The 110,133-nt window shown below is 75.2% G+C and carries 96 protein-coding genes, 1 tRNA gene and 2 pseudogenes; 36 read left to right on the top strand and 63 right to left on the bottom strand.

Features of this window, described 5'->3' with window-relative positions:
- Nucleotides 1-178: 178 nt before the first annotated feature.
- Nucleotides 179-1,891, top strand: a complete 1,713-nt coding sequence (locus OO57_RS09085; RefSeq protein WP_033251801.1) for a GAF domain-containing sensor histidine kinase — start codon at nucleotides 179-181, stop codon at nucleotides 1,889-1,891.
- A gap of 120 nt (nucleotides 1,892-2,011) precedes the next feature.
- Here OO57_RS09085 and OO57_RS09080 read toward each other — a convergent pair whose 3' ends face one another.
- The 6 genes from OO57_RS09080 to OO57_RS09055 form a co-directional block, all read right to left on the bottom strand.
- Entirely contained in the window at nucleotides 2,012-3,373 is a 1,362-nt protein-coding gene (locus OO57_RS09080; RefSeq protein WP_081973554.1) for an RNA polymerase sigma factor, read from the bottom strand.
- Nucleotides 3,373-3,792, bottom strand: coding sequence for a YciI family protein (locus tag OO57_RS09075; RefSeq protein WP_033251800.1), 420 nt, complete (start codon nucleotides 3,790-3,792; stop codon nucleotides 3,373-3,375). The genes OO57_RS09080 and OO57_RS09075 overlap by 1 nt, the downstream gene beginning before the upstream one ends.
- 142 nt (nucleotides 3,793-3,934) lie before the next feature.
- Entirely contained in the window at nucleotides 3,935-4,531 is a 597-nt protein-coding gene (locus OO57_RS43685) for a hypothetical protein (RefSeq protein WP_033251799.1), read from the bottom strand.
- A 65-nt stretch (nucleotides 4,532-4,596) separates the two neighbouring features.
- The gene (locus OO57_RS43680) at nucleotides 4,597-6,687 is read right to left on the bottom strand and encodes a hypothetical protein (RefSeq protein WP_033251798.1); all 2,091 of its coding nucleotides are present in this window, start codon (nucleotides 6,685-6,687) and stop codon (nucleotides 4,597-4,599) included.
- Nucleotides 6,684-10,370: a DUF5682 family protein gene (locus tag OO57_RS45280; protein ID WP_063737522.1), complete on the bottom strand. Its 3,687-nt coding sequence runs from the start codon at nucleotides 10,368-10,370 to the stop codon at nucleotides 6,684-6,686. The genes OO57_RS43680 and OO57_RS45280 overlap by 4 nt, the downstream gene beginning before the upstream one ends.
- A complete protein-coding gene (locus OO57_RS09055) occupies nucleotides 10,370-11,464 on the bottom strand; it encodes an AAA family ATPase (protein WP_033251797.1) in 1,095 nt (364 codons plus the stop codon). Before OO57_RS09055 ends, OO57_RS45280 begins: the two co-directional genes overlap by 1 nt.
- 519 nt (nucleotides 11,465-11,983) lie before the next feature.
- On the opposite strand from OO57_RS09055, the gene OO57_RS09050 reads away from it, so the two are divergent.
- Entirely contained in the window at nucleotides 11,984-12,775 is a 792-nt protein-coding gene (locus OO57_RS09050) for a GNAT family N-acetyltransferase (protein ID WP_033251796.1), read from the top strand.
- Here OO57_RS09050 and OO57_RS09045 read toward each other — a convergent pair.
- From OO57_RS09045 to OO57_RS46705, 3 genes are all read right to left on the bottom strand, one after another.
- On the bottom strand, nucleotides 12,754-13,026 hold the full coding sequence (locus tag OO57_RS09045) for a hypothetical protein (RefSeq protein ID WP_033251795.1): 273 nt from the start codon (nucleotides 13,024-13,026) through the stop codon (nucleotides 12,754-12,756). The two genes, OO57_RS09050 and OO57_RS09045, sit on opposite strands and share 22 nt — an antisense overlap.
- 94 nt (nucleotides 13,027-13,120) lie before the next feature.
- Entirely contained in the window at nucleotides 13,121-14,242 is a 1,122-nt protein-coding gene (locus OO57_RS09040) for a hypothetical protein (RefSeq protein WP_033251794.1), read from the bottom strand.
- 655 nt (nucleotides 14,243-14,897) lie between these two features.
- Nucleotides 14,898-18,365, bottom strand: coding sequence for a DUF4132 domain-containing protein (locus OO57_RS46705; protein WP_158715063.1), 3,468 nt, complete (start codon nucleotides 18,363-18,365; stop codon nucleotides 14,898-14,900).
- A gap of 125 nt (nucleotides 18,366-18,490) precedes the next feature.
- Here OO57_RS46705 and OO57_RS09030 point away from each other — a divergent pair, with 125 nt between their 5' ends.
- The gene (locus OO57_RS09030) at nucleotides 18,491-19,186 is read left to right on the top strand and encodes a maleylpyruvate isomerase family mycothiol-dependent enzyme (protein WP_033251793.1); all 696 of its coding nucleotides are present in this window, start codon (nucleotides 18,491-18,493) and stop codon (nucleotides 19,184-19,186) included.
- Nucleotides 19,187-19,307: 121 nt separating this feature from the next.
- Here the strand turns inward: OO57_RS09030 and OO57_RS45265 are convergent, their stop codons facing one another.
- Nucleotides 19,308-20,096: a DUF4132 domain-containing protein gene (locus OO57_RS45265; protein WP_051776972.1), complete on the bottom strand. Its 789-nt coding sequence runs from the start codon at nucleotides 20,094-20,096 to the stop codon at nucleotides 19,308-19,310.
- A gap of 26 nt (nucleotides 20,097-20,122) precedes the next feature.
- Nucleotides 20,123-22,747 (bottom strand): WGR domain-containing protein, encoded by a 2,625-nt coding sequence (locus OO57_RS38390; RefSeq protein ID WP_051776968.1) that lies wholly within the window; start codon nucleotides 22,745-22,747, stop codon nucleotides 20,123-20,125.
- A 273-nt stretch (nucleotides 22,748-23,020) separates the two neighbouring features.
- Here OO57_RS38390 and OO57_RS09020 point away from each other — a divergent pair, with 273 nt between their 5' ends.
- Complete coding sequence (locus OO57_RS09020; protein ID WP_033251827.1) at nucleotides 23,021-23,530, top strand: DinB family protein; 510 nt, start codon at nucleotides 23,021-23,023, stop codon at nucleotides 23,528-23,530.
- A 278-nt stretch (nucleotides 23,531-23,808) separates the two neighbouring features.
- Here OO57_RS09020 and OO57_RS09015 read toward each other — a convergent pair whose 3' ends face one another.
- Nucleotides 23,809-24,537: a response regulator gene (locus OO57_RS09015; RefSeq protein ID WP_234337272.1), complete on the bottom strand. Its 729-nt coding sequence runs from the start codon at nucleotides 24,535-24,537 to the stop codon at nucleotides 23,809-23,811.
- Between the two features lie 192 nt (nucleotides 24,538-24,729).
- Entirely contained in the window at nucleotides 24,730-25,236 is a 507-nt protein-coding gene (locus tag OO57_RS09010; RefSeq protein ID WP_033251792.1) for a hypothetical protein, read from the bottom strand.
- A 485-nt stretch (nucleotides 25,237-25,721) separates the two neighbouring features.
- On the opposite strand from OO57_RS09010, the gene OO57_RS09005 reads away from it, so the two are divergent.
- Nucleotides 25,722-27,605 (top strand): amino acid transporter, encoded by a 1,884-nt coding sequence (locus tag OO57_RS09005; protein WP_234337271.1) that lies wholly within the window; start codon nucleotides 25,722-25,724, stop codon nucleotides 27,603-27,605.
- 22 nt (nucleotides 27,606-27,627) lie between these two features.
- On the opposite strand, the gene OO57_RS09000 is transcribed toward OO57_RS09005, so the two are convergent.
- The 9 genes from OO57_RS09000 to OO57_RS08960 form a co-directional block, all read right to left on the bottom strand.
- Nucleotides 27,628-28,410 (bottom strand): DUF4232 domain-containing protein, encoded by a 783-nt coding sequence (locus tag OO57_RS09000; protein WP_234337270.1) that lies wholly within the window; start codon nucleotides 28,408-28,410, stop codon nucleotides 27,628-27,630.
- Nucleotides 28,411-28,783: 373 nt separating this feature from the next.
- Nucleotides 28,784-29,368 (bottom strand): GNAT family N-acetyltransferase, encoded by a 585-nt coding sequence (locus OO57_RS08995; RefSeq protein WP_234337269.1) that lies wholly within the window; start codon nucleotides 29,366-29,368, stop codon nucleotides 28,784-28,786.
- Nucleotides 29,369-29,426: 58 nt separating this feature from the next.
- Complete coding sequence (locus OO57_RS08990; protein ID WP_199811229.1) at nucleotides 29,427-30,623, bottom strand: DUF5685 family protein; 1,197 nt, start codon at nucleotides 30,621-30,623, stop codon at nucleotides 29,427-29,429.
- 86 nt (nucleotides 30,624-30,709) lie between these two features.
- Nucleotides 30,710-31,165 carry a GNAT family N-acetyltransferase gene (locus OO57_RS08985; protein ID WP_033251789.1) on the bottom strand — a complete coding sequence of 152 codons (456 nt, stop codon included), beginning with the start codon at nucleotides 31,163-31,165 and terminating at the stop codon, nucleotides 30,710-30,712.
- Between the two features lie 65 nt (nucleotides 31,166-31,230).
- On the bottom strand, nucleotides 31,231-31,611 hold the full coding sequence (locus OO57_RS08980; protein ID WP_033251788.1) for a DUF6188 family protein: 381 nt from the start codon (nucleotides 31,609-31,611) through the stop codon (nucleotides 31,231-31,233).
- 107 nt (nucleotides 31,612-31,718) lie between these two features.
- Complete coding sequence (locus OO57_RS40800) at nucleotides 31,719-32,822, bottom strand: NUDIX hydrolase (RefSeq protein WP_158715062.1); 1,104 nt, start codon at nucleotides 32,820-32,822, stop codon at nucleotides 31,719-31,721.
- Nucleotides 32,823-33,018: 196 nt separating this feature from the next.
- Entirely contained in the window at nucleotides 33,019-33,207 is a 189-nt protein-coding gene (locus tag OO57_RS08970) for a YegP family protein (protein WP_033251787.1), read from the bottom strand.
- 124 nt (nucleotides 33,208-33,331) lie between these two features.
- Nucleotides 33,332-33,979: a CoA transferase subunit B gene (locus OO57_RS08965; protein WP_033251786.1), complete on the bottom strand. Its 648-nt coding sequence runs from the start codon at nucleotides 33,977-33,979 to the stop codon at nucleotides 33,332-33,334.
- 1 nt (nucleotide 33,980) lies between these two features.
- A complete protein-coding gene (locus tag OO57_RS08960) occupies nucleotides 33,981-34,685 on the bottom strand; it encodes a CoA transferase subunit A (protein WP_033251785.1) in 705 nt (234 codons plus the stop codon).
- 160 nt (nucleotides 34,686-34,845) lie between these two features.
- Between OO57_RS08960 and OO57_RS08955 the strand changes: the two genes are divergently transcribed.
- Nucleotides 34,846-35,637 (top strand): IclR family transcriptional regulator, encoded by a 792-nt coding sequence (locus OO57_RS08955; protein WP_033251784.1) that lies wholly within the window; start codon nucleotides 34,846-34,848, stop codon nucleotides 35,635-35,637.
- Between the two features lie 70 nt (nucleotides 35,638-35,707).
- Here OO57_RS08955 and OO57_RS08950 read toward each other — a convergent pair whose 3' ends face one another.
- A complete protein-coding gene (locus OO57_RS08950) occupies nucleotides 35,708-37,192 on the bottom strand; it encodes an alpha/beta hydrolase family protein (protein WP_033251783.1) in 1,485 nt (494 codons plus the stop codon).
- 321 nt (nucleotides 37,193-37,513) lie between these two features.
- Here OO57_RS08950 and OO57_RS08945 point away from each other — a divergent pair, with 321 nt between their 5' ends.
- The 4 genes from OO57_RS08945 to OO57_RS08930 all read left to right on the top strand — a co-directional run bounded on the left by OO57_RS08945 (nucleotide 37,514) and on the right by OO57_RS08930 (nucleotide 41,432).
- Nucleotides 37,514-38,764 carry a sensor histidine kinase gene (locus tag OO57_RS08945; protein ID WP_081973548.1) on the top strand — a complete coding sequence of 417 codons (1,251 nt, stop codon included), beginning with the start codon at nucleotides 37,514-37,516 and terminating at the stop codon, nucleotides 38,762-38,764.
- Nucleotides 38,761-39,426, top strand: a complete 666-nt coding sequence (locus OO57_RS08940; RefSeq protein WP_033251782.1) for a response regulator — start codon at nucleotides 38,761-38,763, stop codon at nucleotides 39,424-39,426. Before OO57_RS08945 ends, OO57_RS08940 begins: the two co-directional genes overlap by 4 nt.
- 72 nt (nucleotides 39,427-39,498) lie before the next feature.
- A complete protein-coding gene (locus OO57_RS08935; RefSeq protein WP_051776965.1) occupies nucleotides 39,499-40,869 on the top strand; it encodes a M20 metallopeptidase family protein in 1,371 nt (456 codons plus the stop codon).
- Between the two features lie 74 nt (nucleotides 40,870-40,943).
- Complete coding sequence (locus OO57_RS08930) at nucleotides 40,944-41,432, top strand: GNAT family N-acetyltransferase (RefSeq protein ID WP_033251781.1); 489 nt, start codon at nucleotides 40,944-40,946, stop codon at nucleotides 41,430-41,432.
- A 77-nt stretch (nucleotides 41,433-41,509) separates the two neighbouring features.
- Here OO57_RS08930 and OO57_RS08925 read toward each other — a convergent pair whose 3' ends face one another.
- The 6 genes from OO57_RS08925 to OO57_RS08900 form a co-directional block, all read right to left on the bottom strand.
- Nucleotides 41,510-42,853, bottom strand: coding sequence for an aldehyde dehydrogenase family protein (locus OO57_RS08925; RefSeq protein WP_033251780.1), 1,344 nt, complete (start codon nucleotides 42,851-42,853; stop codon nucleotides 41,510-41,512).
- 13 nt (nucleotides 42,854-42,866) lie between these two features.
- Entirely contained in the window at nucleotides 42,867-44,678 is a 1,812-nt protein-coding gene (locus OO57_RS08920; protein WP_033251779.1) for an asparagine synthetase B family protein, read from the bottom strand.
- The gene (locus OO57_RS08915; RefSeq protein ID WP_033251778.1) at nucleotides 44,671-45,258 is read right to left on the bottom strand and encodes a hypothetical protein; all 588 of its coding nucleotides are present in this window, start codon (nucleotides 45,256-45,258) and stop codon (nucleotides 44,671-44,673) included. Before OO57_RS08915 ends, OO57_RS08920 begins: the two co-directional genes overlap by 8 nt.
- A gap of 19 nt (nucleotides 45,259-45,277) precedes the next feature.
- On the bottom strand, nucleotides 45,278-46,093 hold the full coding sequence (locus OO57_RS08910) for a hypothetical protein (protein WP_033251777.1): 816 nt from the start codon (nucleotides 46,091-46,093) through the stop codon (nucleotides 45,278-45,280).
- Nucleotides 46,090-47,250, bottom strand: a complete 1,161-nt coding sequence (locus tag OO57_RS08905) for a hypothetical protein (RefSeq protein ID WP_033251776.1) — start codon at nucleotides 47,248-47,250, stop codon at nucleotides 46,090-46,092. Before OO57_RS08905 ends, OO57_RS08910 begins: the two co-directional genes overlap by 4 nt.
- 225 nt (nucleotides 47,251-47,475) lie before the next feature.
- On the bottom strand, nucleotides 47,476-48,135 hold the full coding sequence (locus OO57_RS08900) for a hypothetical protein (RefSeq protein ID WP_033251775.1): 660 nt from the start codon (nucleotides 48,133-48,135) through the stop codon (nucleotides 47,476-47,478).
- Between the two features lie 104 nt (nucleotides 48,136-48,239).
- Here OO57_RS08900 and OO57_RS08895 point away from each other — a divergent pair, with 104 nt between their 5' ends.
- Nucleotides 48,240-48,494 carry a hypothetical protein gene (locus tag OO57_RS08895; RefSeq protein WP_033251774.1) on the top strand — a complete coding sequence of 85 codons (255 nt, stop codon included), beginning with the start codon at nucleotides 48,240-48,242 and terminating at the stop codon, nucleotides 48,492-48,494.
- Nucleotides 48,495-48,587: 93 nt separating this feature from the next.
- Here the strand turns inward: OO57_RS08895 and OO57_RS08890 are convergent, their stop codons facing one another.
- Nucleotides 48,588-49,985, bottom strand: a complete 1,398-nt coding sequence (locus tag OO57_RS08890) for an NADP-dependent succinic semialdehyde dehydrogenase (RefSeq protein ID WP_033251773.1) — start codon at nucleotides 49,983-49,985, stop codon at nucleotides 48,588-48,590.
- 68 nt (nucleotides 49,986-50,053) lie between these two features.
- Nucleotides 50,054-50,124: transfer RNA gene (locus OO57_RS08885), tRNA-Cys, on the bottom strand.
- Between the two features lie 283 nt (nucleotides 50,125-50,407).
- Here OO57_RS08885 and OO57_RS08880 point away from each other — a divergent pair.
- Nucleotides 50,408-50,830: a helix-turn-helix transcriptional regulator gene (locus OO57_RS08880; RefSeq protein ID WP_418909875.1), complete on the top strand. Its 423-nt coding sequence runs from the start codon at nucleotides 50,408-50,410 to the stop codon at nucleotides 50,828-50,830.
- 10 nt (nucleotides 50,831-50,840) lie between these two features.
- Complete coding sequence (locus OO57_RS08875; protein WP_033251771.1) at nucleotides 50,841-51,254, top strand: VOC family protein; 414 nt, start codon at nucleotides 50,841-50,843, stop codon at nucleotides 51,252-51,254.
- A gap of 122 nt (nucleotides 51,255-51,376) precedes the next feature.
- Here the strand turns inward: OO57_RS08875 and sph are convergent, their stop codons facing one another.
- Nucleotides 51,377-52,405, bottom strand: a complete 1,029-nt coding sequence (gene sph / locus OO57_RS08870) for a sphingomyelin phosphodiesterase (protein ID WP_033251820.1) — start codon at nucleotides 52,403-52,405, stop codon at nucleotides 51,377-51,379.
- Between the two features lie 193 nt (nucleotides 52,406-52,598).
- Between sph and OO57_RS08865 the strand changes: the two genes are divergently transcribed.
- On the top strand, nucleotides 52,599-53,330 hold the full coding sequence (locus tag OO57_RS08865) for a Clp protease N-terminal domain-containing protein (protein ID WP_033251770.1): 732 nt from the start codon (nucleotides 52,599-52,601) through the stop codon (nucleotides 53,328-53,330).
- 4 nt (nucleotides 53,331-53,334) lie between these two features.
- Here the strand turns inward: OO57_RS08865 and OO57_RS08860 are convergent, their stop codons facing one another.
- Nucleotides 53,335-53,649, bottom strand: coding sequence for a winged helix-turn-helix domain-containing protein (locus OO57_RS08860; protein ID WP_051776963.1), 315 nt, complete (start codon nucleotides 53,647-53,649; stop codon nucleotides 53,335-53,337).
- A gap of 138 nt (nucleotides 53,650-53,787) precedes the next feature.
- Here OO57_RS08860 and OO57_RS08855 point away from each other — a divergent pair, with 138 nt between their 5' ends.
- Complete coding sequence (locus tag OO57_RS08855) at nucleotides 53,788-54,411, top strand: GNAT family N-acetyltransferase (RefSeq protein WP_033251769.1); 624 nt, start codon at nucleotides 53,788-53,790, stop codon at nucleotides 54,409-54,411.
- Between the two features lie 325 nt (nucleotides 54,412-54,736).
- Here OO57_RS08855 and OO57_RS08850 read toward each other — a convergent pair whose 3' ends face one another.
- Nucleotides 54,737-55,912 carry a hypothetical protein gene (locus OO57_RS08850; RefSeq protein WP_033251768.1) on the bottom strand — a complete coding sequence of 392 codons (1,176 nt, stop codon included), beginning with the start codon at nucleotides 55,910-55,912 and terminating at the stop codon, nucleotides 54,737-54,739.
- 339 nt (nucleotides 55,913-56,251) lie between these two features.
- Here OO57_RS08850 and OO57_RS08845 point away from each other — a divergent pair, with 339 nt between their 5' ends.
- The gene (locus tag OO57_RS08845; protein WP_234337268.1) at nucleotides 56,252-56,914 is read left to right on the top strand and encodes a class I SAM-dependent methyltransferase; all 663 of its coding nucleotides are present in this window, start codon (nucleotides 56,252-56,254) and stop codon (nucleotides 56,912-56,914) included.
- Nucleotides 56,915-57,019: 105 nt separating this feature from the next.
- Here OO57_RS08845 and OO57_RS08840 read toward each other — a convergent pair whose 3' ends face one another.
- The 5 genes from OO57_RS08840 to OO57_RS08820 form a co-directional block, all read right to left on the bottom strand.
- The gene (locus OO57_RS08840; protein WP_033251767.1) at nucleotides 57,020-58,099 is read right to left on the bottom strand and encodes a hypothetical protein; all 1,080 of its coding nucleotides are present in this window, start codon (nucleotides 58,097-58,099) and stop codon (nucleotides 57,020-57,022) included.
- Nucleotides 58,100-58,288: 189 nt separating this feature from the next.
- Nucleotides 58,289-59,143: an alpha/beta fold hydrolase gene (locus tag OO57_RS08835; RefSeq protein ID WP_051776959.1), complete on the bottom strand. Its 855-nt coding sequence runs from the start codon at nucleotides 59,141-59,143 to the stop codon at nucleotides 58,289-58,291.
- A gap of 480 nt (nucleotides 59,144-59,623) precedes the next feature.
- Entirely contained in the window at nucleotides 59,624-60,265 is a 642-nt protein-coding gene (locus tag OO57_RS08830) for an XRE family transcriptional regulator (protein WP_081973547.1), read from the bottom strand.
- Nucleotides 60,266-60,363: 98 nt separating this feature from the next.
- Nucleotides 60,364-60,948 carry a MarR family winged helix-turn-helix transcriptional regulator gene (locus OO57_RS08825; RefSeq protein ID WP_051776957.1) on the bottom strand — a complete coding sequence of 195 codons (585 nt, stop codon included), beginning with the start codon at nucleotides 60,946-60,948 and terminating at the stop codon, nucleotides 60,364-60,366.
- Nucleotides 60,949-61,098: 150 nt separating this feature from the next.
- Nucleotides 61,099-61,413 carry a hypothetical protein gene (locus OO57_RS08820; RefSeq protein WP_033251765.1) on the bottom strand — a complete coding sequence of 105 codons (315 nt, stop codon included), beginning with the start codon at nucleotides 61,411-61,413 and terminating at the stop codon, nucleotides 61,099-61,101.
- A 145-nt stretch (nucleotides 61,414-61,558) separates the two neighbouring features.
- Between OO57_RS08820 and OO57_RS08815 the strand changes: the two genes are divergently transcribed.
- The gene (locus OO57_RS08815) at nucleotides 61,559-62,941 is read left to right on the top strand and encodes a DUF2254 domain-containing protein (RefSeq protein WP_106973936.1); all 1,383 of its coding nucleotides are present in this window, start codon (nucleotides 61,559-61,561) and stop codon (nucleotides 62,939-62,941) included.
- A 98-nt stretch (nucleotides 62,942-63,039) separates the two neighbouring features.
- Here OO57_RS08815 and OO57_RS08810 read toward each other — a convergent pair whose 3' ends face one another.
- From OO57_RS08810 to OO57_RS08770, 8 genes are all read right to left on the bottom strand, one after another.
- Nucleotides 63,040-63,996 (bottom strand): cytochrome c oxidase assembly protein, encoded by a 957-nt coding sequence (locus OO57_RS08810; protein WP_033251814.1) that lies wholly within the window; start codon nucleotides 63,994-63,996, stop codon nucleotides 63,040-63,042.
- A gap of 252 nt (nucleotides 63,997-64,248) precedes the next feature.
- Nucleotides 64,249-65,244: a 2-hydroxyacid dehydrogenase gene (locus OO57_RS08805; protein WP_033251764.1), complete on the bottom strand. Its 996-nt coding sequence runs from the start codon at nucleotides 65,242-65,244 to the stop codon at nucleotides 64,249-64,251.
- 72 nt (nucleotides 65,245-65,316) lie between these two features.
- Nucleotides 65,317-66,342 (bottom strand): 6-phosphofructokinase, encoded by a 1,026-nt coding sequence (locus OO57_RS08800; protein ID WP_033251763.1) that lies wholly within the window; start codon nucleotides 66,340-66,342, stop codon nucleotides 65,317-65,319.
- 336 nt (nucleotides 66,343-66,678) lie between these two features.
- Nucleotides 66,679-67,404 carry a type 1 glutamine amidotransferase gene (locus OO57_RS08795; protein ID WP_033251762.1) on the bottom strand — a complete coding sequence of 242 codons (726 nt, stop codon included), beginning with the start codon at nucleotides 67,402-67,404 and terminating at the stop codon, nucleotides 66,679-66,681.
- Nucleotides 67,405-67,736: 332 nt separating this feature from the next.
- Nucleotides 67,737-68,993, bottom strand: coding sequence for a MurT ligase domain-containing protein (locus tag OO57_RS08785; protein WP_051776955.1), 1,257 nt, complete (start codon nucleotides 68,991-68,993; stop codon nucleotides 67,737-67,739).
- 305 nt (nucleotides 68,994-69,298) lie between these two features.
- On the bottom strand, nucleotides 69,299-70,672 hold the full coding sequence (locus OO57_RS08780; protein ID WP_033251760.1) for a GNAT family N-acetyltransferase: 1,374 nt from the start codon (nucleotides 70,670-70,672) through the stop codon (nucleotides 69,299-69,301).
- A 106-nt stretch (nucleotides 70,673-70,778) separates the two neighbouring features.
- Complete coding sequence (locus OO57_RS08775) at nucleotides 70,779-72,227, bottom strand: pyridoxal phosphate-dependent decarboxylase family protein (protein WP_051776953.1); 1,449 nt, start codon at nucleotides 72,225-72,227, stop codon at nucleotides 70,779-70,781.
- A 48-nt stretch (nucleotides 72,228-72,275) separates the two neighbouring features.
- Nucleotides 72,276-73,388 (bottom strand): hypothetical protein, encoded by a 1,113-nt coding sequence (locus OO57_RS08770; protein ID WP_033251758.1) that lies wholly within the window; start codon nucleotides 73,386-73,388, stop codon nucleotides 72,276-72,278.
- A 281-nt stretch (nucleotides 73,389-73,669) separates the two neighbouring features.
- Between OO57_RS08770 and OO57_RS08765 the strand changes: the two genes are divergently transcribed.
- Nucleotides 73,670-73,975 (top strand): hypothetical protein, encoded by a 306-nt coding sequence (locus OO57_RS08765; protein WP_051776951.1) that lies wholly within the window; start codon nucleotides 73,670-73,672, stop codon nucleotides 73,973-73,975.
- 41 nt (nucleotides 73,976-74,016) lie between these two features.
- Entirely contained in the window at nucleotides 74,017-75,858 is a 1,842-nt protein-coding gene (glmS, locus tag OO57_RS08760; RefSeq protein WP_033251756.1) for a glutamine--fructose-6-phosphate transaminase (isomerizing), read from the top strand.
- 4 nt (nucleotides 75,859-75,862) lie between these two features.
- Here the strand turns inward: glmS and OO57_RS08755 are convergent, their stop codons facing one another.
- Entirely contained in the window at nucleotides 75,863-76,603 is a 741-nt protein-coding gene (locus OO57_RS08755; protein ID WP_033251755.1) for a hypothetical protein, read from the bottom strand.
- Between the two features lie 229 nt (nucleotides 76,604-76,832).
- On the opposite strand from OO57_RS08755, the gene OO57_RS08750 reads away from it, so the two are divergent.
- From OO57_RS08750 to OO57_RS08740, 3 genes are all read left to right on the top strand, one after another.
- Entirely contained in the window at nucleotides 76,833-77,231 is a 399-nt protein-coding gene (locus OO57_RS08750; protein WP_033251754.1) for a hypothetical protein, read from the top strand.
- Nucleotides 77,232-77,340: 109 nt separating this feature from the next.
- Nucleotides 77,341-77,943: a carbonic anhydrase gene (locus tag OO57_RS08745; RefSeq protein ID WP_033251753.1), complete on the top strand. Its 603-nt coding sequence runs from the start codon at nucleotides 77,341-77,343 to the stop codon at nucleotides 77,941-77,943.
- Between the two features lie 158 nt (nucleotides 77,944-78,101).
- Entirely contained in the window at nucleotides 78,102-79,583 is a 1,482-nt protein-coding gene (locus tag OO57_RS08740; RefSeq protein ID WP_033251752.1) for a SulP family inorganic anion transporter, read from the top strand.
- A gap of 113 nt (nucleotides 79,584-79,696) precedes the next feature.
- Here OO57_RS08740 and OO57_RS08735 read toward each other — a convergent pair whose 3' ends face one another.
- Nucleotides 79,697-80,800, bottom strand: coding sequence for a calcium:proton antiporter (locus OO57_RS08735; RefSeq protein WP_033251751.1), 1,104 nt, complete (start codon nucleotides 80,798-80,800; stop codon nucleotides 79,697-79,699).
- A gap of 247 nt (nucleotides 80,801-81,047) precedes the next feature.
- On the opposite strand from OO57_RS08735, the gene OO57_RS08730 reads away from it, so the two are divergent.
- Nucleotides 81,048-81,743 (top strand): polysaccharide deacetylase family protein, encoded by a 696-nt coding sequence (locus tag OO57_RS08730; RefSeq protein WP_234337267.1) that lies wholly within the window; start codon nucleotides 81,048-81,050, stop codon nucleotides 81,741-81,743.
- Nucleotides 81,744-81,750: 7 nt separating this feature from the next.
- Here the strand turns inward: OO57_RS08730 and OO57_RS08725 are convergent, their stop codons facing one another.
- The gene (locus OO57_RS08725; protein ID WP_033251749.1) at nucleotides 81,751-83,025 is read right to left on the bottom strand and encodes an MFS transporter; all 1,275 of its coding nucleotides are present in this window, start codon (nucleotides 83,023-83,025) and stop codon (nucleotides 81,751-81,753) included.
- 86 nt (nucleotides 83,026-83,111) lie between these two features.
- On the opposite strand from OO57_RS08725, the gene OO57_RS08720 reads away from it, so the two are divergent.
- On the top strand, nucleotides 83,112-84,011 hold the full coding sequence (locus OO57_RS08720; RefSeq protein ID WP_033251748.1) for a winged helix-turn-helix transcriptional regulator: 900 nt from the start codon (nucleotides 83,112-83,114) through the stop codon (nucleotides 84,009-84,011).
- On the opposite strand, the gene OO57_RS08715 is transcribed toward OO57_RS08720, so the two are convergent.
- Both OO57_RS08715 and OO57_RS08710 read right to left on the bottom strand, forming a co-directional pair.
- Complete coding sequence (locus tag OO57_RS08715) at nucleotides 83,933-84,574, bottom strand: DUF6629 family protein (RefSeq protein ID WP_033251747.1); 642 nt, start codon at nucleotides 84,572-84,574, stop codon at nucleotides 83,933-83,935. The genes OO57_RS08720 and OO57_RS08715 overlap by 79 nt on opposite strands.
- A 249-nt stretch (nucleotides 84,575-84,823) precedes the next feature.
- Nucleotides 84,824-85,504, bottom strand: coding sequence for a TetR/AcrR family transcriptional regulator (locus OO57_RS08710; protein WP_051776977.1), 681 nt, complete (start codon nucleotides 85,502-85,504; stop codon nucleotides 84,824-84,826).
- 163 nt (nucleotides 85,505-85,667) lie between these two features.
- Here OO57_RS08710 and OO57_RS08705 point away from each other — a divergent pair, with 163 nt between their 5' ends.
- The 5 genes from OO57_RS08705 to OO57_RS08685 all read left to right on the top strand — a co-directional run bounded on the left by OO57_RS08705 (nucleotide 85,668) and on the right by OO57_RS08685 (nucleotide 90,447).
- Nucleotides 85,668-87,149, top strand: coding sequence for an MFS transporter (locus tag OO57_RS08705; RefSeq protein ID WP_051776948.1), 1,482 nt, complete (start codon nucleotides 85,668-85,670; stop codon nucleotides 87,147-87,149).
- 118 nt (nucleotides 87,150-87,267) lie between these two features.
- Nucleotides 87,268-88,365, top strand: a complete 1,098-nt coding sequence (locus OO57_RS08700) for an aromatic ring-hydroxylating oxygenase subunit alpha (RefSeq protein WP_051776946.1) — start codon at nucleotides 87,268-87,270, stop codon at nucleotides 88,363-88,365.
- Nucleotides 88,366-88,436: 71 nt separating this feature from the next.
- Complete coding sequence (locus OO57_RS08695) at nucleotides 88,437-89,093, top strand: NADPH-dependent F420 reductase (RefSeq protein WP_033251746.1); 657 nt, start codon at nucleotides 88,437-88,439, stop codon at nucleotides 89,091-89,093.
- A gap of 47 nt (nucleotides 89,094-89,140) precedes the next feature.
- Nucleotides 89,141-89,890: a PIG-L deacetylase family protein gene (locus OO57_RS08690; protein WP_033251745.1), complete on the top strand. Its 750-nt coding sequence runs from the start codon at nucleotides 89,141-89,143 to the stop codon at nucleotides 89,888-89,890.
- Nucleotides 89,891-89,973: 83 nt separating this feature from the next.
- A complete protein-coding gene (locus OO57_RS08685; protein ID WP_106973935.1) occupies nucleotides 89,974-90,447 on the top strand; it encodes a MarR family transcriptional regulator in 474 nt (157 codons plus the stop codon).
- A gap of 69 nt (nucleotides 90,448-90,516) precedes the next feature.
- On the opposite strand, the gene OO57_RS08680 is transcribed toward OO57_RS08685, so the two are convergent.
- The 3 genes from OO57_RS08680 to OO57_RS08670 all read right to left on the bottom strand — a co-directional run bounded on the left by OO57_RS08680 (nucleotide 90,517) and on the right by OO57_RS08670 (nucleotide 92,373).
- Entirely contained in the window at nucleotides 90,517-91,248 is a 732-nt protein-coding gene (locus tag OO57_RS08680) for a DedA family protein (protein ID WP_051776944.1), read from the bottom strand.
- A gap of 41 nt (nucleotides 91,249-91,289) precedes the next feature.
- Nucleotides 91,290-91,490 (bottom strand): DUF1918 domain-containing protein, encoded by a 201-nt coding sequence (locus OO57_RS08675; RefSeq protein ID WP_033251744.1) that lies wholly within the window; start codon nucleotides 91,488-91,490, stop codon nucleotides 91,290-91,292.
- Nucleotides 91,491-91,638: 148 nt separating this feature from the next.
- Complete coding sequence (locus OO57_RS08670) at nucleotides 91,639-92,373, bottom strand: TetR/AcrR family transcriptional regulator (protein WP_081973546.1); 735 nt, start codon at nucleotides 92,371-92,373, stop codon at nucleotides 91,639-91,641.
- Between the two features lie 71 nt (nucleotides 92,374-92,444).
- Between OO57_RS08670 and OO57_RS08665 the strand changes: the two genes are divergently transcribed.
- Nucleotides 92,445-93,251, top strand: coding sequence for an adenosylcobinamide amidohydrolase (locus tag OO57_RS08665; protein ID WP_051776942.1), 807 nt, complete (start codon nucleotides 92,445-92,447; stop codon nucleotides 93,249-93,251).
- A gap of 118 nt (nucleotides 93,252-93,369) precedes the next feature.
- On the opposite strand, the gene OO57_RS08660 is transcribed toward OO57_RS08665, so the two are convergent.
- Nucleotides 93,370-93,576: a DUF6011 domain-containing protein gene (locus tag OO57_RS08660; RefSeq protein ID WP_033251743.1), complete on the bottom strand. Its 207-nt coding sequence runs from the start codon at nucleotides 93,574-93,576 to the stop codon at nucleotides 93,370-93,372.
- 306 nt (nucleotides 93,577-93,882) lie between these two features.
- Between OO57_RS08660 and asnB the strand changes: the two genes are divergently transcribed.
- Nucleotides 93,883-95,736 carry an asparagine synthase (glutamine-hydrolyzing) gene (gene asnB, locus OO57_RS08655; RefSeq protein WP_033251742.1) on the top strand — a complete coding sequence of 618 codons (1,854 nt, stop codon included), beginning with the start codon at nucleotides 93,883-93,885 and terminating at the stop codon, nucleotides 95,734-95,736.
- 58 nt (nucleotides 95,737-95,794) lie between these two features.
- Here asnB and OO57_RS39240 read toward each other — a convergent pair whose 3' ends face one another.
- From OO57_RS39240 to OO57_RS08640, 3 genes are all read right to left on the bottom strand, one after another.
- Nucleotides 95,795-96,241, bottom strand: coding sequence for a DUF6299 family protein (locus tag OO57_RS39240; RefSeq protein ID WP_051776941.1), 447 nt, complete (start codon nucleotides 96,239-96,241; stop codon nucleotides 95,795-95,797).
- 226 nt (nucleotides 96,242-96,467) lie between these two features.
- Nucleotides 96,468-97,190, bottom strand: coding sequence for a hypothetical protein (locus OO57_RS08645; RefSeq protein WP_051776940.1), 723 nt, complete (start codon nucleotides 97,188-97,190; stop codon nucleotides 96,468-96,470).
- A 148-nt stretch (nucleotides 97,191-97,338) separates the two neighbouring features.
- The gene (locus tag OO57_RS08640) at nucleotides 97,339-97,809 is read right to left on the bottom strand and encodes a MarR family winged helix-turn-helix transcriptional regulator (RefSeq protein WP_033251741.1); all 471 of its coding nucleotides are present in this window, start codon (nucleotides 97,807-97,809) and stop codon (nucleotides 97,339-97,341) included.
- Nucleotides 97,810-97,889: 80 nt separating this feature from the next.
- On the opposite strand from OO57_RS08640, the gene OO57_RS08635 reads away from it, so the two are divergent.
- Nucleotides 97,890-98,810, top strand: a complete 921-nt coding sequence (locus tag OO57_RS08635; protein WP_033251740.1) for an LLM class flavin-dependent oxidoreductase — start codon at nucleotides 97,890-97,892, stop codon at nucleotides 98,808-98,810.
- A gap of 7 nt (nucleotides 98,811-98,817) precedes the next feature.
- Here the strand turns inward: OO57_RS08635 and OO57_RS39235 are convergent, their stop codons facing one another.
- Together OO57_RS39235 and OO57_RS08625 are read right to left on the bottom strand one after the other, a co-directional pair.
- Entirely contained in the window at nucleotides 98,818-99,765 is a 948-nt protein-coding gene (locus OO57_RS39235) for a HEAT repeat domain-containing protein (RefSeq protein ID WP_051776939.1), read from the bottom strand.
- A complete protein-coding gene (locus tag OO57_RS08625; protein ID WP_033251739.1) occupies nucleotides 99,762-102,740 on the bottom strand; it encodes an FAD-binding and (Fe-S)-binding domain-containing protein in 2,979 nt (992 codons plus the stop codon). The genes OO57_RS39235 and OO57_RS08625 overlap by 4 nt, the downstream gene beginning before the upstream one ends.
- A 440-nt stretch (nucleotides 102,741-103,180) precedes the next feature.
- Between OO57_RS08625 and OO57_RS08620 the strand changes: the two genes are divergently transcribed.
- Nucleotides 103,181-104,353: a magnesium and cobalt transport protein CorA gene (locus OO57_RS08620; protein WP_033251738.1), complete on the top strand. Its 1,173-nt coding sequence runs from the start codon at nucleotides 103,181-103,183 to the stop codon at nucleotides 104,351-104,353.
- Nucleotides 104,354-104,398: 45 nt separating this feature from the next.
- A complete protein-coding gene (locus tag OO57_RS43675; RefSeq protein ID WP_033251737.1) occupies nucleotides 104,399-104,671 on the top strand; it encodes a hypothetical protein in 273 nt (90 codons plus the stop codon).
- On the opposite strand, the pseudogene OO57_RS47355 reads toward OO57_RS43675, so the two are convergent.
- A pseudogene (locus OO57_RS47355) lies at nucleotides 104,612-104,812 on the bottom strand (hypothetical protein); the annotation flags it as partial. The gene OO57_RS43675 and the pseudogene OO57_RS47355 overlap by 60 nt on opposite strands.
- Before the next feature lie 139 nt (nucleotides 104,813-104,951).
- Nucleotides 104,952-105,374, bottom strand: coding sequence for a hypothetical protein (locus tag OO57_RS08610; RefSeq protein WP_033251736.1), 423 nt, complete (start codon nucleotides 105,372-105,374; stop codon nucleotides 104,952-104,954).
- Between the two features lie 254 nt (nucleotides 105,375-105,628).
- Between OO57_RS08610 and OO57_RS45260 the strand changes: the two are divergent.
- Together OO57_RS45260 and OO57_RS39230 are read left to right on the top strand one after the other, a co-directional pair.
- Nucleotides 105,629-106,014 (top strand): annotated as a pseudogene (locus OO57_RS45260) (family 1 glycosylhydrolase); the annotation flags it as partial.
- A gap of 1,251 nt (nucleotides 106,015-107,265) precedes the next feature.
- Nucleotides 107,266-109,953: a glycosyl hydrolase family 8 gene (locus OO57_RS39230; protein WP_051776937.1), complete on the top strand. Its 2,688-nt coding sequence runs from the start codon at nucleotides 107,266-107,268 to the stop codon at nucleotides 109,951-109,953.
- Nucleotides 109,954-110,133: the final 180 nt, after the last annotated feature.

Below are 110,133 nucleotides of genomic sequence, written 5' to 3'. Positions count from 1 at the left end.
CCAGCTCTTCGGTCGTCACAACCCGAATGCTGGACACCCTCCCTGCATGCCCGGAGCAGAACCAGCAAAGCCAGCAGACTTCGGAACTACTCGTCTAGCGCATTCCCACCCCGTGGGTCCAACCGGGCCCGGGCGTCTGCGAGAATCGGCGGCGGAGCCACGGACGAGGAGGAGCGCGGTGCGCGAGGAGGAACCGCGGTCGCGGATCCCGCAGCTGAGGCTGGACGAGCTGCTGGCCGAGCTGCAGGCCCGGATCGACGTGGCCCGGGGCACCCGCGACCGGGTGCACAGCCTGCTGGAGGCCGTCCTGTCGGTCGGCCGGGAGCTGGAGCTGACCCACGTGCTGCGCCGGATCGTGGAGGCCGCGGCCGTCCTCGCCGACGCCAAGTACGCGGCGCTCGGCATCATCGGCCCCGACGGCGACACCCTCTCCCAGTTCATCACCGTCGGCCTGGCCGAGGAGGAGATCGCCCGGATCGGCCCCTACCCCACCGGCAAGGGCCTGCTCGGCGAACTCATCCGGCACCCGCACCCGCTGCGCCTGGAGGACCTCAGGCAGCACCCGGCGTCCACCGGCTGCCCCGCCCACCACCCCGAGATGCGGACCTTCCTGGGCCTGCCGGTGCGGGTGCGCGACGAGGTGTTCGGCAACATCTACCTGACCGACAAGCGCGGCGCCGCCGGGTTCGACGACGACGACGAATCGGTGATCGCCACCCTCGCGGTCGCCGCGGGCGTCGCCATCGACAACGCCCGCCTGTACGAGGAGGCGCAGCGCCGCCAGCGCTGGCTGACCGCCACCGCCGAGATCAACCGCCGCCTGCTGTCCGGCAGTTCGCGCACCCAGGTGGTGGAGCTGATCGCCCAGCGGGCCTGCGACATCTCCGGTGCGAAACTGGCCGACGTGCTGACCACGCTGCCCGGCGGCGCCGGACTGCGGGTCGAACTGGCCCTCGGCGGGGACGTCAACGGGCGGGTCGGGGTGGACGTGCCGCTGGACGGCACGATCTCCGGCGCGGCCTGCGAGACCGGCTTCCCGGTGACCTCGCCCGACCTGACCGGCGACCCGCGCTACCCCGCCTGCGTGCCCCGCTTCGCGGGCACCGGACCGGCCGTCGCGGTGCCGCTGGGGCGGGCCGAGGGCCACACCGAGGGCGTGCTGCTGCTGGTGCGCGGCAGCGGCGAGGCCGAGTTCACCGAACGCGAGATCGACCCGCTGCTGGGCTTCGCCGACCAGGCCGCACTCGCCCTGGAACTGGCCGAACGGCGGCGCGACGCCGAGCAGTTGGCCGTCCTGGAGGACCGCGACCGGATCGCCCGCGACCTGCACGACCTGGCCATCCAGCGGCTGTTCGCGACCGGCATGACACTGCAGAGCGCCTCCCGGTTCATCGACCACCCCGGAGCCTCCGACCGGGTGCTGCGGGCCGTCGGCGACCTGGACGAGACCATCAAGATCATCCGCTCGACCATCTTCGGCCTGCGGGTCCGCGAGGCCGGGGCCGGGCAGGGCCTGCGGGCCCGCGCCGTGCACGTCGTCGAGGAGGCCCAGGCCGTCCTCGGCTTCGCCCCGCGCCTGAGCATGGAGGGCCTGCTCGACACCGACGTGCCGCCCGCCGTCGCCGACCACCTGGTCGCCGTCCTCGGCGAGGCCCTCAGCAACGCCGCCCGGCACGCCCGGGCCGGCCGGATCGAAGTCACCCTCCAGGCCGCGGGCGGCCACGTCGCCCTCACCGTCCAGGACGACGGCGTCGGCATCCCCGCCCAGGGCCGCCGCAGCGGCCTGCGCAACCTCGAGGAACGCGCCCGCGCCCTCGGCGGCACCCTCGCCGTCACCGCCCCGCCCGCCGGAGGCACCGTGCTCAACTGGACGGCACCGCTGGGCCACTGACGCGGCGGAGTGAAGCTGCGGCGGAGTGAAGCTGCGGGGGAGTGAAGGCGCGGGGGCGGCACGACGGCGGGCGGGGCGATGCGCGAGGCGGTGCGGCGGGCCGTCCGGTGGGCGGCCCGTTCAGCCCAGGGCGGCCGCCTTGCGGAGCAGGACGGCGCGTTCGCGGGCGTTGCGGCACAGGCGGGCGGCGAGTTCGAGCTCGGTGCGGGCCTCGGCGGTGCGGCCCAGGCGGGTGAGGAGTTCGCCGCGGACGCCCGGCAGGAGGTGGGAGCCGGGCAGGCGGTCGGCGGCGAGCAGGTCGTCGACGATGGCCAGCGCCTCGGCCGGGCCGCTCGCCATCGCGACCGCGACCGCCCGGTTGAGCTCGACCACCGGGGACGGGGCGATCCGGCCCAGCGCCTCGTACAGCAGCACGATGCGCTCCCAGTCGGTCTCCGCTGCCGAGGGCGCCACCGCGTGGCAGGCCGCGATCGCCGCCTGCAGGCCGTACGGGCCCAGGCCGCGCCCCGCGGACGTGGCCCGGCCCAGGGCGGCCAGGCCGCGCCGGACCGCCGAGCGGTCCCAGCGGGTGCGGTCCTGGTCCTCCAGCAGGACGGCCTCCCCGTCCGGCCCGGTGCGGGCCGGGAAGCGGGCCGCGGTGAGCTCGAACAGGGCCAGCAGGCCGTGCGGTTCGGGCTCGCCGGGCAGCAGGGCGGTCAGCGTCCGGGCCAGCCGCAGGGCCTCGTGGGCGAGGTCGGGGCGCAGCAGGTCCTCGCCCGCCGTCGCCGTCGAGCCCTCCGTGAACACCACGTACAGCACGCTCAGCACCGCGCCCAGCCGGGCCCGGCGCTCCTCGGCGGGCGGCAGGGCGAACGGGACGCGGGCCGCGGCCACGGTCTTCTTCGCCCGGGTGATCCGGGCCTGCACGGTCGGCACCGGCACCAGGAACGCGCGGGCGATCTCCTCGCTGGACAGGCCGCTCACCACGCGCAGCGTCAGCGCGACCCGGGCCTCGGGCGACAGCACCGGGTGGCAGGCGGTGAACACCAGCGCCAGCACGTCGTCGTCGATCCGGTCCGGGTCCCACGGCAGCTCGTCCGGCCGGTCCGCGCCCGGGGCGGCCTCCCCCTCGGTGAGCTGCGCGGCCAGCAGCGCGTAGCGCTCGTCCAGCGCCGCGCGGCGGCGGAAGGCGTCGATCGCCCGCCGCCGCGCGGCGGTCAGCAGCCAGCCGACCGGGTTCGCGGGCGCGCCGTCGCGCGACCAGGCGACCAGCGCCTCCGCCAGGGCCTCCTGGGCGACGTCCTCGGCCAGCGCGAAGTCGCCCGTGTACCGGGCCAGCGCCCCGACGATCCGGGCGGACTCGATCCGCCAGACCGCCGCGACGGCCCGCCGGGCCGGTCCGGTGACCACCCCGGGGCCGGTGCCGGGGTCGGTGCCGGTGCCGGGGTCGGGCTCGGGGTCGGCACCGGGGTCCGGCGGGCCGTCGTCGTCGGTCGCGGGCATCAGAGCTGGCCGGTCCGCTCGCGCCAGGCCCGCTCGATCGCGACCCACTTGTTGTCCTGCGGGAACTCGTCGATCGACGGGACCCGGCGCACCTCGCACTTCGAACCCGGCATCGCCGGGAGGCGCTTGGCCCACTCCACGGCCTCCTCCTTCGAGGCCACGTCGATCAGGTAGAACCCGCCGAACAGCTCCTTGGTCTCCCCGTACGGGCCGTCGGTGACCACCGGCACCTCGCCGTCGTAGGCCACCACCGCGCCCTGGGAGGGGTCGTCCAGGCCCTCGGCGGCGATCAGCACGCCCGCCCGGATCAGCTCCTCGTTGAAGCGGCCGACGGTTTCGAGCATCTCCTCGAAGGGCGTCTCGAACATCTTCGCCAGGGTCTCGTCCGTCGCCCGCATGATCAGCATGTACTTCGCCATCGTCCTGCTCCTCGTTCCGGGGGCCTTCCTCCGGCCCTCTCTACCCCAAGGTCGAACGGCCCGGCCCCGGATCGACACGGGAACCGGAAAGTTTTTCCGCCCTTCTCGCACGGGGGGAGCAGGGGCGGCCCGGCCGGGGCGGTCAGCGCTTCGTGACCTGCGGGGCGCCGGGGCGGCCGGTGGCGGGGTCGAGGACGAAGACGGCGGTCTCCTCGTCGGAGGTCACCGTGATCCGGTCCGGGCCGGTCCAGGACGCGCCCTCGTAGTAGCCGTGCCCGCTGTCCTCCCCCCACACGCCGAGTTCCCAGTGGCGGGCGGACCAGCCGGTGCCGGTCACCACCTCCACCTGGTAGAGCGGGTCGACGGAGAAGGCGACGTCGGTCACGGTCAGCGCCAGGTCCGGGCGGTCGGGGTGGGTCTTCCGGTCCAACGGGCGGTCGTCGTCGTCGAGGGCCAGGCCCAGGAGGGCGACCGGCACCGAGACGGCGATGAGCGCCACCAGGGCGACGGCGCAGCCGATCTGCGAGAACTTGGTGCGGAACTCGAACTCGACCACCAGCGAGACCACGACCAGCACCAACGCGGTGCCGAGCAGCTGCACCGGGTGGTTGAACAGCCGCTCCGCCTCCACCAGCCCGCCCGAGCGGGCGCCGAGCGCACCCGGCAGGAAGGCCAGGCCGGCGAGCAGCGCCAGCCCTCTGAGCGTCCAGGCGATCTGACGGCGGCGTCGTCGTGCCATCGGTTCCCTCCCCATGATCGTTCCGGGGACTGTACTACGGGCCCGTCCGACGGGAGGACCCGGGCTCAGGGCCGCCCGGCCTCCTCCCGGTGCAGGTCGAGGGCGGTCAGCAGGTGGAGCGCGGCGTCCGCCCAGCGGGCCGGGGCCGGGTCGGCGGCCAGCGCGTCCAGCAGGGCGGCCGCGGTGCGCAGCCCGGTGCGGCGCAAGTGCGCGGCAGCCGGGGCGAGTCGGTGGGGCAGGGCGGTGTCCAGGCCGGTGCGGGCGAGTTCGGCGAGCGCCGTGCGGGCCGCGGTCAGCGCCTCCGTCAGCGGATCGCCGACGACCGGCGGCAGCACGTCGAACGGGTGCGGCTCGCCCTCCGCGGCCAGGTCCGGGTGCACCAGCCCCGCGCCGGTGCGCACCGCCAGCGGGTCGAGCACCGGACGGCCCGCGGCCTGCCGCAGCAGACCGCTGACGTGCGAGACCGTGCCGGACTCCAGGGCCGCCGCCAGCGCGTCGATCCGGCCCGGACAGAGCGCGTCGTGCTCGGCGGAGACCAGCACCGCCGTCCCCGCGGCGTCCCGCACCGTCGCCTCCAGCCGCTGCCGGGCCGGGTCGTAGCCCAGCGGGCCGATCTCCGCCACGGCCAGCACGTGCGCGTTCTCCGCCTCGATCCGCGGCCGCACCAGCCGCGGCGGACGCCCGCCCAGCGCCCGCAGCCGGGCCGCCGCGTCCCGCAGCAGCAGCGGCGCGGGCAGCGACGTCCAGGCGTCACCGAGCGGCGTGACGCTGGTGGACGCGATCCGGCCGCGCTCCACCGTGACGGTCCGCCCCGCACTGCGCGAGACCGACTCGCTGACCAGGTTCGACCCGGCCAGCGCCCGCACCGAGTGCCCCAGCAGCCGTCGGCCCGCCAGCTCGGCGCCCGTCCCCGCCTGGCCCGCCGCCAGCGTCCAGCGCTTGCGCAGCACCAGGGCGATCCCGGCGTCCGGCTGCGCCAGGTACACCTCCGCGCACCGCTCCGGGCCGCTCCCGCCGGACACCCGGCAGCCCAGCGCGACCAGCCGGGTGCGGCGCAGCTGCGTGACGGCGCTCTCCCCGCTGCCCAGCGCCAGCACCCGGTCCGCGGCCCGGTGCCGGGCCAGCAGCTCCGCCAGCAACTCGGCCACCCGGTCCGGGTCGTAGCGGGTGTCCCGGTCCGCGTACGCCGCCAGCTGCGCCCGCAGCTCGGCCGCCGCGGCCGCCGGCCAGTGCGCCGAGGCGGACGTCAACGCCGCTTCGGCGCGCGCCAGTCGGGCCTGCAGGACCGGGCCGGTGCGGGCCGTCCCGGTGCGCAGCAGCTCCTCCGCGAGGGCCGCCACCGCCGCCAGCGGGTCCTCCGCCGCGGCCTTCGCCCGCCGGGACGGCTCGCCCCCGCCCACCGTGCGGGCCGCCCCCGACGGGGCGCCCTCCTCGTCCGCCGCCCGGAACGCCCAGGCCGCGAGCGTCACCAGCTCGCCGTGCCGGGCCGAAGTCGCCCCGCTGAGCGCGAAGTTCAGGCTGTGCGGGACGGGGAACCGGACGGTGCAGCTCGGCAGCTCCACCGAGGGCGCCGGGTGCTCGGCGTCCATCCGCTGCACCGTCGCCCGCACCCCGCGCTCCCAGGCCCGCCGGGCCGCCGCCAGGGCCGGACGGCCGAACGCCGCCAGCAGCGCGGCGTCGTCGAACTCGGCCGGGGACCAGGGGAGTTGCGCTGCCCCGGGGGCTGGATCCTGCGGGGCCGCGGGCCGGGCTTCGGTGGGCCGGGTGTCGGTGGGTGGGGTGTCGGTGGGCCGGGTGCCGGTGGGCTCGGCGTCAGTGGGTTCGACGGCCGGGGAGCCGGCGGCGGGGGAGTCGGTTCGGGTCTGGGCCTGGGGCTGGGCCTGGGCCTGGTAGGCGAGGACCAGGCCCACCAGGTGGCGGCACACGCCCGGCGCGGGGCAGCTGCAGGTGCCCCCCTCCAGCGGGACCCCGACCGGCAGGGCCGTCCGGCTGCCGTCCGGGAACGCGGCCGACACCTCGCCGTCCACGCCCAGTGCCACCGACGGGCCCGCGCCCGCCTCCAGTTCGCGCGCCGCCCGCTTCACCAGGCCGCGGTTGGCCAGCGCGGCCAGCGTGTCGGCGTCCAGCGCCAGCAGGTCCGCCCGGGGCGCGCTCACCGGCCCACCTTCTCCGCCACGAACGCGGCCAGCGCGCCCGGCGTCATCGCACCCACGTGCGCACCCAACCCGACCAGCCGGGCCGCCAGTTCGCGGTCGTACACCGGATCGGCCTCCTCGTCCAACGCCGCCAGCCCGAGCACCGTGGTGCCCTGCTCCACCAACTTCCTTACCCCGCGCAGCAGTCGGCCGACGTCGCCGCCCTCGTAGAAGTCCGACACCAGCACCACGATGCTGCGCCGCGGGTTGTCCAGCAGGCCGGTCCCGTAGTCCACCGCCCGGGCGATGTCGGTGCCGCCGCCCAACTGCACCCGCATCAGCAGCTCCACCGGGTCCGTCACGTCCTCCGTCAGGTCCACCACCGAGGTGTCGAACGCCACCAGGTGGGTGCGCAGCCCCGGCAGGTTCCACAGGCAGGCCGCCGTCACCGCCGAATGGATCACCGACCCGACCATCGAGCCCGACTGGTCGACCAGCAGCACCAGTTGCCACTGCTCCAGGGTGCGCCGCGTCCGGGTGTGGAAGTACGGCCGCTCGATCAGCAGCCGCCGCTGCTCCGGCTGGTAGTGCGCCAGGTTCGCCCGCACGGTGGAGCGGAAGTCGAAGTTCCGGGCGAGCGGGAACCGGCTGCGGCCCGGCGCCCGGGCACCCGTGAACGCCCGGCGCACCTCGGGGCGCATCCGCTCCAGCAGCTCGCGCACCACGGACTCGACCAACTTGCGGGCCAGCGAGAGGAGTTCCGGGTTCATCAGGTGCTTGGTGCGCAGCACGGCGCGCAGCAGCGCCGGGCTCGGCTCCACCCGGGAGAGCACCTCCGGGTCGGTGACGATCTCGTCGATCCCGTACCGCTCCACCGCGTCCCGCTCCAGCCGCTCCACGGTCTCCTTCGGGAACAGCCGGTGTACGTCCTCCAGCCAGTCCACGGGCGTCACCCGGGACGCCTCGCTGCCGCCGGTGCGCGAACCGTCGCCGCCGGAGCCGGGACCGCCCCGGCGGACCCCGCGGCGGCCCGCCTCCGGGTCGCGCCCGTACAGCCACTCCAGCGCGGCGTCCTGGGCGGCCGCGAGCTTGCCGAGGCCGCCGGTGCAGCGTTCGGCGGCCGCGCCGAGGATCAGCCGCCAGCGCTCCAGGCCCTCGTCCGGGAGGCCCTCGTCCGGGGAGCCCTCGCCCGGGAGGGGGGCGGAGGCGGGGAGGGCGGGTTCGGGGTGGGGGGCCTCAGGGAGTTCAGGTGATGGTGCGGCCGAGGTCGGTGTCGGTGTCGGGGTCGGGGAGAGGCCGTGGCGGGCCAGCAGGTCGGTGACGGCGAGTTCGAGGCCGGCGGCGCGGGCGAGCAGGGCCGGGTCGGCGCTGGTGCGCAGCAGGCCGCGGGCCGAGCCGGTGCGACCGCGGAGGGCCAGCAGGCGCTGGGCGATCCGCTCGCGTTCGCGCGGCGGGAAGTAGCCGAAGGCCTGGCGCAGCGCGGGCAGGCCGGACAGGAACTCGGCAGTCGGCAGCCCGGTGACGATCGCGTCCAGGGCATCGAACAGTGACGCGTCACCGACCGTGTCCAGGGCGGGCCCCGTCAACTGCTCGCGCGCCAGCACGAACAGCCCCGACAGCCAGTCGCCCAGGCGCTCCGGCTCACCGGCCAGCGCCCGCGCCTGCCCGGCCACCGCCGCGGGCGAGAACGCGGCGGTGGCCGGTGCGGTGGCCGGTGCGCTGGCGGCTTCGGTGGCGGGTGCGGTGGCTGCCGCCGCGACGTCCGCGGACAGCGACCAGTGCAGCCCGAGGGCCGCGCCGCGCAGGTCCGGGGGAGCGGCGGCGTCCGCGGCGATCCGGGCCGCGGTGGCCAGGGCCGCGGAGCGCGGGAGGGAGAGGACGGGGTCGGCGTGCCGGAGGGCGTCGCGGGCCGCGGTGACGGCCCGCAGGCGGCCGCGGTCGACACCGGCGCCGCCGGAACCGCTGGCACCGCCGTGCAGGCCCTCGGAGAGCCACAGCACCCGTTGCAGGGCCGCGTCGACCAGCCCGGCCAGCCGCGGGTCGGCGCCGACGCCGTAGACCCGGTCGTGCCGCCACAGGTCCAGGGTGGTGGCCAACACCTCGCCCACCGCGCCGAGTTCGGGAACCCGCCCGATGCGCGCGGCCAGCGTCTCCAGCAGCTCCCCGGTCAGCGCACCGACCCCGCACAGGACGGCGTCGAACAGCAGCCCGGCCAGCGCCGCCGGGTCCGTGCCCGCGTCCCGGGCCCGCTCGGCCAGCACCACGGCCGCCGCGTCGGACACCTGCGCCCCGTACGCCCCGGCCTCGATCAGCGCGGCGTCGCGCCGGTGCGCCCAGCCGCGCGGGGACGGCACCCAGTGCTCGGTGAACACCGGGTCGCCGCCGCCGGTCGGCCCGCTCTCCCGGTCGTGGCCCGGCACGCCCAGCACCCGCAGCCGGTGCAGGAAGCGGCTGCGCCGCAGCCCCTCGGGGCCGGTCAGGTCGGCCGTCGCCGACAGGCCCAACTCGACGCCGCAGACGGCCTGTTCGGCCGCCACGTCGTGGACCAGCGGCGGCGCGGGCGTGTCCGGGTGCAGGCGGCCGCGGCGCTCGCCGGTGCCCGCCGCGACCAGGGCCCGCACCAGCGGATCCGTCCCGGAGGTCGGCCGCCCGCGGACCTGCCAGGGCAGCGGTTCCTCCAGCGCCTCGCCGACCAGCCCCGAGACCAGGCCGTCCAGCACGTCGGCCCGCGAACGCGTCCGGTGCCCGCGCACCGCCGCCAGGCCCTCGGCGAGGGTGCGGGCCGCGATCAGGTCGGCCGTCGACACCCGCACCTTCGCCGCCCGCAGCCGCCGCACCACCTCCGCGACCAGGCCGTCCGCCGCGCCCTGCGCGCCGCGCTCCCACAGCAGTTGGTAGTAGCCGGGGGAGGGCATGCCGGACTGGTAGCCGCCGAACGCGTCCAACTGCCGGAAGGAGTACGGCACCAGGTGGCTCCCGCCGACCGCGCCCTCCGGCGGCCGCGGCACCCGGGGCCACTCCGCCTCGACCGGACCGGACGCGGCCAGGGCCCGCAGCGCGGGCGTGTGGAAACCGCCGGTGACCACCAGCACCGGCCCCTCGGCGCGGGCCAGCGCGGCCCGCACCCAGCGCGCCATGTACGCCTCGCGGGCCGCGTCGCCCTCGTCCGCGGCCGCGTCGCCGCGCACCAACTCGAAGTAGGCGTACAGCCGTTCGGCCAGCCCCTCCTGCTCCGGCAGCTCGAACAGGCCGTCCCACAGGGTGTCCGGGGACTCCGTCCCGAAGGCCCGGCACAGCCGCTCGGTCGCCTCCGCGTACCGGGCCTCCGCGTCCGCGAACCGGTTCGCCAGCGGCCGCGGACGGTCGGTGAACGCCGAGTGCCAGGCCGGGAGGTCGACGAAACGCACCTGCGCGCCCGCCGCCCGCCCCTCGGTCAGCGCCACCCACTCCGGCGAGTACGCGCACAGCGGCGCCCAGGACGTCGCCGTCCGCTCCTCGTCCCGGTAGTGGCTGAACACCGCGACCGGCAGCTCGTGGCCCAGCAGCAGCTCGTCCAGCCGCGGGTTCAGGTCCGCCGGGCCCTCGACCAGCACGTGCGCCGGGCGCAACTCCCGTACGGTGCGCGCCACCAGGGCCGCGCAGGCGGGCGAGTGGTGCCGCACGCCCAGGAAGACCGCCTCCGGGCGTGCCGTGGTCGGCGCCATCAGTCGGCCAGCAGGTGCCGGGCGTCGTACAGTTCGCGCCAGCGGTCGCCCTTGCGGCGGTCCGCCTGCTGCTCCAGGAAGCGCCGCAGCCGGGCCAGGTCGTCCGGATTGTCCTTGGCCGCCGTACCGGCCAGGCAGGTCACCAAGTCGGCCGCGCTGCCCGGCTCCTGGCGCAGGAACCAGCCGCGCACCCCCACCGCGTGCGCCACCGACACCGCCTCGGCGGTGCTCAGTACCGCCGACCCGCTCCGCCCGCCGCCCGCGTCCGGCGAACGCAGCTCGCGGAACGTCGCCACCAGCACCTCCAGCAGGTCCCGGTTCGGGGCCGGCTCGACGCCGGACCGGCGCAGCAGCGCCGCCGACTCGGCCTCCACCAGGGCGACTTCGGTGTCGAAGTCGGCGATCGGGAACACCGTTTCGAAGTTGAAGCGGCGCTTCAGCGCGGCACTCATCTCGTTGACGCCCCGGTCCCGGGTGTTCGCGGTGGCGATCACGTTGAACCCGGCGCTCGCGAACACCATGCCGTCCGGGCCGTCCAACTCCGGTACCGCCAGCACCCGTTCGGACAGCAGCGAGAGCAGGCAGTCCTGCACCTCCAGCGGGCAGCGGGTGATCTCCTCGAACCGGACGACCTTCCCCGACGCCATGCCCTTCAGCATCGGCGCGGGCACCAGCGAACGCGTCGACGGGCCCTCCGACACCAACAGCGCGTAGTTCCACCCGTACTTGATCTGGTCCTCGGTGGTCGCCGCCCCGCCCTGCACCGTCAGCGTGGACGTCCCGCTCACCGCCGCCGCGATCAGCTCCGACAGCAGCGACTTCGCCGTTCCCGGCTCACCCACCAGCATCAGCCCGCGATCGGTCGCCAACGTCACCAGCGCCCGCTCCACCAGCGCCGCGTTCCCCACGAACTTCCGGCTCACCCCGGCCCGTTCGTCCCCCACCACGAAACTGCGCGCCGCCCGCAGGCTCAACTCCCACCCCGGCGGCCGCGGCCCCCCGTCCCGCTCGCGCAGCACCGCCAACTCCTCCGCGAAGCGCACCTCGGCGGGCGGACGCTGCATGTCGGGACGGTCGGCGGTCGGAACGGGCATCGCGCAATCCTCGAGGCAGATGGGGAAACCGGTGGTGCAGCGGCGAGTACGGGGACGATCCTCTCAAGCCCCCGCGGGCCACCCGCCCCCGGGCTCCCGCCCGCGAACCGGCTACCCCCGGGCTCCCGCCCGCGGACCGGCCGCCCACTGCGCACAGACCGTAGCCGCCGCCACCGACAGCGCTGCCGACCGGCAGGATGGACACCGTGAACCCGCACCCCGTCCCCCCGGTCACCGCCTCCTGGCACCGGATCGACACCTGGCTGGCCCGACCTGGCCGCCTACCTGCACGCGGTTGCCGACGCGCTCCAGCGCGGCGGCGGCGTCCGCGGCACGTACCCCTACCTGATGGCGGACGGCTGCCTGTGGTGGGACCTCGGCGCGCACTGCCGCGAGCTGAACGGCGAACCGCTCACCCCCGCGCCGGGCGGGGCGGGCTGACCTTCCGCGGCGTTCGGGGACGTCGTGGTTCTGCAACGGTGTGCGAACCGTGCCCGCCGGGGCCCCTAGGTTGGGCGGATGAGCGAACTGTCGATCGACGCGGTCGCCGCTGCCGGAGCGGCCTGGGTGTGGATGCCGGACGACGCGGAGGTGTTCCGGGACGGGACGTGCACCGTGCTGCGACTGCCCGAGCACTACTCCTTCGACCTCTCGGTGGTCTCCTTCACGCCCGCCGCCGCCCCGCTGCCCGAGGCCGTGGACGCCGTGCTGGCGCTGGCCCGGACGCTCGGGCCGCGGGTGCTGGACTGGCAGGTGCTGATCGGGGACCCGGCCGGGCTGGCGGAGGAGCTGGCGGCCCGCGGCGGGCGGGTCAAGCTCGACCTGGAGATCCTGGCCGCCGACCTGTCCCGGGGCGCGCCGGAGCTGCAACCGCCCACCGTGGAGGTGGAGTTGCGCTGGGCGACGGACACCGCGACCGCGCTCGACGCCGTGGCCGCGGAGGCCGCCGGGTTCGGCGGCGCGCTGCCGCCCGCGGAGCGGGCCGGGCGGGTGGCGGAGCGGGGTGCGCGGAGCGTCCCGGCGGGCGGGGGCGGGACGCTGGTCGCCTACGTGGACGGCGAACCGGCCGGGACGGGCGGCGTCGCGCTGGTGGACGGCGTCGCCCGGCTCACCGGCGGCGCGGTCGTCCCGGCCCGGCGCGGCCGCGGGGTGTACCGGGCGCTGCTGGCGGCCCGGCTCTCCTACGCGGCGGCGCACGGCGCGCGGATGGCCCTGGTGAAGGGCAACCCGGCGACGTCCGGCCCGATCCTGCAGAAGGCCGGGTTCGCGGTCCACGGCCGGGAGCCGGTCTACGCCGTCCCGCTGGACTGAGCGGAGTCGGTCCAACCCGGGATGTTCCGGGCGACGCTGACGCACAGCGGCGAGAGCTGTCCCGCCAAGGTGTCGAAGTCCCTGGTGCGGCCGTCGGACCACTGGGCCGTGCCGATCAGGATGTTGTGGACGGCGATGATGAAGTGCTGCGCCTTGCCGCTGCCGTCCGGGAGGTGGCGCAGGCCCGAGCCGGCGGGCGGGACCAGGCCGACGACCTGGGGGTCGTCGGCGTTGCGGGCCAGCGCCAGCACCCGGCGGCCCCGACACGGCCGGAGTCGGTCGTGCCGGGGCCGCCGGGGGCTACCGGGGCTACCGGGGCTACCGGGGTCGCCGGGGCCCCCGGGGTCAGAACGCCGAGGTGTACGCCAGCAGGAACGGCGCCAGGACGGGCGCGCCGCCGGGGTTGAAGCACAGCGGGGAGAGCTTCACCGTGCCCGAGCTGCGCGTCCAGGGCAGCGCCAGGTGGCACCAGCCGGGGCCGCTGCCGTACGCGGTGACCTGCGCGTGGTCGGACGGCACGGCCACGCCCGGCATCAGCACCGCGGACGGGACGCCCGCGCTGAACGTGTTGCCGGCGCCCACCGAGTTGAAGTTCGTCCCGGCCGGGACCGCGCCGTTGTACCAGAGGTACCCGAAGGACTTCGGCGGGTACGCCGGGCCGTGCACCGCCCGCTTGACCGAGTAGCTGAGCGTCCAGGCCGTGTCGTACGGCGCGTTGGCCGCGTTGAAGCAGGCCACCAGGAAGGTCTGCCCGGTGCTCGACGGGTACCAGCCCGCGACCTTGCAGCGCGCGCCCTGCGCCGAGTCGACCGCGGTGACCTGCACGTCACCGACCTCGGTGGTGGAGCCCAGGCCGGGCAGCCAGGCCTTCCAGATGCCGGTCGAGCCGTGGCTGGACAGGTTCGCCCCGCCCGCCGAGTTGTACTGGGTGACCAGCGAGCCGGAGGGCAGCGAGTACAGGTAGCCGTGGTCGCCGCCGGGCGGCGCGGGCGTGCCGGAGCTGCTGGTGAACAGCACCGTGAACGGCGAGTTCGCCGGGGCCCCGGCCGGGTTGAAGCAGGCCACCTTGACGTCCAGGCCGGTGCCCGCGGTGCCCCAGCCCAGGATCTGGCACCACGTCCCGGTGCGGTTGACGGCGGTGGCGTGCGCGATCCCGCCCGCGCCGCCGATCAGCGGGAAGTGCACCACGTACACGCCGGTGGCGGCCTGGTCGACCTTCACCGGGTTCGCCGCCGGGGACGTCCAACTGCCCCACTGGCGCGAGGGGTCCGGGACGTAGCCGGGCGGCGGCGCCGGGTTGTCCAGGTAGGCGAAGCCCCACCGGTCGGGCACCGCGGCGTGCGCCGGGGCGGCCGCCGGGACGGCCACCGCCAGCAGGGCGGCGAGCAGGGCGAGGACGAGCGGGACGAGACGGGCCCGGGAGCGCGGGGAAGCGCCGGGCGGTGGCAGGGTGGCATGGACGGACATGGGCGTGACCCCCAGGTGTGGTGAGGACAGGTGCCGACTGCGTGCGGGGCGTGCGCTGGGAACTCCCGCCCGGTGCAAGGGCCTTGGCCGGTACGCGGGCCTTGGCCGGTGCACGGACCGTGGCCGGTGCACGGACCGTGGCCGGTGCGCCCCGGGTGTCGCGGGCACCGGAGAGCGCCGAGGGCGCTGTGGGCGCTGCGGGTGTGCCGGAACAGGCGGGACGGGCTGGACGGGCCGGGCGTGCCGGAGCGGGCCGGAGCCTGCTCGGGCCGGGCGGGTCGAACGCTTCGGAGCGGGGAGCCCGACGTCACCGCGGGCGGGCCGCGGTGCGCGGTGGAACCCGGGCGCGGGTGTCGGAACCCGGGGCGCCCGGTGCTGTCCGGTTCGACGCCGGCTGCAACGGCGTCCGGCCGCTGACGGCCGCTGCCGCGGGGCCGGGGCCCGGCGGCGACTCACATCGTAGGAGCGGCGGGCCCGGCGGCCCAGACCCCCGGCGCCCCCGGACGCGGCGGTTCCCGGCCGATCCGCCCCCGCCCCGGGCGCCCGCCCCGCCCCCGCAGTGCGACTGCGCCCCGCGGGCCACCCCACCCGTCGCGCTGCGCCCCAGCGGCCACCGGGGTCGCGCGGGCGGGGTGGCCGGAACCGCCCCGTCCGGTCAAGGCGAGGTCAACTCCTCCAGATCGGCCAGGAGTTCGGAGGCGAGGACGGGGGGAAGGCTGCCGAACCGCTCGCTGCTCTCCCGGTGGTGCTCCGGCCAGTAGTGGCCCGGGGAGGTGCCGAGCCACACCGCCTCCAGGGTCTGCTGCACCGCCTCGGCGGGGGAGTGCACCCGGGCGCCCGGGTCGAGCTGGACCACCAGGTGCCGCCCGTCCGGCAGCGGCCGGTGGAACCAGCTCGCCACGCCGTCGCTGCGGTAGTCGGTCTCGTCGTGCCGCCAGCCGTGCTTGGCCAGGGCGAGCAGCCGCCAGACCGGGACGGTGCGCCCCTCGAACCGGTGCAGCCGGTGGCCGTCGGCCTCGTCCTGACTCAACTCCAGCACTGGGCGCTCCAGTTGCGGGAACGGCTGGATCACCTCGTAGTCCGCCAGCAGCTCCCGCCAGGCGGCCAGGTCCGCGGCCGTCAGGTGCAGCGGGTGGACGAGCCGGACGGTGGCGTCCCCGGGCAGCGCGAAGGCCTCGTCGCGGGCGTCGGCGCAGCTGCCGTCCTCGGCAATCCGGAAGGCGGCGCCGTCGGCCGTCCAGAGCAGCCGCCGCACCAGTCGGCCGAGCACCGGGTGCGCGAGCAGCAGGTCGGTGAACTCGCCCGCGCTCCAGGAGCGTTCGGCGACCATCGCGTCCCGCAGCCGGGCCGTCCACTGGGTGGTGAAGGCCCGGACCTCCTTCTTCAGGGCGGTGAACCGCCGACGCCCGGCCGCCGCCAGGTCCGGGTCGTCCTTGCTCGCCGCCGCGGGCAGTGCCCTACGCGGCTTGCCGCCGGAGTCCCGGACGTACGGGCGCAGTTGCTCGTCGAAGCCGACGGTGAACGTCCGCGGGCCGTAGTCGATCACCGTGGTGCCGTCCGGGGACAGGCCCAGGTCCGGCACCAGGCGGTCGCCGAGCTGCTCGGCCGACAGGCCCAGCGATTCGGCGACCTCGGCGACGCGTTCCTGCGCGCGGGCCCGGAACGCCTCGCTCCGGGCCGTCCGGGCGATGCCGTGCAACTGCACCAGGGCGTCGAGGTTGCCGATGGACACCAGCACGTCCAGGCCGTCCACCGCGCGCTGGTGGGAGAGCATCGGCAGCACCGGCACCAGGCGGCGGGCGGTGTCGCCGTCGCCGAACACGCCGAGCGCGTGCAGCGCCCAGGCGTCCTTGGCGGGCATCCCGGCGTGCCGCCACTCCTCGAACAGCGCCCAGCAGAACGCCGCCGTCGTGTCGGCCCGCAGCGCCGGGGCGACCACCGCCAGGCCCGGGTACGGCCTGCGCGGCAGGCCGAGCTGCAGCATCGCCAGCAGGTGCCGCACCGCCGCCCCCGGCAGCGCTCCGCCCCCGTCCCGCAGCGCCCCGCCCCCGTCCGCCAGCAGCACCTGCGGCAGCAGCTCCGGCCGCAGCCAGCGCGGCGGCTTCGGCATCCGGCCCGGCAGGGTCCGCAGCAGGGCGCCCTCGCCCAGCACCTCCGCGACCGCCGCCGCGGCCCGCTCGCCGTACCGCTCGGCCGCCGCCGCCGACAGCGCCTCCGCGCCCGCCCGTGCCGCGACCAGCCGCAGCGCGTGCTCCGCGGCCCGCCGCTCCGGCCCGGCCGCGCCGACCGCCGCCGGGACGAGCAGCAGCGCGCCCGCCACCCCGTGCCGGGAGAACCACGAACGGGCCACCGGCTGAACGGACTTGAGTTCCAGCAGGGCGTGCGCCATGACGCCCGCGGTCTCCGCGTCCAGCACCGGCAGCAGGACGTGGACGACGTCCTCCGGACGGTCCCGGGCGGCGAGGTGCAGCAGCCGCAGCGCGGCCGTCCCGTACCGGCCGAGCACCCGCGGCAGGTGGCCGCCGCTGCTCAGGTACTGCGCCGGCCGCCAGTGCGCCAGCCGCGGCAGCACCAGCTCGTCCGGGCCCCAGGCCAGCAGCCTGCCCGCCTGCCAGTCGAAGACCTCCTCCGACAGCTCCCCGACCACCTTCGCCCAGTCGGTGTCCGCCCCGTACCGCCAGTACGGGTCGTCGTCGCCCGCGAACGCCGCCTCCTCGCCCTCCCGCCACACCAACCGGGCCTCCCGGTCGGCCTCCAGCCCGGTCAGCGCGACCGGCTCGCGCGCGGCCCGCCGCCGCGTCCACGGCGGGTCGACCAGCACCGCGGGCAGCCGCTCCGGTGCCGCCTCCGGCAGCGGCTCCCGCGCCCCCGGCAGGCCCCGCACGAACGCGGCCGTCGCCTCGTCCAGCCGCGCCAGGACCTCCGGCAGTCGCGGACGCCACTGCGCGACGTGCCGGTCCAGCAGCTCGCGGGCCGCCGCCGCGTCCGCCCCGCCGCCCCGGGCCGCCGACGACAGGACCCGCACCGCCCGCACCGGGAACCGCTCCACCATCTCCAGCAGCAGCGCCCGGACCGGCGACCGGCCGATCCGCCCGACCAGTGCGCGCATCGCCCCGTCGGTCGGGAACTCGGCCAGCAGCCCGAGCAGTTCGATCTGCGTCCCGCTGTACGAGTACTGGTCCGCCGCGCTCGCCAGCAGCGCCGCCGCGGCCGCCGGGCCGACCCGGTCGGCGAGGGTGGCCGCCAGCGCGGGCGTCCAGGTGCGGTACCACCCGCCGTGCTCCGGCCCGAACCGCTCCACCTGCGCCGCGCTGCCGAGCGCGGGCAGCAGCAGCGTGCGCAGCACCTGGGCGGTCCGGCTCCAGCCCTCGGGCAGCTCGGCCAGGCACTCGTCCACCCACTCCGCCCGCTCCGGCACCAGGCGCGCGATCGCCGCCCGCAGCACCGGAGTGCTCCGCAGCTGCTCCAACTCCTCCACCACGGCGGCGTGTTCGTCCTCCGGGGCCTCGGCCAGCGCCCGCCCGGCGGCGGCCAGCAGGCCGTACTGCGCCGTCAGGTCGAGGTACTCCTCGCCCTCCAGGTCGAGGACGGCCGCCCGGTAGCGCCACTCGGAGCCCGACCACTCCCGGACGAAGTCCGCCTCCAGGGAGGCCAGCACCGTCCGGACCGCGAACGACAGGCCCGCCCAGGCCGCCCGGTCGGCGAACTCCCGTTCCAGGGAGTCGGGTTCCACCGAGGTCCGGATGATCCGGGCGGCCAGCGCCGCCCCGACCGGGCCGCCCTCCCCGTACAGGTACGCCCAGGTGGCGGCGGTCAGTTCGGGATCGGAACGCCCCTCGGCCAGCAGCTCCTCGATCAGCTCGGCCCGCTCCTCCAGCGCCAGGGTCTCCCGCCGGTAGGCGTCGTCCGGGTCCACCGGCGGCCGGTCCGCCGCCACCGGGGCCGGTGCCCCGCCCCTGCGGCGCGGCGCCACCAGGGCGCGCCAGGCCTCCGGCAGCACGAAGGCGTCCTCGTCCGGCAGCCCGCCGCCCGCCGCTTCGCCGTCCGCCGTGCCGCCCCCTACCGTGCCGCCCTCCGTCGTGCTGGTGCCGACCGATCCCCCGTGCCGCATGCGCTTCTCCAACTCCCGATGATCAAAAGGCCATTGGGCCGAGACCCTAACCGCAGCAGCCGACAGCCCGCCGGTCGGCCGGGCCGGGTGCGGAAATCGCAGCGGTTTTCCGACGGCCGGAGAGGTATGTTGGCGCCGTGGACTACACGGACTACTTGGTGGAACTCCGGCGCGAACTCGACGAGTTCGGCGCCCTGCTGGGCGGAGACCTGTCGGCTCCCGTCCAGCACTGCGGCAGCTGGAAGCTGGCCGACCTGGTCGCGCACATGGGCGCGGGCAACCTCTGGGTCGTCACGGCCGTCCGGGAGGGGCACGGCGACAACTACCGGGAGTCCGACGCGCCCGGCGACCCGGACGGCCTCAGGTCCTGGTACGCCGACAGCGCGGACGACCTGGTGGCGGCCCTGTCCGTCGACCCCGCGACCGCGGCGTGGACGATCGCCCCGCCGCACACGGTCGGCTTCTGGCGCCGCCGCCGCACCCAGGAGACCCTGGTGCACCGCTGGGACGCCGCGAACGCGCTCGGCCTGCAGCAGGCGCTCAACGCGGAACTCGCCGCCGACGGGGTCGCCGAGGTCTTCGACACCATGGCCGACCGGATGGTCGCCCGGGGCGCCGCCACCCCGCCCGCCCGGGCCCTGCGGCTCACCGCCACCGACAGCGCCCGCTCCTGGACGTACGGCCCCGGCGAGCCGGTCGCGGAGGTCGCCGGCACCGCCGAGGACCTGCTGCTGATGCTGTGGGGCCGCAAGCCGCGCGAGAGCGACGCGCTGGCCTGGACGGGCGACCGCGCGGCGGGGCTGGCCGTGCTGGCCGGGCCGCTGGTCCCCTGAGCGCGCACCGCCGAGACCGCACCGCCGAGACCGCACCGCCGAGACCGCACCGCCGAGACCGCACCGCCGAAACCGCACCTCCCGTCCCCGGCCGGGGACGGGAGGTGCGGCCGGTCGGCCGTCAGTCGGCGGTCAACTCCTCCAGATCGGCGAGGAGTTCGGAGACGGTGACCGGGTCCAGGTCGCCGAGCCGGTCGCGGTACTCGCGGCCGTTCGGCCAGTAGCCGTCCGGCATGGCGCCCAGCCACACCGCCTCGAAGCTCTGGTCGCCGAACTCGTTGACGTAGCCCACCGCGATGCCCGGCTGGATCTCGATCACCAGGTGGCTCCCGTTCGGCAGCGGCTTGTGGATCCAGCCCTCCACCCCGCCGTCCTGCGGTTCGCCGCGCCGCCAGCCGCGCTTGGTCAACCCGAGTAGCCGGCCCACCGGAACGGTGTGCTTCTCGAACCGGTGCAGCCGGTGCCCGGCGGCCTCCTCGGCGGTCAACGCGGCCACCGGACGGCCGAGTTGGCGGAGCGGCTGGACGATCTCGTAGTCCGCGAACAGCTCCGCCCAGGCGGCCAGCTCGGCGGGGGCCAGGTGCACGGGGTGGGCGAGCCGGACGGCGGCGTCCCGGGGCAGCGCGAAGGGCTCGTCTTGGACGTCGGCGCAGGTGCGGTCCTCGGCGACCCGGAAGGCGGTGTGGTCGGCCGTCCAGACCAGTCGGCGCGCCAGGTGCCACACCAGCGGGTGCTCGATGAACAGCGAGGTGAACTCCTCGGCGCTCCACGACCGGGGCAGGTCCTTGCGCCGCTTGCCGTCGGCGTCCAGCACGTACGGGCGCAGCTGCTCGTCGAAGCCGACGGTGAACGTCCGCGCGCCGTAGTCGATCACGGTGGTGCCGTCCGGGCCCAGGCCCAGGTCCGGCACCAGCCGGTCGCCGAGCTGCTCGCCCGTCAGACCCAGAGGGCGGCGTCGGTGCCGATCGCGGCCAGCACGTCCAGGCCCTCCACCGCCCGCTGGTGGGCGTTCTGGCCGGGCCACTCGCGCAGCAGCGGCGCCAACCGCCGGGCGGTGTCGTCGTCGCCGAACTCGCCCAGCGCGTACAGCACCCAGCGGTCCGGCCCCGGCATCCCGGCCTGCTGCCACTCCTCGAACAGCGCCCAGCAGAACGCCGCCGCGCTGTCGGCCCGCAGCGCCGGGGCGACCAGCGCCAGGCCCGGGTACGGCTCGCGCAGCTTCCCCAACTGCAGTACCGTCAGCAGGTGGTGCACCGCTTGCAACGGCAACGCACCGCTCCCGTCGGCCAGTTGGATCTGCGGCAGCACTTCCGGCCTTAGCCAGGAGGGGAGTTCGGGCAGCTTCGCGGGCAGCGCGGTCTCCAGCGGATCGGCCCTCAGCGCCTCCGCGACCACCTCCGCGACCATCTCCGCGGCCTGTTCCCCGTAGCGCTCGGCCACCGCCGCCGTCAGCACCTCCGCCCCCTGCTGCACGGCCACCAGCCGCAACGCGCTCTCCGCCGCGGTCCGGGCCCGGCCGGTCTTGCCGACCGCCGCCGGAACCAGCAGCAGCGCCCCCGCGACCCCGTGCCGCTCGAACCACGAACGCGCCACCTCCTGAGCGGACTTGAGCCGCACCAGGGCGTCCGCCATCACCCCCGCCGCGACCGCGCCCCGCACCGGCAGCAGCACCTGCACCGTCTGGGCGGGCCGGGCCAGCACCGCGCCGTGCACCAGCCGCAGCGCGGCCGTACCGTACTTCGCCAGCACCGGCAGGAGCTGTACGCCGTCCTCCGCCAGCGCCTTCGCGTCCCAGGAGTCCAGGTAGGGGGCCATCGTCTCCGCCGGGGCCTGCGCCAGCAGGCGGCAGCACTGCCAGGGCGAGTCGAGCGCACCGGTCCGCTGCGCCTCCGCCGCCCAGTCGGTGTCGGCCGGATACTGCCAGTACTGCTCGGCCGTGGCCGCGAACGCCGCCGACTCGCCCTCCTCCCAGTACAGTTCCGCGCCCTCGTCGGCGGTGAGACCGGTCAGCACCTTCGGCGGGCGGGCGGCCCGCCGCCGCGCCCACGGCGGGTCGACCAGCAGCGCGGGCAGTCGCTCCGGCGCCGCCTCCGGCAGCGGCTCCCGCGCCCCCGCCAGACCCAGGACGAACGCGGCGTCCTCCCCGTCCAGCCGCGCCAGCACCTCCGGCAGCCGCGGACGCAGCACCGCCACGTGCCGGTTGAGCAGCCGCCGGGCGGCGTCCCCGGTCGCGCCGCCGCGCCGCGCCGCCGCCGACAGGACCCGCACCGCCCGCACCGGGAAGCGCTCCGCCAGATCCAACAGCACCAGCCGGACGGGCTTCGCGGTGATCCGGTCGACCAGTTCGCCCATCGCCTCGTCGGTCGGGAACTCCGCCACGTACCGGGCGTACTCGCGGATCGTGTCGTCGTAGTCGTACGCGTACTGCTCCAGCGCCGCCGCCACCAGCGGCGCCGCAGCCGTCCCCACCCCGTCGGCGAGGGTGGCCACCACCTGGGGCGTCCAGTGCACCCGCGCCCCGTCGTCCTTCAGCGCCAGGGCGAGCCGCCGCGCCTGCTCGGGGCTGCCGATCGCGGAGAGCAGCAACGTGCGCAGCACGGACGTCGTCCCGGGCCCGTGCCCGGACAGCTCGGCCAGGCACTCGTCCACCCACTCCGCCCGCTCCGGCACCAGGAACGCGGTGGCCGCCCGGCGCACGGGGGTGTCCCGCAGTGTCGCCAACTCCTTTACCGCGGACGCGTATTCGTTGTCCGGCGCGGCGGCCAGCACCCGGCGGGCGAGCGCCAGCAGGAGGAACTCGAACAGCAGCGCATGGAGGTCCGGGCCGTCCAGGTGGCGGGCGGTCAGCCGGGTCCGCCACCGGTTCGGCTGCACCCAGGTGTCGTCCACCTCGAAGGACGCCACGGCAGCCCGCGCCGCGAAACCCAGGCCGAAGCGTGCCACCCAGCCCGCGAACTCCCGTTCCATCCAGTTTAGTTCGTCCCGCTCGCGGACCATCGCGGCCACCGCCACCAGCCCCGCCGGGTCCAACTCCCCGTCCAGGTACGCCCGGGCGGCGGCCACCGGCCCCGGATCGGACCCCGGGGCGGTCAGCACCTGCTCGATCGCCCCGTGCCGCTCGGCCACCTGCCGGGCCTCCGCCGCGGCCGCCTCCGCCGCGTCCACCACCGGCCACGCCACGGGCAGCGGCACCGGCACCCCGCCCCGGCGGCGCGGCAGCACCCGCGCGCGCCACGCCTCGGGCAGCACGAACCCGTCCTCGTCCGGCAGACCGGCGGGCTCGACAGGCACGGCAGGCACGGCAGGCACGACGACGGCCGCCCCGGCAGGGTCCGCGCCCCCGTCCTCGCCGCCCCCGTCCACCGCCAGGTAGCCCTTGCGCTCCTTCTCCGCGACCAGCTTCGCCAGGTGCGCCGCGGCTGCCGCCGCGTCCGCCAACTCCTTGACCTGCGACCGCCCTTCGGTACCGATCCGCCCGTACCGCACCCGCACCGCGGCCCCCTCGGCCCCGCCCTCCCAGAACTTCGCCGAACCGCCGCCGACCAGCTCCCAGCGCTGCACTCGCCCCTCCGGACCCACCCATCGACCGACCACGAACCGGCCGACCACCTGGCGGAACCCTAGTGCCGTGACCGGGAAGGTCAGCCGGGTGGGCGGGTGCAGAACGACATGGCGCCGAGCGGCCAGGTGTTGTCGTACCCCCGGTGTAGCGTCCAGGCCGGAGTCGGATCATGTTCGATGGTTGACGGAGGCGCTTGGATGACAAGCACGACAGGCGAGGCCGCGGTGGACGGCGTCCCGGCTCAGCAAGATCCCGGCACAGAGCGCCGTTCGGTGAATGCCGAACTCGACGCGCTCAAGGGCGCCTTGGATCACCAGCGCGCACACGTCCTCGGGATCCTCGATGGGCTCTCGGAGGAGGATCTGCGGCGGCCGGTGTTGCCCAGCGGCTGGAACTGCCTGGCGTTGCTGCGCCACCTCACCGTGGATGTCGAACGCTTCTGGTTCCCGGGGGTGATCGCGGGCGAACCGGATGTGGCCGGACAGCTTGCGGCAGGCGCGGAGGCGCACTGGTACGTCCCCGAGGAGATGAGCACCGAGGAGGTCTTCGCCGACTACCGGGCGGCCATCGCTCGCGCAGACGTCGTGCTCGCCGCCGTCGGCCTGGAGCAGGAGCCCGCCGCGTGGCCCGTGGATATCTGGCCGACCTGGCGGTTGCCCGACGTACGCCGCATCCTCATCCATGTGCTCACCGAGGTCGCTTGCCACAGCGGTCACTTGGACGCGGCACGCGAACTGATCGACGGCACCACCTGGCTCGGCGGCAACCCCTACGCCGGATAGTCCTCTGCCCGAGTGAGGAGCGTCGGAATCTTCAGGCCGCGGCGGTGGAGCGGGCAGCGCAGAGCCTCACGGCCGATCCGCATCGGACGGGCGGCGTTGCGCCGCCATCCCGCCTCCCCGCACCGATCGGACGTGTCGTCACATCCGACCGGCGCCAGGTCGGACAGTGCCAGCCCGGTGATCGTTTCCGGTCACAGCACTAGCGACCGGCCAGGACTAGCGACCGGCCAGGACGCTCCCGGACCCGGCGGGCGTCCGGACCGCTGGCCTCCCCGGGCTCAGAACCCCCGCTCGCCGCCGTGGCCGTGGCCGCCGCCGAAGCCGCTGCCGGTACCGCCGTGGCCGTGGCCGGGCTGGGCGGCCAGGGTCTGGGTGGCGATCACCGCGGCCTGGACGCGGCGCTCCACGCCGAGCTTGGCCAGCAGCCGGGAGATGTGGTTCTTGACGGTCTTCTCGGCCAGGAACACCCGCTCGCCGATCTGCCGGTTGGTCAGCCCCTCGCCGATCAGCGCGAGGACCTCCCGCTCCCGGTCGGTCAGCTGCGGGAACTCCGGCGCGGGCGCCGGGGTCTCGCCGCGCAGCCGGGCCATCAGCCGGGTCGCCGCGCCCGGGTCGAGCATCGACTGCCCGGAGGCGACCGTGCGGATCGCGGTGACCAGGTCGGTGCCGCTGATCTGCTTGAGCACGTAGCCCGCCGCGCCCGCCATGATCGAGTCGAGCAGCGCCTCCTCGTCGTCGAAGGAGGTGAGCATCAGGCAGGCCAGCTGCGGCATCCGCGAGCGCAGCTCCCGGCAGACGGTCACGCCGTCGCCGTCGGGCAGCCGCATGTCCAGCACCGCGACGTCCGGGCGCAGCGCGGGCACCCGGGCCAGCGCCTGCTCGACCGTCCCGGCCTCGCCGACCACCTGTAGGTCCGGTTCCGAGTCCAGCAGGTCGTGCACCCCGCGGCGGACCACCTCGTGATCGTCCAGTAGGAACACCCTGATCGGCGCCGAACCCTCGGACATGGCAGCAACTCCTCCTCGCAGACCCCATACACCCGGCAGTCTGCCAAACCCCGCCCGCCCGCCGACAGGGCCACCCGCCCCCGACCCGGCCCCGGAGCCGGACCCGACCGGCCCTTGACGTGGTCCCGACCGGCCCTTGACACCTTCTGTCCGGACGTGATCGAACCGCCCCCGCTCCCGACCGCTCCGGCCTCAGCCCTTCTCGAAGCCGCCCCCGCCGCCGTCCTCGAAGCCCTTCCCGCTGCCGTCCCCGCCACCGTCCGACCAGGGCAGCGCCCGCCCCGACCAGAGCGGCTCCACCCGCCGCCAGGCGCGCGCCCAGGAGTCCGCCGCCCGCTGCTCCAGCACCCGCAGCCGCCAGCGCAGCCCGGCCGCCCCGCCGCCCGCCACCGCCCCGAAGGCCAGCAGCCCGAGCAGCCCCCGGTCGGCCGCCCCGTACGGCACGGCCGCCAGCTCGGCCGGGAGCATCCACCCGGGCAGCAGCCGCGCCGGGACGAGCCAGGCCGTCGCCGCACCGGCCGCCACGGCCGCGGCGAGCGTGCAGCACGCCAGGGCGACCGCCCGCCGCCGGGCCCGGTCCACCCCGCGGCGGAGCGGGTTGCACCGCGCACCCCGGCCCCGCCTGTGGTGCGCCTCCTGACGGCGGTCGAACCGGCGGCGGGTCAGCGGGCGCACGGACGGGCGGCGCGGGTGGGGCACGCGCGGATTCCTCTCCTCGGCGGCGCGACCGGCCCCCCGTGGGCGGTCGCGACGCTGGCAGCGTTTCGGAGCGGCGCGGCGCGCGGATAGGGCCGGGCGGGCCAGCCCGGTGAGGCCGATGGTCCTGAACCGGACGAACCGGCATGAAACCTGCCGCAGGGGCAAACCGTGCACCAACCCCGCCCCAAGGGCCCGTCAACGCCCCGGGCCTGGTGCGCCGCTGGGCCAAAGGGCGGGGCTACGCTCCGGCCTGCCCCGGACGGCGGCGGACGTGACCTACATTGACGTGGGAGTTCGCCCGGCGGGCCGGAGCGTCCGGCGGCCCGGGGCACCCACACCCCCCGACAGGAGCCGGCACCGTGGTCGACCCCGCCCCCGCGAACGCAGAAGCAGACGCGTACGCAGACACAGACGCAGACGCAGACACAGACGCAGGAACGGCCCGGCAGCGGCTGCGCGCCTGGCTGCTCGAAGGTCTCGCCGACATGGCCAAGCAGCACCCCGGCCCGCACGCCCAGGCCACCGACCAGCAGCACGGCCAGCGCTGGTGGAAGGTGATGTGCCTGACCGGCCTCGACTACTTCTCCACCCTCGGCTACCAGCCCGGCATCGCCGCCCTCGCGGCGGGCCTGCTCTCCCCGGTCGCCACCGTCGTGCTGGTGCTGGTCACCCTGTTCGGCGCGCTGCCGGTCTACCGCCGGGTCGCCCGGGAGAGCCCGCACGGCGAGGGCTCGATCGCCATGCTGGAACGCCTGCTGTCGTTCTGGAAGGGCAAGCTGTTCGTCCTGGCCCTGCTCGGCTTCGCCGCCACCGACTTCCTGATCACCATCACCCTCTCCTCCGCCGACGCCACCGCCCACCTGGTCGAGAACCCGCACCTGCGCAGCGCGCTCAGCGGCCACCAGGTGCTGATCACCCTGCTGCTGATCGCGGGCCTCGGCGCGGTCTTCCTCAAGGGCTTCGGCGAGGCCATCGGCGTGGCGGTCGTCCTGGTCGCCGTCTACCTGGTGCTGAACGTGGTGGTCGTCGCCGTCGGGCTGTGGCACGTGGCCACCGCGCCCTCCCTGATCACCGACTGGACGCACGCCCTCAGCCTGGAGCACGGCAACCCGGTCGCGATGATCGGCGTCGCCCTGGTGGTCTTCCCCAAGCTCGCCCTCGGCCTGTCCGGCTTCGAGACCGGCGTCGCCGTCATGCCGCACATCGCGGGCGACCCCGACGACACCGAGCAGCGCCCCACCGGACGCATCCGCGGCGCCCGCAAACTGCTCACCACCGCCGCCGTGATCATGAGCTGCTTCCTGATCACCACCAGCTTCATCACCACCCTGCTCATCCCCGCCGACGACTTCCAGCCCGGCGGCCCCGCCAACGGCCGCGCCCTGGCCTACCTCGCCCACCACTACCTCGGAGGCGCCTTCGGCTCCGTCTACGACCTCTCCACCATCGCCATCCTCTGGTTCGCCGGGGCCTCCGCGATGGCCGGACTGCTCAACCTGATGCCCCGCTACCTGCCCCGCTACGGCATGGCCCCGCACTGGGCCCGCGCGGTGCGCCCGATGGTGCTGGTGCTCACCGCGATCGCCTTCCTGGTCACCTGGCTGTTCGACGCGAACGTCGACAAGCAGGGCGGCGCGTACGCCACCGGCGTGCTCGTCCTGATCACCTCCGCCGCGATCGCCGTCACCATCGCCGCCCGCGCCGCCCGGCAGCGCAACTGGACGATCGGCTTCGCGGTGATCGCCGCGGTCTTCCTCTACACCACCGCGGTCAACATCGCCGAACGCCCCGACGGCGTGAAGATCGGCGCCTGCTTCATCGCGGGCATCGTGCTGGTCTCACTCGCCTCCCGGCTCGCCCGCGCCTTCGAACTCCGGGTCACCGACGTGCAGTTGGACGAGGTCGTGGAACGCTTCGTGCGCGACACCGCGCACCGCACCATCCGCCTCATCGCCAACGAGCCGGCCGGCCGCGACCTCGCCGAGTACCGCGACAAGGTGCACCAGATCCGCGCCGACAACGACATCCCCGCCGAGGACGACCTGGTCTTCGTCGAGGTCACCGTCCTGGACCCGTCCGACTTTGAGGCCGAACTGCACGTCCGCGGCGAGGTCCTGCACGACCGCTACCGCGTCCTGACCCTGGAGCACTCCAGCATCCCCAACGCGCTCGCCGCCATACTGCTGCACGTGCGCGACACCACCGGCCAGCTCCCGCACATCTACTTCGAGTGGACCGAGGGCAGCCCCTTCGCCCAGTTCCTGCGCTTCTTCCTGTTCGGGCAGGGCGAGGTCGCCCCCGTCACCCGCGAAGTGCTCCGCGAGGCCGAACCCGAACGGAGCCGCCGCCCCCGCGTCCACGTCGGCTGACGCCCCGGCCGGGGCCGGGCGGTCAGGAACCCTCCGGCACCCAGGCCCCGACGCCGAGCCGCCCCGTCGTCCCCAGGTCCAGCTCAGGCGTCACCATCACGGGCGCCGCACCCGGCGTCGCCCGCACCCGCGCGTACGGCGCGTTCACCGGGTCGGACGAGGCGTCGTTCGTGTTGCGCCACACCAGGGTCGAACGGGCCTTCCCGCCCGGCGGGACGGTGAAGCGGCGCGCCGGTGCGTCCGCGCCCGTGCCCGTCGCGATCGCCGCCCCGCCCTCCAGCACCCGCACCGACGCCACCGGGGCGTGCGCCTCGTCCAGCACCTGCACCTGCGGGTAGCCGTCCAGCAGCAGCTCCGCCGCCCCGCAGTTCTCCAGGTGCAGCCCCACCACCCGCAGCCCCATCGCCGCGTCCCCCCGGTCCGCGTACACCCGCACCCCCGACGCCGGACACGCCCCGCCCTCCGACGGCGCCTCCGCCGTCGGCACGCTGCGCACCTGCACCACCTTCACCCCCGGCGCCGGACGGGCGGAGCCGGACGGGCCCGCGGAACGCGGCACCACGCCGTCCGGCACGTCCGTGAAGGTCGGTTGCGCGCCGACCGGCAGGTCCGGCTGCGCCGGGGCGCCCGCCAGCGGGAGCCGCCCCCGCACCGACGCCCCCGGGGCCAGCCCCCGCTGCACCGCCGACAGGTTGTCCGACAGCCGCTCCCCGCTGCCCGACCACCCGAACAGCACCGACACGTCGACGGCCTCCGCCCCCCGGTTGGTCACCTCGTACTCCAGGCAGTCCCCGTCCACCGCCACGATCCGCACCCCGTCCCGCACCCACCCCTGCGGCGCCGCGCCCGGCGCCGCCCCGCAGGGCCCCGCGCTCCCCGACGCCGACGGCGCCGCGGTGCCCCCCGGCCCCGCCGACGACCCGCAGCCCACGACCGCCCCCGCTGCCAGCACGACGCCCGCACCCACCCGAACCACCCGCATCAGAACCATTCGGAGAGTCGACCACGAACCGCCCCCGCCGACCGTGAGCCGGATCACATCGTGCGCAACAGCCCTGCAACGGTTGTCCGCTGGCCCCCCGTCAGGCCCGGGGCGGCGGGACGCTCCCCGCCCGCAGCGCGCCGGGTCCGGACGCACCGACGTCGGGCACCGACGTCGGTGGACGCCACCCGCCCCCTCAGAACGGCAGCGAGTGCAGCCGGACCGCCCCGCCCTCCGGCCAGACCGCCCCCGGCACCAGCCCGGTCCACATCGCCCCGAGCCGAGCCGGCTCCGGCCCCTCCGGCTGCTCGACCGTCACCGGGCCCGGCAGCGCCGCCCACCCCAGGCGCGCGTACAGCGGCGCCCGGTCCGGCAGGCAGAACAGCATCGCGAACTCCAGCCCGTCGGCCCGCGCCGCGTCCAGCGCCGCCGCGACGACGGCCCGCGCCAGCCCGTGCCCGCGCAGGCGCGGCGAGACCAGCACCCCGCCGATCCCCGCCACCTCGAAGCGCCGCCCGCCGACCTCCACCGGCGCCACCACGAGCCCGGAGTGGGCCACCACCCGGCCGTCCAGGAGCATCCCGAAGTGCCGGTCCTTCGGACGCCAGACGCCCCCGACCGCCGCCACCTCGAACGGGTCCTCCGACTCGCCCAACTCCTGCAGCGAGGGCCAGCCGCCCCACTCCGCCAACTCGGCCGCCGCCGCGAATCCCTGCCGGTCCGCCATCGCCCCGCCCCGCCCCGTCGTCCCGTCCCGTCCCGTGTGGTGATCGTCGATCATCCTAGTGACGGGCGGACCGCCGCGGACCGCCGCGGGACGACGAGGGACGACGAGGGGCTCAGCAGTCGCAGCCGCAGTTGCACCCGTCGCAGCAGTCGCAACTGCTGCAGCACCCGTCGTCACCGCAGCAGTTGCTGCATCCGTCGCACGCGTCGCAGCAGTCGCAGTCGTGGCGCTGGCAGAAGCCCTCGCGCCGCTCGCGCGAGAACGGGTCGTCGTGGCTGCAGCACAGCAGCTGGCAGGTGCAGGCCATCGCCATCCACACCGCGCAGCCCGGGATCAGCGACCGGGGCTGCTTCGGCTTCCTGAAGCCGCGCGAGTGGTCCGGGTGCGACGGGTGCGACGGGGAGCGGGGGTCGGTGCCGGGCGGGGAGGTGCCGGCGTTGGCGCAGGCGTGGTGGCCGCGGCGCCCGAAGACCCGGTCCACCGCCTCCCCGGTCTCGTGCGCGAGCAGGCGGTGCGCCAGGGCGCGGTCGGTGAACTCGACCTCCGCGAGGGCGAGCCGGATGCCGTGGACGGCGTCGCGGCAGAGGCGCTCGGCCTCGGCCTGGCCGGTGTGGGTGACGGTGAGCGGGTTCCACAGCCCGCGGGCCTCGTCCTCCCGGCGGTCCTCGGCTGCGTCGAGGAGGTGCGCGAGGCGTCCGAAGAGGCGTCCGGCCTCGGCCAGGGCCCGGGCGTTGCCGGGGCGTTCGGCGAGGACGGCGGTGTGGGCGAACGCGGCGGCGGTGGCCTCCTCGGTGGGCGCGGTGGCCAGCAGCAGCGGCCCGCCCGCGCTGACGGCGCGCTCGGCGTCCTGCTGCCGTCCGGCGGCCGTGAGCAGGACGCCGGTGTCGAAGCCGACGACGGCGGCGCTGTCGGCGCTCTGCCGGTCCCAGCGCCGGGTGATGCGGCGGGCCCCGGCGGCGACGGGACGGCGGGCGAAGACGCCGTCGCCGTCCTGGACGTGGTCGCGGACCTTCACCGAGGCGAGCGCCAGCGACACGGCCGCGGCCAGCCGCGCGCCCTCACCGCGGGCCACCGGCGCGGTGCGCATGCCGCGCAGCGGGCACGGCCCGGCGGTGCGCCGGTCCGCGCTCCTCGGCGACTGGGCCTCGACCAGGACGGAGATCACCAGGCCGTCGTAGTTGGTCGCCGTCCGCGCCAACTGCCCGTGGTCGTCCCTGAGCGCGAGGCAGAGCCCGCACAGGTGGGCCATCCAGGAGGCGTGCAGGCGCTCCGAGAGCCGATGCCGACACGGCCTGATGATTCCGAACACGCCCCGCCCCCAGTTCCTGCCCTGTCCTCGCTGATCGCCGGTCATCCTAGTGACGCGAGGACCGGCGCGGGGGTTCCCGTCCGGGCTCAGCGCTGGTGCGGCACGTCCAGGGCGAAGTGGAAGGCCACCACCGACATCCGCCGCGCGTGGTAGAAGCGGTGCGCGCCCTGGTTGACCACGCCGGAGTCCAACTCGACCCGGGCGCAGCCGGACCGGGCCGCCCGCTGCTCCAACTCGGCCATCAGCCAGGCGCCGACGCCGTGCGAGCGGAGCGTCGGGTCGGTCACCAGGTCGTCGACGAACAGCACCCGGCCCCGGCTGGTCGCCAGCGTCCGGTGGGTCGCCACGCCTACGCAACGGCCCTTGCCGCCGGGCGAGTTGTCGTACGCCGCGGTGAACACCAGCCCCTGGCCCGCGGCTTCGGTGGCGAACGCGGTGAACCCGGGCCCGGTCAGGGCGGGGCGGAGGGACCGGATCAGCGGCTCAACGTCCCGTTTCAGTGCCGGACTTGGGACGTCCACGTCCTTCGCGATCAGTTCCATCCGGCCATTGTTCACCGTGCCGGACGGCTTCCGCAGCCGGGTACCGCATCCCGGCGGGGCCGGTGTCAGGAGGCGAAGGAGCCGTCGGGGCCGCCGGTGCACAGCAGGCCGGCGGGGGAGGAGAGCTGCCAGGGGTGGGCCGGGCCGCCGGGGGCCGGGTCGGGGGCGACGGCGAGGACGTGGCCGGTGTCGAAGGCGAGGTGCAGGCCGCCCGCCGGGGTGACGTTGGTGGCGGTGATGACGGCGTCCGCGAGCCGTCCGAGCGTGCCGGAGGGGGAGAGGCCGAGCGCGGGGTAGAAGTGCTCGACCTCCGCGCCGTGCCGCAGTCGGAAGTCGTTCTCGACCGTCAGCAGCAACTCGCCGTCCAGGTGCAGCAGCAGCCGGTTGCCGCCGCCGAGCGACCGCACCGCACGGCCGTCCAGTTCGGACCCGATCGACCGAGCCACCCCGCACCTCCCGAACTCCGCGCCGCACCGGCGGCCCCCGTCCCGACCTGCCTATTCATACCCGGAGCGGCCCCCGGTACCCGCCGCGAACCGCCGACCGGAGCGGTTCAGGCCGAGGACGGGGCCGAGGACGGGGCCGGGGGCGGGCCCGCCGCGGGCGCGCCGTCCACCAGCTCCGCGGGCCCGGCGGTCGGCGGCAGGGCGCGCACGGCCAGGCAGGCCGCCAGCCGCCGGGCCGCGGGCGCGGTCAGCACCCGGGCGGCCTCCCGCGGGGCGAACAGCCGCCACTCGGCGATCTCCTCCTCCTGGAGGCGGACCGCCGCCAGCAGTTCCGGCCCGGCCGTCCCGCCGTCGTACACCAGCGACAGATGCGGCTGCTCCCCGGGGCGGGCGGTCGTCCAGTCGACGGCGAGCAGCCGCCCCGGCTCGCACCGCCAGCCCAGTTCCTCCAGGGCCTCGCGCCGGGCGCCCTCCCGGGGCAGCTCCCGGTCCGCCTCGACCGACCCGCCGGGCAGCACCCACGGCGCCTCGCCCCGCCACGGCCGCAGCCGCACCAGCAGCACCCGCCCGTCCGCGTCGGTGAACAGCATCCGGGCCTTGGCCCGGATCCGCGGGCGGCTGGCGTAGTACGTCTGCTTGTCCATCGGCGGTGGCGGCGCGGCCCGCCCGCCGACGGGCGGCAGCAGCCCGGCCAGGGCGGCCGCGCCGAGGTACGCGGGGGCGGGGCGCGGCGGCAGGTGCAGGACGGAGTGGCCGGCGGGGAGGCCGTCCGCGAGCTCCAGCGGCGCGGCCGAGCGCGGGGCCCGCAGGCAGGCGCCCATCCGGCGCGACAGCAGCGGCGGCACGGCCGTCAGCAGCAGGTCGGGCGGCAGGTGGACGATCGCGTCCAGCTCCGCGGCCTCCAGCCGGATCGCGGCCCGCTGCCCGGCGGTCAGCGGTTCCGCCCAGTACAGGAAGGCCGCGATCGGCGGCCGGTCGTGGTCCCGCGACCAGTCCAGGCAGGCGAGTTCGCGCAGGACGGGCGTGACGCCCAGCTCCTCGCGGATCTCCCGGACGGCGGTGTGCCGGGGCGAGGCGTCCGCCGCCTCCCAGCCGCCGCCGGGCACCGCGATCGGGTGCTTGGCCCGGTACGAGGTCCGCACCACCAGCACCCGGCCGTCCGCGTCGGGGAACAGCACCCCCGCCGCCGCCATGATCTCCCGCCCGTCCACCCGCGACCCCCTCGTCCGTCCCCGTCCGTTCCCGCCCAGCATGCCCCGGCCGGGCCCCGCCGCACCGCACCCCGCACGGGCCCGGGACGGAACGGCGACGGGCCCGTGACGGACCGGGAGGGTCGTCACGGGCCCGCGGCCCGGCGCGTCACGGCCCACCCGGGGCCCGCCGCGGCCGGTGGCGGCCGACGCGCCGTCAGGCGTTCACCGGAGTCTCCAGCAGCTGCGCGTACGGCGCGAGCTTGCGGATCGACTCGATGTTCTTCAGGCACTGCTCGCGGGACTCCTCCGGCTCGCCGGTCACCACGACCGAACCGTTGCTCGCCTTGAGGCGGAAGCGGTGGTTGCCCGACTCGTCCACGTACAGCTCGAACTTCCCAGCCATGGAAATGCACACCTCTCGTTCGGGTTGCCCCCCGACGGCCAACGTAGGGTCAACTGCCCTTGCCCGCCTCCCGGGTGTGCCATCCGGGTCCCGGCGCCGCCCTCCGCGCCGGTGGTGCGGGTGCTCAGGCCTCCTGCGGGAGGCGGACGTCGAACGGCGCCCCGGTGCGGACGCGCAGTTCCTCGACGTCGACGCCGGGGGCCGACCGGACCAGGGCCAGCCCCTGCGGGGTGACGTCGAAGACCGCCAGGTCGGTGATGATCCGCTGGACCACGCCGACGCCGGTCAGCGGCAGCGTGCAGCGCTCGACGACCTTGGGGCTGCCGTCCTTGGCGTTGTGCTCGGTCAGCACGACCACGCGCGGGGTGCCCGCGACCAGGTCCATCGCCCCGCCCATCCCCTTGACGAGCCTGCCGGGGATCGTCCAGTTGGCGAGGTCGCCGTTGGCGGCGACCTGCAGCGCGCCGAGGACGGCGGTCTGCACCTTCCCGGCCCGGATCATCGCGAACGAGGTCGCCGAGTCGAAGACGCTCGCCCCCGGCCGCAGCGTCACGGTCTGCTTGCCGGCGTTGATGAGGTCCGCGTCCTCGTCGCCCTCGTACGGGAACGGCCCCGTCCCCAGGATGCCGTTCTCGCTCTGCAGCGTCACCCGCACCCCCGGCGGCAGGTGGTTGGCCACCAGGGTCGGGATCCCGATCCCGAGGTTCACGTACTGGCCGTCCTGGAGCTCCTCGGCGGCGATCGCCGCCATCTGCTCGCGGTTCCACGCCATCTCAGGCCTCCCTGACGCGCACGGTGCGCTGCTCGATGTCCTTCACCCGGGGCCGCGAGGCCACCACCCGGTGCACGAAGACCCCCGGCGTGACCACCAGTTCGGGGTCCAGGAACCCGTCCGTCACGACCTCCTCCGCGTCGACCACGGTGACCGTCCCGGCCGCGGCCACCAGCGGGTTGAAGTTGCGGGCGGTGAGCCGGTACGTCAAGTTGCCCTCCGCGTCGGCCCGGTGGGCGTGGACGAGCGCCAGGTCGGGCACGACGGCCCGCTCCAGCAGGTAGGTCCGCCCGTCGAACCGGGCCGTGGGCTTGCCCTCCGCGACCGGGGTCCCGACGCCGGTCGCGGTGTAGAAGGCCGGTATCCCCGCCCCGCCCGCGCGCAGCCGCTCGGCCAGCGTGCCCTGGGGCGTGAACTCCACCTCCAGCGTGCCGTCCAGGTACTGCGAGGCGAACAGCTTGTTCTCCCCCACGTAGCTGCCCACCACCTTGCGGACCTGGCGGCCCTCCAGCAGCAGGCCCAGGCCCTTGCCGTCCACGCCCATGTTGTTCGACACGATCGTCAGCCCCTGCACGCCCGAGTCGCGGACCGCCTCGATGAGGTCCAGCGGATTGCCGCTCAGGCCGAACCCGCCGACCGCGATGGTCAGGTCGTCGCGCAGCAGTCCCTCCAGCGCCGAGGACGCGCTGGTGAACACTTTCGACATGTTCACTCCTTGTTCTGCCGTCCATGAGGTGGACGCACCCCAGCACCGTAGGAAGCGGGCCGCTCACCATCAATGAGCTGCGGTGAAATACCCTGCTGAACGGCAGAAGCGCTCCGATGGTGAGCGGACGGCCCGAACCTGTCCACGATGTGGAGGCCCCATGGAAGGCGCCCAGGCGATCAGCCGGGCCGCGACCCTGCTGCGCGTCGTCAGCGCGGCGGCGGACGGCGTGACGACCGCGCAGGCCGCGCAGCGGACCGGAACGGCCCGGACCACGGCCCACCGGATCCTCTCCTCCCTCCAGGAGGCCGGACTCCTGGACCGGGACCGCGCCACCGGCACCTGGCACCTCGGCCCCGAGATGTTCCTGATGGGAGCCCTGGCCGCCCGCCGCTACGACTTCGTCGAAACGGCCCGGCCCGCCATCCGCGCCCTGGCCGACGCGACGGGGGAGAGCGCGTTCCTCTCGCTGCGCCGGGGGGACGAGAGCGTCTGCGTCCTGCGCGAGGAGGGCAGCTTCCCGCTGCGCTCCTTCGTGCTGCAGGAAGGCACCCGCTTCCCCCTCGGCGTCGCCTCCGGCGGACTGGCCCTGCTGTCCTTCCTCCCCGACGGGGAGGCCGACGCCTACCTCGACCGCGCCGAACTCGTCCCGCAGTGGGGCGAGGCCCACAGCGCCGAACGCCTCCGCGAACGCGTCCGCCTGACCCGGACGGCGGGCTACGCGACGAACCCCGCCCTCATCCTGGAGGGCAGCTGGGGGATGGCCTCCACCGTCTTCGACCAGCACGGCCGCCCGGCCTGGGCCGTCAGCATCACCGGCGTCGAAACCCGCTTCCGCGCCGAACGGCGCCCCCACCTCGGCCAACTGCTCCTCAGGACGGCCCACCAGCTCAGCACGCAGAACCGCCTCCCGCACCACGCCACCGGCGGCCGCCCGCAGCCGGGACCGTGAAGCCCGCTGCCCGCGCGGTGGGTCGACGGCCCGGGCCGGGTGAGCCGCCCGGGCCGGGCGGGAGGGGTGGTCAGGGAGCCGGGCGGTGGACGGTCAGTTCGCCGTAGGACGCGAGGGCCGCGGGCAGGTCGCCGGGGGCGTGCCGCAGGGTGGCGTCCAGGAAGGCGAGGGTGGCCGCGGCCGTCAGGCGCGGGCCGCCGGTGCGGCCGAGGGAGCCGACCAGCGAGGGGACGGGCGGCAGGTACAGCGGGGCGTCGGTGAAGGTGAGGTGGGCGGCGCCCGGGACGGTGAGGCGGTAGCCGGTCGCGGTGCCGAGCGCGAGCACCCCGGTCAGCCGCGGCAGGTAGCGCGGGTCGGTGGCCGGGCCGAGTTCCTGGGTGAGGGCCAGGACCGGCTGCGGGAAGGGCCGCGGGTCGGGGTCGCGCGGGTAGCCGTCCAGGTCGACGACGGCGGCGAAGCGGTGGTCCTGGCGGGCGGCCCACAGCGCGGCGGCGCCGCCGAGGGAGTGGCCGGTCACCGCGGCCCGGCCGGTGTCCAGGCGCCCGGCCAGCGGGTCGCCGCCCGCGCCCCGGTCCAGTTCGCCCAGCCCGGTCAGGACGAAGCCGAGGTCCGCGGCCCGGACGCCCGCCGTCGCGACGGCCCGCGCCTCGTCCGTCGCGTCGTCGCCGGTGGCGGCGACCAGGGTGTCGACCGTGCGGCCGTCGGCGAGGACGACGGCCGCCGAGTCGTACGGGTGGTCCAGGGCGGCGACCAGGTAGCCGTGGCTGGCGAGCTCCTCCGCCCAGGCGGTGTTCTGCGTCCGCACGCCGCCCAGCCCGGGGGAGAACAGCACGACCGGGAACCGCCCGCCGTCGCGGGCCACCGGGGCGTCCGGCACCGCCCGGCCGCGGGCCGCCGGGACGCCGTCGAGCAGGAACCCGGGCAGGCCGGCGTAGCGGGCCAGCGCCGCGGAGACGGTGCGCGCCTCCGGCCCGGTGCGGCCGAGGTACTGGGCGCGCCGGGCGCCCGCGGGGACCTCCTGCGCCGGGTACCAGAGCTGCACCACGACGGTGCGCCGGTCCGCGGGGTCGGGCGTGGCGGTCTCGGGCCGGTCCGGGTCGGTCCACTGCACCACCCTCGTCCCGACCGCGAAACGGCCCGTCGGCGCGGGGAGGTCCGGCACCGGGAACGCCCAGGCCGCCACCGGCCCCGCGGCCAGCAGCCCGGCACAGGCCACCGACCCCGGCAGCGCCGCCCACCACCGGGCCCGCCGCACCGGCCGACCCGCCCGCCCCCGCAGCAGCGGCACGACCGCGGACGGCAGCACCAGCGCGGCCCCCGCCAGCACCGGCCACAGCTGCCAGCGCACCCCCGCCACCCCCAGCCCGCCCGCCGACAGCACGCACAGCGCCCCCGCCGCGACCGTCACCGGCGGCCGGGCGGCGGGCGGGAGCCAGCGCGCCACCACCAGGGCGAGGGCACTCAGCAGGACGAGGAACTCCAGGGGGGACAGCTGCGGTCCCGGCACGATCTCGGTCACCCGGCCATCCTCGGCGCGGCGCCCGCACCGCCACATCGCCCCGCGGTCGCCACCCGGCCGCCGCCCGCTCCGCCCCCGGTCGCAGCCCCGCCCGCCCGTCCGGCCGCCGCCCTGCGACCCGGGGAGGTGACCGCCCTCCTCCTGCGGTCGTACCCCGGCCCGGTCCGCTCCGACGCCGGGCGCATGCCGCGGCCCCGGCCCGCCGCCTACCGTGGCAGGACGGCGGCGCGCACCGGGCACGGCGGCGCGGCGGATCGACGGACGTACCGATGCATCGACGTACCGACGTACCGACGTACCGACGTATCGATGTATCGGTGAGGACGAAGGACACGGGGGCGCAGGAACGTGCGCGGCATGGCCGAACAGCTCGCGGGAACCGGCGGCACCCGCCCACCGCACCACCCCGACCGGGGCCCGGCGGCGGAGGCGCTGCTGCCGGTGCTGCTACCGGCGCTACTCCTGCTGCTGCTCCTGCTGCTCCTGCTGCACGTCGCGACCGCGTACCCGCCGGGGGAGCGGCCGGTGGCCGCCGCGCTCACGGTCGCCCTGGTGCTGCCCCTGCCGTGGCGGCGCCGGGCCCCGCGCGCGGTGTTCGGGGCGGTGGCGGCCGCGGCCTTCGTCCAGTGGCTGCTGGACGTCCAACTGCCCGCGGACGTCGCCCTGTTGGTGGCGCTGTACGCGGTGGCCGGGTACGCGGGGCGGCGGGCCGTGGCGGCCGCGGGGGCGGTGGTGGTGGGCGGCGCGCTGCTGGCCTGCCTGCGCTGGTCGGCGGGCGGGGCGTTCCCGGTGCTCTTCGTCGCGGTGACCGCGACGGCCCTGGCCGCCGCCCTGCTCGGGGTGAACGCGCGGACGGCGCGCGCCCACCTCGCGGTGCTGCGCGAGCGGGCCGAGCGGCTGGAGCAGCAGCAGGCGCAGCAGGCGCGGCTGGCCGTCGCCGAGGAGCGGGCGCGGATCGCCCGCGAGGTGCACGACATCGTCACCCACAACCTGTCCGTCATGGTCGCGCTGACCGACGCCGCCGTCCACGCCCAGCCCCGGTCGCCGGAGCGGGCCACCGCCGTGATGCTGCGGGCCGCCGAGACCGGGCGGCAGGCGCTGACCGACATGCGGCGCTCGCTGGGCGTGCTGCGGGCCGGGGAGCCGGGCGTGGAGCCGGGGGTGGAGCCGGGAGCGGAGCGCCACCCGCCGCCCGGCCTCGACCAGTTGGCCGCGCTGGCCGACCGGATGACCGCCGCCGGGCTGCCGACCCGCCTCGAACTCCGCGGCGACCGCGACCGCGTCCCCGCGACCGCGCAGCTGACCGTCCACCGCCTGGTGCAGGAGGCCCTGACCAACGCCTTCAAGCACACGTCCCCCGGCACCCGCGCCGAGGTCCGGGTGCACTGCGCGGACGGGGCCGTCACGGTCGACGTCACCGACGACGGCCCCGGCGCCACCGCGTCCGGCCGCCCCGGTCGGCACGGCGGCCCGGGCCACGGCCTCCCCGGCATGCGCGAACGCGCCGCCGCCTACGGGGGCGAGCTGCGGGCCGGGCCGCTCCCGGGCGGCGGCTGGGGCGTGCACGCCGTCCTCGAACTCGACGCCGGAGGGGCGGCGCGCGCATGACGATCCGGATCCTGGTCGCCGACGACGAGGCGCTGCTCCGGCTGGCCTTCGGCACCATCCTGGACGCCCAGCCCGACATGACCCCGGTCGGCGAGGCCGCGGACGGCGCCGAGGCCGTCCGCCTGGCCCGCGAGCTGCGCCCCGACGTCGTCCTGATGGACGTCCGGATGCCCGGCACCGACGGCATCGAGGCGACCCGGCAGCTCCTGCGGGCCGCCCCGGGCAGCCGGGTGCTGGTGCTCACCACCTTCGACCTGGACGAGTACGCGTACGCCGCGCTGGCCGCCGGGGCCTCCGGCTTCCTGCTGAAGAACACCCGGCCCGAGGAACTGCTCGCCGCGGTGCGCAACGTCGCCGCGGGCGACGCCGCGCTCTCCCCGCGGGTCACCCGCCTGCTGCTGGACAACGCCCGCCCGCACCTCCCCGACCGCGACGCGCCCGGCCCCGACCCGCGGCTGCGCCGCCTCACCCCGCGCGAGCACGAGGTGCTCGTCCAGGTGGGCCGCGGCCTGTCCAACACCGAGGTCGCGGCCGCCCTGCACCTCGCCGAGGCCACCGTGAAGTCGCACCTGGGGCGGGTCCTGCAGAAGCTCGAACTCCGCGACCGGATCCAGGCCGTGGTCCTCGCCCACCGCAACGGCCTCGTCCCCCCGGCCCGGTGACGCCCCGCCGGGCGGTCCGCGTCGTACGCTCGACCGGGGCCGCAACGGGGGGACACCGACCGGAGGAGACCCGTGGCAGAGACCGTCGACCCGTCCGCAGAACCGTCCGCCGAGTCGTACAGCGAGTTGTACGCCGAGCTGGACCGCCGCAGCGCGGCCGTCGCCGAGCAGGTGATCGCCTGGCGCCGGCACCTGCACCGCCACCCCGAACTGTCCAACCGGGAGAGCGCCACCGCCACCCTGATCGCCGACCACCTGACCTCGCTCGGCCTGGACGAGGTCCGCACCGGCATCGCCGGGCACGGCGTGGTCGGGGTGCTGCGCGGCGGGCGGAGCGGCGGCCGGAGCAGGGGCCGGAGCGGCGGCCGGGGCGGTGAGCGGGTGGTGGCGCTGCGGGCCGATACCGACGCGCTGCCGGTGGTCGACCTGTGCGGCACCGGCTTCGCCTCCTCGGCCGTCGACCGCGACTACCCGGGCGGCCCGTTCCCGGTCTCGCACGCCTGCGGCCACGACGGCCACACCGCGATGCTGCTCGGCGCCGCCACCGTCCTCGCCGGGGTGCGCGAACGGCTGCCCGGCACGGTGCTGTTCGTGTTCCAACCGGCCGAGGAGGGCCCGCCGGTCGGCGAGACCGGCGGGGCCCGCCGGATGCTCGCCGAGGGCGCCCTCGCCGACCCCGAACCCACCATGGTGTTCGGCATGCACCTCACCCCGCACCCCAAGGGCCACGTCGGCCACCGGGTCGGGAACCAGTACGCCGCCTCCTGCCTGGTCAAGATCACCGTGACCGGCCGCCAGGTGCACGGCTCCACCCCCTGGCAGGGCGTCGACCCGATGCCGCCCGCCGCCGCGATCGTCACCGGCATCGGCCAGCTCTACCGCCAGCTCGACGCCTACCACCCCGTCACCGTCACCATCGGCCACGTCGAGGACGTCGGCCGCTTCAACATCATCGGCGAGCACGTCACCCTCTGGGGCACCGTCCGCTGCGCCGTCGAGTCCGACATGGCCGACGTCCAGCAGCGCCTGGCCCGCCTCGCCGAACGCACCGCCGAGGCGTACGGCTGCACCGCCACCGTCGAACACCTCCAGGACGTCCCCGCCGTCGACAACCGCCGGGAGTGGCTGGACGCCGCCCTGCCCACCCTGCGCCGGGTGGTCGGCGCGGACCGCGTCCTGGAGACCTCCGCCACCCTCGGCTACGACGACGTCTCCGAGTTCGTCAACGCCTACGGCGGCCTGTACGTCATGCTCGGCGCCCAGGACACCGAACTCGACGCCGCGGGCAACCCCGTCCCCACCCCCGGCGGCCGCGGCCTCGTCCCCAACCACAACCCGCACTTCTACCTCGACGACGACACCCTCCCGGTCGGCGTCCGCCTGCACGCCCACCTCGCCGTCGACCACCTGAACGGCCGCCTGCTCCCGGCCGAAGACTCCTGAAACACCTTGGACAACAGGGGGAGTTCACCTGTTGCAATGGGAGCCGGCCGCGGCCGCGAACCTGGAGGGCGAGGATGGACGAAGTCAGGCTGCACCTCTCGGTGCGCGACCTCACCGAGGCCGACCTCCCCTCCTGCGGCTGGGCCGGCTCCCCCAAGCACGTGCGCGAACTCGTCCACCAGATCCGCCGCGCCGAGGCCGGCGAGGTCGACTACCTCGCGGTCTGCACCCCGGTCGGCCTCCCCGTCGCGGTCGGCGGCGTCGACTACACCGCCGCCCCCGGCGCGGGCACGCTCTGGCAACTCGGCGTCCACCCGGCCCTCCGGTCCTGCGGCATCGGCACCCTGCTGATCCGCGCCGCCGAACAACGCATCACCACCCGCGGCCTCACCACCGCCGAACTCGGCGTGGAGGACTCCAACCCCCGCGCCCGCGCCCTCTACGAACGCCTCGGCTACCGCCCCTTCGGCCACGCCCCCGACGCCTGGGACGTCGAGGACGAGGACGGCACCCTCCGCCGCTACGAGACGGTCTGCACCCTGATGCGCAAGCCCCTGGCCTGACGGGCCCTCACCCCCAGAGCGCCTTGACCACCGCGCACCCGCCCGCCGCCGCCCGCCCGTAGAACCCCGTCAAGCCCTCAACCCCCTCGGGGGGCGGATCGGAGCAGCCGGGCCGTGACCGTCTTCGCGCGCTGGTACTCGCGCAGGGCCAGCACCGACAGGTCGGTGCCCGCGCCCGAGGAGCGGCGGCCGCTGTGCGGGAGTTCGGCGGACTGGGCGAGGTGGCAGTTGAGCCAGACCTCGCCGGCCGAGAGGCGGTCGGTGAGGGCGAGGCCGGTGGACAGGTCGGTGGTCCAGACGGAGGCGGCCAGGGCCTGCGGGACGGACTCGGCGAGCGCCACGGCCGCGTCGAGGGTCTCGGCGTGCTGGACGGTCAGCAGCGGGCCGAACACCTCCTCGACCACGGCCGGGTCGTCGTCGGGCAGGTCGGCCAGCACGGTCGCGGGCCGCCACAGCCCGTCGTCGCGGCCGGGCGCGGTGTGCACGGCCTTCGCGCCGGAGGCGGCCAGGATCCGGTCGTAACGGGCCGCCTGGTCGGGGTTGTTGAGCGGGCCGAAGTCCCGTCCGGAGTGCCGCTCGGCCATCGCCGCGGCCAGCGCCGCCACCGCCCGCTCGTACCCGGGCCCCGGCACGATCACCCGGGCGGGCGCCGCACAGCTCTGCCCGGCGTTGTACGTGCAGGCGGCGGCGAGCTGCCGCCAGGTGTCGGCGGGGGCGTCCGGCAGCACCAGCACCGGGCTGTTGCCACCGAGTTCGAGGCTGACGGGGGTCAGCCCGGCGCGGGCGGCGACGTCCGCGCCGCCCGCCGGGCTGCCGGTGAAGGCGATCAGGTCGCAGCCCGCTCCGACCAGCAGGCGGCCGGTCTCCCGGTCGCCCGGCAGCGCGGTCAACACGCCCGGGCCGAGGGCCTGTTCGGCGTGCTCGGCGAGCAGCAGGGCACTGTCGGGGGTGGTCTCGGCGGGCTTGAGGACCACCGGGTTGCCCGCGGCGAGCGCGGGCGCGCAGCGCCAACCCGCCATCAGCAGCGGGTAGTTCCAGGGCACCACGGCCGCCACCACACCGACCGGCTCCCAGCGCACCCAACTCTGGTGCCCGGCCAGGTAGTCACCGGCGGCGGGCGCCGTCGCGGCCCGCACCGCCCCGCCGTAGAACCGGAACAGGTCGGCCACCTCGGCGACTTCGCCCGAAGCCTCCGCGGACGGTTTCCCGGTGCCCGCGCACTCGGCCGCCACGTACGCGTCCGCGTGCCGCTCGATCAGCTCCGCCAGCGCGGTCAGCCGCCGCTGCCGCTCCCGCGGCGTCAGCGCGGCCCAATCCGCCCGGGCGGAGCGGGCGGTGGCCACCGCGGCCGCCACCTCACCGCCCCGGCCGGGTCGTTGGGTGCCGCGGACCCCGCCGGTGCGGGGGTCGATCAGTTCCATCAGCAGTCCTCCGTCACAGGTCGTAGGCGCGCAGCCACAGTTCGAGGGTGAGCAGCAGCCACAGCTTGCCGCCCTGCCGGGGCAGCAGCAGGCCGCCGCCGCGCATCCAGGTCTCCACCGTGTCGGCCCGGAACAGGCCGCGGGCCCGGGCGGTCGGGCCCAGCAGCAGGTCGGTGGCCAGTTCGCTGAGCGGGCCGCGCAGCCACTGCTGCACCGGCACCCGCATGCCGCTCTTGGGCCGGTAGGTGACGGTGTCGGGCAGCAGGTCGCGCACCGCCTCCTTGAGGATCCACTTCTCCTCCGTGCCGCGCAGCTTGAGCGCGGGCGGGGTGGCGAACGCGTGGTCGACCACCCGCCGGTCGAACAGCGGCGAGCGCCCCTGCACGCCCTGCGAGGCGGTCAGCCGCTCCACCTTGGTCAGGATGTGGTGCGCGCCCTTGGTCCGCAGGTTGCAGTGCAGCAACTGGTCGAGCAGGGACGGCATCCGCCGGTCGTCCAGGTACGGTTCGACGTGTCGCCGCGGGTGCGGGGCCGCCTCCAGGGCGGCCAGCGCCTCCCCGGTGAGCAGCACCGGCAGGTCCTCCCAGCACTTGCGGTACGTGTGCAGGTAGGCGTCCGCCCGGGCCCGCGCCGAACCGTCCTCCCGCATCAGCTCGAACACCAGCATCGGCAGGTTCTTCGGCCCGCCGAACACCGGGTCGCCGCCCTCGCCGTTCAGCGACACCGCGATCCCGTCGCCCGCCACCGCCTCCGCGAGCATCAGGTTCGGCACCGTCAGCGGGTCCCCGACCGGGCTGTCCAGCAGCGCCACGGTGTCGGCCAGCCGCGCCGCGACCTGCTCCCCGGGCACCGTCAGCACCCGGTGCGCCGTCCCGCAGTGCGCCGCCACCAGCCCCGAGTAGCCCAGCTCGTTGGGCAGTTCGGCACCGAAACTGATCGAGTAGGTGCGCACCGTCCCCCCGTGCAGGCGGGCGGCCAGCGCCGTCACCAGCGAGCTGTCCACCCCGCCGGACAGCAGCACCGCCACCTCCCGGCCGCCCTCCGGCAGCCGCCGCGCCACCGCCCGCTCCAGCAACTCCCGCAGACCCTCGGCATGCTGACGAGCCGTCAGACTGCCCTCCGCCGCCCCGGCCCGCGGCTCCCAGAACACCTCGACGTCCACCCGCCCGTCCGGCCGCAGCCGGGTGACCCGGCCGGGCAGCAGCTCGTGGACGCCGCGCAGCAGGGTCTCCTCGCCCGGCAGGTAGGCGAAGGTCAGGAAGGAGCGCACCGCCGCCAGGTCCAGCCCGGTGTCCACGTCCGGCCTGGTCCGCAGCGCCCGCAGCGAACTGGACGCCGCCCAGCCGCCGTCGGCCGTCCGGCAGTGGAACGCGGTGCGGGCACCGACGTGGTCGCGCACCAGCACCACGTCCGGCCCGTCCAGCACCGCCAGGGTGAACATCCCGTCCGCGGCCCGCAGCCCGTCCGCGCCCAGCGCCAGCCAGCAGCGCAGCAGCAACTCGCCGTCCGGGCAGGACGGTTCGGCCGGGCGCCCGGCGGCGGACAGCGCGGCCAGCAGCTCGTCCCGGTTGTGCAGCGTCACCTCGCCGACCGCGGTGCGCCCGTCCACCGTGAACGGCCCGTCCGCGCAGCCCGGCACCCCGGCCAGCAGCGCCGCCGACAGCCGCCGCCCCGCCGCCTCGAACGGCCCGGCCACCAGGCCGGGTTCGGGCGTGCGGGCCGGGGCGGGCAGCGAACTGACCGCGTAGCGGGCCGGACGGCGCGGGGCCGCGCGGCCGGACGCGGCGGCGGCGCGGGTCGTCGTCTCCTGGCGCAGCTCAGCCAAAGTCGTCCCCGTCCCAGCCGTCGTCCACCGGGTCGCCGCCGTCGGCGCCGTCCCCGGCACTCCCGAACCCGTCCGCGTCGAACCCGTCATCAGGGCGACGGTCGTCCCCGTCGTCGAAGTCGCCGTCCCCGCCGCTGCCGCCGTCCCCGCCGCCGTCGCCCCCGGAGCGGGCGCGTTCGGCCGCCTGGCGGCGCAGTTCCTCCTCCTCGTCGTCGGAGAGGAGCTCGGGCGCGTACTGCACGGCGGCGACGCCCGCGCCCAGGCCGAGGGCGCCGAGCACCACGCCGACCCGGCCCGGGAACGAACTGCGGTTGACCAGCACGTACTGGCCCTGCCCCCACACCGTGCGGCCGTAGCCGATGTCGCGGCCGTAGCCGACCCGGCCGTCCGCGTGGACGCGCTTGACCAGGTCGCGGCCCAGCCGTTCGTCGGTGCCGGAGCCGCCCCGGTCGTCGCGCCAGTGGATCCGGCCGTCGCCGCCGCGGCTGCGCCATTCGCTGCGGCCGTCGGAGTACCGGCGGTGCACCGTGCCGTCGGCCAACAGCTCGTCGCTGTAGGTGATTTCGGGTGGCTGCGTCATCGTCCTCGTCCTCGCGGGGTCAGGGCGTCGGCCAGGTCAGGAAACCGGTGTCCCGGGCCCGGGTGGGCGCGGCCGGACGGGCGGGCGGGGCGAAACCGCCGCCGCGGACGGTGCGCAGCACCGCCCGCAGCAGCCGGGCCGGGCGGACGGCGGCCAGTTCGGCGACCCGGCCGCCCGCCAGCCAGGCCCGCTCGGCGGCGGGCAGCTCCGCGGGCAACTCCTCGACCGGACACCGGGGGTGGCCGGACAGCGCAGCCAGGTGCAGGGCGGCGGCGTGCCGCGGCAACAGCCCCGCGGTACGCACCCGCAGCCGCGGCCCGGCGTGCTCGCGCACCCGCAGGAACAGCGCCAGCCCCGCCGGGGAGGCGTCGTGCAGCACGTGCACCACCGCCCCGTCGGCCCGCCCCATCGCGGCCAGCAGCCGCCCGTCCAGCGGTAGCCGCTCGGGGGTCAGGACCGGGCAGGCCCCCTCCAGGTGCAGCCGGTTGGCCCGCAGCATGCCGGCGATCCCCGGATCCTGGCAGACCAGCAGCCGGGGGAAGGCGTAGTCGTACAGGTCACCCTCCGGCCCCGGCCGGTGCAACGGCGCGGCCGGCGCGTCCGGCAGGACGCCCAGCTCGGGGCGCCGGGCGAGCGCGGCCGCGAACCGGGCCTCGGACAGCAGCGCCCGGGTGGTGTACCGCAGCCGGTGCGGACCGCGGTGCAGCGGGAACAGCACTCGATCCGTCTCGTAGTACAACTGCCGTGCGGTGAAGGCGAGTTGCCCGGGCCGGGCGCAGCGTTCGGCAGCCCGCCGCAGGGCCAGTTCGAGCAGCCGCTCGGGTACCGGGATCATCGACCGCCGTCCTTCAGGTGGGGAGCCGGGGCGTCGGAGGCGGCGCGCGGGGCGGGGACGGCCTGCGGCCAGGTGAGGAAGCCGATCCGCTCGGCCCGCCGCCGGGTCTCGGCCGCGCTCTCGGGCTCGGCCCCCGCCTTCGTCAGCGCGACGGGGGGTGCGACGGGCGGGGCGGCCAGGGCCCGTCCGACGGCCTTGTCCAGCATGTTCATCAGCTTCACCGGCGGCAGGGCGATCAGCGGCGAGGACCAGCCGCCGCACAGCCACTCCCGCTCCTGCTCCGGCAGGCGCCGCCACGCCGGGGAGGCGGCCAGGGCCGCGGACGGCTCCTGCCACAACCTGCTCGTGTCGCGCAGCCGGACCATCCGCGCGGGCAGCTCGACGGAGCGCGGCAGCAGCCCGCAGTCCACCACCCGGTGGCCCGCGAACCTCGCGCGCAGCTCCACCGCCCGGACCAGCGCGTCCAGCGACAGGTCGCGCACCAGCACCACGGGCAGCCCGGGCGGGATCTGGTCCGGCTGCTGCAGCAGCAGCGCCCGGTGGCGCTCGGCGAAGCCGTTGGCGCGCAGGAACGCGACCACGCCCGGCAGTTCGCACAGCACCACGACCCGGGGGTCCTTCGGCCGGGCGAAGGCGGCCGCGGACGGGCCGCCGTCCACCACCCCGTCCGGCAGCGCCCCGTACACCTGGCGCCAGCGGGCCACCACCCGTCGCTCGAAGTCGGGGAGCCGGATCCAGTGCCGGAACGGCTGTGGCGGGTGGTAGCGGCCGGAGTTCCGGAACTGCCGGTAGGACTGCACGCCGCAGAGCAGCGCGAGCGGATCGAGCAGCAGGCAGGCGAGGCCGCCGATGGCGACGGACAGCGCGGCGACGAAGAGCGTGGCCACCGCCAGCACCACCCCGGTCACCGTGCTGCCGCGCCGCTGCAGCCCGGTCGGGAAACGGTACAGGCGGCGCTCGTTGGTCCAGTACAGCTGCTCGACGGTGATCCGCAGCCCGCCGGGGGCGGACTTCGCCACCAGCTCGCGGAACTTCAGGTCGTGCAGGCGCCCCGGATCGACCTTCGGGTCGAGCGCGAACACCTTCCGGCAGTGCGAACAGGTGTGGTTGCCACGCTCCCGCTGTCGGCGGTTGAGGCGGCAGTGCGGGCAGATCATCGGGCGTCCTCCCAGGTCGACGGGCGTCCTCGGTCGGGGAAGCTGACGGGGGAAGGGAACGGGGCGGGGAGCGGTGCGAGGGGCGCGGCGGGGAACGGGACGGGGAGCGGGGGAGCAGCCGGACACCCCGTCAGACGCGTACGGGAGCCGGGGCGTTGCACCGGCCCGGCCGGACCTCCGCGCCTCCCCCCGGACGCCTCACCGGCCGCCCTCCCCCCGGACGCCTCACCGGCCGCCCTCCTCCAGCGCGGCCGCCGCCAGGCGCAGCCGGTGCGCGATCCGCTCCCGGAAGGTGACCGTACCCGGATGCCGGGCGGCCGTCACCTCCCGCAGCGCGGCGGCCAGTTCGGGCTCGCCGCGCCGCTCGGCGGCCTCCGCGGTGATCGCGTAGTCCTCGTGGTCGATGCCGTAGCCGGTGTTCGCCGCCAGGATCGCCAGCCGGTCGCCGCCCCGGTTGCCGAAGGAGTGCGGCATCAGCTCGGGGATCCGGACCAGCGTGCCCGGCGCGAGTCGGACCTCCACCACCCGGCGCCGCCGCGCGTCGTACAGGCCGCAGGAGGCCGGGCCGAGCGCCAGCACCAGGTGCTCACCGCCGTGCGCGTGCGGGGTGAACGCACTGTGCGGGGCGACCAGGCCCAACTTGTAGGTGGCGTTCGACGGGCGCTCCGGGGAGGTCGCGGCGTCCCCGACGAAGTAGTGCGCCCACTGCCGGTCGTCGATGAAGCGCAGCAGCCCGCTGTCCGGGTCCTGCGGGCCGAGCTCCCGCCCGCCGGTGCGGTCCGCGCGCAGCACCCGCCCGTCCGGGCGCAGCCGGTACAGCTCCGCGCCGTCCGGCAGCCCGGAGGCCAGCCGCTCCAGCGCCCGCAGCGCCCCGTGCTTCGACATCAACGTCCCCCTCGTCGGTGCTCGCCGTGATGCTACCCGGGCTGCCGGGGGCGCTGACCAGCGGGATACTCGAACGGACGTTGAACTCTGCGGAGGTGAGAGCGATGTCCACGATCGCTACCGGAACGCCGCGACCCGGCCCGTTCCACCGGCTGGTCGCCTGGCTGACCGCCAAGCACAACTCCTCGCTGGTCTTCCTGCTCGCGCTGTCGCTCGGCCTCGGCCTGGTCGCGGCGCAGATCACCCAGCTCTGGCTGCTGATCGTGTTCTCGGTGGTGTGGGCCGTCACCATCGTCGCGTTCGTCACCCAGTTCGTCGGCCGCCACGAACACGCGCACCCGCACACCCACACCGCTTGACCTGCGGCAACACGGCGGGGCCGGTCCGGAGCTGCTCCCCGGACCGGCCCCGCCGCGCCCTCCCGCGCTCGCGCCCGCACCCGCGCCCGTGGCTCAGCTCGCGGACCACACCGTGGTGACGTTGCAGAACTCGCGGATGCCGTGACCGGACAGCTCCCGCCCGTAGCCGGAGCGCTTGACCCCGCCGAACGGGAACGCCGGGTGCGAGGCCGTCATGCCGTTGAAGAAGACGCCGCCCGCCCGGAGGTCGCGCACGCACCGCTCGCGGTCCGCGTCGTCCGTGGTCCAGACGTTCGAACTCAGGCCGAACGGCGAGTCGTTGGCGACGGCGATCGCCTCGTCCAGGTCGGCGACCCGGTAGACGGTGGCGACCGGGCCGAACGCCTCCTCGCGGTGGATCCGCATCCGGGGGGTCACCCCGGTCAGCACCGTCGGCAGGTAGTACCAGCCGCGCCCCAGCGCCGGGTCGTCCGGCCGGCCGCCGCCGCACTCGACGGACGCGCCGTGCCCGACCGCGTCCGCGACCAGCTCCTCCAGGTCGGTGCGGCCCTGCTCGGTGGCCACCGGCCCGACCTCGGTGCCCTCCGCGGCCGGGTCGCCGACCGTCAGCGCCCGCATCCGTTCGGTGAACGCGGACAGGAACTCCTCGTACACGTCCGTGTGCACGATGAAGCGCTTCGCGGCGATGCAGGACTGCCCGTTGTTCTGCACCCGCGCCGTCACCGCCCGCTCCGCCGCGGCCGCCACGTCCGCCGAGGGCAGCACCAGGAACGGGTCGCTGCCGCCCAGCTCCAGCACCGTCTTCTTGATCTCGTCCCCGGCGACCGCCGCCACCGACCGGCCCGCGCCCTCGCTGCCGGTCAGCGTCACCGCCACGACCCGCTCGTCCCGGATCACCGCCTCCACCGCGGACGAGCCGATCAGCAGCGTCTGGAAGCAGCCCTGCGGGAACCCGGCCCGGGCGAACAACTCCTCCAGCGCGAGCGCCGTCCGCGGCACGTTCGAGGCGTGCTTCAGCAGGCCCACGTTGCCCGCCATCAGCGCGGGCGCGGCGAACCGCACCACCTGCCAGAACGGGAAGTTCCACGGCATCACGGCCAGCACCGGCCCCAGCGGCCGGTACCGGACGAACGCCGACACCCCGCCCGAGTCCTGCACGTCCTCCGCGGCCGGGTGCTCGTCGGCGAGCAGCGCCTCGGCCCGGTCCGCGTACCAGCGCATCGCCTTCGCGCACTTCGCCGCCTCGGCCCGGGCCTGCGCCAGCGGCTTGCCCATCTCCAGGGTCATCGTCCGGGCGACCTTGTCATTCGCCTGGTCGAGCAACTCGGCGGCCCGGTGCATCAGTTCGGCGCGGTGTGCGAACGTGGTGAGCCGCCAGGACTCGAACGCCGACTGGGCCCGGGCCAACCGGCGCTCCACGGCGGCCTCGTCCAGCGGATCGAAGACCTCGACGGTGCGGCCGTCGGCCGGATTGACGGTGGCGATGGCCATCAGGGCCACTCCTTCCTCGACTGCCGCCCGGCCAACCGGGCGGGGGCGGACGATCGAGGGGAGCGAGGAGGTGGAGACAGGAATCGAACCCATGTACACGGCCCTGCAAGCCGTTGCCTCGCCTCTCGGCCACTCCACCCGGCTCCCTCGCGTGACTCAAAAGCTAGCAGCGGGAAAACCGCGAACGGGAATCCGACCCACCCGCAACTCACCCGAATGCCACGCCCGTTCCGGAATGCGATGAACGGTAGGCAGATCATCGTCTTGCCCCCACCGTCCCCTCGCCCCTCCACCCGCCCTTTTGGCCTTTGGCCTTTGGCCTTTCGGCTGCCCGCCCCACCGCCTGTCCGTCCGACCGCCCGGCTACCCTGGGCGCCGTGCAGATCGACGACCTCAAACGCCTCCGCAAGGCCCGCGACACCATGGACCGCGACTACGCCGAACCACTGGACGTCGCGGCCCTCGCCAAGGTCGCCCTGATGTCCGTCGGCCACTTCCAGCGCAGTTTCCGCGCCGCGTACGGCGAAACCCCCTACAGCTACCTGATGACCCGCCGCATCGAACGCGCCAAGACCCTGCTGCGCCGCGGCGACCTCTCCGTCACCGACGTCTGCATGGCCGTCGGCTGTACCTCGCTGGGCTCCTTCAGCACCCGCTTCACCGAACTCGTCGGCGAGAGCCCCAGCGCCTACCGGGCCCGCGACCACAGCGCCGCCGAGCACATCACCGCCTGCGTCGCGATGTACCTGACCCGCCCGATCCGCGGCACCGGCACCGGCCGCCCGGAACGGGACGCGGGGCAGGAGATCAGGAACGGAGAAGCGCAAGCCGCCGCCGATCAGTAGCGTCGGGGGCATGGACATCAAGCTCTCGCAGTGCTTCATCGCCGTCGACGACCACGACGCCGCCCTCGGCTTCTACCGCGACGCCCTCGGCCTGGAGGTGCGCAACGACGTCGGCTTCGAGGGGATGCGCTGGGTCACCCTCGGCTCGGCCGCCCAGCCCGAGGTCGAGGTCGTGCTCGAACCCCCGGTCGCCGACCCCGGCGCCACCGACGCCGACCGCCAGGCCGCCGCCGAACTGCTCGCCAAGGGCCTGCTGCGCGCCGTCAACTTCCGCACCCCCGACTGCGACGCCACCTTCGAGAAGATCCGCGCCACCGGGGCCGACGTGCTCCAGGAGCCGATGGACCAGCCCTACGGCGTCCGCGACTGCGCCTTCCGCGACCCGGCCGGCAACATGGTCCGCTTCGCCCAGCCCCGTCAGTAGCCCCCGCGGCCGGTAGCCCCCGCGGCGGGTAGTACCCGCGGCCGGTGGTACCCGCCGCCCGCAAGGACGCCGCCCGCCCGGAACTCCCCCCGGGCGGGCGGCGTCCGGCCGTTCCCGGGGCCTCAGCCCGCCAGCAGCGGGTAGTGGTCCGACAGGTCGGTGTACGTGTACGAGGTGCCCCAACTGCTCACCGTCCACGGCGCGGAGTGGAAGCGGTGCACCGTGTTGGTGTACTGCTGCGGGCGGGCGTGGTCGGCGCGGTACAGCACGTAGTCCAGGTCCTCGGCCGGCTCGCCCGGGTACCGGTAGGCCGCGATCGAGTTGTCGACGGTGTCGAAGGAGTCCGCCCAGCCGGTGCGGGCCGTCGCCGGGGCCAGGTTGCCGTTGGCCAGCAGCGCCGGGTACTCGTCGCCGTGCGAGTCGACGTTCAGGTCGCCCGCCAGCACCACCGGCTGGTCCGCCGGGATCCGCTTCGCGTCCAGGAACGCCCGCACCGCCTGCAACTGCTCCGCCCGGACGTCCGCGGCCTGCCCGCTCGCGCAGCCGGGGTCGGTGGACTGCAGGTGCGTGCCGACCACGTGGGTGAGCTGCCCGGCCACGTTGATCTGCGCGTAGACGAACCCCTTGTTGGACCACCAGTCCGCACCGCACGCGTCCTCGAACACGTACTGCTCCTTGCGCAGGACCGGCCACCTGCTCAGCAGCAGCACCCCGCCGTCCTCCGGCGTCGCGCCGCTGTAGCCGCCGGACGTGGCGTCCCACCCGGAGGTCGAGCGGCCCACCACCGGGGTGCGGTACGGGTAGGCGTCCGCCGCCTTCGCCGCCAGCGCGTCCGAGGCCGCGTTGTCGAACGCCTCCTGCAGCACCACCACGTCGTGGCCCCGGAAGAAGTCCGCACCCGCGATGGCCTGCGCGCGCTGCGCCTGGCCCCAGTTCGGGTACAGCGAGGTGCTCATCAGGAAGGTGTTGTAGCTGAGCACGTCCAGCGGGGCGACGGTGGCGGACACGGCCCCGGCGGACGAGGTCCCGGCAGGCACGGCCCCGGCAGGCGCGGCGGCTGCGGTGACGGCCTGGGTGGACGTCGCCAGGGCTGCGGCGAGGGCGAGTGCGGCGGCGGCGCGGGCGGCGTGGGCCGTGCGAGGGAGGGGCATGGAGGCTCCGGTGGGCGAGGAGGGCCGGTCGATGCCGTGCATCCAACTCGGGCTTCCGTGACGTGGACAAGACAGCGGGCGGCCGAAGGGTGAACTCGGCCGAAACACCCCTACCAGCGAGTAGGAATCGGCCGCACCCGGGGGTGTCAACCCGTGGTTGACACCCCTGTGACTGTCAACCTAGGGTTGCCTCATGGCAGACACCTCCGGCGCGAAGCCCTCCATCCGGCTCGACGACCTGATCGAGGGCATCAAGAAGTCGCACTCCGAAACGCTCGACCAACTCTCCAGCGCGGTGCTGGTCGCCGACCACCTCGGCGACGTCGCCGACCACCTGATCGGCCACTTCGTCGACCAGGCCCGCCGCTCCGGCGCGTCCTGGACCGACATCGGCCGCAGCATGGGCGTCACCCGCCAGGCCGCCCAGAAGCGCTTCGTCCCCAAGGGCCCGGGCGAGGTCGGCGACATCGACACCGCCCAGGGCTTCAACCGCTTCACCCCGCGCGCCCGCAACGTCGTGATGGCCGCCCACCAGGCCGCCAAGGACGCCCGCCACGACGAGGTCCGCCCCGAACACCTGCTCCTCGGCCTGCTCACCGAACCCGAGGGCCTCGCCGCCGCGTACGTCGTCACCAGCGGCGTCCCCCTCGACACCGTCCGGACCGCCGCCCTGGCCGCGCTGCCGCCCGCCGCCGCGGAGGTCCCCGAACTCGTCCCCTACGACGCGGGCTCCAAGAAGGTCCTCGAACTCACCATGCGCGAGGCCCTCCGCCTCGGCCACAACTACGTCGGCACCGAGCACCTGCTGCTCGCCCTCCTCGAGCACGAGGCGGGCGACGGCGTCCTCACCTCCCTCGGCCTCGACAAGACCGCCGCCGAGACCGAGTTCCTCGCCACCCTCGCCCAACTCAGCACCCAGCCCTGACGATTCACCCCCACCCCGCGAGCGGCGGGACCGCCCTGGGACGGGAGCGGCCCCGCCGCTCCCGGCGCTCCCGCCGGTCCCGCGCCAACTCCGGTGCCTCTTCGATCAGTTCGGCCTTCGCCGGCACCCGCAGGTGGTGGCAGGCACTGCCCACCGCCTCACCCGAGCACTCGGCCAGCAGGCCGACCGTGGCCGGGCCGTGCACCTTCGGCAGGTCCAGCAGCCGCCGCCGGGGCGGATGGGCGAGGGCGGAGGGCGCGAGCGCGTCGGATATCCGCCGGGCGGCGGGGAGTTCGTCGGTCGTGCCGGGAGCGTACAAGAGGAGTCGTACAACGGCAGAGTACAAAGAGGCTTGTACGTCCAGGAGTTGGCATCCACGGGGCGAAACTCCGTTGACGCCGCTCCGCCCGGGCCGGTTCGCTGCTGTCGACGAAGATCCCGAACGAACGGAGCGGTCATGGGATACCGGTTGGAGGGCCCCGTGCTGGAGGGCGCCCTGGTGCGGCTGGAGCCGCTGGAGCAGCGGCACGCCGCGGAGCTGGCGCAGGCCGCGGAGGAGGGCCGCAGCAGCTACGGGTTCACCTGGGTACCGCGCGCCGACGAGGTCGCCGACTACATCGACACCCAGCACGGCCGCGTCGCCACCGGCCGACTCGCCCCGTACGCGCAGATCTCCCGGGCCACCGGCCGGGCCGTCGGCGCCACCGCCCTCTGGGAGCCGCGGACCCTCCTCGACACCGACATCCTGTACGCCGTCGAGGTCGGCTTCACCTGGCTCGCCGCCTCCGCCCAGGGCACCGGCGTCAACGCCGAGGCGAAACTGCTCCTGTTCCAGCACGCCTTCGAACAGCTGGGCGTCCGCCGGGTCGACCTCAAGACCGACGCCCGCAACGAACGCTCCCGCGCCGCCATCGCCTCCGTCGGCGCCCGCTTCGAGGGCGTCCTGCGCAACTGGTCGCGCTCCTGGGCCCCCGGCGAGGACGGCCGCCTGCGGGACGCCGCGATCTTCTCGATCACCGACGACGAGTGGCCGCAGGTCAAGGCCGCCCTCCAGGAGCGCGTCGCCCGCTACCGGAAGTGACGGGCCGCCCGGTCACCTCCCGTGCGGTGGCGGCGGATTGGCCGGACCGGGCGGCGGCGGCGGTGCGCCGCCGATCCCGGTCGGCTTCCCGGACGGGGCTTTCTGCGGTGCCACGGAAATCCTCCTCGGAACAGGTGGCTCCGCTCCCGGAAAGGCCACCACCCGGCGTCTCAGTAGTGGAGTTCCCGCCGAACGCGCAGCTCACGCGCGTTGTTGAAATGGTCGCGCAACGTCACGGGCGGCACGGTTCCACGCGAGCGCGCTGATCGCCGAGCGGAGCGGCAGCACCGCCTCCTTCCGGGTGCTGCCGATCACGAGCGGGCCGTCAGGGGGCCGTGCTGGACGCCCACTGGTGGGCGGTGCCCTGGTGCAGGGCGGCGTAGACGCGGTCGCGCAGGGCGTTGGCGTCCGCGTCGGTGAGGGTGCGGTGCAGGTCGCGCAGGACGACCTTGACCAGCAGGTTGTGCTGGTCCGGGCGGGCGCCGAGCCGGGCCAGGGCCTGCGGGGGCAGGACGCGGCAGGGGGTGCTGGAGAGCACCTCGACGGTCTCCACGCAGTCCGCGTCCGCACCGAGGGCGTCCCGGACGCGGTCGCCGAGGTCCTCGGCGAGGTCGGCGCCGTCCACCGCGACGGACAGGTCGCGGCGGACCGCGGGCAGCGCGGAGACCGGCCGGTACGGGGCGAGGTCGGTGAGCTGGGCGGCCACGGCGGGGTCCGCGGAGCGCAGCAGGCGGATGTCCGGGACGCCCTTGAGCAGCATCAGCACCCGGTCCAGCCCCATGCCGAGCGCCAGCCCGCTCCACTCCGGCCCCAGCCCGGCCCCCGCCAGCACCTCGGGGTGCGCGAGCCCGCACTCGGCGACCTCCACCCACTCGCCCTCCCCGCCCGCCGCGACGTCCAGTTGACGCCCCGCCAGGGTGTACGGGTGGACGCGCTCCTCGGTGCGGTACTCCGCCCCCGGCAGCAGCGCCTCCGCGAGCGCGGCGATCATCCCGGTCAGGTCAGCCGGCCCGGCCGGGACCGGGCGGCGGGTCAGGTACCACAGGTCCAGCTGGTGCGGGGTGCCGCTGTGCAGCCGGTCGATGCTGTCGCGCCGGTACACCAGGCCCGGGCAGGCCAGCAGCACCGCCTCCGGCGCCTCCCCGGCCGCCGCCCGCGCGGCGAGGGCCCGCAGCGCGCCCGGGACCAGCGCGCTGGAGTGGCTGCGCAGCATCCGCCGGTCGTCGACGTACCGGGTGTAGCGGGCGTCCCGGGTGATGTCGTCACCGCGGTAGTTGAGGTGGTCGTAGTTGTCGGCGACGGTCACCACCCGCTCGCCCCGGTGCACCCGCACCGGGCAGCCCCAACGCCCGGCCAGCGCCCGCACCGCGAGGTCGACGACCAGCTGCAGGGCGTGCGGCCCGGCGGCCGGATCGGTCAGGTCGCGGACGGCGAGGTCACGGGCGAGCTGTTCGGGGGAGAGGGGACGGACGGCGCTGCCACCGGCGGGGTGGACGGTCATGGCGTGCTCCAAGCAGGACGGATCGGGACGGGACCAACAGGGGGGAACACCCACCCCCCCGGCCCCTGGGCACGACCCGCCGCCGGGCCGACCCGATCCGCCGAACTCCCTACCGGCGCAACGGAACCAACCCCCTGCGGCACCCATCGGGAGCCGGGGGGCCGGTAAATCGGCGAGAGATCGCTACGACGGCCATGCCCGGAGTGTACGCACCCCACCGCCCCCGCCCGCAACGCCTTTTCCGCCGAGGCCCGGAAGGGGAAGGCGGTCTAGGCTGAGCGCTTCCACGGAGCGGGCGACGGGCGACGGGCAACGGGCGGCGGGCGGCGGATGACGGGGGTGCGGCAGGTGACGGCGTACGACGGGATCGGGCAGGCGTACGACGGGGTGGCGGAGCTGTACGCCACCCTGTTCCGGGGCGAACTCGGCGGCAAGGAAGCGGAGTTGGCGCTGATCCGGCAGCTGGTCGCGGCGCCCCCGGTGGCCGGGCTCGGACGGCCGGTGGGCGACCTCGGCTGCGGGCCGGGGGAGGCGACGGAACTGCTCGCCGGGCTCGGCGCCCGCGCGTTCGGCCTGGACCTCTCGGCCGGCATGCTCGCCCAGGCCCGACTCGCCCACCCGGCACGGCCGTTCGTGCGGGGCACGCTGACGGCGCTCCCGCTCGCCGACGGCAGCCTCGGCGCGATCCTCGCCCGCTACTCGCTGATCCACCTCCAGCCCGCCGAACTCCCCACCGCAATAGCCGAGTTGCACCGCGTCCTGGCCCCCGGCGGCCTGCTGCTGACCGGCTTCTTCGCCGCCGCCCCCGAACTCGGCGACACCGACCGCCCGGTCCCGTTCGACCACAAGGTCACCACCGCCCACCGCTGGCCGGTCGACACCCTCGCCGCCCTCTTCCGGCAGGCCGGCTTCACCGAGACCGCCCGCACCCTGCGCGCTCCCGCCCCCGGCGAACGCTTCCCGCAGGCCACCCTGCTGCTCGGCCGGAACGACGACACGTGACGCTGCATGACGGCGGTGCTGCGTGACGGCGGTGCTGCGTGACGGCGGTGCGCGACACGCCGCCGCCCCCGCCGCCCCCGCCGTCACCGGACCTTCGCCGGACCGTCACCCGACCGAGCGGAACGCCGGGTAGCCGGGCAGCTCGGGCACGTCCCACCCCGTGGCGAGCTCGGAGAGCAGGAGCCGCACGGTCGCGGTGAACGCCGGGTACTCCGTCAGCCCGAGTGCGTGCGTCCAGCGGTGCCGCAGCACCTGGCGGCGGGTGGGCACCGGTCGGCGGGTGCGGTGCATCGGCCCGTCCTCGGGCAGCGCGCGGCGCAGCAGGTGCAGCGTCGAGTCGACCGTCCAGACCACCGCGGCCCGGGCCGTCCCGGCCTGCCAGAGCCCCTCCTCGGCCAGGTCGGGGTACGGCGTCACCACCTCGGACCGGTAGGACTCCTCGACCCGCCGGGCCAGGTCGGCCGGCAGCCGGTAGACGCACCAGCAGCTGGAGAACGGCATCCGGCAGTAGGCGGCGGTCAGGAAGACCGACTGGTAGCCGGCCGCCTCGAAGTCGAGCAGCCGCAGGCCCTCCGGGGTGAGCAGGTTGTTGTCGGGGCAGGTGTCCCCCGGAGTGAAGCCGGGGTACCGCTCGCCGTCCGCGGTGCCGACGGCGGTGAGCTCGTCGGCCAGCCCGGGCGGGGCGGTCAGGCCGCACTCGGCGAGCAGGTCGAGGAAGGCGTCGGCGTTCTGCCGCTGCCACGGCTCGTCCTCCCAGCTCGGCAGACCCCGGCCGTACTGCTGCCAGAGGGCCGCGAACTCGGCGCGCCGCGGCACCGAACGGGCCGCCAGCCGCCCCAGGCCGCGGGCCCACTCCAGCAGGCCGCCCTCTGCGGCCTTCGGATCGGTGCCCAGCAGCAGGTCCGCCAGTGTGGGCGCGTCCCCCAGGTCGGCCATCACCAGCAACCGCCGCTCGTGGTCCGCGGCGAGCAACTCCGGCCCGGCCAGGCCGAGCGAGAGCCCGGCCCGCTCGCCGGCGTACGCGCGCCGCGCCTCGGGCCCGTCGGCGAACGCCTTGAGGATCACGCTCCCGCCGGTGGCCGTCCGGCAGCGCAGCACGGTGCTCCGCGGACTCCCGCCGAGATCGACGGGGTACCGGAGGGGCTGACCCAGCAGTGCGCCCGCGGCGCGGATGATCTCGTCCATCCCGGCATCCTGCCAGCCCGCCGACCCGAACACACCTGGTCGTGCCGGGACCGGTACCGTCAACCCGGGTGCCTCGGCCACGAGTTCGGCGACCGTGCTCCTCCCCGCCCGCTACCCGCCCGCTACCCGCCCGCTGCCCGCCCACTGCGCGCCACCGGCCGCCGCCCCGGGGAGAGCGGACTACGGGGGTCAGCCTTCCAGCTCCTCCGGCCCTTCCAGCTCCTCCGGCTCCTCCTCCAACTCCTCCAGGAACTCGCCGATCAGCCGGTGCAGTTCGCCCGGCCGCTCCAGGTGCACGTCGTGCCCGGCGCCCAGCAGGCTGGCCGCGCGGACCTCGGGGCGCAGCGCCAGCATCCGGTCGGCCTCGGCGGGCGGGATGATGCCGTGCTGCCCGAGCACCAGCAGGGTCGGACAGGTCAGTGCGGCCCAGTCCTCCCAGTGGTCGCGGGCGGCGAGCGGAGCCATCGAAGCGACCATCACCTCGGTGTCGAAGCGCGGCCACCAGCCGTCCGGGCGCCGCTCCAGACCGTCCGCCCAGCTCTCGCCGCCCGGGCCGCCGCTGAAGAACCCGACGGCCGCGGCCCGGTCCGGGAAGGGCAGCGGCCACCCGCCCAGCAGGTTGCCGATCTGCGCGGGAGCGTCCTCGGCGCGCCCGGCGGCGGCCTCGACCAGCACCAGCGCGCCGAACCGGCCCGGGTGCGCGGCGGCGGCCAGCAGCGCGGTGTGGCCGCCGAGCGACTGCCCGACCAGCAGCGGCCGTTCCAGCCCGAGGCGGTCCGCGACGGCGAGCACGTCGGCGACGTACGCGGCCCGGTCGACGTGCGCGGGGCGGCGGGTGGAACGCCCGTGCCCGCGCTGGTCGAAGGCCACCACCCGGCGTCCGGGGGCCAGCGCCGCGGCCAGCGCGTCCCACTCGCCCGCGTGCCCGGCCAGCCCGTGCAGCAGCAGCACCGGACGCCGGTCCGCGGCGCCCGCCCAGTCCCGGCAGTGCAGTTCGACGTCCCCGCGCACCACCGTCCGCGCTGTCCGGCCCCCGCTCGTCACCCGTTCCCCCTCCGTCGGATCCGGCCGCCGCGGCAGCGACGTTCCGGAGCGCAGAGGATGGCACGCCGACCGCCCGTGATCAACGGGGAGCCACCCGGCGGGCCCGGATCCTCCGGCGGGCGTACGCGGCGGCCGAACCGGCACGCCGCCACGGGGGAAGCCCAACCACCGTACGCAGGAGGCACGATGAACACGATGAGACGACGGACTCTCCTCGGGCTCTGGGCGGCGATCACGCCGGCCGCCACCTCGTCCGTCCCGCCCACGCAGACCGTCCCGCCCACGCAGACCGCCCCGTCGCCGCCGACCGCGTCCCGCACGCCCCGGCCGCCCCGGCCGCCTTCCTCCCGCCCGGCGCGGCCCGGGAACAGACCCCGGGCCTCCCCCTCGCCACGAACGCCGAGAGCTGCACCGCCTGGTCCGACCGAGGCCCCGGCCCCGCCCCGGCCGCCGGTGGTCTGACGGCCCGTCACCGCCCGCTCAGCCGTGCGGGTGGCGGATCACCAGCACCGCCTCGACGCCCGCCCCGACCGCCTCGTAGCGGTGCGGGACGTCCGCCGCCCAGGTGTGGTGCCCGCCCGCGGCGACCGGCACGGGCGAGGACTCCGCGCCCACCAGGGCGGTGCCCGACAGGACGACCAGGTGCTCCACCGTCCCCGGCGGGTGCGCCGCGGAACGCTGCACCCCGCCCGGCCGGATCCGGACCCGGTACGTCTCCGACACCGCCGCCGCGTCCTCGAACCGCTCCAGCAGCACGGCGTCCAGCACCCGCCCCGACACCTCGGGCCCGGCCGTCCGCCCCGACACCTCGGGCCCGGCCGCCCGCCCCGACACCTCGGGCCCGGCCGCCCGCCCGGAGTCCTGCAGCACGGCGCTCAGCGGCAGGCCCAGCGCGGTCGTCAGCGCGTACAGCGTCTCCAGCGTCGGATTGCGGGTGCCCGACTCCAGCCCCGACAGGGTGGCCTTGCCGACGCCCGAACGCCGCGCCAGCTCCGAGAGCGAGAGCCCGCGGGAGGCGCGCAACTCGCGCAGCCGCAACCCGATCCGCGCCGAGAGTCCGGCGCTGGCCGCACCCGCCACGCCTGCTGTGCCCGGCGCGTCCGGCCGATCCGCTGCTCGCATGCGGCCCATCGTTGCAGAGGCGGAACGCCCGCACCGCGAAGGGCCCGGCGGAACCGCCCGCACCACCGGACCCGGCCGGCCCCGGGGCCCTGCGGCGGTCAGTCGCTCGGGCCGATCCGCCCGTGCAGGTCGGTGAGCAGGCGGTCCAGCAGTCCGGCGAGCTGCCCGCGTTCGGCCGGGGACAGGCCGGTGACCAGGTCCGACTCCCGGCCCAGGACGGCGTCCACCGAGCGTTCGACGAGCGCGTGCCCGTCCGGGGTGAGGGCGACCAGGACGGCCCGCCCGCCCGCCGGGTCGGGGGAGCGGCGGACCAGTCCCTCCCGCTCGGCCCGGGCCACCCGCTGCGAGACGGCGCCCGCGGTGACCAGGGTCCGCCGGGTCAGTTCGCGGGTCGTCAGCTCGTACGGGGGGCCGGAGCGGCGCAGCACCGCGAGCAGGTCGAGCGTCGCCGCGTCGATCCCGGCGGCCCGCAGCACCCGGTTGCGGTCGTCCGCGAAGAGCTTGGCCAGCCGCCAGATCGGCGTGACGATCTCGATCGAGTCGGTCGGCACCCCCGGCCGCTCCCGCTGCCACGCGGCGGCGATCGCCGCCGCCGAACGCCCCGCCAGGTCCTCCGCGGACAGCCCGCCCCCCTCGCCCCGGCCCCCGCTCCCGGCTCCGGTCCCCGCCCCGGTTTCGGCCATGGGGTTGCCTCCTGCTGCTCCTGAGCTGCATTTAGCACTAAACGTAGCAGCCGTCGCGGCGGGGGACGCAGTGACCCGCACCACGCTCGTCGCGGGGGAGGGAGGCGTACGGGGGCGGTGTCAGGCGTTCTGCCCGGCCTGTCGCCCGGCCTATCGCCCCGCCTGCCGCTCGGCCTGCCGTCCGGCCTGTCGCTCGGCCTCGCGCAGCCGCTCCGCGGCGCTCCCGAGGTGGCCGTGCGCCACGTGCGCGGGCCCCGCGGTGAAGTGGGTGCTCCGGCGCTCGACGGCGACCAGCGCGATCTCCTCCAGCGACTCCACCATGGCCGCCAGCGCCCCCAGCAGGAGGTGCTCGTCCGCCTCCGGGAACCTGTCCCGGCCCGCCCGCAGCGGGGCGGCCACTTCGCTCCGGAGCTTCTCCCGCGTCTCCTCCAGCCCGGTGACGACCTTCTGCAGCTCGGCGTCCACACCCGCTCCTCTCCGCCGCGGACGGCCGGACGCCGCCCCCTCCGTGCGATCTACCCGTTTCCGGATCTTCGCATCCGCCGCGAAAGGTCCCCGCCGCCCCGCGTCCCTCCCGGGCGCCGCCCCCACCCGCCGCTAGCCTGGCCCGATGAGCAGCGGTCGGGACGGCGGGTGGGACAGCGGCCACGGCGAGAAGCGGCCCGGCGGCCACGGCGAGAAGCGGCCCGGCAGCAAGCGCCGGAGGCCCCGCTACCGGGCCCTGTCGCCGCTGCGCGAGCACCTGCGCGAGGCGTTCTGGTTCGCCCCGCTGCTGACCTGCGTCGGGGCGGTGCTGCTGGCGGGCCTGACCGACCTGCTGGACCGCGAGATCTTCGCCGAGGCCTCCGCCGCGCAGACCGCCGACACCCTGCTGTCGTTCAGCTCGGCCGCCAAGAGCGTGGTCTCCACTGTCAGTTCGGCGATGCTGACCTTCATCGGCGTGGTCTTCTCGATCTCGCTGGTCTCGCTGCAGATGGCCGCCAGCCAGTTCAGCCCCCGGGTGCTGCGCCTGTACGTGCGCAGCCGCCTGATCAAGGCGACCTTCGCGACCTGCCTGGCCACCTTCGTCTACACCCTGCTCGTCCAGCTCGGCTACGACGACACCGACGACCCGTCCCGCGCCGTCTCCGTGCCGGTCGTCTCGACGGTCGTCGCGCTCGCCATGGTGATGCTCAGCCTGGCCCTGTTCGTGCTGTACGTGCAGGCGACCATGCGCCTGCTGCGCGTCCCGCACGTGATCGACCGGGTCACCCGGGAGTCCCTGCAGGTGCTGCAGGACTACCGCTGGCTGGCCCCCGAGGTCGGCCCGACGCCCGGCGACGTCCCGTCCGGGCCGACGCTGCTGCACGAGGGGCGCGGCGGCGTCCTGCGCGACGTCAACATCCGCTGGCTGATCCGGGTCGCCCGGCGGCACGACGCGGTGCTGCACCAGGTGCCGCGGATCGGCGACTTCATCGCGCCCGGCACCCCGACCGTGGTCGTGGTCGGCGGCAGCGCGCCCCGGCCGCGCCGGATCACCACCGCGCTGAACGTCGGCGTCGACCGCACCATGCACCAGGACCTCAGCTTCGGCTTCCGCCAGCTCGTCGACATCGCCGTCCGGGCCCTGTCCCCGGCCGTCAACGACCCCACCACCGCCGTCCAGGCCGTCGACCGGATCCACCAGCTGCTCGCCGTCCTCGCCCCCGTCCACCTCGGCGAGCTGCGCCACCGCGACAAGGACGGCGCGGTCCGGCTGGTCCAGCCGGTGCCGGGCTGGGAGGCCACCGTCGACCTGGCGTTCACCGAGGTCCGGATCTGCGGCGCCGGACAGCCCCAGGTCACCCGCCGCCTCGCCGCCGCCCTCGACGACCTGCTGCGGATCACCCCCGAGCAGCGCCGCGCCCCGCTGCTGCTCCAGCGCCGACTCCTGGAACGGGCCGTCGCCGGGTCCGTCCACGACGAGGACAACCGCGTCTTCGCCCTGACCCCCGACCGCCAGGGCATCGGCTGACCGGCCCCGCCGGACCCACCGCGTGCGGCACGGATGCGGGACGAACGCGAACCGCCCGAACGGCAAGCCGTTCGGGCGGTCGGTCACACGGGGGGCACTCATCCGGCGGCCCGGTCGGCCCTCCGGTCCAGCGAGGCCAGGTACCGGTTGTACGCCTCCAGCTCGGCGTCGCCGTCCCGGTCGGCGGCCCGGTCGCGGCGGCGGGCCTGCCGCTCCTCGGACTTGGCCCACTGCAGGGTCAGCGCGATCAGCACGATCGCGGTGGGGATCTCGCCGAACGCCCAGGTGATGCCGCCCGCCAGCTGCTGGTCGTCGTGCAGGTTCGTGCCCGGCGGCGCCGACGCGGAGCTGAAGGTGGAGACCAGCTGCCCGGAGGCCATCATCACCGCGACGCCGAAGAAGGCGTGGAACGGCATGCCCATGAACAGCTCGATGATCCGCATCACGAAACCGGGGCGGTGCGGGCCCGGGTCGACGCCCATGATCGGCCAGAAGAACAGCATGCCGACGGCGAGGAAGTGCAGCATCATCGCCAGGTGCCCGATTCGGTACTGCATCAGGAAGTCGAACAGCGGCGTGAAGTACAGCACGTACAGGCTGGCGATGAACGCCGGGATGGTGAACGCCGGGTGCGAGACGATCCGGACGTACGTGGAGTGCAGCAGGGCGACCAGCAGTTCGCGCGGGCCCCTGCCGCTGCCCTTGCGGGCCGGGCGCAGGGCGCGCAGCGCGAGGGTGATCGGGGCGCCCAGCAGCAGCAGGATCGGGGAGAGCATGGAGAGCACCATGTGCTGCATCATGTGCGCGCTGAACAGCACCATGCCGTAGTCGTTCAGGCCGGTGTTGGTGACCAACAGCACCGTGCCGACGCCCGCCGTCCAGGCGACCGACCGGCCGACCGGCCACTTGTCGCCGCGCCGCCACAGCCGGACCGCCCCCGCCAGGTACAGGCCGAGGGCGAGCGCGCAGAACACCAGGTAGGGCCAGTCCGGCGACCACTCCAGGGCGCGGGAGAAGGAGAAGGGGGGGAGCGGTCCGCCTCCGTGGTGGTGCATCCCCGTCATGCCGTCGCCCATCGGGCGGCCCCGCTTTCGTCCATGCCCACCGGTGCCGCGGGCGCGCCGCGGTGCCGGTGGTCCGGTGTGGTCCGGTGTTGGCCCGGTCCGGTTTGGTCCGGTTTCGTTCGGACCAAGCCTAGGCGGCGCTTACGCCGACCCGGCCGGTGCCCCCGGGACGGCAGCGTTCCCGTCGGCGCCGGCCGCTCCGGTGACCGGCCCCCGCGCCCCCACCCCCTCCGGCGGGAACGCTCAGCCGCCCTGCGGCACCAGGGTGTTCTCGTTGGTGCGGCCCTGCGCGAAGTCGTCCACGTTGCGGGCGGTGGCGTCGATGATCTGGCCGACCGCGGTGCGGGTGAAGTACGCCTGGTGCGAGGTGACCAGGACCTGCGGGAAGCTGATCAGCCGGGCCAGCGTGTCGTCGGCGATGCCCTGCGCGGAGCGGTCGGTGAAGAACACGTCGGCCTCCTCCTCGTACACGTCCAGCCCGACGCCGGCCAGCCGCCCGGCACGCAGCGTCTCGACCAGGGCGGTGGCGTCGACCAGGCCGCCGCGGGAGGAGTTGACCAGGATCGCGTCGTCCTTCATCAGGGCCAGCGCCTCGCGGTCGACCACGTGGTGGGTGGAGTCCAGCAGCGGGACGTGCAGCGAGACCAGGTCGCTGCGGGAGAGCAGCTCCTCCTTGCCCACGTACTGCATCCCGAGCGCCTCGCACTCCGGGTTCGGCGCGACGTCCCAGCCCAGCAGGGTCGTGCCGAAACCGGCCGCGATCCGGGCGAAGCACTCGCCGATCTTGCCGGTGCCCAGCACGCCGACGGTCATGCCGTGGATGTCGCGGCCCATCAGGCCGTCCAGCCGGAAGTCGAACTCGCGGGAGCGGTTCACCGAGCGGATCAGCCGCCGGTTCACGGCCAGCGCGAGCGTCCAGGCGTGCTCGGCCACCGAGAACGGGGAGTAGTACGAGACCCGGGCCACGGTCAGGCCGAGCTTCGCGGCGGCGTTCAGGTCGATGTTGTTGAAGCCGGTGGAGCGCTGGGCGACCAGTTGGGTGCCGCCCGCCGCGAGCAGCGAGAGCACCTCCGCGTCCAGCGCGTCGTTGACGCTGCTGGAGACGACCGGGAACCCGGCGGCCAGCGGGGCGGTGTCGGCGGTGAGGAAGACGTCCAGCATGCGCAACTGGTGCCGCTCCAGGGCGGCGTCGAGCAGTGGGCGCTCGTCGGACTGGACGCCGTACGCGAGGATCTCCATGCGGTGAGGCTATCGCCGGGGGCGCGCGCGGCGGGCCGCGACGCGCCCCCTGGGCGGGGCGGTGGCGGGCCGTCAGATGACGGTCTCGGCCTCCCGGTAGCGCTCCGCCGGGACGGTCTTCAGCTCGGCCACGGCCTCGCCCAGCGGCACCAGCTTGATCTCGGTGCCCTGCAGCGCCGTGATGTGGCCGAAGGCGCCCTTGTGGGCGGCCTCCACCGCGTGCCAGCCGAAGCGGGTGGCCAGGACGCGGTCGTACGCGGTCGGGGTGCCGCCGCGCTGGGTGTGGCCCAGGATCACCGGACGGGCCTCCTTGCCGAGGCGGTGCTCCAGCTCGCGGGAGAGCTGGGTGGCGATGCCGGTGAAGCGCTCGTGGCCGTACATGTCCTTGGTGCCTTCCTCCCACGGCATGGTGCCGGGTTCGGGCTTCGCGCCCTCGGCGCAGACCACGATCGCGAACTTCTTCTGCCGGTCGAAGCGCTCGCGCACGACCTCGGTCAGCTTGTCGATGTGGAACGGCCGCTCCGGCACGATGATGGCGTGCGCACCGGCCGCCATGCCCGCGTTCAGCGCGATCCAGCCGGTGTGCCGGCCCATCACCTCGACGACCATGACGCGCTGGTGCGACTCGGCGGTGGTCTTCAGCCGGTCCAGCGCCTCGGTGGCCACCGAGACGGCGGTGTCGAAGCCGAAGGTGACGTCGGTGCAGGCGATGTCGTTGTCGATGGTCTTCGGCACGCCGACCACCGGCAGGCCCGCGTCGCTCATCAGCTTCGCGGCCTTCAGGGTGCCCTCGCCGCCGATCGGGATGACCGCGTCGATGCCCAGGTCCGCACAGTGCTGCTTGGCGCGCTCCACGCCGTCGCGCAGGTGGCTCGGCTGCACCCGGGAGGAACCCAGGATCGTGCCGCCCTGGGCGAGGATCCCACCCACCGAGTCGAGCGTCAGCGGGCGGTGCACGCCCTCAAGGAGACCGCGCCAGCCGTCCTCGAAGCCGATGATCTCGTCGCCGTGGTCGACCACCCCCCGGTGGACCACGGAACGGATGACGGCGTTCAGGCCGGGGCAGTCACCGCCGCTGGTCAGGACACCAATACGCATTGCTTTGCCAACTCCCGAGCAGGATCGGACGGCCGGACTGGTGGGTGGGAATCGGACGCGCGGCCCGAAACTGACCTGCTGCACAGCATACGGTTCCTGCGTCCGGCCGAGCCGAAACCGACGCGGGGGCGGCTTCCTCGACGCACCACACGTAACTGCGACCCGACCGCCGAGGAGGGTGTTGCGCCCGGGCTCTCCTATTCTCCTATGAAGTTGTCCCGCGGTGGGACGGCTGACCACATGGCGGTCAGCCGTCCACCGCCGTGACCTCGGATGACGCGCGGGTGAACGCGCGCCGAGGCGCTGCGGGGCCCGCTGTGCGGGGTGCGGGGCCCGCTACGCGGGGCGGGCCGCGGCGATCCGCTCGGCGCGCAGCTCGTCGTACCAGGTGGTGTCGGCGGGCGGCAGCGCGTTCACGTCCAGCGCCAGCTTGATCAGCAGGTCGGCGACGGCGGGGTTGCGGGCCATCACCGGGCCGTGCAGGTAGGTGCCGAACACGGTGTCGCGCCAGGCGCCCTCGGTGCCGTCGCCGGTGCCGTTGCCCCGGCCGACCTGCACGGTGGCGAGCGGGCTGACGCCCTCGCCGAGGTGGGTGACGCCCTGGTGGTTCTCGAAACCGGTCAGCTGCGGCAGGTTCAGCTGCGGGTTCACGTCCGCCAGCACGTCGCCGACGCAGCGCGCGCCCTCGCCGCGGACCGTCCACACGTCCAGCAGGCCCAGGCCCGGCTCGCGCTCGCCCAGGTCGTTGATGAACTCGTGGCCCAGGATCTGGAAGCCCGCGCAGACCGAGAAGATGATCGCGCCGTTCTCGGCCGCCCGGACCAGCCCGCCGTCGTTGCGCAGCCGCTCCGCCGCCAGCCGCTGCGGACGGTCCTCACCGCCGCCGATCAGGTAGATGTCGCCGCTGGTCGGCACCGACTGGTCCGAGCGCACGTCGATCCGCTGCACCCCGAGGCCGCGCTGCCGCGCCCGCCGCTCCACCACCAGCGCGTTGCCGCGGTCGCCGTACGTCGACAGCAGGTCCGGGTACACCCAGACCACCCGCAGGCTGCTCTCGCTCATCCTCGAAGACCTCCCGAACTGCTGCTGGGGCGCGGGCTGCTGCGGAGCGTCCCCGCCGTACTGCTGGTGCTGCTGCTGCCGGTGCTGCTGCTGCGGGTCGCCGTACTGCGGCTGCTGCGGCTGCTGGTGCTGCGGCGGCTGCTGCTGCTCGTACGGGCTGCCGTACTGCTGCTGGCCGTACTGCTGGTGCTGCGGCTGCTGGTGCTGGTGCTCGTACTGGCCGTACTGCTGGTCGCCGTACTGCTGCTGTTGCTGAGGGGGCTGCTGCCCGTAGCCGCCCTGGCCCTGCTCGCCGAACTGCGGCTGCTGCTGCCCGTAGTACTGGTCGCTCATCAGGCCACCACGGCCTTGCGGAGCTGCTGGAAGGCGGTGTAGTTGGCGATGGCCTCGATCCGGCCGCCCGGGGCGGCGTCCACCGCCTGGGCGAGCGAGTCGACCACCTGGAACTGCAGGTTGGCGACCTCCAGGCGGACCGCGAGGTCGAGCCTGCGCTGACCCATCACGAAGATCGGGTGCCCGGCGAGGCGCTCGTAGTCGACGTCCCACAGCCAGGAGGTGTCGGTGCCGTCGGCGTCCAGCGCGTTCACCGACAGGACCACCGGCGCGGGCGGCCCGTCGATCAGCGAGAAGGTCTCCAGCCAGCCGGCCGGGTTCTTCGCCAGCAGCAGCCGGATGTCCCGGCCGCGGTACTGCACCACGTCGTAGCGGCCCGCGACCGCGGCCACCGACTGCATCCGCTGCAGCGCGACCTGCGGGGCCACCCCGAAGACCGCCGCGACGGCGGCCGAGCTGGTGGCGTTCGCCAGGTTGGCGCGGCCCGGCAGCTGGAGCTGGATCGGCCAGGCACCGCGGTGCGGGTCGATCACGTGGGTGCCCTGGAGCGCCCAGTGCGGGTTCGGGCGGCGGAAGCCGCACTCGCCGCAGAACCAGTCGTCACCGGGGCGCTGCATCACGCCGCCGCAGGACGGGCACGACCAGGCGTCCTCCTTCCACGCCTGCCCGGCGGCCACCCAGACCACCTTCTTGCAGGACGAGGCGGCCCAGGTCACCAGCGGGTCGTCCGCGTTCGCGATGATCACCGCGTCGGTGTCCTTGAGGCCCTCGCGCCACTTCTCGGCCATCATCCGGGTCTCCGCCGCGCGGTCCAGCTGGTCGCGGGAGAGGTTCAGCAGCGCTATGGCCTTCGGCCGGGTGTCCCGGGCGACCATCGGCAGGTACTTCTCGTCCACCTCGATCACGCCGAAGCGGGCGCTGGTGCTGTTGGCCAGCGCACCGGTGATGCCGGCCGGCATGTTCGCGCCCAGCGCGTTGGAGACCACCGGGCCCGCCGCCCGCAGCGCCTCGGCGATCAGCCGGGTGGTGGTGGTCTTGCCGTTGGTGGCGCTGACCAGGACCACGTCCAGGTGCTCGGTGAGGGTCGCCAGCAGGTCCGGGTCGAGCTTGAGCGCGACCTTGCCGCCGATCACCGAGCCACTGCCGCGGCCCGCCTTCTGGGACAGCGCGGCGGCCATCTTGCCGGCCGTCACGGCGATCTTCGCGCGGGCGGGCAGCGAGGCGTCGCGCGGGGCTTCCGAATCGGTGCCTGGCATGCTCAGGGGTTCCTCCTTGCTGCGGCACCGCCCGGGCCGTTCGACGACCCACGGGCGGCGGGGTCGGGGCCAGCCTACCGACTCCCGCCCGCACACTTGAGCAGGGGCGACAAGCTGCCGCGTGAGCCCTTGGGCCGAGGGGAGGAAGAGCGAAGCCAGGGGCTCGGGGAACGGCGAGCCGGGTCTGCCGGGGGTGCACTGCCGTTGCGCGCGTCTGCTTCCGGTTCCGTTCGAGACCCGCAGCAGCACGAACCCTCGATCGGCCCCGGGCCGTCAGCAGCACGGACCCGCCGTTCCCCGGGCCCCTAGCGGGCCGGCCAGGGGGCCGGGAGCTTCTCGGTGGCCTCGGCGAGGTGGGCGGTGATGACCAGGGTGCCGTCCTCGACCTGGTAGTCCAGCGGGGCGGAGAGCCGCCGCATGGTGGAGACCAACCCGGTGTTGGCGGCGGTGGTGACGGCGTAGACGGTGCGCACGCCCGCCTCCAGGGCGAGGGCGGCCATCCGGCGGACCAGGTCGACGCCCAGGCCGCGGCGCTGCCAGGCGTCCTCGACCAGCAGGGCGATCTCCGCGCCCTCGTCGTCCCACATCAGGTGGGCGAGGGCCACCAGGCGCCCGTCGGCGGTCTCGACGGCGAGGGTCTGGCCGTGGCGGTGGTCGAGCAGGTGGTCGAGGTAGCGGTCGGCGTCCTTGACCGGGCCGTGGTAGCGGCGGCGCAGCGACTCCGCGGAGCAGCGGGCGTGCATGGCCAGGGCGGCGGGCTTGTCCTCGGGGGTGGCGCGGCGGACGGTGAGCGCGGCGCCGTCCAGGTGGTCGATCCGGGCGGCGACGGCCGGGACGCGCGGGCCGAGGACGGTGTCGAGCTCGACCAGGGCGCGGGCGCGGGCGAACTCGGTGGGGGTGAAGGGCAGGTGGGGCCGGGAGAGTTCGAGCAGGTCGCCGCCCGGCAGGGGCAGTCGCATCAGGTGTCCTTCCAGGCCGGCCTGGGTGCCGTCACCGCGGCCGGGGTACTGCCGGATGGCGGTGCGGCCGAACAACTGGCGCAGCGCGACCGGCAGTTCGGCGGCGTCCAGGGCGGTGCGGGTGGCCAGGGCGAGGACCTGCCGGGGGACGTCCACGAGCTCGTGGGCGTCGGCCCGGTCGGTCCAGATGTCCCAGCCGCCGCCGGCCGCGACGGCCGCGGCGAGCTCGGTGCGGGAGAGCGCCGCGGGGGCGCGGACGATGAACTCGTCGACGGTGTGCTCGGGCAGCGGGTGCGCCTGCATGGAGACGATGTTGACCCGCAGCCCGGCCAGTGCCGTGCACACCCGGGCCAGGCTGCCGGGGGCGTCGGAGACGCTGGTGCGCAGCCGCCACAGGACGGTGGGCTCCTCGGCGGGGGCGGCGGGGGTCATCGCGTCGCCGCCCGGCGGTGCGGCCGGGCCGGGCGGCCCGTGCGGGTGCCGGTGGGCGAGCCAGCCGCGGAACAGCGCGGTGGCGAGCATGGCCGCCGCGGAGGCGACCAGCAGCACCGGCCCGTCGTGGCCGTGCACGACGACGTTGGCGACCAGGTCGGCGGCCGCGACGGCGGCGAAGACCGCCGCGAGCTCGACCGTCTCCTTGCGCCAGCGGTGCCCCCGGCTCCGCCGCCGTTCCTGCCGCTCGTCGGTGACTCTGCTGTGGGTGTACGCCATGTTGTCCATGCCTGCATGGTGGCGCTCCGCTGTTTCACGATCACGAATCCCCCGTGACCTGACGGTAAATGTCTCCGCGGGCCCCCGTCGGATCGGCGCTGATCCGCGCCCGCGATCAGTTGGACGTACGGCACCGGTCCAGGAGTTCCGCTCCCGCGGACTTCACCTCGTCCAGCAGCAGCCGCAGGTCCGCCTCGGTGGTGGTGGCGTTCAGCAGGCAGGCCCGGAGCATCTCGCTGCCCCGGTACACGGCGCCGGTGACGAAGACCCGCCCGCGCTGCTGGACGGCCACCGGGAGCAGGGAGTTGAGCTTCTGCAGCCCGGCCTCGTCGAGCCCGGCGGGGCGGTGGCGGAAGGCGACGATGGAGGTCTCGACCGGGGCGACCAGCTCCAACTCCGGGTCCTGCTCGATCCATTCGCCCAGCTGCCGGGCCTGCGCGGTGCAGTGCGCGATGTCCCGGACGACGCCGGAGCGGCCGCGGTGGGCGATGGACGCCCAGACCTTCAGGGAGCGGAACGGCCGGGTCTGCTCGGTGCCGTACTCGGAGAACCAGCCGAGGTCCCCGGCCGCGTCGTCGCGCAGGTAGGAGGGGACGAGGCTGAAGGTGCCGCGCAGCTCCTCGGCGTCGCGCACCAGGGCGCAGCCGCAGTCGACCGGCACGCCCAGCCACTTGTGCGGGTCGAGGGCGAGCGAGTCGGCCCGGTCCATGCCCGCGTAGCGGTGCGCGATCGCCGGGTCGAGGACGCCGAAGGCGCCGTACGCGCCGTCGACGTGGAACCACAGGCCCTCGCGCTCGGCCAGGTCGGCGATCGGCTCGAACGGGTCGACGGCGCCGGTGCCGACGGTGCCCGCGGAGGCGACCACCAGGAAGGGCAGCCGCCCGGCCGCCCGGTCCTCGGCGATCGCGGCCGCCAGGGCGTCCGGGACGAGGTGGCCGTCGGCGTCGGAGGCGAGGGTGCGCAGGTGCCTGGAGCCGAGGCCGAGCAGTTCGGCGGCCTTGCGCACGCAGCTGTGCGCCTCGCCGGTGACGTAGCCGACCAGCGGGGGCATCCCGGCGAGGCCGTCCTCGCGGACGTCCCAGCCGGCCTTGCGGGCGGCGCGGCCGCGGGCGGCGGCCAGGCAGACGATGGTGGCCATCGAGGTGCCGGAGGTGAGGACGCCGCCGCCGGGCGGGTGCGGGAAGCCGACCAGTTCGGCGATCCAGCGCACCACGGCGCGCTCCAGGTGGACGTCGGCGTGGTCGCCGCCGGCCGAGCTGGGGTTCATCGCGCTCGCGGCCAGGGCGGCGAGCACCCCGGCGGGCTGCGGGGCGGAGTTGACCCAGCCGAAGAAGCGCGGGCTCCCGTTGCCCATCGGGTGCGGCATGATCCGCTGCTCGACGGTCCTCAGCAGCTCGTCCAGCGCGGCGCCGTCCTCGGGCAGCGGGAGGTCGAGCAGCGCGGCCCGTTCCGCCGGGTCCATCGGCTGCCACACCGGGCGCCCGGGCACCGCGTCGAGGTAGTCGGCCACCAGGTCTGCGGCCGCCCGTGCGGCCCCGCGGAAGTCGTCGTTCACACGGGGCATCGTATGCCCAGGCGGACCCGGTGCGACCGGGCCCACCTGGGGAAAGGGTCAGTCCAGGGTGCCGGAGAGGCCGCCGGCCGAGCGGCAGTAGCCCTGGATCTGCTTGTCGGTGATCTGGGCGCACAGGCGCCCGGCGGCGCCCGCGCTGGTGTCGTTGACGGTGTAGTAGCTGACCAGGCCCTGGGTGCAGGCCTGGCGCTGCCAGGTGTCCTTGGCGGTGGCGCACTGCTGGGCGGCCCAGTCCGGGCGGTCCAGGTTGTACTTCATGGTGCGCGAGCCCGCGCCCCGCGAGCAGTCCTGGGCGCCGCCGCTGGCCTGCGCGTTCAGGCACCACTGGAGGGCCTGCGAGAACGCCTCGGGGTGGTTGGCGTAGTCGTGCGAGGAGAGGAAGAAGGTCGGCGCGTAGAAGAAGCAGGCCGACTGGTAGAGGGCGGGCTGCTCGGGGCAGGGGTAGAGCGGCTCGGCGGCGAGCTTGTCCAGCGGGAGGTTGGCCTTGGCCTTCTCGTCCTCCTCGTCGGGCGCGAACAGCTGCATGAAGACGCCCTCGGAGCAGGTGATCCGGCGACTCTGGCTGGGGAACTTGTCGCACAGCGCGCGGGCGGCCGGGATGTCCTGCTTGGTGACGAACATGATGCCGTGGCCGACGCCGTGGATGCACGGGCCGGTGTTGGCCGGGGCGCACAGGGTCAGGATGTCGCTCTGCGGGTCCTTGGAGTTGGCGAGCATCTCCTCGACCGCGCCGTGCAGGTAGCCCGCCGCGCAGGTCTCGTGCGGGAAGGAGATCACCTTCTGGAAGTCCTGGTGGTAGCGCTGCACCGCGGCGTGCCCGAGCTCGTGCGCGATCGGGTGGCAGAACCGCACGGTGTACGGCTTGTCCTTGGAGATCCTGTCCAGGTCGGCGAGCGCGACCCCGGGGTCGGTGGCCTCCATCTCGGCCATCAGCTTGTTGCGCAGGGTCGAGCGCGTCCACACCGCCGGGTCGCCGGTGGGGGAGGGGGAGGCCGCGGCGGTCGCGGGCACGGCGCCGGGACGCTGGCCGCCCGCCGTGGGTGCGGCCAGCGCGGTGGCGGACTTCGGCGTCCAGTCGGTCACCATGACCGATCCGAGGCCGAGGACGGCCAGCAGGACGGCGGTGACGACGGCGAACACGCGCGGTTGCATGACGGACGTTCCCCCTGTGATCGACACGTACAGTACGCGGCCCATCCTGCGGGGTGACCGCCGGAAACCCGGCCAGGAACACCGCCGAAGGGGTCAGGTGCCCGCCGCGATCACCCGAACACCGTCCGCCCACCGCCCTACAACGACGGCCCCACATCATAGGTGTCGCCCGCGACCGCCCGTTCGACCACCGTCCTTGAGTACGCCGCGGGCCCGGGAAAGGTCGCACCGGGACGCCACCGCTGGTGGCCCTGCCCGAAATCGGGCAGGATCTTTGGCAAATGAACCCTTCACGCCTAAGCTCCCCCCTCGTGCCTGCCTCACCGCACCCTCATGAGGACCTGCTCGCCCACCTCGCCAGGACCACCCCCCTGGCCCCCGGGGAGGCCGCGCGGGTCGTCGCGGAGGTGCTGGCGTACTTCGCGGAGACCACCGAGGAGTACGTCCGCCGCCGCCACGGTGAGCTGCAGGCCCGGGGGCTGACCAACGAGCAGATCTTCACCCGCCTCGGCGGGGAGCTGGCCGCCCGCCGGGTCGCCGCCCCGCAGCTGTCGGTGCGCCAACTGCGGCGGATGGTCTACGGCTGACGGCCCCCGGCCCACCCACGACTGACAGAGGAGCCCACGTCATGTGCGGAATCGTGGCCTACATCGGCCCCAAGGACGCCTCCCCCTTCCTGCTGGAGGGGCTGCAGCGGCTGGAGTACCGCGGGTACGACTCGGCGGGCGTCGCGGTGGTCGCCCCCGCCACCAGGTCCGCCCCCGCCAAGCTGCGGGTCTGCAAGGTCAAGGGCCGGGTCGCCGACCTCGCCGCCGCCCTGCCCGCCCGCTTCAAGGGCGGCACCGGCATCGGCCACACCCGCTGGGCCACCCACGGCGTCCCCTCCGACGCCAACGCCCACCCGCACACCGACAACGAGGGCCGGATCGCCGTCGTCCACAACGGCATCATCGAGAACGCCGACGAACTGCGCGCCAAGCTCACCGCCGACGGCGCGCTCTTCCGCTCCGAGACCGACACCGAGGTCCTCGCCCACCTGATCGCCGCCCACCGCGCCGACGGCCGCGAACTGGAGGACGCGGTGCGCGCCGCCCTCAAGCTGGTCGTCGGCACCTACGGCATCGCCGTGCTGGACGCCGAGCAGGCCGACCGGATCGTGGTCGCCCGCAACGGCAGCCCGATCGTGCTCGGCATCGGCGAGAAGGAGATGTTCGCCGCCTCCGACGTCTCCGCCCTGGTCCGCTACACCCGGCAGGTCGTCCACCTGGAGGACGGCGAGCTCGCCACCGTCCGCGCCGACGGCTTCCGCACCTTCACCGAGGACGCCCGCACCGTCACCCGGCAGCCCTCCACCGTCGACTGGGAGGCCGGCTCCTACGACACCGGCGGCTACGCGCACTACCTGCTCAAGGAGATCCACGAGCAGCCCGGCGCCGTCGAGCGCACCCTCTCCGGGCGGCTGAACGAGCGCTTCGCCACCGCCCACCTCGGCGGCCTCAACCTGGACGCCCGGGAGCTGCGCGAGATCCGCCGGGTCAAGATCCTCGGCTGCGGGTCCGCCTACTACGCGGGCGAGATGGGCGCCCAGCTGATCGAGGAGCTGGCCCGGATCCCCGCCCACTCCGAGCCCGCCTCCGAGTTCCGCTACCGCAACCCCGTCATCGAGGCCGACACCCTGTACGTCGCGGTCAGCCAGTCCGGCGAGACCTACGACACGCTCGCCGCCGTCCAGGAGGTCAAGCGCAAGGGCGGCCGCGTCCTCGGCGTGGTCAACACCGTCGGCTCGGCGATCGCCCGCGAGTGCGACGGCGGCATCTACCTGCACGCCGGACCGGAGATCTCGGTCGCCTCCACCAAGGCCTTCACCTCCACCGTCGTCGCCTTCGCGCTGCTCGCCCTGCACTTCGGCCGGATCCACGACCTCTCGCCCGCCGACGGCCGGCGCATCGTCGCCGCCCTCAAGGCGCTGCCCGACCAGATCCGGCAGGTGCTGGAGCAGCAGCAGGAGATCGAGGCGCTCGCCGCCGAGTACGCCCACAGCCAGGGCATGATGTACATCGGCCGGGTCCGGGGCTACCCCGTCGCCCGGGAGGGCGCGCAGAAGCTCAAGGAGATCTCCTACGTCCACGCCGAGGCGTACCCCGCCAGCGAGCTCAAGCACGGGCCGCTCGCGCTGATCTCCCCCGAGCTGCCGACCGTCGCGCTCGTCCCCGACGACGAACTGCTCGACAAGAACCTCACCGCCCTCGGCGAGATCAAGGCCCGCGAGGGGCGGGTGCTGGCCGTCGCGCACCGCCCGGTCGAGGCCAAGCTCGCCGACCACTGCCTGGTCGTGCCGAAGAGCGAACCCGAACTCGACCCGCTGCTGCTCAACATCCCGCTCCAACTCCTCGCCTACCACGCGGCGGTGGCCCTCGGCCGGGACGTCGACAAGCCGCGCAACCTGGCCAAGAGCGTCACCGTGGAGTAGCCGCTCAGCGCTGCCCGGCCGCCCACTGCGCGAGGGCGGCCCGGGCCGCCCCGGCGAGCTGCGCGGGGTGGGCGGCCGCGGCGGAGAAGCCGCCCAGCGGGAGGCGGGTGCACGGCTCCGCCGGGAAGTCGTCCAGGAACCACTCGTCCTCGTCGTGGGAGTGGAAGTACAGCCGCCACTCTTTGCCCCCGTGGCGGAGCCTGGCCCAGCCCTGGTGGTCGGGCTCGCCGGGGGCGCCGAAGACCTCGACCGCGTCCTCCTGCGGCACCAGCAGGTCCCCGAGCAGCCCGGCCGTCCCGCGCAGCGCCGCGGCGAGCGTGCCGGGCACCGGGCGCAGCAGCGGGACGGCCGACAGCTCGGCCAGCAGGCGGTCGGCGGCCTCCTCGGACGGGGCGGCCGCCAGCAGCTCCGGCAGCCCGGGCGGGACGGGCCCCGCCTCGCCGCGCTCCGCCATCGCCGCCAGGAGGTCGAGCAGCCGCCGCTTCGCCCGCTCGGCGTGGAGCTGGACGGCGGTCAGCGCCGCCGCGGCGGCGCCGACCTGCTCCGGGGTGTGCAGCGCCCAGGGCGAGGCCAGCGCCCCGGCGAGCTGCTCCGCGTAGTCCGCGGCGCAGAAGGCGTACCAGGAGGTGGCCTCCGGCCCGGTGACGCCCAGGTCGTCGAGCTCCGCGGGCGTGCAGCCGCCGCAGTCCCTGCCCCAGCCCTCCAACAGCTCCAGCCAGGCCGCCCTCGTCGTCGTCTCGCCCATGCGCCGTCCCTCCGGGAGTCGCCCCGCCCGGACCGGACCCGGTGGAGCAGTCGTTGCCGCCACCTTGGTACGGCGGGGGGCGGTCGGTCCCGGTTTTCCCCGAACGGGTGACAGCGGCGGGCGGTGTGCGCTTTCCGTCACACGCCGGACACGCAGCGGAAACTGATTCGGCATCAGGTGCGTTTATCAACATGAACATGCACGCCGTCGGCCGGGGGGAGGAGCACAGGTGCGTCGAATCGGCACGGGCGCCGCGCTCCGGCCCGTCCTGTCCGTCCTGTCCGTCCTGACCGGCCTCCTGCTGGTCCTGGCGGGCTCCGCCGTCGCGGAGGGGTTCGAGCCCGGCCCGCCGACCGCCGTGGTCTGCGCCGCCCAGTCGCCCGCCGAGCGCTCCGAGACCGAGCAGGACCTGCCCGTCGGCGTCCCCTCGCGGCACCTCTCGCACGCGGCCGCCCGGACGGGCCCCGGCACCTGGAACGGGGTGCAGCTCGTCGCGTCGTGCCAGGACTGCGCCGGGTCCGCCCCGGCCCCGTACGCGTCGGGGAGCAGCCGCGGCGCGCCCCCGACCCATCCGTCCAGACGGACCGGCGGTGCCACCGCCTCCGTGTTCCAGGTCTTCCGCTGCTGAGCCGCTCCGGCCCCCTCGGCACGCACCGCCCCGCCACCCGGCCGGGCGCCACCCTGGTTCACGCACGCCCTGCGCGCACCGCGCGGCAGGGCCACGGAGGCATGCCCCGATGGATCCCTTGCAAGAGCGCGCCCGCACCTTCCGCGACCGTGCGGCCCGCGGCGGCCTGGAGTTCGCCGCCCTCGCGGCCGGACAGTCCCCGCAGGCGCTGTTCGTCACCTGCTCCGACTCGCGGGTCGTCCCGTCCCTGATCACCGGCGCCGACCCCGGCGACCTGTTCGAGCTGCGCACGGCCGGCAACATCGTGCCGCCCTACAGCGTCGAGCAGCCGTCCGGCGAGGTCGCCACCGTCGAGTACGCGGTCGACGTGCTCGGCGTGCGCGACGTCGTCGTCTGCGGCCACTCGCACTGCGGCGCCGTCGGCGCCGTCGTGCGCGGCGACGACCTGAGCGCCGTGCCCGCCGTGCGCGGCTGGCTGGCCGGCACCGACCCCGCCTCGCTGGCCACGGAAGCGGCCGAGGTCTTCGACCCCGCCGTCGCCGGCCCGGTGCAGCGGCACGTCCTGGCCCAGCTCGACCGGCTGCGCCACTACCCCGGCATCGCCCGGCGCACCGCGGCGGGCGACCTGCGGCTGCACGCCTGGTTCTACGAGGTCCACACCGGCCTCGTCCTCGCGCACCGGCCCGAGGCCGACGCCTTCCTGCCGCTCTGACCGCTCCGTTAGCTCCGTTGGCTCCGTTAGCTCCCGCCCCGGCTTCCCGGCACGCCGGCTTCGGCACGCCCCTTCCGGCGCGCCGGGGAGCCCGGGGCGGCCCCGTCCGCTCGGCCCTCTCGCCGGCCGTTCTCCGACCGAACCCATGAGGACCCCCCATGTTGCGCATCCTTCGAAAGACCGCGTTAGACCCGTCGACGCTCCGGGCGGACTTCGCCGCCTCGCTCGTCGTCTTCCTGGTGGCCGTGCCGCTGTGCGTCGGCGTGGCCGTGGCCTCCGGCGTGCCCGCCGAGCTCGGGCTCGTCACCGGCATCGTCGGCGGCCTGCTGACGGGGCTGATGCCCGGCAGCAGCCTCCAGGTGTCCGGCCCGGCGGCCGGGCTGACCGTGCTCGTGTACGAGGCCGTCACCGAGTTCGGCGTGGCCGCGCTCGGCGTCCTGGTGCTCGCCTCCGGCCTGCTCCAACTGCTGATGGGCGTGCTGGGGCTGGGGCGCCTGTTCCGGGCGATCTCCGTCTCGGTCGTCCAGGGCATGCTCGCGGGCATCGGCCTGGTCCTGATAGCCGGTCAGCTGTACGCCCTGGCCGGTGCCAAGGCGCCCGGCAACGGCCCCGCCAACATCGCGGGCCTGCCCGGCCTGGCCGCGGACGCCTTCTCCTCGTCGACCGCCCTGGCCTCGTTCGCGGTCGGGGGCGGCACCGTCGCCGTCCTGGCGCTGTGGAAGCACCTGCCCGCCAAGGTCCGCGTGCTGCCCGCGCCGCTCGCGGCGGTCGCCCTGGCGGTGCTCGCCACCGCCGTCTTCGCACTGCCCGTGGCGAAGGTCGAGGTGAACGGCCTGCTGGACGTGGTGCACGCGCCGGGCGCGTCCTCGTTCGAGGTGCTGACCGGCCTCGGCGGAATCACCACGGTGCTGGCGTTCACCCTGATCGCCTCCGCCGAGAGCCTGTTCAGCGCGGCGGCGGTCGACCGGCTGCACAGCGGACCGCGCACCGACTACGACCGCGAACTGATCGCCCAGGGCGCCGGGAACACCGTGTGCGGGCTGCTCGGCGCCCTGCCGATGACCGCGGTGATCGTGCGCAGCGCCGCGAACGTCCAGGCCGGGGCCCGGACGAAGGCGTCCCGGGTGCTGCACGGCGGGTGGCTGCTGCTGTTCGCCGCGCTGCTGCCGGCCGCGCTCGGCGTGATCCCGCTGCCCGCCCTGGCCGGGGTGCTCGTGCACGCCGGGTTCAAGCTGCTGCCGCTGGGCTCGCTCGTCCCGCTGTGGCGCACGCACCGCGGCGAGGTCCTGGTGCTGACGGCGACCGCGGTGGCGATCGTGGCCACCAACATGTTCGAGGGCGTCCTGCTCGGGCTGCTGCTGGCGGTGCTCAAGACGGCCTGGGAGACCTCGTCGGTGCACCTGGAGGTGGACGACCGCGCCACCGGCACGATCCGGGTGGCCGTCTCGGGCAACGCCACCTTCCTGCGGCTGCCCCGCATCCTGGACACCCTGGAGTCGCTGCCGCGCGACCGCCCGATCGAGCTCGACCTCGACGCGCTGCGCCACCTCGACCACGCCTGCCGCACGGCCCTGCAGGACTGGGCCGGGCGCCACCACGCGCACGGCGTCGACCCGGTGCGGGTGCCGGCCCTGCTCTGAGCGGGGCGCCCGTCCCGCCCGCCGCCGCCGTTGCCGTCGCACCGCGCCCGGAGCGCCCGGAGCTTCCCGGCGGCGGCGGGCGCGGTGCGGCGGGCGCGCGGCGCGCGGGCGGGTCAGGGGCTGACCGCGAGGACCAGGTACGCGCCGAGGATCGCCAGGTGGACGCCGCCCTGCAGCGGGGTGGCGCGCTTGGGGATGACGGTGAGGGTGCCGACCGCGACGGTCAGCGCCAGCAGGATCATGTGGTTGGCGCCCAGGCCGAGTTCGAGCGGGCCGGAGAGCCAGCTGGAGGCGATCGCCACCGCCGGGATGGTCAGGCCGATCGAGGCCAGCGCCGAGCCCAGCGCCAGGTTCAGGCTGATCTGGACGCGGTTGCGGACCGCGGCCCGGACCGCGGCGATCGACTCGGGCAGCAGCACCAGCAGGGCGATCACCACGCCGACCACCGCGTTGGGCAGGTCCGCGGCCGCCACCCCGCGCTCGATGGTGGGGGAGACGCCCTTCGCCAGGCCGACCACCGAGACCAGGGCGACCGAGAGCAGGGCGACGCTGACCAGCGTCTCCCCCATGGTCGGCGGCTCGGAGTGCTCGTCCATCGGGTCGACGACCTCACCCGCCGGGGTGACGGGCAGGAAGTAGTCGCGGTGGCGGACCGTCAGGGTCGAGACGAACAGCCCGTAGATGACGAGCGAGGCGGCCGCGGCGAACACCAGCTGGGTGGTGGAGAACTGCGGGCCCGGCTCGGAGGTGGTGAAGGTCGGCAGCACCAGGCTCAGCGTCGCCAGGGTCGCGATCGCGCCGAACGCCGCGCCGGTGCCCTCCGCGTTGAACACCGCCACCCGGTACTTCAGCGCGCCGACCAGGATGGACAGGCCCAGGATCCCGTTGCAGGTGATCATCACGGCCGCGAACACGGTGTCCCGGGCCAGCCCGGCGCTCTTGTCGCCGCCGTCGGCCATCAGCGTGACGATCAGCGCCACCTCGATGATGGTGACGGCCACCGCCAGCACCAGCGAGCCGTACGGTTCGCCGACCCGGTGCGCGATCAGCTCCGCGTGGTGCACCGCCGCGACCACCGACACCGCCAGGAAGCACGCCACCAGCGCCACCACCGGCCACGGCAGGTCACGGTGCCAGGTCGCCAGGAGCAGCAGGAACGCCAGCACCGGGGCGACGGTCGTCCACTGCAGGTAGTGCGGTCGCGGGGAGGAAGCCATGGGGCCGAGCTTCGCAGATGGCACCTGCCCCACCCGGAAGTGACACTCGTGGCGGTGGCCCCGGCGCACGGCGAGCAGCGGAGGAGCAGCGGAGATGGTCGGACGGCGGACGGTGCTGGCGGCGGCGCTCGGACTCGCGGCGGCGGCCTGCGCCGCACCCGGGCCGGAGGGGCGGCCGGGGCCTGACACACCGTCGACTGCCCAGAGCCCGAGCCCGAGCCCGAGCCCGAGCCCGGTCCGGCCGCCCGTGCCGCCGACCCGGGAGCAGGTGCTGGCCCGCTGCGCCGGGCAGGTGCCGCAGCAGTGGGGCACCGACCTGCCGGGCGTGGCCGCGACCGTCCCCGGCGGGGCGCTGGCGCTGACCTTCGACGCCTGCGGCGGCCCCGGCGGGAACGGCTACGACGCGGCGCTGATCGGCACGCTGCGCCGCCTGCGGGTGCCCGCCACGCTGTTCCTGAACGCCCGGTGGGTGGACGCCAACCCGGGCCCGGCCGCTGAACTGGCCGCCGACCCGCTGTTCGAACTCGGCAACCACGGCACCGCGCACCGCCCGCTCTCGGTGACCGGCCGTTCGGCGTACGGCATCACCGGGACGGGGGATCCGGCCGCCGCGTACGAGGAGGTGGCGGGCAACCGGGCGAAGCTGGCCGCCCTGCTGGGGCGGGCGCCGGGGTGGTTCCGCGCGGGGACGGCGCACTACGACGAGGTCGCGGTGGCGCTGGTGGGGCAACTGGGGGAACAGGTCGCCGGGTTCGCGGTGAACGGGGACGGCGGGGCGACGTTCACGCCCGCCCAGGTCGCGCGGACGGTGGCGGCCGCGCCGCCCGGGTCGATCGTGATCAGCCACTTCAACCACCCGGAGGCGGGCACGGCCGAGGGCTACGCGCAGGCGCTGCCGGGGCTGCTGGACGCCGGGCAGCGCTTCGTCCGGCTCTCCGGCTGAGCGCGCGTCAGGCGAGGTCGGTCAGGTCGCGGGCGCCGCGCAGCCGGGAGGAGAGCAGCAGGACGGGGGAGAGCACCGTCAGCGCGCAGGCCAGGGCGAGCGCGGTGCGGGCGCCCCAGAGCGAGACGGCGGTGCCCGCGGCCAGCGCGCCGACCGGGATGGCGCCCCAGGAGACGAACCGGACGGTGGCCATCACCCGGGGCAGCAGGGCGGCGGGGGTGGTGGTCTGCCGGTGGGTGCGGGTCAGGATGCTGAGCACCACCACGGAGGCGCCGAACCCGGCGTTGCCGAGCGCGAACAGCAGCAGCCCGGGCCCGCCGCCGGCCAGCGGCATCAGCGGCGCGGCCAGGACGCCGAACAGCGAGCCGAGGACCAGGGTGCGGGCGGTGCCGAAGCGGGCGGCCAGCCGGGGGGTGAACGCGGCGCCGACCAGGCTGCCGACGCCCTCGGCGGCCATCAGCAGGCCGACCAGGCCCGCCGGGGCGTGCAGGGTGCGGACCAGGAACACCGGGACGACCGCCATCAGGGCGCCGCAGACGAAGTTGATGCAGGTCGCCTCGGCCAGGCACGGCCCGACCACCGGGTGCCGGGTCGCGTAGCGCCAGCCCTCGCGGATCTGCGCGCCGAAGGACGGCCGGTCGGCGGCGGGCGCGGGGCGCTCGGCCGAGGCCCGGGGCAGGGTGCGCAGCAGGGCGGCCGAGCACAGGAAGCTGACCGCGTCGACCACCAGCGCGGCCGCCGCGCCCAGCAGTTGGACCAGCAGGCCGCCGAGCGAGGGTCCGGCGAGCTGGTTCACCGAGTGGGTGGCGGAGGTCAGGCTGTTGCGGGCGGTGAGCTGCTCCGGCGGCACCACGCTGGGCAGGAAGGTCGCGTTGCCGACGTCGAAGACCACGCTCGCGAAGCTGAGCAGCAGCGCCGCCGCGACCAGGTGCGGCAGGCCGAGCACGCCGAACGCGGCGGCCAGCGGGACGGAGGCGATCGCGGCGGCGCGCAGCAGGTCCATGGCGATCTGGGTGCCGCGCAGCGGCAGGCGCTGGACCAGCACGCCCGCGGGCAGGCCGATCACCAGCCAGGCCACGTACCCGGCGGCGGTGACCAGGCCGACCTGGAAGCCGCTCGCGTGCAGCACGGAGACGGCGGTCAGCGGCAGGGCGATCGCGGTGACGGCGTCGCCGAGGCCGCTGACGGTGGTGGCCGTCCAGTAGCGCCAGAACGCGGCGGCGGGCGTGCCGGAGGGCGCCCGCAGCGGGCGGTCGGTGCGGGCGGGGCTGGTGGTGCTCATGTGGCGTTCCCCCTGGTGGCAGGCAGTGAGTTCCCTTGGGGAACTCACTATAGGTGGTGGGGGCGCGACAGTGGCAAGGTGGTGCCATGCGCTACACCGACGTCGGCGACACCGACTGCTCCATCGCCCAGGCGCTGTCCGTGGTCGGCGACTGGTGGACCCTGCTGCTGGTGCGCGACCTCGCGGGCGGCACCCACCAGTTCGACGCCCTGCACGAATCGCTCGGCATCAGCCGCAAGGTGCTCACCGCCCGGCTGCGCGCCCTGGTCGAGGACGGCGTGGTCGAGAAACGCCTCTACCACGCCCACCCGCCGCGCTACGCCTACCACCTGACCGACAAGGGCTGGGCGCTGCTGCCCGTGCTGGTCGCCCTCCAGGACTGGGGCGGCCGCCACCTGCTCGGCGACGGCACCCTCACCGCCACCGCCGCCCCCGACTCCGCCGAGACCCGCCGGGTGCACGCCCTGGTCGGCACCCGCGTCCCCGAACTCGCCCTCCCCACCGCCTCCGAGGCCCCCCGCCCGCCACTGGCCGACCCCGTGGCCCGCACGCCCTGGACGGTGCTGTACTGCTTCCCCGGCGCGTACGCCCCCGGCACCCAGGGCTACCCGCCCGGCTGGGACGACATCCCCGGCACCGTCGGCTGCACCCTCGAGTCCTGCACCTACCGCGACCGGCTGGACGCCTTCACCGCCCGCGGCGCCACCGTGCACGGCGTCTCCACCCAGCGCCCCGACCAGCAGGCCGCCTTCGCCGCCCACCAGTCCATCCCGTTCCCGCTGCTCTCGGACGCCGCCCTGCGGCTGACCGGCGCCCTGCGGCTGCCCACCTTCCGGGCCGGCGGCGCCGACCGGCTCAAACGGCTCACCCTGCTCGTCGACGCCGCCCGCACCGTCCGCGCGGTGCTCTACCCGGTGCCGGACCCGGGCGGCTCGGTGGGCGAAGTCCTGGCACTGCTGGACGAGTTGACGTCCGCCCAGCGGTAGAGCAGCACCGAGGCCAGGGCGGCCAGCGCGCACCAGGTGGAGACGAACGCGAGGCGCCACAGCAGGCCGCACAGCAGCGCCCCCAGCCCCGTGACCCAGCCCAGCAGCCGCAGGTGGCGGTCGCCCGAGCCCAGCAGCGCGCCCAGCACCGCCACCAGGTACCCGGCCAGCAGCACCCCCGGCACCGGGACGCCGACCGCGTAGCCCAGGGTGTGCCCGTGCACGTGCGCCACCACCGGCCGCCCGGCCACCGCCACCGCCAGCGGAACGGCCACGGCCGCGCCCAGCAGGGTGAACCACCCGGCGCTCCGGCGGCGGGTCGCGCACCACACCGCCGCCGGGACGTACAGCGGCAGCAGCGGCAGCGCGACCACCGCCCACGCCGTCCGGGCCCACGCCCACCCCGACCACACGCCCGCCTCCACCAACTGGTGCACGCCCAGCAGCAGCGGCAGCGCGGCCAGCGGCAGCCGCCGCGACACCCCGGCGCGCAGCACCGCCCCGACGCCGACCGCCGCCACGGCGGCCCCGGCGACCAGGTCGGCCTCCGCGCTCCAGCACATCCGGCCAGCGTACGAGCGGACGTCCCGCCGGCACGACCGGAACCCGGCCGACCGGCCCTGCGGCGCGGGCGGGCGGCGCTGCAAGAGGCGGCGGGCACCGTCACCGGGGGCGTCCTCCGCGGCGGCTCATCCGGTGGGGCGTCGTGCCCGGCCCGGTGCTGTCCTCCGCCCCGGGAAGGCTGTGGACGGGGCCCGGCGGTGCGCAGCAGTGGCAGTGGCAAGCAGTAGCAGGGCCGGGCGCCGGAGGTGTCAGGGGCCCTCGGCCGGAGCGTCGGGGCCCCGGCCCCGGTCGGCCTGCAGGTGCAGGCCGGAGAGGGTCAGGTCGAGGGCGGCGAGGAACTGCTGCTTGTCGTCGTGGCCGTCGAACGCGTCGACGACGTCGTGCAGGAAGGGGTACTCCCCGGGGTCGAGCGCGCGCCAGTTGGTGGCGTAGCGGCCGAGGTACTCCTCGCGCTCGACCAGGCCGTCGACCACCGCCTGCGGCGGCTCCTGGCCCAGGTCGGCGGCGGCGCTGACCACCACGCCGAGCACCGCCGTCACGGCGTGGAAGCGCTGCAGCGGGGTGAGGTCGAGCCGCAGCAGCTGCCGCCCCAGCTCCTCGTAGAGCCGCAGCGAGTTGCCCTCCGCGTCGATGCCGCGCATGAAGCGCGAGCCCAGCCAGGGGCGGTCCACCACCGCGTCGAACAGCGTGACGGCCATCCTGCGCAGTTCGTCGACCGGGTCGCCGGTGCCGGGGTGGCGCTCGATCTCGGCCAGCACCCCGGCGAGCACGTGGTCGACGGCGCGGTCCAGCAGGTCGTCCCGGCCCGAGACGTACCAGTAGACGCTGCCGACGCCGGTGCCGAGCCGGCTCGCCAGGCCGCGGATGGTCAGGGCCGGTTCGCCCGCCTCGTCCAGCAGCTCCACCGCGGCGCCGAGGACGGCCTCGATGGAGTGCGAGGCGCGCCGACGCTCCCGGGACGGGCGGTCGGCGGGGCGCTGGCGCGGAGGTGTCATGCCTCGTATCCAACCACATTTGCCAGATTATCGAACGTGGTTCTAGTATCGAACTCGGTTCGATAATCCGTGTTCCCCGTCCCGAGAGGAGGCCGCCATGACCGGCACCAGCACCACCCCCAGCACCTCCGCCGCCGCCCCCGCGGCACCGCGCACCTACCCGTCCCTGCGCGCCGCGTGGATCCCGCTGGCCGCGCTCTGCCTGGCCTTCTTCGTCGAGATGGTCGACAACACGCTGCTGTCCATCGCGCTGCCCACCATCGGCCGCGACCTCGGCGGCGGCACCACCGCGCTGCAGTGGGTCACCGGCGCGTACTCGCTCACCTTCGGCGGCCTGCTGCTGACCGCCGGATCGATGGCCGACCGGCTCGGCCGCCGCCGCGTCCTGCTGGTCGGCCTCGCCGTGTTCGGCCTGCTCAGCCTGGGCGTCGCCCTCGTCACCGGCACCGGGCAGCTGATCGCCCTGCGGGCCGGCCTCGGCGTCGCCGCCGCGGCCATGGCCCCCATCACCAACTCGCTGGTCTTCCGGCTCTTCGACGACGCGGCGCTGCGGATGCGCGCGATGACCGTGATGATCGTCGTCGGCATGTCCGGCTTCGTCCTCGGCCCGCTGCTCGGCGGCACCGCGCTGGCCCACGTCAAGTGGCAGTGGCTGCTGCTGGTCAACGCCCCGATCGCGCTGATCGCCGCCGTCGGCGTGCGCCTCGGCGTCCCGGCCGACCGGCCCGAGGACCTCACCCGCGACCGGCTCGACCTGCCCGGCGCCCTGCTGAGCGTCGCCGCCATCGGCCTCGCCTGCTACGCGCTCACCAGCGGCGTCGACCACGGCTGGGGCTCCGCCGTCACGATCGGATCGGTCCTCGGCGCCCTCGCCGCGGGCACCGCCTTCGTCCGGCACGAGCGCCGCACCGCCGCCCCCATGCTCGACCTGAAGCTCTTCACCAGCGGCACCGTCCGCGGCGCCGCCCTCGCCCAGATCGGCACCGCCATCGCGATGGCCGCCGTCATGTTCGGCCTGATCCTGCACTTCCAGTACGCCTACGGCTGGAGCCCGGTCAAGGCCGGCCTGGCCAACCTGCCGATCATCTTCACCATGCTCGCCGCCACCCCGCCGTCCGAGTGGCTCGCCAAGCGCTTCGGCCACCGCGTCGCCTGCCTGGTCGGCGCCGCCTGCCTCTCCGGCGCGCTGGCCGGCCTCGCCTGGGGCGTCTCCCACGGCTACGCCGTCATCGCCGCCTGCATGGTCGTGATGACCGTCGGCCTGCGGACCGTCATGACCATCTGCGCCGTCGCCCTGGTCGAGGCCGTGCCGGAGAACCGCACCTCCATCGGCACCGCCCTCAACGACACCGCGCAGGAGGTCGGCAGCAGCATCGGCACCGCCGTCGTCGGCACCCTGATCGCCGCCCTGGTCACCACCCAGCTGCCCGCCGGCACCTGGAGCAGCGGCCTCGTCGGCTCCTTCTTCCACGGCGAGCGGATCACCTACGCCGTGCTGGCGGTGATCGTCGGCCTGGTCACCGCGGGCGGGGCGCTCACCCTCACCGACTCCCACAGCACCGAGGAGCACCCGGCCTAGCCGTTCCCGCCGGGGGAGCCCCGGCCCGGCGGGAGCGGCGGTCGCCGCGGTTGCCGAGCCGGGCCCCCGCGGTGACCGTGGGGAGAGCCCTGAAGCCCCAGCCAGAGGGAGCACCCCCATGAGCGAGGCCCTGACCGGCCCGACCCCCGACCTCCGCCGGATCGGCATCGCCCCGGACCACTGGTACCCGGTGGCGACCTCCCGCCAGGTGCGGCGGGGCCGCACCTTCGCCGCCGTCTTCGCCGGCCGGCGGATCGCCCTGTACCGGGGCGGCAGCGGCACCGTCCACGCGCTGGAGGACCGCTGCGCGCACCGCCAGGTGCCGCTGAGCATGGGCGTGGTCGAGGGCGAGGTCCTGCGCTGCTGCTACCACGCCTGGGCGTACCGGGGCGACGGCCGCATCTCGCAGATCCCCTACCTGCCCAAGGGCTGCGAACGGCCGCCGCGCGGCGTCCGCTCCTACCCCGTCCGCGAGGAGTACGGCCTGGTGTTCGTCTTCCCCGGCGACCCGGCGCTGGCCGGGGCGGCCCCGTTCCCGCACCTGCCCGAGCACCACGCCGCCACCCACCGGACGATGACCTTCTCCCGCACCGTGCGCTGCCACTACTCGTTCATGCACGAGAACCTGCTCGACATGAACCACCAGTTCCTGCACCGCAGCGTCCTGGGCATGATCCGGCCCGAGCTGCTCGGCTACGACAGCGGCCCGCGGCACGTCGAGGCCCGGTACCGGTTCGTCCCCGCCGGGGGCCGGAAGGACCGCGGCGCGGGCCTGCTCTCCGCGGAGGGCATCGGCGGCCGGAACTCGGCCGACGTCATCACCATCCGCACCGAGTACCCCTACCAGACCCTGCGCGACGTCCCCGAGAGCACCGGCCTCCCGGCGTTCTCGCTCTGGGCCGCGTACGTCCCGGAGGACGCCGAGCAGCGGGTCAACCACGCCTACGGCCTGCTGATGATCGCGAAACCGGCCCTCCCCGGGGCGCTGCACCTCGCCTGGCCGCTCATCCGCCGCTTCACCGAACGCGTCTTCGCCCAGGACCGGACGGCCGTCGAGGCCGAGCAGCGGGCCTGGGACGAGCAGGGCGGGGACCGCAACAACGAGGTGTTCCCGCTCATCCTCGACGTCCGCGAGGTGCTGCGCCGCAACGGCGTCCCGCTGGAGCCGGCGGCGGTCCGCCGGGAGCGGGAAGAAAAGGCGGAACCGCTGAGTTGATCACCCGTCAGGGCGCCCTCTTGTAGGGTGCGTTCGAATTCATCGATCTGACGTGGGGACGGAGCAAGCAGATGCGGATCGGAATCATCGGCACCGGAACGGTCGGGCAGACCCTGGGCACCAAGCTGGTCGCCCTGGGCCACGAGGTCACCCTCGGCTCGCGCAGCAAGGGCAACGCCGCGGCGGAGGGCTGGGCCGAGCGCTCCGGCCCGCTCGCCCACCCGGGGACGTTCGCGGAGGCCGCCGCCTTCGGCGACCTCGTCATCAACGCCACCAGCGGCACCGTCGCCCTCGCCGCGGTCGAACTCGCCGGGGCGGAGAACCTGGCCGGCAAGACCCTGCTGGACGTGTCCAACCCGCTGGTGTTCTCCCCGACCGGCGAGGTCACCCTCGACCCGGTCAACGACGACAGCGTCGGCGAGCGCCTCCAGCGCGCCCTGCCCGGCACCAAGGTCGTCAAGGCGCTCAACACCGTCAACTGCGAGGTCATGGTCGACCCCGGCCGCGTCCCCGGCGAGCACCAGCTGTTCGTGGCCGGGGACGACGCCGACGGCAAGGCGCAGGTCGTCGCCCTGCTCACCGAGTTCGGCTGGCCCGCCGCCGACATCCTCGACCTCGGCGGCATCGACGCCGCCCGCGGCCTGGAGATGCTCATGCCGTTCTGGCTGCGGCTGATGCGCCACTACGGTCACGCCGACTTCAACTACTCCATCCGCACCGCGCGCTGACCCCGCCCGCCCGGCCACCGGGGCGGGGCCGAACGAGAGGCACCACCATGAGCGACACCACCGACCAGGCCCCGCCCCCCTACCAGCCGCTCGACGAGGACTGGGACACCGCCCTCGCCGTCGTCGCCCACCCCGACGACATGGAGTACGGCGCGGCCGCCGCCGTCGCCCGCTGGACCGGCCAGGGCAAGCGGATCAGCTACCTGATGGTCACCAGCGGCGAAGCGGGCATCGACGGCATGGAACCCGAGCAGTGCCGCCCCGTCCGCGAACGCGAACAGGTCGAGTCCGCCCGGCTCGTCGGCGTCGACACCGTCGAGTTCCTCGGCCACCCCGACGGCATCGTCGAGTACGGGCTGCCGCTGCGCCGCGACCTGGCCCGGGCGATCCGCCGCCACCGCCCCGACATCGTCATCACCACCAACTTCCGGGACACCTACGGCGGCGTGTTCCCCAACCAGGCCGACCACATCGCCGTCGGCCGGGCCACCCTGGACGCGGTGCGCGACGCGGGCAACCGCTGGGTCTTCCGCGAACTCGCCACCGAGGGCCACCAGCCCTGGAACGGCGTCCGCCAACTCTGGGCGGCCGGCTCCCCGGACGGGCGGCACGCCGTCGACACCACCGACACCTTCGCCGCGGGCGTCGCCTCGCTGGAGGCCCACCGCGCCTACCTGGACGGCCTCGGCGGGGACATGGCCAACGCGGCCGAGTTCCTGGAGGGCATGGGGCGCGCCGCCGGGGCCCGCCTCGGCACCCGTTTCGCCGCCGCCTTCGAGGTGATCAACTTCCGCTGAAGGGGCACCCGGCAACGGCCTTGACCTCAAGCCGACTCGAACTCCTACGGTGGGGGCGTTCGGCCGGACCCGAGGAGGGGCACGTGGACGTGACACCGAAGGAGTACCCGCAGGAGCAGCTGGCCGCCCAGCCCGTCGGGGCGTGGACGGGCACGGCCGCCCGGCTGGTGGCCGGGGCGCTGCGCGAGCAACTGGCCGTGGAGGACCTCACGCAGCCGCACTGGTGGACGCTCAACCACGTCGCCGGGGCGCCCGGCCGGTGGACCAGGGCCGCGCTGACCGAGCGGCTGGCGAAGTGGGACGACCTCGGCACCGACTTCGACGGCGTCTACGACGACCTCGCCGCCCGCGGCTGGCTGGTGGAGGCGGTGGAGGCGGCCGGGGCCATGACGCTGACCGAGCAGGGGGAGGCCGGACGCCTCCGGGCCCGGGAGCGCAACCTGCGGGTGCACCGGCAGGTGCACGAGGGCATCGACCCGGCCGACTTCGTGACCACGATCAACGTCCTGCGCCGCATGGTGGCCAACCTGGGCGGGGACGGCGACCTGCCCGCCTGACGGGCACCCGCGCGGCGGGCGGCGGACGGGGCGGGAGGCGGACGGGGCGGGAGGCGGGCGTGGCGGCCCTCAGGAGCGGCCGTTCCCGTCGGTGGGGACGTCCCTGCCGTCGCCCCGGCCCTCCCGGTCGCCGTCCCCGTCCCCGTCCTGGTGCGGGATCCGGCCCGCGGCGGCGTCCCGGGGCGGGCGACGGCGGCGGCGCAGCCAGGTGCGGACGGCCAGCAGTAGCACCAGGGCCGCCAGCACCGCGAACAGCAGCACCTGGTAGCGGACCGCCTGCCGGTACAGGGCGTCGATGTTGCTGCCCGCGAAGTAGCCGACGGCCGTCCACACGCCCGCCCACAGGGCCGCGCCCACCGCGTTGGCGAGCATGAAGCGGCGCCAGGGCATCTCGGTGGTGCCCGCGATCAGGCCGTTGGTCTGGCGCAGGCCGTCGACGAACCGGGCGCCCGTCACCACCAGGCCGCCGCGGCGGCGGAAGAACGCCTCGGCGCGCTCCATCCGTTCCGGGGTCAGCCGCACGTACCGGCCCCAGCGGTGCACGAACGCCAGGCCGCCGGTGCGGCCGATCACGTAGGCCAGGGCGTCGCCCGCGATCGCCGCCAGCACGGCGACCAGCAGCAGGACCGGCAGCGAGAGCTGCCCCGCGCCCGCGTACACCGCGGCCAGCACCAGGATGGTCTGGCCCGGCACCGGGACCAGGCAGCTGTCGAGGAACACCAGCACCCCGACCGCGAGGTAGCCGTAGTCGTCGAGCAGCGGGGCGAGGTGGGCCAGGGGGCCGGGCAGGGGCGGCGACAAGGTCGGGCACTCCTCCTACCGGGCCCGGCGGGGGCCCGGGGTCAGCGCTGCTCCTCGCCGGGGCGGTGCTCGACGATGCAGTCGGGGCCGGGGTAGACGAGGCCGGCGTGGCCGTCCTCGAAGCGGACCAGGTACGGCGGTTCGCCGTCGGTGCCGCGCACCTCGACGATCTCACCCCTGCGGTCGGTCATGCCGACCGACCTGCTGTACATGTGGACGTGGTCACCCACCGTGGCTTGCATCGGACACTCCCGAGGGCGGACGGACAGGGCTTGCGAGCTTCCCCCTCCACTGTGCGGCGGGCACCCGGACGGCGCAAAAGCGGGCAGGGGGCAGGGAGGGCAGCCGGGGGCAGGGAGGGCAGCCGGGGGCAGTCGGGTCAGGGAGGGCTCAGCCTGCGGGCGGGGGGTCGGCGAGGTAGCGGTGCAGCAGCCGCTTGCACTCGGCGACCAGCGCCGGGTCGCCCGCCGGGTCGGCCCGGAACGCCAGCTTCAGCACCGCGTCCGCGCACTCCATAGCCACCCGCAGGGCCACCGCGTACCCGGGCGCGGCGAACAGTTCGCCGCCGATCGCGCGCAGCCGGGCCGCGACCGCCGCGTTGTCGAGTTCGGCGTCGAGCAGGTGCAGGTCGTCGACCTCGGCGGGGACGGTGTCGACCAGGCCGAAGTCCAGGTGGCCGAAGCCGGGGACGGTGCGCTTCATGGCGACGAACTCGTCCACCGCGTGCTCGGTGAAGGCGGCCACGCCGACGGGGGTGCCGGTGGTGCCGGTGTCGGCGGCCGCGACCCGGCGGGCCAGGCCGTCCAGGAAGCGGGTCAGGTTGCGTTCGGCGAGGGCGGCCAGCAGGCCCTCCTTGCCCGCGAAGAACTGGTACAGGGTGCCGATCGGCACCTCCGCGCGCAGCGCCACCTCCTTGGTGGTCAGCCCCGCCGTCCCGACCTCGTCCAGCAGCCCCGCGCAGGCGTCCAGCAGCCGCTCGTAGCGTTCCTGGCTGCGCTGCTGCACCGGTCGGCGGCGGGCCCCGGCGGCCGGTGCGGCCGGTGCGGGCGGCGTACCCGGGGCGCCCGGGGTGCCGGCCGGGGTGCGGGCGGCACGGCTGGCGGACGCGGCGGGCTGCGGGGTCATGGCGCCACTCTGCCGCATCCGGTCGGGCCGGGGCGAATCCCGGCCGGGCCGGTGTGGTTGGGTGTCGGACCATGGACGAGCAGCAGGCGGTCAGGGTCCAGCGGGCCGGTCGGATCGAGGACGGGGCGTGCCGCCACCTGCTGGTGTGGCGGGCCGGGCCGGGCTGGCGGATGGCCGGGTCGGGCGTCCTCGGCGGCGGGATCGGCGAGCGCCACTGGGTGCTCAACGCGCAGGTCCGGGCCGGGTACGGGCGGATGGACCCGGCCGAGCACCTGGCCGAACTCGCCGCCGCGCAGGGCCTGTCCGGCCCCGGCACCGGCCTGATGACGGCCGCCGAGGTCGACGCCTGCACCTGGGCAGGGGACGGCGGCGTCACCGCCCTCGTCACCACCGGCATCGGCGTCCCCACCTGGGCCGCGGCCCCCGCCGTTCCCGCCCCCGTTCCCGCCCCCGCTCCGGCTGTTCCCGCTCCGGCCGCGTACGTGCCCGGCACCATCAACATCCTGGCGGTCGTCCCCGCGCCGGTCTCCGACGCCGGGCTGGTCAACCTGCTGACCACCGCCACCGAGGCCAAGGTCCAGGCCCTGCTGGAGTCGGGCCACGACTGCTCGGGCACGCCCTCCGACGCGGTCTGCGTCGCCGTCCGCACCGCCCGCCCCGGCGAGGCGCCCGAGCCGTTCGGCGGACCCCGCTCGCACTGGGGCTCCCGCCTCGCCCGGGCCGTCCACCGCGCCGTCCTCGCCGGGGCCCGCACCGACCGCGAACGCCGCGCCGGGTGGGACGGCCCGCCCACCCACCCGGCGACGCTGCCCGGCTGCGCGTGCGACGACGTGCTGGCGGGGGAGGGGAACCGGGGGGTGGGACCGTCGCCGGTGTGAGCGGGCGTCAGGCATCCCCGGACCCGGACCCGGCTCCGGACTCGGATCGTTGCGGCAGCGGCAGCGGCAGCGGCAGCGGCACGCGCGGCCCGGAGCGGGCGGGCGGGCTGAGGGGTGCTCAGGTGCCGGGCAGGTGGTCCTGGTCGATGACGTAGACCCGGGTCGGGGCGGGGGCGTCGGCGCAGTGGCGGCCGAGCTTCTCCCAGCGGGACTCGGGGCTGTGCAGGGGGCGGTGGCAGCGGCGGCAGCGGACCACGGGGGCCGGGCGGCGTTCGACGGCCGTGCCGGGGATCGGGGGTTCGGTGCTGCGGGGCTGGTCGCTCACCGTCCCAGTTCACCATCGGACGGTGGCGGCCGCGACAGAGGGGTGCCCCCGGCGGCGCGGCGCGGGGGCGGGTTCGGGACAGATCCGGGGGCGGACGGGCGGCGGCGGCGCGGGGGCGGCGGCAGGTGGGGGCGGTGGCGGTGGATGGCCCGAACTGTGCGTACATGACCAACACTTGGTTGTCGAATGCACCCTTCCCGCCTAGCGTCGTGGCGCCGGTGCGGCCGTACGGGAGACGGCCCCGCCCCTCACCACCACCGCCGGGCGGTGCGGCACCGGCCTCCTGCAGGAAGGGCCACACCTCGCATGTGCGGGATCACCGGATGGGTCTCGTTCGACCGGGACCTGAGCACGGAGCACGCCACCCTCGCCGCGATGACCGCCACCATGGCCTGCCGGGGCCCCGACGCCGCGGGCGCCTGGCTGGACACCCACGTCGCCCTCGGCCACCGGCGCCTCGCCGTCATCGACCTCGACGGCGGCCGCCAGCCGATGGCCGCCGAGCACGACGGCCGCACCGTGCTGGTCACCACCTACAGCGGCGAGATCTACAACTACCGCGAACTGCGCGCCGAACTGCGCTCCCGCGGCCACGCCTTCCGCACCGGCAGCGACACCGAGGTCGTCCTGCACGCCTACCTGGAGTGGGGCGAGGCGTTCACCGAGCGCCTCAACGGCATGTACGCCTTCGCGCTCTGGGACCCGCGCGGCGAGGAACTCCTGCTGGTGCGCGACCGGATGGGCGTCAAACCGCTCTACTACTGGCCCACCGCCGACGGCGTGCTGTTCGGCTCCGAGCCCAAGGCGATCCTCGCCCACCCCGAGGCGCACGCCGCCGTCGACGCCGAGGGCCTGGCCGAACTGCTCTCCTTCACCAAGACCCCCGGCCACGCCGTCTACCGCGGCATGCACGAGCTCAAGCCCGGCCACACCCTGCGGGTGCGCCGCGGCGGCCGTACCGAACGCCGCTACTGGGCGCTGGAGTCGCACGAGCACACCGACGACCTGCCCACCACCGTCGCCACCGTCCGCGAACTGCTCGACGACATCGTCGCCCGCCAGCTGATCGCCGACGTCCCGCTGTGCACCCTGCTCTCCGGCGGCCTCGACTCCTCGGTGATCACCGCCCTCGCCGCCCGCGGCCTGGCCGCCGCCGGGCAGGGCCCGGTGCGCTCCTTCGCCGTCGACTTCACCGGCCAGGCCGAGAACTTCACCCCCGACGGACTGCGCGGCACCCCGGACGGCCCGTACGCGCACGCCCTCGCCGCGCACGTCGGCTCCGCGCACCGCGACATCGTGCTCGACACCGCCGACCTGATGGACCGCCGCAACCGCGACGCCGTGCTGACCGCCCGCGACCTGCCGACCGGCCTCGGCGAGGGCGACACCTCGCTGTACCTGCTGTTCAAGGCCGTCCGCGAGCAGTCCACCGTCGCGCTGTCCGGCGAGTCCGCCGACGAGGTGTTCGGCGGCTACTCGTGGTTCCACGAACCGGCCGCCGTCGCCCACGACGGCTTCCCCTGGATGTACGCCCTCGCCAAGGGCTTCACCGGCACCGCCGCCCGGCTCGGCCCGCACTCCCTGCTCGCCCCCGGCCTGCTCGCCAAGCTCGACCTCCCCGGCTACCGGGACGCCCGCTACCGCCAGGCGCTCGCCGAAGTCCCCCGGCTGGCCGGGGAGAGCGGCCACGAGCGCCGGATGCGCGAGGTCGGCCACCTGCACCTGACCCGCTTCGTGCAGACGCTGCTCGACCGCAAGGACCGCACCTCGATGGCCGTCGGCCTGGAGGTCCGCGTCCCGTTCTGCGACCATCGCCTGGTGCAGTACGTCTTCAACACCCCCTGGGCGATGAAGAACTTCGACGGCCGGGAGAAGTCCCTGCTGCGCGCCGCCGCCCGCGACGTGCTGCCCGAGGCCGTCGCCCAGCGGGTCAAGAGCCCCTACCCCTCCACCCAGGACCCGCGCTACGCCGAGGCGCTGCGCACCGAACTGCGCGAACTGCTGGCCGACCGCGACGCACCCGTCCGCGACCTGCTCGACCTCACCGCGGCGGGCGGCGCCGTCGCCGACGCGCCCGGCGCGGACCTGCGCAACGCCGGGGAGGTGGTGCTGTTGCTGGACGGCTGGCTGCGCCACTACCAGGTGTCGCTGGAGCTGTAGGGGCCGGCCCTGCGGCCGGGCGGGTGCGGATCCGCCCGGCCGCAGGGCCGACGGCGCGTCAGCCCGCGGCGGCCTGGAGGTCGACGGTCCGGGTGTCGCTCGCGACGACGGTGGTCTGGAGGATGACCGGGTAGCTCCCCTGCCGCATCCAGGCCACGTTGGCGGTGACGTCGACCGGACCGACGGTGTAGAGCTGTTCCCGGGCGGGCCGCCTCCGGTCGACGAAGGTGTGCTCGGCGCCGTCGCAGGTGGGGCCCTGGTACATGCCGAGCGTGCTGGTGAGGAGGCCGATTCCGACGGGGAGCGGCGAGCAGCGGTAGGTGCCCGAGATGGTCACGTACCCGTTGGCGTCGACGGTGCCGGTGGGGTCGAGGGTCAGCGTCGCGGTGACGGTGTCGGTCGTCGTCCCCAGGACGGTCGCCTGGGCCGACGAGGCGGCCCAGAGGCCGGACAGCAGGGTGGCGGACAGGGCGGTGGACAGCACGGCAGCGGTGGAGCGTCGCATGGTGGGTCTCTCCTCACGGATGGTCACGGATGGTCACGGATCGGTCCGGACCGGTCATGAGGACCGTAGGGGGCTTTCCGCCGCAGAACGCGATCTTCCGCCGTGGCTGCCCTGCACACCGCCGATGCTGCCTGTTCGGGCACCTCCGGTCCGCCGTTCGACCGGGGTGGTCGGGGCGGTCGGGGGCGGTGCGGGCGTTCGGGGCGGGCATTCGGGGCGGGCGGAGTCAGTTCGGGCGGCGGACGGTCAGGCCGCGGCAGCGCCAGGACAGCCGGCGGGCGTTCGCGCGCGGTCGGCGGTGGCCGTAACGGCCGCCCGCCACCGACAGGTTGACGATGATCCAGGCCCGCCAGTCGGGGCCGACGCCCCGGCCGTCGGCGTACACCTCGCGGCCGTCCAGCTCCCAGCGCACCGAGTCGGCGCCGAAGGTGCAGGCGACGGCGAACCAGCGGCCCGGCGTCACCAGCCCGTCCAGGTAGGCCGGGTCGCCGGGGCGGACGTGGTTGCTCAGCTCCAGCATCCGCGGGTGGTCGTCGTGGTACTCCAGCACGTCCACCTCCCCGTGGCCGGGCTGCGGCCGCCCGGGCGCGGCGTCCCGCCCCCAGGTCCAGATCGCGGGCCAGGCGCCCTGGTCGGCCGTCACCTGGCAGCGGGCCTCCAGCCGGTCGCCGGGGCGCAGTTCGAAGCCGCCCGCCGTGCCCTCGGTCGTCACCAGCGGGGTGCGCCAACTGCCCGCGTTCTCCCGCAGCGCGGTGAACCTGTCCCCGTCCGGGCCGTAGCCGGCCGCCAGGTGGTCGAGCTTGTTGTCGCCGGTGTTGCGCCCGCCCGGCGGGTACGCGGAGGTGACCCCGGCGGCCCACTGCGAGCGGTCCGAGAACGGGGCGTCGAAGACGACGGGCGCCGAGGAGGAGGCGGCGGCCGGGGACGGGTCGGACGGCGGGGTGGTCACTCGGTCACGCTCCGGCGGTGCGGTGGGGCAGGGGCGACCCGGGGCATTCCCGGCGAAACACCCCGCCATCCCTCGGCCGCCGGGCGTGCGGAAGTGCGCCGGGGTGTGCGGTGGCGCACCGCGGCGCGCGCCCGCCCGCCCGCCCGCTTCAGGAGTTCCGGTCGTCGGCTCCGGTGGCTCCGGCCGCTCCGGTGGCGAGGACGCGCAGGGTGGCGAGCAGGGCGTCCGCGTCGGGGGCGGGGAGGGCGGCCAGGAACTCCCGTTCGGTGCGCAGCCGGACGTCCTCCGCCCGGCCGAGCAACTGCCGCCCCGCGTCGGTGAGTCGGACGATGTTCTTGCGGCGGTCGGCGGGGCTGCGGACGCGTTCGGCCAGCGACTTCGCCTCCAGGGCGTCGACCAGGGCGACCATCGTGGTGCGGTCCACGCCCAGCCGCCCGGCGGCCTCCTGCTGGGAGAGCGGGACGTCGGAGGCGAGCACGGCGAGCACGGCCAGTTCGCGCCCGTCCGTGCCGAGCGGGGCGAGTGCCCGGGCCGAGGCTTCGGCGTAGCGCAGGTGGGCGTGCTTGAGCAGGTAGCCGAGCCGGTCGGTGAGTTGCTCGGGGCGGGCGTCGCTCGTCATGGGGCGAGGATAGCCGGGGCCGCTGATGTTCAGGGGCGCTGATGGTCAGCAGCACTGACGATCGGCTACGCTGACGGAACATGGACCGACTCACCCCGCCGGACGTCACGTTCGGCGTCAAGACCACACCCATGCGCGTCAGTTACCCCGAGATCCTGCGGGTCTGGGAGGAGGCCGACGAACTCCCCGAACTCGCCGACGCCTGGCTCTGGGACCACCTGATGCCCCTGGCCGGCCCCAAGGACGGCGACGTCCTGGAGGGCTGGACGCTGCTCAGCGCGCTCGCCGCCCGCACCCGGCGGCTGCGGCTCGGCCTGCTGGTCACCGCCAACCCGCTGCGCCACCCCGCGCTGCTCGGCAAGATGGCCACCACCGTCGACGTGCTCTCCGGCGGACGGCTCGTCATGGGCCTCGGCGTCGGCGGCACCCACCAGCCCGCCGGCGCGGGCGGCATCGCGGGCGAGAACCCCGCCGTCGCCGAGTACGCCGGCTACGGGCTGAGCCTGGTGCCGCCCGGCGAGGGCATCGCCCGGCTCGCCGAGACGATCGAGGTGCTGCGCGGCATGTGGAGCGGCGAGGCGTTCGACTACGCCGGGCGCTGGACCACCCTGACCGGCAACCACAATCGGCCGGGCCCGGTGCAGCGCCCCGGCCCGCCGATCCTGATCGGCGGCTGGGGGACGAGACTGCTGCGCCTGGTCGCCGAACGGGCCGACATCTGGAACGTGCCCGGCCCGCCGCACAACGGCGTCGCCACCGTCGCCGAACGCGCCCGCGTGCTGGACGCGCACTGCGCCGCGATCGGCCGCGACCCCGCGACGCTCACCCGCTCCGTGCAGTACATCGTCTCCTACCAGGACCCGGCCCGGGACCGGGCCGTGCTCGCCGAGCTGATCGCCGCGGGCTTCACCCACCTGGTGCTCAGCCTGCGCGCGCCCTACCCGCCGGGCGTCGCCACGTGGCTGGTGGAGGAGATCGTCCGGCCGCTGCGGGGGGAGTGACGCGCGTTCAGCGCACCGGAGGGAAGTCGGCGTCGACCAGTTCGGCCGCCCCGGACGGGTCGTGCCCGGCGTGGCGCAGCAGGGCGTCCAGGAGGTAGCCGCCCGGCTCGGTGGGGTGGTGGACCCTCAGCTCCAGGTCGGTGGAGAAGCGGTCCCAGGCCAGCGCGGCGTCCAGGTCGGGGCGCCGGACGGCCAGTTCCTCCAGCAGCCGCCAGGCCAGCGCGGAACGCTCCTCGCGCCGGGCCGGGTCGCAGGCGTCCAGGGCCGCCGCGATCCGCCGGTCCTCCGGCCGCTCCGCCGCCAACTCGGCCAGCACCGGCAGCAGTTCGGGACGGCCGAGAACCGCGGCGGCGGACAGCGTCAGCGGGTGCGGCTCCGCGTACGTCTCCAGCAGGTCGATCAGCCGGGGCAGCACCGAGGCGTCCTGACGGCGGGCCAGGCCGCGCACCGCCTCCTCCGCGACCTCCTCGTCCTCGTCGTCCAGCCGCTCGCGCAGCGCGGCCCGCACCGCCGGGCCGTACGCCTCGTCCAGGGTGCCGAGCCCGAACACCGCCGCGTCCCGCACCGCCGGCGCCGCGTCCCGGCTCAGCGCCAGCAGGGCGCGCACCCGGGGCGAGTCCTGGACGGGCTCGCCGACGAACGGCAGCGCCTTCGCCACCGCGAGGCGGACGGCCCCGTCCGGGTGGGCGGCCAGCTCCAGCAGCACCGGCAGCGCCCGTTCGTCCTGCGCCGCCCCCAGCACGTCCACCAGCGCGGACAGCGCGGGCCCGTCCGGCTCCCGCCCCGCCCGGGGCAGCACCGCGTCGACCGCCCAGGCCCGCAGCGCGTCCTCCCCGGGCGCGGTGCGCGCCGCCAGCCGGTGGTACCCGGCGGCCCGGCGGGCGGGGTCGGCGGCGGACAGCAGGGCGGCTGCCGCGCGCAGGTCGTCGTCCGGGGCCCAGGCGTCGTCGTTCACGCGCCCGAGTGTGGCCCGTCCGGGGCGGTCGGTGCCACGGGATTACCGGGCCCGGGCGGCCGGGTGGCCTGCTCCAGGGCGATCAGGACGGAGCGGTAGCGGCGGCCGGTGGCGTGGTCCATGCCGATCTCGCACGTCCGGTTGGCGCTCAGGTGGGCGCCGTAGTCGCGGGCGAGGACCTCGGCGGCCTCGTGCCGGGTCGCCGAGGCGGTCAGCTCCTCGTGCAGCAGCCCGCGGTCGCCCGCGAAGCCGCAGCACTCGGCGTACACCGGCGTCACCGCCTCGCCGCTGATCGCCCCGGCGACGGCCGTCAGGTCGCCGACCACGTCCAGGTGGCGCATCGAGCAGGTGGGGTGCAGGACGGCGCTCGCCAGCGGGGCGGTGACGGTCAGGCGGGGGAGCAGGCGGGCCGCCCAGGTGGTGGAGTCGACGACGGTCAGGGCGGCGTGGCGCTCGCGGTTCCGGTCGCTCAGGTACGGCACGACCTCCTCGGCGATGCCGAGCGTGCACGAGGAGGCGTCGACGACCAGCGGGAGCGCGCCGCCGCCGGTCCACTCCCAGGCCCGCTCGACGATCCGGTCGGCCATCAGCGCGTTGCCCGCGTCGTAGCCCTTGGAGTGCCAGATGGTCGCGCAGCACGTCCCCGGCAGGTCGGCCGGGATCCACACCGGCTTCCCGGCCCGCCGGGAGACGTCCACCACGGCCTGCGGCAGCGAGGCGTGCTCCCCGCCGCCGGTGGAGTCGAAGATCCGGTTCACGCAGGCCACGTAGTAGACGGCCGCGGCCTCCTCCCGCGGCCCGGTGGGCGGCAGCGCCTTCGCCGCCCCGGCCGGGACCTCCGGCAGCCAGGCCGGGACCAGGTCGGGCCGGACGGCGGCCCGGGCCAGGCCGGTGGCGCCCGCCAGCAGCCGGTCGGGCAGGTGGGCGGCCGCGTCCAGGCCGGTGCGGGCGGCGGCCTCCAGCAGGGCGAAGCGGTCGGCGGCCGCCGCGGCGTTCCGCTCCTCGAAGGCGGAGTGCCGCCGGTGCCGGAAGTCCTTCATCAGCGCGCCGCTGTCGATGCCGACCGGGCAGGCCAGCTTGCAGGTGGAGTCGCCCGCGCAGGTGTCGACGGCGTCGTAGCCGTACGAGTCGAGCAGCTCGTCCAGCACCTTCGAGCCCTCGTCCTGGCGGGTCATCTCGCGGCGCAGCACGATCCGCTGGCGCGGCGAGGTGGTCAGGTCGTGGCTGGGGCAGACCGCCTCGCAGAAGCCGCACTCGATGCACGGGTCGGCGACCGCCTCGACCGGCGGGATCGACTTGAGGCCCTTGAGGTGGATCTCCGGGTCGCGGCTGAGCACCACCCCCGGGGCGAGGACGCCGTGCGGGTCGAACAGCTCCTTGATCCGCCACATCAGCGCGGTCGCCTGCTCGCCCCACTCCAGCGCCAGGTACGGCGCGAGGTTGCGCCCGGTGGCGTGCTCGGCCTTCAGCGCGCCGTCGAAGCGCTCGACGGTCATGGTGCAGAACGCGTCCATGAACGCGGCGTAGCGGCGGACGTCCTCGGGGCGGGAGGCGTCGAAGGTCAGCAGGAAGTGCAGGTTGCCGTGCGCGGCGTGCCCGGACACGGCGGCGTCGAAGCCGTGCGCGGCCTGGAGCTCCAGCAGCGCCGTGCACGCCTCGGCCAGTCGGGCGGGCGGGACGGCGAAGTCCTCGGTGATCAGCGTGGTGCCGGCCGGGCGGGCTCCGCCGACGGCCGTCACGAACGCCTCCCGGGCGTGCCAGTACGCGGCGGCGACGGCCCGGTCCCGGGTGAAGGCGCTGCTGGCGGAGGCGACCGGGCGCACCAGGGCGAGCCGTTCGACGAGGCGCCGGGCGGCCTCCTCGTACCCGTCCAGCGCCCCGTCGTCCGGGGCGCGGAACTCCACCAGCAGGGCCGTCACCTCGCGCGGCACCCCGGCCCAGTCGTCCGGGACGCCCGGCACCGAGGCCAGCGCGCGCAGCGTGTTGCCGTCCATCAGCTCCACCGCGCGGGCGCCCAGCTCGTTGAAGCCCGGCACGGCCGCCGCCGCGTCCGCCAGCGACGGGAAGAACAGCAGCGCCGTGGAGGTGCGGCGCTCCAGCGGCACCGTCTCGAACACCGTGTCGGCGATGAAGCCGAGCGTGCCCTGGGAGCCGACCACCAGGCCGCGCAGGATCCGCACCGGCGTGTCCCCGTCCAGCAGGGCGTCCAGCCGGTACCCGTTGGTGTTCTTCAGCTCGTACTTGGCCCGGATCCGGGCCACCAGCGCCGCATCCGCCTCCACCTCGCGCTTCAGCTCCAACAGGCCCGCACAGAGCGCCGGTTCGGCCTCCCGCAGCCGCTCGTCGGCGTCCGCCGCGCCGGTGTCCACCACGGTGCCGGACGGCAGCACGAACGTCACCGCCGACAGCAGCCGGTACGAGTTGCGGGTGGTGCCAGCCGTCATCCCGCACGCGTTGTTCGCCACCACCCCGCCCACCGTCGCCACCCGCCCGCTCGCCGGGTCCGGCCCCAGCAGCCGCCCGTGCCGGGCCAGCGCCGCGTTCGCCCGCAGCACCGTCGTGCCCGGCGCGATCCGGGCGTGCACGCCGTCCGGCAGCAACCGGGCGCCGGTCCACGCCCGGCGGACGTCCACCAGGATGTCCTCGCCCTGCGCCTGCCCGTTCAGCGACGTCCCCGCCGCCCGGAACACCAGGGTGCGGCCGTTGAGCCGCGCGTAGCGGAACACCGCCGCCACGTCCGCCACCGTCTCCGCCAGCACCACCACCTGCGGCACGAAACGGTACGGGCTCGCATCCGAGGCGTACTTCACCAGGTCCGAGACCTTGCTCAACACCTTCGCCCCGCCCAGCAGCCCCACCAACCCGGCCCGCAACGGCTCCGGCGTACCGGCGGCCAGCCCGTCCGGCACCCGGTCGGGGGAACCCAACAGGCGCTCCGGGCGCAGCAGTTGCGGGGACGGGACGAAGAGCGGCACGGCCGGCTCCTTCTCGCACGGGTTCGGGGGGAGCGGCGGGGCACCGGGGCGCCCCTCGCACGGACCGGCCCGCCGACCCGCCGCGCCCAGCGTGGCACCCCGAGCGGCCGGAACGGCCGCACGACGCGCGGGGCTAGACTGGGCCGCGGCCGGGATGCCGGAGCCGTTGCGGGCCGGGAGACGCCCGGCGTCCGCGTCGTGCAGGAGTCGCACAGGAGTCGTACAGGAGGTGAGAGCAGTGGAGTGCAGTAGTCCGGGCCGAAGTCGGCCCCGCTCCGGGAAGTTCCCACCCGCTCCTGGCTCCCGACGGCACCGCCCGCACCGCGCCGCCCGCTGAACCCCCGCGTTCGCACCGGCGCCACCCGCACCCGCCACCGGGGACCGCCGCCCTCCCCACCCGACCCCGGGCCCGGCGGCACCAGACCCGTGGAGGTACCGCCGTGTCCGACTGGCGTGTGCGCGCCGTGCGCGCGAGCAAGCGACCCTTCAGCCGCCCCGCCCCGCGGCCCGCCGACCGCACCGCGGCCCCCGAACACTCCATGGACCCGCGCTCCGAACAGCACCCCACCCCCGGCGAACCCGTCTCCCTGGAACGCTCCGTCGTCGACGCCGCCGTCTACCGCGACGGCCACCGGATAGAGACCCCCGCCGGCCTCAGCGAGATCTACCGCGACCTCCCCGGCAAGCCCGGCACCATGGCCTGGATCGGCCTCTACCGCCCCGCCGAAGCCCAACTCGTCGAAGCCGCCGAGAAGTTCGACCTCCACGAACTCGCCCTCGAAGACGCCATCGTCGCCCACCAGCGCCCCAAGCTCGAACGCTACGGCGACACCCTCTTCGTCGTGCTGCGCGCCGCCCGCTACCTCGACGACGTCGAAGAAGTCGACTTCGGCGAGATCCACCTCTTCGTCGGCCCCGACTTCGTCCTCACCGTCCGGCACTCCCAGTCGCCCGACATCTCCGCCGTCCGCAGCCGCCTCGAAACCGACCCCGAACTCCTCGCCCTCGGCCCCGAAGCCGTCCTCTACGCCGTCCTCGACGCCGTCGTCGACGGCTACGCCCCCGTCATCGCCGGACTCCAGCACGACATCGACGAGATCGAGACCGAGGTTTTCGGCGGCGACCCCCAGGTCTCCCGCCGCATCTACGAACTCTCCCGCGAAGTCATCGAGTTCCAGCGCGCCACCGGCCCCCTCCTGGAGATCCTCCGCGCCCTCGAGGGCGGCTTCCAGAAGTACGGCACCGACGAGGAGCTCCAGCGCTACCTCCGCGACGTCGCCGACCACGCCACCTACGCCGCCGAACGCGTCGACGGCTTCCGCCAGATGCTCCAGAACATCCTCACCGTCAACGCCACCCTCGTCTCCCAGCGCCAGAACGAGGAGATGAAGCAAATCGCCGAAGCCGGCCACGCCCAGAACGACGAGATCAAGAAGATCTCCTCCTGGGCCGCCATCCTCTTCGCCCCCACCCTCATCGGCACCGTCTACGGCATGAACTTCGAAGAGATGCCGGAACTCCACTGGGCCTTCGGCTACCCCTTCGCGATCGGCCTGATGGGCGTGGTCTGCGTCAGCCTCTACCTGATCTTCAAGCGCCGCAACTGGCTGTAGCCGACGTTGGCGGGCCCGGTTCTCAGGCGGGGTCAGGAGGGCGAGGTGGCCGTCGTGGCGGCGGTGGAGGAGGCGGCCGCGGTGGGTGGCGGGGTTGGTGTAGAAGAGGTGGGGGAGGTCGGCGGCGGTCAGGCGGGTGGCGGCCTGGTGGTCGGTGAGGGGCGGGACGGGGTGCGGGGCCGCCGGGAGGGTGCGGGCGAGGCGGTAGCCGGTGGGGCCGATGCGGTGGACGACGACGGCGGTCTCGGTGGCCGGGTCGGTGAACAGGTGGACGTCGTAGTCCACCGCGTCCAGGGTGCGGACCGCCGCGTCGGGTGAACACCACACCAGGACGGGCGACTTGACGCGGACGATGCGGGTGGAGGAGGACGGGGCACGCTCGGGCCCGGGTGCGCCGGACCGCTCGGCGGGCGGGGCGTCCGGGGGCGGCGCGACCCCCGGCGAGCGGCGGCGATCCATGTTCGTCCGCGGCCGCCCCGCCGCCCCAGGGCCGATGGTCCCGCCTGCGACGGCCCGAGGGCCCTGCTCCCGCGGCCGCCCCGTGCCGAAAGGCCCTGGCGGGAGGGGGCCTGACGGACCGCCGGGCCTCTCGGGCGGTTCAGGCCGCGAGCGGACGGACCTGCGGGTGCGGGTGCGAGGACGGGTGCGGGTGCGCGTGCATGGCGCGCAGGCCGGCGGCCAGGCGGGCCGGGTCCTGCCGGAGCCACAGCCGCAGCGCGGTGCCCAGCGCGGCGCAGGGGCTGGGTGCGGCGGGCAGGCCGGGGGCCAGGCGGGCGGCCAGGGCCGGGAGCAGGTCGGCGAGTTCCGGCGGCAGCCAGACCGTCACCGCGCACGGGGCGGCCCGGCCCGGCTGCTCGGCGGAGGGCGGCGCGTCCCGGGCGAGCAGTGCGGGCAGCACGTCCAGCAGCGCGTCCGCGACCACCTCGGACACGTCGCCCCGGTGCCCGCGGGCCAGCCACCGCAGCAGCGTCCGCTCCGCGGTGGTGAGCCGGACAGCCAGCATGACCTCGTCGGATTCCATCGCACGGCCTTCCCTGGGCGCCCGCGCCCACCCCATCGGCCCGCCGCGCGGGCCGGACACATCGCTGACCTGGGGTCACTGTCCACACCGCCCCCGGACGGCCGGAAGGGCCGAACGGCCCCGGCCGCAGGGCCCGAACGGCGGTCCGCGATCCGAACGGAGGTCCGCGATCCGAGCGGCGGCGCCCCGGGGGTTCCGGCACCGCGACACTAACATGAGCACTCCTCGCGTTTTGCCGACCGTCCGCCAGAGGGCTGCCGTGCCGGACCGCTACGACCTGCCCGCCGCCCGCCGGATTCCGGTGGGGCGCCTCCACCGCCGCGTACCAGGTCGAGGGCGCCGTCGACGAGGACGGTCGCGGCCGCTCGGTCCGGGACGCCTTCTGCGAACGCCCCGGCGCCGTGAAGAGCGGCGACACCGGCCGCACCGCCTGCGACCACTGCCACCGCTGGCCGAGGACGTCGCCCTGATGCGCGAACTCGGCCTCGACACCCGCCGGTTCTCGCTCGCCTGGTCGCGCGTCCAGCCCACCGGCCGCGGCCCCGCCAACCCCGCCGGACTCGACTTCTGCGACCGCCTCGTCGACGGCCTCCTCGGCGCGGGCGTCACCCCGCTGCCCACCCTCTTCCACCGGGACCTCCGGGCCTTCGCCGTGAAGGTGGACGCGCGGTTGGTTGTCACGCGGCGAGGGTGGGCTCAGCGGTCCCGGTCAGCACCTCCTCGCCGCCGAGCACGCCCCTCCCGGCCGCACGCCCGCTCCGCTGCGTCGGCGGCCCGCTCCCGCACCACCTGGTGCCCGTGCTCGGCCTGCCGCCCGGCGAGCTCGTGCACCCGGCCACCGACAGCTGCCCTGCCGCGCTCGAGCCGGTGCGCGCGGAACCCGGAGCGGGACCGCTCCCCGCCGGCTGATCGAGCACGCCGCAACCTGGCTCGACGCGCTCCCCCCGACCTCACCCGGCAGCTCTCCGCACGAGACGGCCGCGGCTACGACTTCGGCAAGCACCGCCGCCTGCTGCGAGAGCGGCGCGGCAAAGCCCTGTTCGCCCCCGACCCGGCATCGCCCACGGCTCCGGCTCCGGAACCGGAACCGGGACCGGGGAAAGCGTGCCGGGCAGTGAAGTGCACGTTCGCCCGGCCGCGTCAGTTCGAACGGCTCCGCGCTGCACGCCGAAACGATCACCAAAGCCACCAAAGTGGGCACGAAACCCGAAATTCTACCGCACCTCATTTCGAAAGTTTCGGATCAATGACTGAAGCCTTTTGCGCTCGGTGCCGGATCCATCCGACCCGGGAGCCAAGCCGGCCCGGTCGGCGGTCGCGGGAACTAGGCGCTGGGCATCCGGGCACGTCGGCGCCCAGAACTCCTGTCGGCTGCCGGGATCGTCCAGCTGGCAGTTCGGGTATCCGCCTGCCGCCGGTCCTGTTCGGGTCGTGCTCCCGGCGAGCGGACGGGCGGGCCGAAGCGGCCAGAAAGACCCGATTTGCGGCGCCGGTGAGGCTCTCCGGAAGAGCCGGGGCGACTGGGGGAACCAAAAGTTTCAGCCTCGACTCCGACAGATTTCATTGACGTGGCTCCATCGCCGCCACATACTCTCCTCAGCCGGGCCTCGGCCCAGACGGCTCTTAGCGCCAAGAGCGTTGCTGTCACCGGAAGTTGCCCGGACGGACCCCCACCTTCGGGCCGCCGCGGTGAGCCCTTCGCCTCTGCGGAGCATCCGAAACCGGACCCCACTGAGCCGTCGCCCCGGCGGCCTGCCGACGGATGCTCCCGCGCGGAGTCGAACGGGGAGACCGCGGCACCGGGCCAGCTGCAGCCCGGCCCGCCAACGTCGCTCCCTGCGGACAAACCCTCCGGTCTTGCGGCCCCACCCGCCCAGAAGAGGAACCACTCATGAACCGACCGACCCCGCCTTCCGGCCGGATTCGCAGCAGAGCACTGCGGCCGACCGCCCTGGCCACCGCCGTGGTCAGCGCCTGCGCCGTTCTGTACGGCGCCGCGCCCCAGTCGGCCGGTGCCGCGACCGCGCTGGTCACCGTGCAGGCCGAGTCCATGGCGAAGGCCGGCTGCACCTCCACCGACAGCACCCGCGCCGTCTACTACTGCAACGACGACAGCACGTCCGCCTCGTACACGTTCGCGCAGGCCGGCCGGTATAGCATCACGGTGGCCGGCGCCTCCAGCCAGAGCAACACCGCCGGCATCAGCGTGTACGTCGGTCAGACGAAGGTCGGTTCGCTCGGCTTCACCAGTACCTCCTACACGCGGCAGTCGGCCGTCTTCGACATCGCCTCCGCCGGCGCCCAGGAGATCCGCCTGAAGCTGGAGACGGACAGCGGGCAGAACGACACGTACATCGACTACTTCGAGCTCGCCTACGAAGGCGCCACCCCGGCCCTGCCGTCCGCCCCCACCCCGCCCGCGGCCGGCGCCTACGCCAGTGGCACCTACCGCAACCTCTTCAAGGAGCGGGACCCCTCGCTCACCGACGCCGCCGTCACCGCCAAGCTCAACAGCTACTGGACCGCGTTCTTCACCGGCACCGACGACACCAAGAGGCTGTACTACCCGGCCGGCACCAACGCCGACGGCGCCCTGGCCTACATCAAGGACACCGGCAACAGCGACGTGCGCTCCGAAGGCATGAGCTACGGCATGATGATCGCCGTCCAGATGAACAAGAAAGCCGAGTTCGACGCCCTGTGGAACTGGGCCAAGAGCAAGATGCAGCACAAGAGCACCGCACGCAGCGGCTACTTCTGCTGGCAGGCCGACGAGGACGGCACCTGCAAGGACGACAACCCCGCCACCGACGGCGAGGAGTACTTCGCCACCGCGCTCCTCTTCGCGGGCAACCGCTGGGGCAACGGCACCGGCATCTACGACTACACCGCCGAGGGCAACAGCATCCTCAACACGATGCTGCACAAGCAGGACATGAACGGCGGCGTCGTCGACAGCATCACCAACATGTTCGACCGCACCGCCAAGATGCCGGTCTTCGTCCCGTACGCCAACTCGGCACAGTTCTCGGACCCCTCCTACCACCTGCCCGCCTTCTACGAGCTGTGGTCGCGCTGGGCCGACGGCTACCAGGGCAACCAGGCCGCGGACCGCCAGTTCTGGCACGACGCCGCAACCGCCAGCCGCGCCTACTTCGCCAAGGCCACCGACCCCACCACCGGCCTGAACCCGGACTACGCCGAGTTCACCGGCGCCCCCAACAACACGGGCAACCACGGCGACTTCCGCTTCGACGCCTGGCGCACAGCCGTGAACTGGTCCGTCGACTACGCCTGGTGGGCCGCGGACCCCAACGAGAAGACCCTCACCGACCGCCTCCAGGGCTTCTTCACCGGCAAGGGCACCAACGCCTACGTCAACCAGTACTCCCTGTCCGGCAGCCCGCTGTCCAGTGACCGCTCCCCAGGCCTCATCGCCTCCAACGCCGCCGCTTCCCTGGCCGCCACCAAGCAGCAGGCATGGCCGTTCGTCGAAGCCCTGTGGAACCTGCAGCCGCCCACCGGCCAGTACCGCTACTACGACGGGCTGCTCAACTTCATGGCGCTGCTCCACGCCAGCGGCAACTTCCGGATCTACGGCCCCGGCGCCACCGGACCCACCGACACCCAGGCGCCCACCGCCCCGACCGGTCTGACAGTCACCGCCCACACCGCCACCAGCGCCACCCTCACCTGGAACGCATCCAGCGACAACACCGGCGTGGCCTCCTACACCGCCCACACGGGCACCGGCACCAGCGGCGCGACCGGCTGCACCCAGGTGACCACGACCAGCTGCACGATCACCGGACTCACCCCCCAGAGCAGCTACACGTTCACCGTCAAGGCCCGCGACGCAGCAGGCAACACCAGCGCCGCCTCCACCGGCACCACCGTCACCACGAGCGCCGCCAGCGGCACCGCCCCCACGGCACCCGCGAACCTGCTCGCCACCGCCACGGGCACCACGATCAACCTGGCCTGGAGCGACAGCTCCGGCAACGAGACCGGCTTCGAGATCGAACGCACCACCGGCACCAGCGGGACCTGGAACCGCATCACCACCACCGCCGCGAACGCCACCACCTACACCGACAGTGCGCTGAGCGCCGCAACCGCCTACTCCTACCGCGTCCGGGCGGTCAACGACGCCGGACCCTCCGGATACTCCGCTCAGGCCAGCGCCACCACTGCGGCTGCCGCCGACAACAGCGCCTACCGGACCATCGAAGCGGAATCCGCCACCGCCACCACCGCCACTGCCACCGCCACCGCCGACGGCGGCACCGTCGTCCAGCTCACCGGCTCCCGCAGCAGCCTGGCCTTCACCAATGTCGACTTCGGTACCACCGGCGCGGCGAGCGTGGCCTTCCGCGTCTCCACCACCGCCCCCGGCGTCAACGTCCAGATCCGCCTGGGCAGCCCCACCGCTTCCCCCGTCTGCACCGTCTATCCGGACGGCAACGGGACTTGGCACACCAAGTCCAACACCTGCTACCCCAAGCCCACCGGAGTGCAGACCCTCTACATCACCACCACCGGCCCCGTCGCCGTCAACTCCTTCTCCTTCAAGGGCTGACACCGGGAAGCCCTCGTACTGCGAGCCGACCGGCAGCTGTTGCTCGATCGATTTCGGTGGTCGTGGGGTCGGTACAAAGAACGGCTCTGTCCCGTAATCGGTGGTAACGAAGGGTGACGGGCGTCGTTGGCATGGTGTGCGTGATGTCAACGAGCTTGTGAGTGTGGTGTTTTCCGGGCT

The organism is Kitasatospora phosalacinea (genome assembly GCF_000717185.1).
In the GTDB taxonomy this organism is placed as follows: domain Bacteria; phylum Actinomycetota; class Actinomycetes; order Streptomycetales; family Streptomycetaceae; genus Kitasatospora; species Kitasatospora phosalacinea_A.
Note: the sequence above shows the minus strand (reverse complement) of the source record. Positions and strands in the feature narration are given on the sequence as shown.

Coding starts and splice junctions, on each gene's coding strand:
- OO57_RS09080 (WP_081973554.1), bottom strand. CDS start 3,373: ATGCCCGCGACCGACGACGACGGCCCGCCGGACCCCGGTGCCGACCCC.
- OO57_RS09075 (WP_033251800.1), bottom strand. CDS start 3,792: ATGGCGAAGTACATGCTGATCATGCGGGCGACGGACGAGACCCTGGCG.
- OO57_RS43685 (WP_033251799.1), bottom strand. CDS start 4,531: ATGGCACGACGACGCCGCCGTCAGATCGCCTGGACGCTCAGAGGGCTG.
- OO57_RS45280 (WP_063737522.1), bottom strand. CDS start 10,370: ATGGCGCCGACCACGGCACGCCCGGAGGCGGTCTTCCTGGGCGTGCGG.
- OO57_RS09055 (WP_033251797.1), bottom strand. CDS start 11,464: ATGCCCGTTCCGACCGCCGACCGTCCCGACATGCAGCGTCCGCCCGCC.
- OO57_RS09050 (WP_033251796.1), top strand. CDS start 11,984: ATGAGCGAACTGTCGATCGACGCGGTCGCCGCTGCCGGAGCGGCCTGG.
- OO57_RS09040 (WP_033251794.1), bottom strand. CDS start 14,242: ATGTCCGTCCATGCCACCCTGCCACCGCCCGGCGCTTCCCCGCGCTCC.
- OO57_RS09015 (WP_234337272.1), bottom strand. CDS start 24,537: ATGTCCGAGGGTTCGGCGCCGATCAGGGTGTTCCTACTGGACGATCAC.
- OO57_RS09005 (WP_234337271.1), top strand. CDS start 25,722: ATGGCCAAGCAGCACCCCGGCCCGCACGCCCAGGCCACCGACCAGCAG.
- OO57_RS08995 (WP_234337269.1), bottom strand. CDS start 29,368: ATGATCGACGATCACCACACGGGACGGGACGGGACGACGGGGCGGGGC.
- OO57_RS08985 (WP_033251789.1), bottom strand. CDS start 31,165: ATGGAACTGATCGCGAAGGACGTGGACGTCCCAAGTCCGGCACTGAAA.
- OO57_RS08970 (WP_033251787.1), bottom strand. CDS start 33,207: ATGGCTGGGAAGTTCGAGCTGTACGTGGACGAGTCGGGCAACCACCGC.
- OO57_RS08965 (WP_033251786.1), bottom strand. CDS start 33,979: ATGGCGTGGAACCGCGAGCAGATGGCGGCGATCGCCGCCGAGGAGCTC.
- OO57_RS08960 (WP_033251785.1), bottom strand. CDS start 34,685: ATGTCGAAAGTGTTCACCAGCGCGTCCTCGGCGCTGGAGGGACTGCTG.
- OO57_RS08955 (WP_033251784.1), top strand. CDS start 34,846: ATGGAAGGCGCCCAGGCGATCAGCCGGGCCGCGACCCTGCTGCGCGTC.
- OO57_RS08950 (WP_033251783.1), bottom strand. CDS start 37,192: ATGTGGCGGTGCGGGCGCCGCGCCGAGGATGGCCGGGTGACCGAGATC.
- OO57_RS08945 (WP_081973548.1), top strand. CDS start 37,514: ATGGCCGAACAGCTCGCGGGAACCGGCGGCACCCGCCCACCGCACCAC.
- OO57_RS08940 (WP_033251782.1), top strand. CDS start 38,761: ATGACGATCCGGATCCTGGTCGCCGACGACGAGGCGCTGCTCCGGCTG.
- OO57_RS08930 (WP_033251781.1), top strand. CDS start 40,944: ATGGACGAAGTCAGGCTGCACCTCTCGGTGCGCGACCTCACCGAGGCC.
- OO57_RS08925 (WP_033251780.1), bottom strand. CDS start 42,853: ATGGAACTGATCGACCCCCGCACCGGCGGGGTCCGCGGCACCCAACGA.
- OO57_RS08915 (WP_033251778.1), bottom strand. CDS start 45,258: ATGACGCAGCCACCCGAAATCACCTACAGCGACGAGCTGTTGGCCGAC.
- OO57_RS08910 (WP_033251777.1), bottom strand. CDS start 46,093: ATGATCCCGGTACCCGAGCGGCTGCTCGAACTGGCCCTGCGGCGGGCT.
- OO57_RS08905 (WP_033251776.1), bottom strand. CDS start 47,250: ATGATCTGCCCGCACTGCCGCCTCAACCGCCGACAGCGGGAGCGTGGC.
- OO57_RS08900 (WP_033251775.1), bottom strand. CDS start 48,135: ATGTCGAAGCACGGGGCGCTGCGGGCGCTGGAGCGGCTGGCCTCCGGG.
- OO57_RS08895 (WP_033251774.1), top strand. CDS start 48,240: ATGTCCACGATCGCTACCGGAACGCCGCGACCCGGCCCGTTCCACCGG.
- OO57_RS08890 (WP_033251773.1), bottom strand. CDS start 49,985: ATGGCCATCGCCACCGTCAATCCGGCCGACGGCCGCACCGTCGAGGTC.
- OO57_RS08880 (WP_418909875.1), top strand. CDS start 50,408: ATGGACCGCGACTACGCCGAACCACTGGACGTCGCGGCCCTCGCCAAG.
- OO57_RS08875 (WP_033251771.1), top strand. CDS start 50,841: ATGGACATCAAGCTCTCGCAGTGCTTCATCGCCGTCGACGACCACGAC.
- sph (WP_033251820.1), bottom strand. CDS start 52,405: ATGCCCCTCCCTCGCACGGCCCACGCCGCCCGCGCCGCCGCCGCACTC.
- OO57_RS08865 (WP_033251770.1), top strand. CDS start 52,599: ATGGCAGACACCTCCGGCGCGAAGCCCTCCATCCGGCTCGACGACCTG.
- OO57_RS08855 (WP_033251769.1), top strand. CDS start 53,788: ATGGGATACCGGTTGGAGGGCCCCGTGCTGGAGGGCGCCCTGGTGCGG.
- OO57_RS08850 (WP_033251768.1), bottom strand. CDS start 55,912: ATGACCGTCCACCCCGCCGGTGGCAGCGCCGTCCGTCCCCTCTCCCCC.
- OO57_RS08840 (WP_033251767.1), bottom strand. CDS start 58,099: ATGGACGAGATCATCCGCGCCGCGGGCGCACTGCTGGGTCAGCCCCTC.
- OO57_RS08830 (WP_081973547.1), bottom strand. CDS start 60,265: ATGCGAGCAGCGGATCGGCCGGACGCGCCGGGCACAGCAGGCGTGGCG.
- OO57_RS08825 (WP_051776957.1), bottom strand. CDS start 60,948: ATGGCCGAAACCGGGGCGGGGACCGGAGCCGGGAGCGGGGGCCGGGGC.
- OO57_RS08815 (WP_106973936.1), top strand. CDS start 61,559: ATGAGCAGCGGTCGGGACGGCGGGTGGGACAGCGGCCACGGCGAGAAG.
- OO57_RS08810 (WP_033251814.1), bottom strand. CDS start 63,996: ATGCACCACCACGGAGGCGGACCGCTCCCCCCCTTCTCCTTCTCCCGC.
- OO57_RS08805 (WP_033251764.1), bottom strand. CDS start 65,244: ATGGAGATCCTCGCGTACGGCGTCCAGTCCGACGAGCGCCCACTGCTC.
- OO57_RS08800 (WP_033251763.1), bottom strand. CDS start 66,342: ATGCGTATTGGTGTCCTGACCAGCGGCGGTGACTGCCCCGGCCTGAAC.
- OO57_RS08795 (WP_033251762.1), bottom strand. CDS start 67,404: ATGAGCGAGAGCAGCCTGCGGGTGGTCTGGGTGTACCCGGACCTGCTG.
- OO57_RS08785 (WP_051776955.1), bottom strand. CDS start 68,993: ATGCCAGGCACCGATTCGGAAGCCCCGCGCGACGCCTCGCTGCCCGCC.
- OO57_RS08780 (WP_033251760.1), bottom strand. CDS start 70,672: ATGGACAACATGGCGTACACCCACAGCAGAGTCACCGACGAGCGGCAG.
- OO57_RS08775 (WP_051776953.1), bottom strand. CDS start 72,227: ATGCCCCGTGTGAACGACGACTTCCGCGGGGCCGCACGGGCGGCCGCA.
- OO57_RS08770 (WP_033251758.1), bottom strand. CDS start 73,388: ATGCAACCGCGCGTGTTCGCCGTCGTCACCGCCGTCCTGCTGGCCGTC.
- OO57_RS08765 (WP_051776951.1), top strand. CDS start 73,670: ATGAACCCTTCACGCCTAAGCTCCCCCCTCGTGCCTGCCTCACCGCAC.
- glmS (WP_033251756.1), top strand. CDS start 74,017: ATGTGCGGAATCGTGGCCTACATCGGCCCCAAGGACGCCTCCCCCTTC.
- OO57_RS08755 (WP_033251755.1), bottom strand. CDS start 76,603: ATGGGCGAGACGACGACGAGGGCGGCCTGGCTGGAGCTGTTGGAGGGC.
- OO57_RS08745 (WP_033251753.1), top strand. CDS start 77,341: ATGGATCCCTTGCAAGAGCGCGCCCGCACCTTCCGCGACCGTGCGGCC.
- OO57_RS08740 (WP_033251752.1), top strand. CDS start 78,102: ATGTTGCGCATCCTTCGAAAGACCGCGTTAGACCCGTCGACGCTCCGG.
- OO57_RS08735 (WP_033251751.1), bottom strand. CDS start 80,800: ATGGCTTCCTCCCCGCGACCGCACTACCTGCAGTGGACGACCGTCGCC.
- OO57_RS08725 (WP_033251749.1), bottom strand. CDS start 83,025: ATGAGCACCACCAGCCCCGCCCGCACCGACCGCCCGCTGCGGGCGCCC.
- OO57_RS08720 (WP_033251748.1), top strand. CDS start 83,112: ATGCGCTACACCGACGTCGGCGACACCGACTGCTCCATCGCCCAGGCG.
- OO57_RS08715 (WP_033251747.1), bottom strand. CDS start 84,574: ATGTGCTGGAGCGCGGAGGCCGACCTGGTCGCCGGGGCCGCCGTGGCG.
- OO57_RS08705 (WP_051776948.1), top strand. CDS start 85,668: ATGACCGGCACCAGCACCACCCCCAGCACCTCCGCCGCCGCCCCCGCG.
- OO57_RS08700 (WP_051776946.1), top strand. CDS start 87,268: ATGAGCGAGGCCCTGACCGGCCCGACCCCCGACCTCCGCCGGATCGGC.
- OO57_RS08695 (WP_033251746.1), top strand. CDS start 88,437: ATGCGGATCGGAATCATCGGCACCGGAACGGTCGGGCAGACCCTGGGC.
- OO57_RS08690 (WP_033251745.1), top strand. CDS start 89,141: ATGAGCGACACCACCGACCAGGCCCCGCCCCCCTACCAGCCGCTCGAC.
- OO57_RS08675 (WP_033251744.1), bottom strand. CDS start 91,490: ATGCAAGCCACGGTGGGTGACCACGTCCACATGTACAGCAGGTCGGTC.
- OO57_RS08670 (WP_081973546.1), bottom strand. CDS start 92,373: ATGACCCCGCAGCCCGCCGCGTCCGCCAGCCGTGCCGCCCGCACCCCG.
- OO57_RS08665 (WP_051776942.1), top strand. CDS start 92,445: ATGGACGAGCAGCAGGCGGTCAGGGTCCAGCGGGCCGGTCGGATCGAG.
- asnB (WP_033251742.1), top strand. CDS start 93,883: ATGTGCGGGATCACCGGATGGGTCTCGTTCGACCGGGACCTGAGCACG.
- OO57_RS39240 (WP_051776941.1), bottom strand. CDS start 96,241: ATGCGACGCTCCACCGCTGCCGTGCTGTCCACCGCCCTGTCCGCCACC.
- OO57_RS08640 (WP_033251741.1), bottom strand. CDS start 97,809: ATGACGAGCGACGCCCGCCCCGAGCAACTCACCGACCGGCTCGGCTAC.
- OO57_RS08635 (WP_033251740.1), top strand. CDS start 97,890: ATGGACCGACTCACCCCGCCGGACGTCACGTTCGGCGTCAAGACCACA.
- OO57_RS08610 (WP_033251736.1), bottom strand. CDS start 105,374: ATGGAATCCGACGAGGTCATGCTGGCTGTCCGGCTCACCACCGCGGAG.
- OO57_RS39230 (WP_051776937.1), top strand. CDS start 107,266: ATGAACCGACCGACCCCGCCTTCCGGCCGGATTCGCAGCAGAGCACTG.